The sequence below is a fragment of the Kitasatospora sp. Xyl93 genome (assembly GCF_055383135.1).
On record NZ_AP029185.1, the window covers coordinates 6,234,141 to 6,349,483 of the forward strand.

General features: G+C 73.1%; 59 protein-coding genes and 1 pseudogene (1 of these 60 only partly in view). 31 read left to right on the plus strand and 29 right to left on the minus strand.

Features of this window, described 5'->3' with window-relative positions:
* Positions 1-6: 6 nt before the first annotated feature.
* The 4 genes and pseudogenes from ACZ5GH_RS27430 to ACZ5GH_RS27445 all read left to right on the plus strand — a co-directional run.
* A pseudogene (locus ACZ5GH_RS27430) lies at positions 7-4,494 on the plus strand (non-ribosomal peptide synthetase); the annotation flags it as partial.
* Between the two features lie 51 nt (positions 4,495-4,545).
* On the plus strand, positions 4,546-19,329 hold the full coding sequence (locus ACZ5GH_RS27435; RefSeq protein WP_464336880.1) for a non-ribosomal peptide synthetase: 14,784 nt from the start codon (positions 4,546-4,548) through the stop codon (positions 19,327-19,329).
* Complete coding sequence (locus ACZ5GH_RS27440; RefSeq protein WP_464335541.1) at positions 19,329-27,710, plus strand: amino acid adenylation domain-containing protein; 8,382 nt, start codon at positions 19,329-19,331, stop codon at positions 27,708-27,710. Before ACZ5GH_RS27435 ends, ACZ5GH_RS27440 begins: the two co-directional genes overlap by 1 nt.
* Positions 27,710-44,716 (plus strand): amino acid adenylation domain-containing protein, encoded by a 17,007-nt coding sequence (locus ACZ5GH_RS27445; RefSeq protein ID WP_464335542.1) that lies wholly within the window; start codon positions 27,710-27,712, stop codon positions 44,714-44,716. Before ACZ5GH_RS27440 ends, ACZ5GH_RS27445 begins: the two co-directional genes overlap by 1 nt.
* A gap of 29 nt (positions 44,717-44,745) precedes the next feature.
* Here the strand turns inward: ACZ5GH_RS27445 and ACZ5GH_RS27450 are convergent, their stop codons facing one another.
* The gene (locus tag ACZ5GH_RS27450) at positions 44,746-45,762 is read right to left on the minus strand and encodes a threonine ammonia-lyase (protein ID WP_464335543.1); all 1,017 of its coding nucleotides are present in this window, start codon (positions 45,760-45,762) and stop codon (positions 44,746-44,748) included.
* Positions 45,763-46,117: 355 nt separating this feature from the next.
* Here ACZ5GH_RS27450 and ACZ5GH_RS27455 point away from each other — a divergent pair, with 355 nt between their 5' ends.
* The 5 genes from ACZ5GH_RS27455 to ACZ5GH_RS27475 all read left to right on the plus strand — a co-directional run bounded on the left by ACZ5GH_RS27455 (position 46,118) and on the right by ACZ5GH_RS27475 (position 53,325).
* Positions 46,118-46,978, plus strand: a complete 861-nt coding sequence (locus tag ACZ5GH_RS27455) for an ATP-binding cassette domain-containing protein (RefSeq protein WP_387758546.1) — start codon at positions 46,118-46,120, stop codon at positions 46,976-46,978.
* 320 nt (positions 46,979-47,298) lie between these two features.
* Positions 47,299-47,787 carry a YbaK/EbsC family protein gene (locus tag ACZ5GH_RS27460; RefSeq protein ID WP_464335544.1) on the plus strand — a complete coding sequence of 163 codons (489 nt, stop codon included), beginning with the start codon at positions 47,299-47,301 and terminating at the stop codon, positions 47,785-47,787.
* A 359-nt stretch (positions 47,788-48,146) separates the two neighbouring features.
* Entirely contained in the window at positions 48,147-49,730 is a 1,584-nt protein-coding gene (locus ACZ5GH_RS27465) for an MBL fold metallo-hydrolase (protein WP_387758549.1), read from the plus strand.
* Positions 49,731-49,882: 152 nt separating this feature from the next.
* Positions 49,883-50,902 carry a 4-hydroxyphenylpyruvate dioxygenase gene (hppD, locus tag ACZ5GH_RS27470; RefSeq protein ID WP_387758550.1) on the plus strand — a complete coding sequence of 340 codons (1,020 nt, stop codon included), beginning with the start codon at positions 49,883-49,885 and terminating at the stop codon, positions 50,900-50,902.
* Positions 50,902-53,325: an aminotransferase class I/II-fold pyridoxal phosphate-dependent enzyme gene (locus tag ACZ5GH_RS27475; RefSeq protein ID WP_464335545.1), complete on the plus strand. Its 2,424-nt coding sequence runs from the start codon at positions 50,902-50,904 to the stop codon at positions 53,323-53,325. Before hppD ends, ACZ5GH_RS27475 begins: the two co-directional genes overlap by 1 nt.
* Positions 53,326-53,405: 80 nt before the next feature.
* On the opposite strand, the gene sbnB is transcribed toward ACZ5GH_RS27475, so the two are convergent.
* Both sbnB and sbnA read right to left on the minus strand, forming a co-directional pair.
* Positions 53,406-54,431, minus strand: coding sequence for a 2,3-diaminopropionate biosynthesis protein SbnB (gene sbnB / locus ACZ5GH_RS27480; RefSeq protein WP_387758553.1), 1,026 nt, complete (start codon positions 54,429-54,431; stop codon positions 53,406-53,408).
* Positions 54,428-55,411 (minus strand): 2,3-diaminopropionate biosynthesis protein SbnA, encoded by a 984-nt coding sequence (sbnA, locus tag ACZ5GH_RS27485; RefSeq protein WP_387758555.1) that lies wholly within the window; start codon positions 55,409-55,411, stop codon positions 54,428-54,430. The genes sbnB and sbnA overlap by 4 nt, the downstream gene beginning before the upstream one ends.
* A 269-nt stretch (positions 55,412-55,680) precedes the next feature.
* Between sbnA and ACZ5GH_RS27490 the strand changes: the two genes are divergently transcribed.
* Positions 55,681-57,156: an amino acid adenylation domain-containing protein gene (locus tag ACZ5GH_RS27490; RefSeq protein ID WP_387758557.1), complete on the plus strand. Its 1,476-nt coding sequence runs from the start codon at positions 55,681-55,683 to the stop codon at positions 57,154-57,156.
* Positions 57,157-57,310: 154 nt separating this feature from the next.
* On the opposite strand, the gene ACZ5GH_RS27495 is transcribed toward ACZ5GH_RS27490, so the two are convergent.
* Positions 57,311-59,227, minus strand: a complete 1,917-nt coding sequence (locus tag ACZ5GH_RS27495; RefSeq protein ID WP_387758558.1) for an ABC transporter ATP-binding protein — start codon at positions 59,225-59,227, stop codon at positions 57,311-57,313.
* Positions 59,228-59,259: 32 nt separating this feature from the next.
* A complete protein-coding gene (locus tag ACZ5GH_RS27500) occupies positions 59,260-60,057 on the minus strand; it encodes an alpha/beta fold hydrolase (RefSeq protein WP_464335546.1) in 798 nt (265 codons plus the stop codon).
* A gap of 468 nt (positions 60,058-60,525) precedes the next feature.
* Here ACZ5GH_RS27500 and ACZ5GH_RS27505 point away from each other — a divergent pair, with 468 nt between their 5' ends.
* The 8 genes from ACZ5GH_RS27505 (at position 60,526) to ACZ5GH_RS27540 (ending at position 69,045) form a co-directional block, all read left to right on the plus strand.
* The gene (locus ACZ5GH_RS27505; protein WP_464335547.1) at positions 60,526-60,741 is read left to right on the plus strand and encodes an MbtH family protein; all 216 of its coding nucleotides are present in this window, start codon (positions 60,526-60,528) and stop codon (positions 60,739-60,741) included.
* Positions 60,742-61,141: 400 nt separating this feature from the next.
* Positions 61,142-62,239 carry a winged helix-turn-helix transcriptional regulator gene (locus ACZ5GH_RS27510; RefSeq protein ID WP_464335548.1) on the plus strand — a complete coding sequence of 366 codons (1,098 nt, stop codon included), beginning with the start codon at positions 61,142-61,144 and terminating at the stop codon, positions 62,237-62,239.
* A gap of 708 nt (positions 62,240-62,947) precedes the next feature.
* Positions 62,948-64,306, plus strand: coding sequence for a DUF6002 family protein (locus ACZ5GH_RS27515; RefSeq protein WP_464335549.1), 1,359 nt, complete (start codon positions 62,948-62,950; stop codon positions 64,304-64,306).
* A 72-nt stretch (positions 64,307-64,378) separates the two neighbouring features.
* Complete coding sequence (locus ACZ5GH_RS27520) at positions 64,379-65,563, plus strand: GNAT family N-acetyltransferase (RefSeq protein ID WP_387758566.1); 1,185 nt, start codon at positions 64,379-64,381, stop codon at positions 65,561-65,563.
* The gene (locus ACZ5GH_RS27525; RefSeq protein ID WP_464335550.1) at positions 65,560-66,894 is read left to right on the plus strand and encodes a hypothetical protein; all 1,335 of its coding nucleotides are present in this window, start codon (positions 65,560-65,562) and stop codon (positions 66,892-66,894) included. Before ACZ5GH_RS27520 ends, ACZ5GH_RS27525 begins: the two co-directional genes overlap by 4 nt.
* 27 nt (positions 66,895-66,921) lie before the next feature.
* Positions 66,922-67,569, plus strand: a complete 648-nt coding sequence (locus ACZ5GH_RS27530; RefSeq protein WP_464335551.1) for a methyltransferase — start codon at positions 66,922-66,924, stop codon at positions 67,567-67,569.
* A 71-nt stretch (positions 67,570-67,640) separates the two neighbouring features.
* On the plus strand, positions 67,641-68,057 hold the full coding sequence (gene panD, locus ACZ5GH_RS27535; RefSeq protein WP_387758570.1) for an aspartate 1-decarboxylase: 417 nt from the start codon (positions 67,641-67,643) through the stop codon (positions 68,055-68,057).
* A 31-nt stretch (positions 68,058-68,088) separates the two neighbouring features.
* Entirely contained in the window at positions 68,089-69,045 is a 957-nt protein-coding gene (locus tag ACZ5GH_RS27540) for an ATP-grasp domain-containing protein (RefSeq protein WP_464335552.1), read from the plus strand.
* A 121-nt stretch (positions 69,046-69,166) separates the two neighbouring features.
* On the opposite strand, the gene ACZ5GH_RS27545 is transcribed toward ACZ5GH_RS27540, so the two are convergent.
* Together ACZ5GH_RS27545 and ACZ5GH_RS27550 are read right to left on the minus strand one after the other, a co-directional pair.
* The gene (locus ACZ5GH_RS27545; RefSeq protein WP_464335553.1) at positions 69,167-70,411 is read right to left on the minus strand and encodes an MFS transporter; all 1,245 of its coding nucleotides are present in this window, start codon (positions 70,409-70,411) and stop codon (positions 69,167-69,169) included.
* Between the two features lie 640 nt (positions 70,412-71,051).
* Complete coding sequence (locus tag ACZ5GH_RS27550) at positions 71,052-72,251, minus strand: cytochrome P450 (protein WP_464335554.1); 1,200 nt, start codon at positions 72,249-72,251, stop codon at positions 71,052-71,054.
* Positions 72,252-72,599: 348 nt separating this feature from the next.
* Between ACZ5GH_RS27550 and ACZ5GH_RS27555 the strand changes: the two genes are divergently transcribed.
* The 3 genes from ACZ5GH_RS27555 to ACZ5GH_RS27565 all read left to right on the plus strand — a co-directional run bounded on the left by ACZ5GH_RS27555 (position 72,600) and on the right by ACZ5GH_RS27565 (position 75,754).
* A complete protein-coding gene (locus ACZ5GH_RS27555) occupies positions 72,600-73,961 on the plus strand; it encodes an enoyl-CoA hydratase/isomerase family protein (RefSeq protein ID WP_464335555.1) in 1,362 nt (453 codons plus the stop codon).
* Entirely contained in the window at positions 73,958-75,262 is a 1,305-nt protein-coding gene (locus tag ACZ5GH_RS27560) for a preATP grasp domain-containing protein (RefSeq protein ID WP_464335556.1), read from the plus strand. Before ACZ5GH_RS27555 ends, ACZ5GH_RS27560 begins: the two co-directional genes overlap by 4 nt.
* A 132-nt stretch (positions 75,263-75,394) precedes the next feature.
* Positions 75,395-75,754 (plus strand): pyridoxamine 5'-phosphate oxidase family protein, encoded by a 360-nt coding sequence (locus ACZ5GH_RS27565; protein WP_387758580.1) that lies wholly within the window; start codon positions 75,395-75,397, stop codon positions 75,752-75,754.
* A gap of 83 nt (positions 75,755-75,837) precedes the next feature.
* On the opposite strand, the gene ACZ5GH_RS27570 is transcribed toward ACZ5GH_RS27565, so the two are convergent.
* Positions 75,838-77,553: a GAF domain-containing sensor histidine kinase gene (locus tag ACZ5GH_RS27570; protein WP_387758582.1), complete on the minus strand. Its 1,716-nt coding sequence runs from the start codon at positions 77,551-77,553 to the stop codon at positions 75,838-75,840.
* 457 nt (positions 77,554-78,010) lie between these two features.
* On the opposite strand from ACZ5GH_RS27570, the gene ACZ5GH_RS27575 reads away from it, so the two are divergent.
* Positions 78,011-78,580 (plus strand): pyridoxamine 5'-phosphate oxidase family protein, encoded by a 570-nt coding sequence (locus ACZ5GH_RS27575; RefSeq protein WP_387758583.1) that lies wholly within the window; start codon positions 78,011-78,013, stop codon positions 78,578-78,580.
* Between the two features lie 327 nt (positions 78,581-78,907).
* The gene (locus ACZ5GH_RS27580) at positions 78,908-80,464 is read left to right on the plus strand and encodes an alpha-L-arabinofuranosidase B (protein ID WP_464335557.1); all 1,557 of its coding nucleotides are present in this window, start codon (positions 78,908-78,910) and stop codon (positions 80,462-80,464) included.
* A 411-nt stretch (positions 80,465-80,875) separates the two neighbouring features.
* On the opposite strand, the gene ACZ5GH_RS27585 is transcribed toward ACZ5GH_RS27580, so the two are convergent.
* The 5 genes from ACZ5GH_RS27585 to ACZ5GH_RS27605 all read right to left on the minus strand — a co-directional run bounded on the left by ACZ5GH_RS27585 (position 80,876) and on the right by ACZ5GH_RS27605 (position 85,292).
* Positions 80,876-81,163: a putative quinol monooxygenase gene (locus tag ACZ5GH_RS27585; protein WP_464335558.1), complete on the minus strand. Its 288-nt coding sequence runs from the start codon at positions 81,161-81,163 to the stop codon at positions 80,876-80,878.
* Between the two features lie 68 nt (positions 81,164-81,231).
* Complete coding sequence (locus tag ACZ5GH_RS27590; protein WP_464335559.1) at positions 81,232-82,158, minus strand: NADP-dependent oxidoreductase; 927 nt, start codon at positions 82,156-82,158, stop codon at positions 81,232-81,234.
* A gap of 367 nt (positions 82,159-82,525) precedes the next feature.
* Complete coding sequence (locus tag ACZ5GH_RS27595; RefSeq protein WP_464335560.1) at positions 82,526-84,196, minus strand: trypsin-like serine protease; 1,671 nt, start codon at positions 84,194-84,196, stop codon at positions 82,526-82,528.
* Between the two features lie 63 nt (positions 84,197-84,259).
* Positions 84,260-84,763 carry a hypothetical protein gene (locus ACZ5GH_RS27600; protein WP_464335561.1) on the minus strand — a complete coding sequence of 168 codons (504 nt, stop codon included), beginning with the start codon at positions 84,761-84,763 and terminating at the stop codon, positions 84,260-84,262.
* Positions 84,764-84,800: 37 nt separating this feature from the next.
* Positions 84,801-85,292: a hypothetical protein gene (locus ACZ5GH_RS27605; protein WP_464335562.1), complete on the minus strand. Its 492-nt coding sequence runs from the start codon at positions 85,290-85,292 to the stop codon at positions 84,801-84,803.
* A 423-nt stretch (positions 85,293-85,715) separates the two neighbouring features.
* On the opposite strand from ACZ5GH_RS27605, the gene ACZ5GH_RS27610 reads away from it, so the two are divergent.
* Entirely contained in the window at positions 85,716-89,711 is a 3,996-nt protein-coding gene (locus ACZ5GH_RS27610; protein WP_464335563.1) for a polymorphic toxin-type HINT domain-containing protein, read from the plus strand.
* Positions 89,711-90,013, plus strand: coding sequence for a hypothetical protein (locus tag ACZ5GH_RS27615; RefSeq protein WP_464335564.1), 303 nt, complete (start codon positions 89,711-89,713; stop codon positions 90,011-90,013). The genes ACZ5GH_RS27610 and ACZ5GH_RS27615 overlap by 1 nt, the downstream gene beginning before the upstream one ends.
* 92 nt (positions 90,014-90,105) lie before the next feature.
* Here ACZ5GH_RS27615 and ACZ5GH_RS27620 read toward each other — a convergent pair whose 3' ends face one another.
* From ACZ5GH_RS27620 to asnB, 16 genes are all read right to left on the minus strand, one after another.
* Positions 90,106-91,002 (minus strand): phosphotransferase family protein, encoded by an 897-nt coding sequence (locus ACZ5GH_RS27620; RefSeq protein WP_464335565.1) that lies wholly within the window; start codon positions 91,000-91,002, stop codon positions 90,106-90,108.
* Entirely contained in the window at positions 90,999-92,258 is a 1,260-nt protein-coding gene (locus tag ACZ5GH_RS27625) for an MFS transporter (RefSeq protein ID WP_387758595.1), read from the minus strand. The genes ACZ5GH_RS27620 and ACZ5GH_RS27625 overlap by 4 nt, the downstream gene beginning before the upstream one ends.
* Positions 92,255-94,867 carry a lantibiotic dehydratase gene (locus ACZ5GH_RS27630; RefSeq protein ID WP_387758597.1) on the minus strand — a complete coding sequence of 871 codons (2,613 nt, stop codon included), beginning with the start codon at positions 94,865-94,867 and terminating at the stop codon, positions 92,255-92,257. The genes ACZ5GH_RS27625 and ACZ5GH_RS27630 overlap by 4 nt, the downstream gene beginning before the upstream one ends.
* Positions 94,868-94,871: 4 nt before the next feature.
* Positions 94,872-95,906 (minus strand): PHP domain-containing protein, encoded by a 1,035-nt coding sequence (locus tag ACZ5GH_RS27635; RefSeq protein ID WP_387758599.1) that lies wholly within the window; start codon positions 95,904-95,906, stop codon positions 94,872-94,874.
* Complete coding sequence (locus ACZ5GH_RS27640) at positions 95,906-96,958, minus strand: hypothetical protein (protein WP_387758600.1); 1,053 nt, start codon at positions 96,956-96,958, stop codon at positions 95,906-95,908. Before ACZ5GH_RS27640 ends, ACZ5GH_RS27635 begins: the two co-directional genes overlap by 1 nt.
* On the minus strand, positions 96,955-98,049 hold the full coding sequence (locus tag ACZ5GH_RS27645; protein ID WP_387758601.1) for an arginase family protein: 1,095 nt from the start codon (positions 98,047-98,049) through the stop codon (positions 96,955-96,957). Before ACZ5GH_RS27645 ends, ACZ5GH_RS27640 begins: the two co-directional genes overlap by 4 nt.
* Before the next feature lies 1 nt (position 98,050).
* The gene (locus ACZ5GH_RS27650; RefSeq protein ID WP_464335566.1) at positions 98,051-99,400 is read right to left on the minus strand and encodes a B12-binding domain-containing radical SAM protein; all 1,350 of its coding nucleotides are present in this window, start codon (positions 99,398-99,400) and stop codon (positions 98,051-98,053) included.
* A 48-nt stretch (positions 99,401-99,448) separates the two neighbouring features.
* Complete coding sequence (locus ACZ5GH_RS27655; protein WP_464335567.1) at positions 99,449-102,061, minus strand: lantibiotic dehydratase; 2,613 nt, start codon at positions 102,059-102,061, stop codon at positions 99,449-99,451.
* Between the two features lie 293 nt (positions 102,062-102,354).
* Positions 102,355-103,623 (minus strand): MFS transporter, encoded by a 1,269-nt coding sequence (locus tag ACZ5GH_RS27660; protein WP_464335568.1) that lies wholly within the window; start codon positions 103,621-103,623, stop codon positions 102,355-102,357.
* 12 nt (positions 103,624-103,635) lie between these two features.
* Positions 103,636-104,151 (minus strand): hypothetical protein, encoded by a 516-nt coding sequence (locus ACZ5GH_RS27665; RefSeq protein WP_464335569.1) that lies wholly within the window; start codon positions 104,149-104,151, stop codon positions 103,636-103,638.
* Positions 104,152-104,179: 28 nt separating this feature from the next.
* Complete coding sequence (locus tag ACZ5GH_RS27670; RefSeq protein ID WP_387758608.1) at positions 104,180-104,371, minus strand: (2Fe-2S)-binding protein; 192 nt, start codon at positions 104,369-104,371, stop codon at positions 104,180-104,182.
* A 27-nt stretch (positions 104,372-104,398) separates the two neighbouring features.
* Complete coding sequence (locus tag ACZ5GH_RS27675; RefSeq protein WP_464335570.1) at positions 104,399-105,664, minus strand: hypothetical protein; 1,266 nt, start codon at positions 105,662-105,664, stop codon at positions 104,399-104,401.
* Between the two features lie 57 nt (positions 105,665-105,721).
* Positions 105,722-106,003, minus strand: a complete 282-nt coding sequence (locus ACZ5GH_RS27680) for a PqqD family protein (RefSeq protein WP_387758612.1) — start codon at positions 106,001-106,003, stop codon at positions 105,722-105,724.
* Positions 106,003-106,779, minus strand: coding sequence for a nucleotidyltransferase family protein (locus ACZ5GH_RS27685; protein ID WP_387758614.1), 777 nt, complete (start codon positions 106,777-106,779; stop codon positions 106,003-106,005). Before ACZ5GH_RS27685 ends, ACZ5GH_RS27680 begins: the two co-directional genes overlap by 1 nt.
* Entirely contained in the window at positions 106,772-107,560 is a 789-nt protein-coding gene (locus ACZ5GH_RS27690) for a CPBP family glutamic-type intramembrane protease (protein WP_464335571.1), read from the minus strand. Before ACZ5GH_RS27690 ends, ACZ5GH_RS27685 begins: the two co-directional genes overlap by 8 nt.
* Positions 107,557-109,773 carry an asparagine synthase (glutamine-hydrolyzing) gene (gene asnB / locus ACZ5GH_RS27695; protein ID WP_464335572.1) on the minus strand — a complete coding sequence of 739 codons (2,217 nt, stop codon included), beginning with the start codon at positions 109,771-109,773 and terminating at the stop codon, positions 107,557-107,559. Before asnB ends, ACZ5GH_RS27690 begins: the two co-directional genes overlap by 4 nt.
* Before the next feature lie 627 nt (positions 109,774-110,400).
* Here asnB and ACZ5GH_RS27700 point away from each other — a divergent pair.
* The 6 genes in view from ACZ5GH_RS27700 to ACZ5GH_RS27725 are tightly spaced (at most 32 nt apart) and all read left to right on the plus strand, a layout consistent with a single transcriptional unit that may run on beyond the window.
* The gene (locus ACZ5GH_RS27700; protein ID WP_387758618.1) at positions 110,401-111,381 is read left to right on the plus strand and encodes a diiron oxygenase; all 981 of its coding nucleotides are present in this window, start codon (positions 110,401-110,403) and stop codon (positions 111,379-111,381) included.
* Positions 111,382-111,413: 32 nt separating this feature from the next.
* Positions 111,414-112,385, plus strand: a complete 972-nt coding sequence (locus tag ACZ5GH_RS27705) for a nucleoside-diphosphate kinase (protein WP_464335573.1) — start codon at positions 111,414-111,416, stop codon at positions 112,383-112,385.
* Positions 112,382-113,389 carry an acetylxylan esterase gene (locus ACZ5GH_RS27710; RefSeq protein ID WP_464335574.1) on the plus strand — a complete coding sequence of 336 codons (1,008 nt, stop codon included), beginning with the start codon at positions 112,382-112,384 and terminating at the stop codon, positions 113,387-113,389. The genes ACZ5GH_RS27705 and ACZ5GH_RS27710 overlap by 4 nt, the downstream gene beginning before the upstream one ends.
* A gap of 16 nt (positions 113,390-113,405) precedes the next feature.
* Complete coding sequence (locus tag ACZ5GH_RS27715) at positions 113,406-114,353, plus strand: nucleoside-diphosphate kinase (RefSeq protein ID WP_387758623.1); 948 nt, start codon at positions 113,406-113,408, stop codon at positions 114,351-114,353.
* Positions 114,350-115,021, plus strand: a complete 672-nt coding sequence (locus tag ACZ5GH_RS27720) for an MOSC domain-containing protein (RefSeq protein ID WP_387758625.1) — start codon at positions 114,350-114,352, stop codon at positions 115,019-115,021. Before ACZ5GH_RS27715 ends, ACZ5GH_RS27720 begins: the two co-directional genes overlap by 4 nt.
* A 5-nt stretch (positions 115,022-115,026) precedes the next feature.
* Positions 115,027-115,343: the start of a hypothetical protein gene (locus ACZ5GH_RS27725; RefSeq protein WP_387758626.1), read on the plus strand. Its footprint extends 343 nt past the window's final position; the window shows 317 of its 660 coding nt (coding positions 1-317); its start codon is at positions 115,027-115,029; the stop codon falls past the right edge of the window.

Below are 115,343 nucleotides of genomic sequence, written 5' to 3' on the forward strand. Positions count from 1 at the left end.
GTCCTGATGGTTCCGTTGTCATACGCGCAGCGTCGGTTGTGGTTCATTCAGCAGGTCGAGGGGCCGAGCGCGCACTACAACATCCCCCTCGCGCTGCCGCTGGTCGGCGAAGTCGACCGGGACGCCCTCGCCGCGGCCCTGCGCGACGTCCTCGAGCGCCACGAGGTCCTGCGGACCACCTTCGCCGTCGTCGACGGCGAGCCCTACCAGGACATCCACGCCGTCGAGGACCTGGACTGGGACCTCCACCGGGTCGACCTGACCGGCGGCGACCCGGCCGCGGTGCGGGCCGAGCTCGATCGCGCGCTCGCCGACGCGGCCGCCACCGCCTTCGACCTCTCCGCCGAACTGCCCATCCGCGCCTGGCTGTTCACCACCGGCCCGGCGGAACACGTGCTGGCCGTGGTGGTGCACCACATCGCCGGCGACGGCTACTCGCTGCGCCCGCTGGCCGACGACGTCTCCGCCGCCTACGCCGCCCGCCGCGCGGGCCGGGCGCCCGACTGGGAGCCGCTGGACGTCCAGTACGCCGACTACACCCTCTGGCAGCGCGAACTGCTCGGCGACCCGGCCGACCCCACGAGCCTGATGTCCCGACAGGTCTCCCACTGGCGTGACGCCCTGAGCGGCGCCCCGGAGGAGCTGGAGCTCCCGTACGACCGCACCAGGCCCCCGGTGGCCTCCTACCGCGGCCACCGCACCCCGCTGGAGATCCCCGCCGAGGTGCACGCGCGGCTCGTCGAGCTGGCCCGCGCCGAGGGCGTGACCGTCTTCATGGCGCTGCAGGCCGCCCTCGCGGTGCTGCTGTCCAAGCTCGGCGCCGGCGAGGACCTGCCGATCGGCACCGCGGTGGCCGGCCGCACCGACGTCGGCCTGCGCGACCTGGTCGGCTTCTTCATCAACAGCCTCGTGCTGCGCACCGACGTGTCCGGCGACCCGACCTTCACCGAGCTGCTGGCCCGGGTGCGCGAGACGGACCTGTCCGCCTTCGAACGGCAGGACGTCCCCTTCGAGAAGCTCGTCGAGGAGCTCGCCCCGACCCGCACGCTCGCCCGTCACCCGCTCTTCCAGGTCATGCTCAGCGTGGAGAACCTCGCCCGCGCCGAGGCGTCCCTGGCCGGCGCGCAGGTCGCCGGGGGAGCCGGCGCGGAGCCCTCCGCCGCCGAGGGCCCGACGAGCACCGTCGCCAAGTTCGACCTGGAGGTCGTCGCCGAGGAGACCTTCGACGCGACCGGCGCCCCGGCGGGCCTGAGCGGCTCGGTCATCGTCAACGCGGACCTCTTCGAGGCCGCCTCCGCCGCCCGCATCGCCGAGCGCCTGGCCCGCGTGGTGGCGCAGCTGACCGCCGCGCCCCGGGCCCGGACCGGCGCCGTCGACATCCTCGCCGGGGACGAGCGCCGGCGGCTGCTGACCGGGTGGAACGACACCGCGGCCGACGTGGAACCCGGCCTGCTGCCCGAGCTGTTCGCCCGGCAGGTCGAGCGGAACCCGGACGCCGCGGCGGTGGTCTGCGAGGGCACCCGGCTCAGCTACGCCGAGCTCGACGCCCGCGCCAACCGGCTCGCCCACCGGCTGACCGCGCTCGGCGTGGGTGCCGAGACGGTCGTCGGCCTCTGCCTGCCGCGCGGCGTCGACATCGTCACCGCGATCCTCGCCGTCTGGAAGGCCGGCGGCGCCTACGTCCCGCTCGACCCCGAGCACCCCGTCGACCGCCTCGCCCACATCCTCGACGACAGCCGCGCCCGGGTGGTGCTCAGCACCCGGGACGCGGCCGACGGCGTGGCCGCCCGGCTCGACACCGACCGGGTGCTGTGGCTCGACGACCCGCAGGAGGCCGCCGAACTGGCCGCCTTGCCCGCCACGGCCCCGCACGGCCGGGTGGCCCCCGGCTCCCTGGCCTACGTCATCTACACCTCCGGCTCGACCGGCCGGCCCAAGGGCGTGGCCACCGGCCACGGCGCCCTGGCCAACCTGGTGTCGGTGTTCGGCCCCCTGATGGAGGTGGGTCCGGGCGTCCCGGTCCTCCAGTTCGCCTCGTTCAACTTCGACGCCTCCGTCCTGGACGTCGCGGTCACCCTCTCCCGCGGCGGCACCCTGGTCGTGGCGAGCGCGACCGAGCGCTCCGAGCCCGCCCTGCTGCGCGCCCTGGTGGAGTCGGCCGGCGTCCGCTCCGCCAGCCTGGTGCCCTCGCTGCTCGCCGTCCTCGACCTGGACGACCTGGCCGGGGTCGGCGCGATGGTCGTCGGCTCGGAGGGCATCGACCCCGCCCTCGCCCGGGCCTGGGCCCGCGACCGGCGGCTCGTCCACGCCTACGGCCCGACCGAGGCGGCCGTGATCACCGCCGTCGGGCAGGTCGACCCCGACGGCACCGGCGCGGTGCCCTTCGGCGGCCCGGTCGCCAACACCCGGATGTACGTCCTGGACCGCCGGCTGCAGCCGGTCGCGCCCGGCGTCGCCGGTGAGCTCTACATCGGCGGGGCGCAGCTGGCCCGCGGCTACGTCGGCCGCCCGGACCTGACCGCCGAGCGCTTCGTCGCCTCCCCCTACGAGGCCGGTGAGCGGCTCTACCGCACCGGCGACCTGGTGCGCTGGACCGAGGACGGGCAGCTGCTCTTCGCCGGGCGCGCGGACGAGCAGGTCAAGATCCGCGGCTTCCGGATCGAGCCCGGCGAGGTCCAGGCCGTGGTCGCGGCGCACCCCGGGGTCGCCCGGGCCGCCGTCGTCCCGCGCGAGGACGTCCCCGGCGACGTCCGCCTGGTCGCCTACGTCGTGCCCGCGGACACCGCGGACCGGGCCGGGCTGGGATCCGCCGTCCGTGAGTTCGCCGGGTCGAGGCTGCCGCAGTACATGGTCCCGGCGGCCGTCGTCCTGCTGGACGCCCTGCCGCTGACCGTCAACGGCAAGCTCGACCGCAAGGGGCTGCCGTCCCCGGAGTTCGCCGTCGGCGGCCGGGCCCCGGCGAACCGCCAGGAGCGGATCCTCTGCGAGGAGTTCGCCGGGACGCTGGGCCTGGAGCGGGTCGGCGTCGACGACGACTTCTTCGCCCTCGGCGGCCACTCGCTGCTCGCCGTGCGGCTCGTCGAGCGGCTGCGCGAGCGCGGCGTCCCGGTCTCCGTGCGCGCGCTGTTCGAGAGCCCGACCCCGGCCGGGCTCGCGCTGGCCGGCGGCACCACCCAGGTCGCCGTGCCGGACAACCTGATCCCGGCCGGCGCGACCGTGATCACCCCGGACATGCTGCCGCTGGTCGACGTCACGGCCGAGGAGATCGAGCGGATCGCGGCCACGGTGGAGGGCGGCGCCGCGAACATCGCGGACGTCTACCCGCTCGCCCCCCTCCAGGAGGGCCTGCTCTTCCACCACCTGCTCGCCGGCGCCGGCGACGACGCCTACGCCCTGCCCACGGTGCTGGAGTTCGACTCCCGCGAACTGCTGGACGGCTTCCTGGGAGCCCTGCAGCAGGTGGTCGACCGGCACGACGTCCTGCGCACCGGCATCGTCTGGGACGGGCTGCGCGAACCCGTCCAGGTGGTGTGGCGCCGGGCCGGGCTGCAGGTGGCCGAGGTGGCCCTCGACCCGCACGGGGACGACCCGATCGCCGAACTCGTGGAGCTCGGCAGCACGCCGATGGACCTCAGCCGGGCCCCGCTGATCGGCCTGCACACCGCCCACGCCCCGCAGCGCGGGGACGACGGCCGGTGGCTGGCCCTGATCCGGATGCACCACATGGTCCAGGACCACACCGCCAAGGAGGTCCTGCTGGCGGAGGTGCGGGCCTTCCTCACCGGGCGCGGCGGCGAACTCGCCGAGCCGCTCCCGTTCCGCAACTTCGTGGCCCAGGCGCGCGGCGCCGTCGACGAGGCCGAGCACGAGCGCTACTTCGGCGAGCTGCTCGGCGACGTGGACGAGCCGACCGCGCCGTACGGCCTGCTCGACGCGCGCGGCGACGGCAGCGGAGTGGTCCGGGACGGCCTCACCCTGCCGCAGCAGCTGACCGACCGGATCCGGGAGACCTCCCGGCGGATCGGCGTCAGCCCGGCGTCCGTCCTGCACGTCGCCTGGGCGCGGGTGCTCGCAGCGCTCTCCGGCCGCTCCGACGTGGTCTTCGGCACCGTCCTGTTCGGCCGGATGAACGCCGGCGCCGGATCCGACCGCGTGCCGGGCCCGTTCATGAACACCCTCCCGGTCCGCCTGCGCACCGACGAACTCGGCTCCCTGGAAGCCGTGTCGGCGATGCGCGGCCAGCTGGCCGAGCTGCTGGAGCACGAGCACGCCCCGCTGGCGGTCGCGCAGCGCGCGAGCGGTGTGCCCGGCAACCTCCCGCTGTTCACCTCCTTCTTCAACTACCGCCACAGCCACGGCGCTCGGGCCGCGGAGACCGACCGGCCCGCGGCCGCGCCGGAGGGCTCGGGCGGCGGCATCCGGATGGTCTACGAGCACGACCGGACCAACTACCCGCTGTCAGTGGCGGTGACGGACGACGGTGACACGCTCGACGTGACGATCGACGGCATCGCCCCGATCGTCCCGCACGCGGTCGCCGAGCTGATGCAGGTCGCCACCGCCGACCTGGTGGCGGCGCTGGAGCGGGCCCTCGACGGCGGCGCGGACACGCCGCTGCGCTCGGTGGACGTGCTCTCCGCGCGGGAGCGCTCGCAGGTGCTGACCGAGTGGAACTCCTCGGCGGTGGACCTGGGTCCGGCGCTGGTACCGGAGCTGTTCGCGGCCCAGGCGGCCCGTACGCCGGATGCGGTGGCCGTGGTCGCCGACGGCCACGAGGTGTCGTTCGCGGAGCTGGACGAGCGGGCGAACCGACTCGCCCGGTACCTGGAGGGACAGGGCGTCGGAGCCGAATCGGTGGTCGGCGTCTGCCTGCCCCGGGGCGTCGAGGCCGTGGTCGCGATCCTCGCGGCCTGGAAGGCGGGGGCGGCGTTCCTGCCGATCGACCCGTCGTACCCCGTGGAGCGGATCTCGTTCATGCTCGCGGACAGCGGCGCCGTGCTGACGCTGACCGACGAGGACCTGCTGGGGGACCTGCCGGCCGGCCGGGCGCGGATGGTCGCGGTGGACTCGGCCCTGATGGACGTCCAGCTGTCGATGCTGCCCGCGACCGCTCCCGAGGCACCGGTGTCGGGCGACGGCCTGGCGTACGTGATCTACACCTCGGGCTCGACGGGCCGGCCGAAGGGCGTGGCGGTCGCGCACGGCGCGCTGGCCAACTACGCGCTGTGGGCGGCCGGTTCGTACCGGACCGAAGGCGGCGCCCCGCTGCACTCCTCGCTGGCCTTCGACCTGACGGTGACCAGCGTGGTGGTGCCGCTGATCTCGGGCGCGCGAGTCGTGGCGAGCGGTGAGGGCGGCGCCGAGGGGCTGGCCGAGCTGCTGCGCTCCACGGACGGCGGTTTCGGCCTGGTGAAGGCCGTTCCCGCCCACCTCCCGCTGCTGTCCGAGCTGCTGACGGACGAGCAGGCCGCGGAGGCCGCGGGCACCTGGGTGGTCGGGGGCGAGGCGCTGCCGGGCCCGGTGGTGCGGGCCTGGCTGGAGCGTGCGCCCCGGTCGGTGGTGGTGAACGAGTACGGCCCGACGGAGGCGACGGTCGGCTGCTCGGTGTTCGAGGTCCGGGCCGGGGACGAGGTCGGCGCGGTGGTGCCGATCGGCCGCCCGACCGCGAACACGCGCCTGTACGTGCTGGACGCCGCGCTGCGCCCGGTGCCGGTGGGCGTCGCGGGTGAGCTCTACCTGGCGGGCGCCCAGCTGGCGCGCGGCTACGTCAAGCGTCCCGGTCTGACGGCCGAGCGCTTCGTCGCCAACCCCTTCGAGCCGGACGGCGCCCGGATGTACCGCTCGGGCGACATCGCCCGCTGGCGCGCCGACGGCCGGCTCGAGTACCTGGGCCGGGCGGACGAGCAGGTGAAGGTCCGCGGCTTCCGGATCGAGCCCGGCGAGGTCGAGGCCGCGATCGCCGGACACCCCCGGCTGGCCCGGGTCGCCGTGATCGCCCGCGAGGACGTGCCGGGCGACGTGCGCCTGGTCGCCTACGTCGTCGCCGACGACCAGGACGAGGACGCGAGCGCCCTTCCGTCGTCCGTCCGGGAGTTCGCCGCGCGTCGCCTCCCCGAGCACATGGTGCCGTCCGCCGTCGTGGTGCTGGACGCGCTGCCGCTGACCGGCAACGGGAAGCTGGACCGCAAGGCCCTGCCCGCGCCCGAGCTCTCGGGCGGCGCGGGGGCCGGCCGGGCGCCGGCGAACGAGCGCGAGCAGGCGCTCTGCGACGCGTTCGCCGAGGTCCTGCGGGTCTCCGAGGTCGGCGTCGACGACGACTTCTTCGCCCTCGGCGGCCACTCCCTGCTCGCCGTCCGCCTCACCAGCCGGATCCGGACGGTCCTCGGCGTCGAGGTGGAGGTCCGCGACCTCTTCGAGGCCCCGACCGTCGGCGGCCTCGCCGCCCGGCTCGCCGGCGCGCAGGCGGCCCGGCGGGCGCTCACCCGCCGGGAGCGCCCGGAGCTGGTGCCGCTCTCCTTCGCCCAGCGGGGCCTCTGGTTCGTCAGCCGACTGGAGGGCCGGAGCGCGTCCTACAACATCCCGGTGGCGGTGCGGCTGACCGGGGCGGTCGACCGCGCGGTGCTGGACGCGGCTCTGCGCGACGTGATCGGCCGGCACGAGGCGCTGCGGACGGTGTTCGTCACCGTCGACGGCGAGCCCTACCAGCAGGTCGTCGCCCCCGACGACCTGGCGTGGGAACTGGAGGTCGTGGACGTTCCCACGGCCGACCTGGAGGACGCGGTCTCCGCCGCGTTCGACCACCCCTTCGACCTGGCCGGGGAACTGCCCTTCCGCAGCTGGCTGTTCCGCGGCGGCGCGGACGTCCACGTCCTGGTCGTCGTGATGCACCACATCGCCGGCGACGGCTGGTCGAGGGCGCCGCTGGCGCGCGACCTGTCGACGGCGTACGCGGCGCGCAGCGCGGGCCGGGCGCCGGAGTGGGAGCCGCTGCCGGTGCAGTACGCGGACTACGCGCTGTGGCAGCGCGAGCTGCTGGGCGACGAGAACGACTCGGACAGCCTGCTGTCGCGCCAGATCGACTTCTGGCGCGCGAACCTCGCCGGCCTCCCCGAGGAACTCGACCTGCCGGCCGACCACCCGCGGCCCGCCGTCGCCTCCCACCGCGGGCTCAGCGCCTCGCTGGACGTCCCGGCGGACGTGCACGCCCGGCTCGCCGAGATCGCGAGCGCCGAGGGCGTGACCATGTTCATGGTGCTGCAGGCGGGCCTGGCCGTCCTGCTGAACCGCCTCGGTGCCGGCGCGGACATCCCGATCGGCGCGGTCAACGCCGGCCGCACGGACGAGGCGCTGGAGGACCTGGTCGGCTTCTTCATCAACACCCTGGTGCTGCGCACCGACCTGTCCGGTGACCCGCTGTTCACCGACGTCCTGGGGCGGGTGCGCGAGACGAGCCTGTCGGCGTTCGAGCACCAGGACGTCCCGTTCGAGAAGCTGGTCGAGGAGCTGGCGCCGTCCCGGTCGTTGTCCCGGCACCCGCTCTGCCAGGTGTTGCTGTCGGTGGAGAACACGGCGGACGCCGAGCTGGACCTGTCCGGCATCGAGGCCGGCGAGCTGTCCGCCGGGACGACGGTGTCGCGGTGTGACCTGTGGGTCGGTGTCCGCGAGGCCTTCGACGCCTCCGGGGCGCCGGCGGGCCTGCGCGGCTCGCTGGTCGCGTCGGCCGACCTGTTCGAGCCGGAGACGGTGGCGCGGCTGGTGTCCTGGTTCGGGCGCGTGCTGGCCGCGGTGGCCGAGGACCGTCAGGTGCGGCTCAGCGCCGTGGACGTGCTCGGCGACGCCGGCCGCCGCCGGGTGCTGGAGGAGTGGAACGACACCGCGACCGGCGTCGAGGCGGCCACGCTGCCCGAGCTGTTCGAGGCGCAGGTGGCGCGGACGCCGGACGCGGTCGCGGTGGTGTCCGACGGCGAGGAGCTGTCGTACGCGGAGCTGGACGCCCGCGCGAACCGGCTGGCGCGGCTGCTCGTGGGCCGGGGTGTCGGTCCGGAGTCCCTCGTCGGTGTGGTGATGGACCGCGGTGCCGACCTGGTCGTCGCGCTGCTGGCGGTGGTGAAGGCCGGCGGCGCCTACCTGCCGATCGACCCGGATTACCCGGTGGAGCGGGTGGCGTACATGCTCGGCGACGCCGCGCCGTCGGTGATCGTCACTTCGGGGGAGGCGGCCGAGGTCCTGCCGGCCTCCGTCCTGGTCCCGCTGGTCGTGCTCGACGAACCGTCGGTGGAGCGGGAACTCGCGCGCCTCGACGCCGCGGCCCTGTCGGACGGGGAACGCTCGGGCCACCTGTCGCCCTCGCACCCGGCCTACGTGATCTACACGTCGGGGTCGACCGGACGGCCCAAGGCCGTGCTCGTGACCCACCGGGGAATCGGGACGCTGGCCGCCGCCCAGGTGGACCGCTTCGGCGTGACCGCGACCTCGCGGGTGCTGCAGCTGGCCTCGCAGAGCTTCGACGCGGCCGTCTCCGAGGTCTGCATGGCGCTGCTCTCGGGTGCCGCGCTCGTGATGGCCGGCGCGGACCGGCTGCCGCCGAAGGGGCTGCTGAGCGACGCGCTGGCGGAGTTCGGCGTCACCCACGCGACCGTGCCGCCGTCGGTGCTGGCCACGGTGGAGCGGCTGCCGCGGAGCCTGCGCACGCTCGTCGTGGCGGGCGAGGCCTGCGCCCCCGAGCTGGTCGAGCGGTGGGCGCCGGGGCGGCGGATGGTCAACGCCTACGGTCCGACCGAGGTCACCGTCTGCGCGACGATGAGCGAGCCCCTCGACGCGGACGGTCGGGGCCCGGTGCCGATCGGCCGACCGATCGCCGGCGCGAAGGTCTTCGTGCTGGACCGGCACCTGAGGCCTGTGCCCGAGGGCGTGCCCGGCGAGCTGTACGTGGTCGGCCCAGGGCTGGCCCGCGGCTACCTCGGCCGACCGGGGCTGACCGCGGAGCGCTTCGTCGCCTGCCCGTTCGCGGACGGGCGGATGTACCGGACGGGCGACCTCGCCCTGTGGACGGCCGACGGCGAGCTGGTGTTCGTGGGCCGGGCGGACGAGCAGGTCAAGGTCCGCGGGTTCCGGATCGAGCCGGGCGAGGTCGAGACCGTCCTCGCCGGCCACGACCAGGTCGGCCGGAGCGCCGTGGTCGTCCGGGAGGATCGCCCCGGTGACCGGCGCCTGGTCGCCTACGTCGTCCCCGACCAGGACACCGTCACCGAGACGTCCGGTCTCCCGGAAGCGGTGCGGAAGTACGTGGCGGCGTCGCTGCCGGAGTACATGGTGCCGTCGGCTGTCGTGGTGCTGGACGCGCTGCCGCTGAACGTGAACGGCAAGCTGGACCGCAAGGCCCTGCCGGCTCCGGAGTACACGACCGGCGCGGGTCGTGGCCCGGCGACCCTGCAGGAGGAGCTGCTCTGCGCGGCGTTCGCCGAGGTGCTGGGCCTGGAGGGCGTCGGCGTCGACGACGACTTCTTCGACCTCGGCGGCCACTCGCTGCTCGCGGTGAGCCTGGTGAGCCGGGTGCGTTCGGTCCTGGGCGTCGAGGTGCCGGTGCCGGTGCTCTTCGAGGCGCCGACGGTGGCGGGGTTGGCGGCCCGGCTGTCGGGTGCGGACCGGGCCCGGGCGGCGCTGGTGGCGGGGGTGCGTCCGGAGCGCGTGCCGCTGTCGTTCGCGCAGCGCCGGCTGTGGTTCATCAACCAGCTGGAGGGGGCGAGCGCGACGTACAACGTGCCGGCGGTCATCCGGCTGTCGGGCGAGGTGGAGCGTGAGGCGCTGGCCGCGGCGTTCCTGGACGTGCTGGGGCGGCACGAGGTGCTGCGCACGGTGTTCCCGGTCGTGGACGGTGAGCCCTACCAGCGGATCCTGGGTCCGGAGGAGCTGGACTGGGAGCTGGTGGTGTCGGAGGTGGCGCCGGGGGAGCTGCCGGCGGCGGTGGACCGGGCGCTGGAGCATGCTTTCGACCTGTCTTGTGAGGTGCCGTTCCGGGCGTGGCTGTTCGAGGGTGGTCCGGGTATGCGGGCGCTGGTGGTGGTGATGCACCATGTGGCGAGCGACGGCTGGTCGAGGGGTCCGCTGGCGCGTGACCTGTCGACGGCGTACGCGGCCCGGTCCGCGGGCCGGGCGCCGGAGTGGGCGCCGTTGCCGGTGCAGTACGCGGACTACACGCTGTGGCAGCGTGAGCTGCTGGGCGACGAGAACGACCCGGCCAGCCTGATGCACGCTCAGCTCGGCTACTGGCGTGAGGCTCTGGCGGGTGTGCCGGAGGAGTTGGCGCTGCCGTTCGACCGTGCGCGTCCGGTGGTGGGTTCGCACCGTGGGCACCAGGTGTCGGTGGAGGTTCCGGCGGCGGTGCACGCGCGTCTGACGGAGGTTGCGCGGGCTGAGGGTGTGACGCCGTTCATGGTGTTGCAGGCTTCGCTGGCGTTGCTGTTGTCGAAGCTGGGTGCGGGGACGGACATCCCGATCGGTTCGGCGAACGCGGGCCGTACGGACGAGGCGCTGGACGATCTGGTCGGGTTCTTCATCAACACGCTGGTGGTGCGGGCGGACCTGTCGGGTCAGCCGACCTTCCGGGAGTTGTTGGGGCGGGTGCGGGAGCGGACGCTGTCGGCTCTGGCGCACCAGGACGTGCCCTTCGAGCGGCTGGTGGAGGAGCTGGCGCCGGCCCGTTCGATGGCCCGCCACCCGCTCTTCCAGGTCGTTCTGACGACCGAGAACACCATCGAGGCCGTTCTCGATCTGCCGGGCCTCCAGACCGGTGACGAGACTGGTGAGGAGCCCGTCGGGACGACCGCCGGCGGGAACGCCGACACGACCGTTCACGAGTCCGCGGCGAAGTTCGACCTCGACGTCATCGTCACCGAGATGTTCGACGGTGAGGGTCGTGCGGCGGGTGTGCGGGGCACGGTGACGGTGTCGGCGGATCTGTTCGAGCCGGTGTGGGCGGGGCGGATCGCTTCGGCCTGGGTCCGGGTGCTGGACGCGGTGACGCGTGATCCGGGTGTGCCGGTGGCGCTGGTGGACGTCCTCGACGACGCCGAGCGCGAGCGGGTGCTGGGCGGCTGGAACGCCACGGAGGAGGAGGTTTCGGCGTCCTCGGTGGTGGAGTTGTTCGAGGCGTGGGTGGCGTCGTCGCCGGATGTGGTGGCGGTGGTGGCCGGTGGTGAGCGGGTGTCGTTCGCGGAGCTGGACGCGCGGGCGAACCGGTTGGCGCACTTCCTGGTGGCTCAGGGTGTGGGTGCGGAGTCGGTGGTGGGTCTTGCCCTGCCGCGTGGTGTGGAGATGATCGCGGGGATCCTGGCGGTGTGGAAGGCGGGTGCGGGTTACCTGCCGGTCGACCACGCGCAGCCGGCGGACCGGGTGGCGTTCACGATGAAGGACAGCCGGGTGGCGCTGGTCGTCACGACGGACGAGATCCTCGGTGAGCTGCCGTCGGTCGGGGTCCGGTTGGTGGCGATCGACGCGACGTTCACGGCGATGCAGTTGGCCGCCCTGCCCACGACCGCTCCCGGGGTGGCGGTTGCCGGGGATGGTCTGGCGTATGTGATCTACACGTCGGGTTCGACGGGTCGTCCGAAGGGTGTGGCGGTCACGCACGGCGGTGTGGCGAACTATGTGTCGTCGGTGCCGGGTCGGGTCGGGTTCGGTGTGCCGGGCGGGCGGTATGCGCTTCTTCAGGCGCAGGCCACGGACCTGGGGAACACGGTGGTGTTCGCGAGCTTGGCGACGGGTGGTGAGCTGCATGTCCTGGAGGAGGGGGCGGTCACTGATCCGGCGCGGGTGGCGGCGTATCTGGCCGAGCAGGGGATCGACTTCCTGAAGGCGGTGCCCTCGCACCTGGCCGCTCTGGCGTCGGTGGCGGGTGTGGGGGGTGTGCTGCCGGGGCGTTCGCTGGTGCTGGGTGGTGAGGCTGCCGCGCCGGAGCTGGTGCGCGAGCTGGTCGAGCGGGCGGGTGAGCGGGGGGTGTTCAACCACTACGGCCCGACCGAGACGACGATCGGTGTCGCGACCACGCGGCTGACCGTGCAGGACGGCACTGTGGTGCCGGTGGGTGCGCCGGTGGCGAACACCCGGTTCTATGTGCTGGACGGGTTCCTGCGGCCGGTGCCGGTGGGTGTGGCGGGTGAGTTGTATGTGGCGGGCGTGCAGGTGGCGCGTGGCTATGTGCAGCGGCCGGGGTTGACGGCGGAGCGTTTCGTCGCGAACCCGTTCGAGTCGGGTGTGCGGATGTATCGCACGGGTGACCGGGTGCGGTGGACGGCTGATGGCCGGGTGGTGTTCCTGGGGCGTGCGGACGAGCAGGTGAAGGTCCGTGGGTTCCGGGTGGAGCTGGGCGAGGTCCAGGCCGGGATCACCGCGCATCCGCTGGTCGGGCAGGCCGCGGTGGTGGCCCGGGAGGACGTGCCGGGTGATGTGCGTCTGGTGGCGTATGTGGTGGCGGACGATCCGGACGAGGACGCGTCGGGTCTGCCGGCCGCGGTGCGGGAGTTCGCGGCGCGTCGTCTGCCCGAGCACATGGTGCCGGCCGCGGTCGTGGTCCTGGACGCGATCCCGTTGACCGGCAACGGCAAGCTCGACCGCAAGGCCCTGCCCGCGCCGACCTACGGCGGCTCGGCCGCCGGTGGTGGCCGTCGGGCTGCGGGCCTGCGCGAGGAACTGCTGTGCCTGGCCTTCGCCGACGTGCTGGGCCTGGAGAACGTCGGCGTCGATGACGACTTCTTCGACCTCGGCGGCCACTCCCTCCTCGCGGTGCGGCTGGTCAGTCGGATTCGTACCGTCCTGGGCGTCGAGACCGACATCAGGACGCTGTTCGAGGCGCCGACCGTCGCGGCCCTCGCCGCCCGCCTCGCGGACGCCGACACGGCCCGCACCCCGCTCACGCGGATGCCCCGCCCCGACCACCTCCCGCTCTCCTACGGACAGCAAAGGCTCTGGTTCATCAACCAGTTGGAGGAGTCGAGCGCCTCGTACAACATTCCGGTGGTGCTCCGACTGTCCGGTGACACCGACCGGGAGGCGCTCAACACCGCCTTCCGTGACGTGATCGAGCGGCACGAGTCGTTGCGCACCGTGTTCCCGTCCGTCGACGGCGAGCCCCACCAGCGGATCCTCGAACTCGGCGACCTGGACTGGGCGCTCACGATCATGCCGGTGGCGTCGGCCGACCTGGAGCGCGAGGTCGAGCGGGCAGCGGAGTACGCCTTCGACCTGACCCGCGAAGTGCCCTTCCGCGCTTGGCTGTTCGAGACGGAAAGCGACGCCGATCCGGTGCTGGTCGTCGTCCTGCACCACATCGCCAGCGACGGCTGGTCGACGGCGCCGCTGGCGCGCGACCTGTCGACGGCGTACGCGGCGCGCAGCGCGGGCCGGGCGCCCGCGTGGGAGCCGCTGCCGGTCCAGTACGCGGACTACGCGATCTGGCAGCGCGAGCTGCTCGGAGACGAGAACGACCCGGACAGCCTGATGGCCGGCCACGTCGCCCACTGGAAGCACGCCCTGTCGGGGATCCCCGAGGAGCTCGCTCTCCCGACCGACCGCCGCCGCCCCGTCGTGTCCTCGCACCAGGGGCACGCCGCATCGCTGCGGATCCCGGCGGATGTCCACGCCCGGTTGACGGAGTTGGCGCGAGCCGAGGGCGCGACGATGTTCATGGTCGTGCAGGCGGCCCTCGCCGTCCTGCTCAACCGCCTCGGTGCGGGCACCGACATCCCGATCGGCGCTGTCAACGCGGGCCGTACCGACGAGGCGCTGGACGAGCTGGTCGGCTTCTTCGTCAACACGCTGGTGGTGCGCACGGACCTGACCGGCGACCCGACGTTCACCGACGTCGTCGCCCGGGTCCGGGAGGCGGGGCTCTCCGCCTTCGCGCACCAGGACGTGCCGTTCGAGAAGCTGGTGGAGGAACTGGCACCGGCCCGTTCGATGGCCCGCCACCCGCTCTTCCAGGTGTCGCTGACGCTGCAGAACAACCAGGAGGCGGTGCTGGACCTCGGCGGTTCGCACGCCCGGGGATCGGTTCCGTCGGCCGGTGTGGCGTCGAAGTTCGACCTCGAGGTCGGCGTCGGCGAGGCCTTCGACGCCGACGGGGCTCCGGCCGGGCTGTACGGCGGTGTCGTCGCCTCGGCGGACCTCTTCGAGGCGGAGACGGTCGAGCGGCTGGCGGAGCGCCTCGCGCGTGTCCTGGCCGAGGTGGCCGCAGACCCGCACGTGTCGCTCGGTGCGGTGGAGGTGCTGGCTCCTGAGGAGCGCCGTCGTTTGTTGGTGGAGTGGAACGACACGGCTGTCGGGGGTGTGGTGTCGACGTTGCCGGCGTTGTTCGAGGCGCGGGTGGCGTCGGTGCCGGATGCGGTGGCGGTGGTCTTCGAGGGTGTGGAGGTGTCGTTCGCGGAGTTGGATGCGCGGGCGAACCGTCTGGCGCGGTTGCTGATCGGCCGGGGTGTCGGTGCGGAGTCGGTCGTCGCGGTGGCGTTGGAGCGCGGCGTGGAGTTGGTGGTGGCGCTGCTGGCGGTGGTGAAGGCCGGTGGGGCGTATCTGCCGGTGGACCCGTCCTATCCGGCGGAGCGGATTGCCGTGGTGTTGGAGGATGCGGCTCCGGCCGTGGTTCTGACGGCGCGGTCGTTCGACGGTGTGGTTCCGGCCGCGGCTTCGGTGGTGGTGCTGGACGAGTCGGGCGTGGTCGAGGAGTTGTCGGGTCTGCCGGGCACGGTTCCGGGTGTTCGGGTGCTGCCGTCGCAGCCGGCGTATGTGATCTTCACGTCGGGGTCGACGGGTCGTCCGAAGGGCGTGGTGGTGCCCCACGAGGGCATCGTGAACCGTCTGGCGTGGATGCAGTCCCGCTATGAACTGTCGTCTTCCGACCGGGTGTTGCAGAAGACGCCGTTCGGGTTCGACGTGTCGGTGTGGGAGTTCTTCTGGCCGTTGCTGGAGGGCGCGACGCTGGTGGTGGCGCGTCCGCAGGGGCACAGGGATCCGGAGTACCTGGCCGCCTTGATCGCGGGGCGGGGGGTGACGACGGTGCACTTCGTGCCGTCGATGCTGGAGGCGTTCTTGGCGGAGCCGGCGGCAGTGGCGGCGGGTGCGTGCCTGCGTCGGGTGGTGTGTTCGGGTGAGGCGCTGTCGTTGGAGTTGCAGCAGCGGTTCTTCGAGGTCTTCGAGGGTGTGGAGCTGCACAATCTGTACGGGCCGACGGAGGCGTCGGTCGATGTCACGGCGTGGCAGTGCGTGCCGGGGCAGGCGGCTGGTGTGGTGCCGATCGGCGCGCCGATCGCCAACACCCGCCTGTATGTGCTGGACGCTCGGCTTCAGCCGGTGCCGGTGGGTGTGGCGGGTGAGCTGTATCTGTCCGGTGTGCAGTTGGCGCGTGGTTACGCGGGTCGTCCCGGGCTGACGGCGGAGCGGTTCACCGCGAACCCGTTCGAGGCGGGGGTGCGGATGTACCGCACCGGTGACGTCGCCCGTTGGAACGCGGACGGCCAGGTGGAGTACCTGGGCCGGGCGGACGAGCAGGTGAAGATCCGTGGTTTCCGGATCGAGCCGGGCGAGGTGCAGGCCGTCATCGCCGCGCACCCGCAGGTCACGCAGGCGGCCGTGGTGGCACGCGAGGACACGCCCGGCGATGTCCGCCTGGTCGCCTACGTCGTCCCCGTCGACGGTGCTGGCTCCGAACTTCCCGCAGTAGTGCGGGAGTTCGCCGCGCGCGGTCTGCCGGAGTACATGGTGCCGTCGGCGGTCGTCGTGCTGGACGTGCTGCCGCTGAGTGTGAACGGCAAGCTGGACCGCAAGGCCCTGCCCGCCCCCGCGTTCACCGCGGGCTCCGGCCGAGGCCCGGCGACGTTGCAGGAAGAGCTGCTGTGTGCGGCGTTCGCCGAGGCCCTCGGCCTGGAGAGCGTCGGCGTGGACGACGACTTCTTCGCCCTCGGCGGCCACTCCCTGCTCGCCGTCCGCCTGATCAGCCGGGTGCGCGTGGTCCTGGGTGTCGAGGTCCAGCTGCGGACCCTGTTCGAGGCGCCGACGGTCGCCGGGCTGGCGGCCCGCCTGACCGGCTCGGCCGGCGCCCGCCTCGCCCTGCGGGCCGGCGAGCGGCCGCAGCAGATCCCGCTCTCCTTCGCCCAGCAGCGGCTCTGGTTCATCGACCAGCTGGAGGGCCCCGGCTCGACCTACAACATCGCGTTCCGGGTGCCCCTCCCGGCCGATGTGGACGGCGAGGCGCTGAGCGCGGCGCTGCGCGACGTCATCGGACGGCACGAGATCCTGCGGACCGTCTACGCGGCGGGCGAGAGCGAACCGTTCCAGCGGATCGTCCACGCGGACGACCTCGCCTGGAACCTGCAGGTGGTGGAGGTCGCGCCGGACGCGCTGGACGAGGCGCTCGTCGAGGCCTCGGGCCACGCCTTCGACCTGTCGGCGGAGGTGCCGTTCCGCGCCACGCTGTTCGAGTCCGGGGCGGAGGAAAGGGTCCTGCTGATCCTGGTCCACCACATCGCCGCCGACGGCTGGTCCCAGGACCGGCTCAGCCGGGACGTCATGACCGCGTACGAGGCCCGGTCCGCGGGCCGGGCTCCGGAGTGGGCGCCGTTGCCGGTGCAGTACGCCGACTACACGCTGTGGCAGCGCGAACTGCTGGGCGACGAGGGCGACCCGGAGAGCCTGATTTCGCGCCAGATCGCTTACTGGCGTGAGGCGCTGGCAGGCCTCCCGGAGGAGCTGGTGCTCCCGGCGGACCGGCCGCGACCCGCGATCGCCTCGCACCGCGGTCACCGCCTGCCACTGGAGGTTCCGGCGGCGGTGCACGCGCGTCTGACGGAGGTGGCGCGGGCTGAGGGTGTGACGCCGTTCATGGTGTTGCAGGCTTCGCTGGCGCTGCTGTTGTCGAAGTTGGGTGCGGGGACGGACATCCCGATCGGTTCGGCGAACGCGGGCCGTACGGACGAGGCGCTGGACGACCTGGTCGGGTTCTTCATCAACACGCTGGTCGTGCGGACGGACCTTGCGGGCCAGCCGACCTTCCGCGAGGTGCTGGGCCGGGTGCGCGAGGCCACGCTGTCGGCCCTGGCGCACCAGGACGTGCCCTTCGAGAAGCTGGTCGAGGAACTCGCCCCTGCCCGCTCCCGTGCGCGGCACCCGCTGTTCCAGGTCCAGCTGGACCTCCAGAACAACGCCGGCGACAGGCTGACGGTGGATGCCGGGACACCGGCTGAGCCGACCGACGTCACCCCTGGCACTGCGGCGGCGAAGTTCGATCTGGAGGTACGGCTCACCGAGGCCTTCGACGCGCAGGGCGCCCCCGGCGGGCTGCGCGGCGTGGTGGTTGCGGCCGCCGACCTGTTCGACGCGGAGTCGGTCGAGCGGATCGCGTCCGCTCTGTTGCGAGTGCTGGACGCGGTGACGCGTGAGCCCGGCACGGCGGTGGACTCGGTGGACGTGCTGTCAGCGCGGGAGCGTTCGCAGGTGCTGACCGAGTGGAACTCCTCGGCGGTGGACTTCGGTTCGGTGCTGGTGCCGGGGCTGTTCGCGGAGCGGGTGGCGCGGACGCCGGATGCGGTGGCGGTCGTGGCCGACGGTGAGCGGGTGTCGTTCGCGGAGCTGGATGCGCGGGCGAACCGGTTGGCGCACTTCCTGGTGGGTCAGGGTGTGGGTGCGGAGTCGTTGGTGGGTGTCTGCCTGCCGCGAGGTGTGGACGCGGTGGTGGCGGTTCTCGCCGCGTGGAAGGCGGGTGCCGGTTATCTGCCGATCGATCCGTCGTACCCGGCGGAGCGGATCTCGTTCATGCTGGCGGACAGTGGCGCGGTGCTGACGCTGACCGATGAGGAGGTGTTGGACGAGCTGCCGGCGGGGCGCAACCGGTTGGTGGCGGTGGACAGCGCGCTGATGGTGATGCAGCTGTCCGCTCAGCCGGAGACGGCGCCTGTCGTCGAGGTGTCGGCGGACTCGCTGGCGTATGTGATCTACACGTCGGGGTCGACGGGTCGGCCGAAGGGAGTGGCGGTCACGCACGGCGGTCTCGCCAACTACGCGCTTTTTGCGGCGGGTTCGTACGGGACGGAGGGTGGTGCGCCGCTGCATTCGTCGCTGGCGTTCGACCTGACGGTGACGAGTGTGGTGGTGCCGCTCATCTCGGGTGCGCCGGTGGTGGTCAGCCGTGAGGGCGGGGCCGAGGGCCTGGCGCAGCTGTTGCGCGATGGCGGTGGTTTCGGTCTGGTGAAGGCGGTTCCGGCTCATCTCCCGCTGTTGTCCGGCATGTTGTCGGAGGGGCAGTTGGCGAAGGCGGCGGGCCGGTGGGTGGTCGGTGGTGAGGCGCTGCCGGCCGGTGTGGTGCGGGACCTGCTGGAGCGCGCTCCCGAGTCGGTGGTGGTGAACGAGTACGGTCCGACGGAGGCGACGGTCGGCTGCGCGGTGTTCGAGGTCCGCGCGGGTGATGAGGTCGGTTCGGTGGTGCCGGTCGGCCGCCCGACCGCGAACATGCGGCTGTATGTGCTGGACGACGGGCTGCGTCCGGTGGCGCCGGGTGTGGCGGGTGAGTTGTACATCGCGGGTGTGCAGTTGGCGCGCGGGTATGTCAGGCGCCCGGGTCTGACGGCTGAGCGTTTCGTCGCCAACCCGTTCGAGCCGGGTGTGCGGATGTACCGCTCGGGTGATGTCGCGCGTTGGCGTGCGGATGGGCAGTTGGAGTTCCTGGGGCGTGCGGACGAGCAGGTGAAGGTCCGTGGTTTCCGGATCGAGCCGGGTGAGGTCGAGAGCGTCGTCGCCGCGCATCCGCAGGTCGCGCGGGCGGCGGTGGTGGCTCGGGAGGACGTGCCGGGTGACGTGCGTCTGGTGGCGTACGTCGTCGCCGACGACGAGGCGTCCGCCGAACTCGCCGACACCGTGGTGGCGTTCGCGGCCAGGCGGCTGCCGGAGTACATGGTGCCGTCGGCGGTGGTGGTGTTGGAGGCGCTGCCGCTGACGGGCAACGGGAAGCTGGACCGCAAGGCCCTGCCCGCCCCGGACTACGCGGCCGGCGCGGGCACCGGCCGGGCCCCGGCGAACGCTCGGGAGGAGGCGCTGTGCGCGGCCTTCGCCGAGGTGCTGGGCCTGGAGGGCGTCACCGTCGACGACGACTTCTTCCAGCTCGGCGGCCACTCCCTGCTCGCCGTCCGCCTGGCCAACCGGATCAGGACGCTGCTCGGCGTCGAGGTGGAGATCGCGGCGCTGTTCGACACGCCGACCCCGGCCGGGCTCGCCGACCGGCTGGCGCAGGAGACGGCCCCCGCACCGGCCAGGCCGGCCCTGCGGCCGCGGCGCAACCAGGAGGAGTCCTGATGGTTCCCTTGTCATTCGCGCAGCGGCGGCTGTGGTTCATCTCCCAGCTGGAGGGCCCGAGCGCCACCTACAACGTGCCGCTGGTCCTCCCGCTCGGCGGGGGTACGGACCGGGAGGCGCTGAACGCCGCGTTGCGCGACGTGATGGGCCGGCACGAGGTGCTGCGGACGGTGTTCACGACCGTGGACGGCGAGCCGTACCAGAGCGCCCTGAAGCTCGACGACCTGGACTGGGAGCTCTCCGTCGAGGAGGTGCCCCGGGCGGAGCTCGACGCCGCGATCGCGTCCGCCGAGGCGTACGGCTTCGACCTGGCGGCCGAGGTGCCGGTCCGTGCCCGGCTGCTGGTGGTCTCGCCGCAGGAGCAGGTGCTGGTCGTGGTGTTCCACCACATCGCCTGCGACGGGTGGTCGACCGGGCCGTTCACCCGCGACCTCATGACGGCCTACCAGGCCCGCAGCGAGGGCCGGGCACCCGAGTGGGAGCCGCTGCCGGTCCAGTACATGGACTACGCGCTCTGGCAGCGTGACCTGCTGGGCGAGGCGGACGACCCGGACAGCCTGCTGCACCGGCAGACGGCGTACTGGCGGAAGGCGCTGGCCGGCCTGCCGGAGGAGTTGGCGCTGCCGGTCGACCACCCCCGCCCGGCCGCGGCCTCCTACCGGGGCCACCGGGTGCGGCTGGACGTCTCGGCGCAGACCCACGCCCGGCTGGTGGAGCTGGCGCAGGCCGAGGGCGTCACCGCCTTCATGGTGCTGCAGGCGGCCCTGGCGGTCCTGCTGAGCCGCCTCGGCGGGGGGACGGACATCCCCGTCGGCACGGACGTCGCCGGCCGCACCGACGAGGCGCTGGACGACCTGGTCGGCTTCTTCGTGAACACGCTGGTGCTGCGCACCGACCTCGCCGGCGACCCGACGTTCCGCGAGACGCTGCGCCGGGTGCGGGCGACCAGCCTGGCCGCGTACGGGCACCAGGACGTGCCGTTCGAGCGGTTGGTCGAGGAGCTGGCCCCGGCCCGCTCGCTGTCCCGGCACCCGCTCTTCCAGGTGATGCTGACCCTGCAGAACGCCGCGCGCACGGTGCGGGACGGCGAGCGCGTCGAGGTGTCCGCCGTCTCCGCCGCCGGGGCGTCGGTGGCCAAGTTCGACCTGGAGGTGTCGTTCACCGAGGTGTTCGGGCCGGACGGCACGCCGTCCGGGATCCGGGGCTCGGTGACGGCCGCCTCCGACCTGTTCGAGGCGGGGACGGTCCTGCTGCTCGCCGACTGCCTGGCGGGAGTGCTCGACACCGTGACCGGCAGCCCGGAGCTGCCGCTGAGCGGGGTGCGGATCACGGACGGCCCGGGCACCGTGGCGGTCTTCCCGGGCCGCCCCTCCGCCGACCCCGTCACCCCGTCGCCCGGCGCGGCCGCGGACCGCCGGCTGGTCGCCTACGTGGTGCCCGCGCCGGGCGCCGTGGTCGACCCGGCGGAGCTGCGCGCGTTCGTCCGGGAGCAGCTGCCGGAGTCGATGGTGCCGGCCGCGGTGGTGCTGCTCGACGAACTGCCGCTCACCGCGAACGGCAAGGTGGACACCAAGCGGCTGCCCGCGCCGCCGGAGTACCCGGCCGGCACCGGGCGGGGCCCGGCGAACCCGCGCGAGGAACTGCTCTGCGCCGTCTTCGCCGAGGTCCTGGAACTGGAGCGGGTCGGCGCGGACGACGACTTCTTCGCCCTCGGTGGCCACTCCCTGCTGGCGGTCCGACTGGTCGAGCGGCTGCGCGCGCAGGGCGTGACCGTGCCGGTGCGAGCGCTCTTCGAGACGCCGACCCCGGCCGGGCTGGCCGTGGTGGCGGGCACCGCCCGGGCCGAGGTGCCGGAGAACCTGATCCCGGCCGACGCGACCGTGATCACGCCCGAGATGCTGCCGCTGGTCGACCTCACGTCCGAGCAGATCGAGCGGATCGTCGCCACCGTGGACGGCGGCGCGGCCAACGTCGCGGACGTCTACCCGCTCGGGCCGCTGCAGGAGGGCCTGCTCTTCCACCACCTGTACGCCGACGGCGGCGACGACGCCTACGTGATGCCGGCGGTGCTGGAGTTCGACTCGGCGGACGCCCTGGACGCGTTCCTGTCGGCGCTGCAGAGCGTGCTGGACCGGCACGACGTGTTCCGGACCTCCGTCGTCTGGGAGGGACTGCCCGAGCCCGTCCAGGTGGTGTGGCGGCACGCGCCGATGGCGGTCACCGACGTCGTACCGGACCCGTCCGTCGAGGACCTCGCAGCCGGTCTGGTCGCGGCCGCGGGCCTGTCGATGGACCTGGGCCGGGCCCCGCTGCTCACGGTGCACCGGGCGGCCGTCCCGGGCAGCGGGCGCCGGCTGGCGCTGGTCCGGATCCACCACCTGGTGCAGGACCACATGGCGCTGGAGCTGCTGCTCTCCGAGGTCGGCGCCTTCCTCGCCGGCCGGGCCGCCGACCTTCCCGAGCCGCTGCCCTTCCGGAACTTCGTCGCCCAGTCCCGCGACGAGGCCGAACGGGCCGGTCACGAGAGCTACTTCGCCGAGCTGCTGGGCGACCTGGACGAGACCACCGCGCCCTACGGGGTCACCGACGTGCACGGCGACGGCGCCGGGGTGAGCCGCGGGGTGGTGCCCTTCCCGCCGGAGTCCGAGCGCCGGCTCCGTGCGGTCGCCCGCCGGCTGCGGGTGAGTGCCGCGACCGTCCTGCACGTGGCCTGGGCCCGGGCGGTCGGGGCGATGTCCGGCCGGGACGACGTGGTCTTCGGAACCGTGCTGTTCGGCCGGATGACGGCCGGATCAGGAGCCGGCCAGGTGCCCGGCCCGTTCATCAACACGCTGCCGGTGCGCGTCCGGACGGCCGACACCGGGGTCCTGGCGGCGGTGTCGCAGATGCGCGCCCAGCTGGCCCGGCTGATGGAGCACGAGCACGCCTCCCTCTCCACCGCCCAGCAGGCGAGCGGGCTCGCCGGGGAGACGCCGCTGTTCACCGCCTTCCTCAACTACCGCCACAACCCCGGCCGGGGCGCGGCGGAGGAACAGCCCGAGGAGCGGTCCGAGGACCGGGGCGTCCGCCTGCTGTACGCGCGCGAACGCACCAACTACCCGCTCGGCGTCGCCGTGGACGATGACGGTGACGGCCTCGCGCTGACCGTCGACGCGGTCGGAGCGATCGATCCGGAGGCGGTCGGCGCACTGGTGCGCACGGCCACCGAGCGACTGGTGGCGGCCCTGGAGCTCGCGCTGGACGGCGGCCCGGAAGCGGCACTGAGTGAGATCGAGGTCCTGGACGCCGCCGAGCGCCGTCTGGTCCTGGAGACGTGGAACGACACGGCGGCGCGGGTCGGCGCGGCCACCCTGCCGGAGCTGTTCGAGGCGCAGGCGGCGCGGACCCCGGACGCGGTCGCGGTGGTGGCCGACGGCGTGGAGGTGTCGTACGCGGAGCTGGACGCCCGCGCGAACCGACTGGCGGCACTGCTGGCGGACCGGGGTGTCGGTCCGGAGGCCGTGGTCGGCGTCGTGATGGAGCGCGGCGTCGACCTGGTCGTCGCCCTGCTGGCGGTGGTGAAGGCCGGCGGTGCGTACCTGCCGGTGGATCCGGAGTACCCGGCCGAGCGGATCGCCTACGTGCTGGCGGACGCGGGGGTGCCGCTGGTGCTCTCCCAGACGGCGGTCGCGGACGCGGTGCCGGCCGGTGTGCCCGTGCTGGCGGTGGACGAGCCCGGCGTGGTGCGGGAGTACGAGCGCGCCGCGGGTGTGCCCGCGGCCGGCGGCAACGCGGCGTACGTCATCTACACCTCGGGTTCCACCGGACGCCCCAAGGGCGTGGTGGTCCCGCACGGCGCGCTGGTGAACCACCTGGGCGCCGCGGGCCGGCGGCTGCGGCTGGGCGCGGGGGACCGGCTGCTGGCGGTGACGACGGTGTCGTTCGACATCGCGGCGCTGGAGCTGTTCCTGCCGCTGGTCTCGGGGGCGACGGTGGTCCTCGCGCCGCAGGCCGTGGTGCGCGATCCCGCCGCGCTGGCCGGACTGGCGCGGTCGTCGGGCGCCACGGTGCTCCAGGCGGTGCCGTCGCTGTGGCGGGCGCTGCTGGAGACGGACGGGTGGCCGGTCGCCGTACGGGCGCTGGTGGGCGGCGAGGCGCTGCCGCGCGAGCTGGCGCAGCGCTTCGCGGACCGGGGGATCGCCGCGGTGAACCTGTACGGGCCGACCGAGGCGACGGTCTGGGCCACCTCCGCCGAGGTGGTCGGCGGCGAGGTGTCGGTGGGCCGCCCGTTCGCCAACACCCGGGCGTACGTGCTGGACCGGGCGCTGCGCCCGGCTCCGGCCGGTGTGGCGGGCGAACTGTACCTGTCGGGCGCCCAGTTGGCGCGCGGTTACGCGGGCCGGCCGGGGCTGACGGCGGAGCGGTTCACCGCGAACCCGTACGAGCCGGGGGAGCGGATGTACCGCACCGGCGACCTCGCGCGCTGGACCCACGACGGGCAGCTGGAGTGCCTGGGCCGGGCCGACGACCAGGTGAAGGTCCGCGGCTTCCGGATCGAGCCGGGGGAGATCGAGGCCGCCCTTGAACGCCACGAGGACGTCGCCCGGGCGGTGGCGGCCGTGCGGAGCGACACCTCCGGCGACGCGTTCCTGGCCGTGTACCTGGTCCCGCGCGTCGGCCCGGCGGAGCCGGACCTCGCCGGGATCCGGGCACACCTGGGCCGGGAGCTGCCCGGCTACATGATGCCCTCCGCGTTCGTCGTCCTCGACGAGCTGCCACTGACCGCGAACGGCAAGGTGGACCGCAAGGCCCTGCCCGCGCCCGAGCTCGCCACCGGCTCCGGCCGCGGCCCGACGACCGTCCGCGAGGAGGTCGTCTGCGCCGCGTTCGCCGAGGTCCTCGGCCTGGAGAGCGTCGGTGTCGACGACGACTTCTTCGCCCTCGGCGGCCACTCCCTGCTCGCCGTCCGGCTGATCGGCCGGCTGCAGTCCCAGGGCGTGACGGTGTCGGTGCGGGCGCTGTTCGACAGCCCGACGCCGGCGGGCCTGGCCCGGTCGGACGGCCGGCGGCAGGTCGTGGTGCCGGAGAACCTGATCCCTGTGGGCGCGACCGCGATCACGCCGGAGATGCTGCCGCTGGTCGACCTGACCGCGGAGGAGGTCGAGCGGGTCGTCGCGACGGTGGACGGCGGCGCGGCCAACGTCGCCGACGTCTACCCGCTCGCCCCGATCCAGGACGGCCTGCTCTACCACCACCTGCTCGCCGACGGCGGCGTCGACGCCTACGTCCAGCCGACCGTCCTGGAGTTCGGCTCCGCCGAACTGCTCGACCGCTTCGCCGAGGCGCTCCAGCACGTCCTGGACCGGCACGACATCCTGCGCACCGGCATCGTCTGGGACGGGCTGCGCGAACCCGTCCAGGTGGTGTGGCGCAAGGCGGTGCTGCCGGTCCGCGAGGTGCCGGTGGACCCGCGTTCCGCGGACCCGGCGGCCGCACTGACCGAGGCGGTCGGACGGACCATGGACCTCTCGCGGGCGCCCCTGGTCGAGCTGTACACGGCCGACGGACCGGACGGCCGCCGGCTGGGCCTGGTGCGGGTGCACCACATGGTGCAGGACCACACCGCGCTCGCGGTGCTGCTGGGCGAGATCGAGGCCTTCCTGACCGGCCGCGCCGACGAACTGCCGGAGCCGCTGCCGTTCCGCGACTTCGTCGCCCAGGTGCGCGGCGGCGTCCCGCGCGAGGAGCACGAACGCTACTTCGCCGGGCTGCTGGGTGACGTCACCGAGCCCACCGCCCCGTACGGACTGACCGACGTCCAGGGCGTCGGCGCCGAGGCCGAGCGCGCCTCCCGGCCGCTGGCCCCCGAGCTGGAGGCGAGGCTGCGCTCGGTGTCGCGCCGGCTGGGCGCCAGCGTGGCGACGCTGATGCACCTCGCGTGGGCCCGGGTGGTCGGCGCGGTCAGCGGCCGGGACGACGTGGTGTTCGGCACGGTGCTGTTCGGCCGGATGAACGCCGGCGCGGGCGCCGACCGCGTCCCCGGCCCGTTCATCAACACGCTGCCGGTGCGGGTGCGGACGGGCGAACTCGGCGTGCTGGACGCGGTGTCGGCGATGCGCGGCCAGCTGGCGCAGCTCCTCGAACACGAGAACGCGCCGCTCGCCGTGGCCCAGCAGGCCAGCGGACTCACCGGCGGCGCACCGCTGTTCACCTCCTTCCTCAACTACCGCCACGCCGCCGGGGTGGACGGGCCGGCGTCCGGAGAGCCGGAGTCTGTGCCGGAGTCGGAGTCTGTGCCGGAGTCGGAGCCGGCCCGGGACGAGTCGGCCGGGATCCGGACCCTGGTCTCCCGGGACACCAGCAACTACCCGCTCGCGCTGTCCGTCGACGACAACGGCCGGGTGATCCGGACGGCGGTGGACGCCGTCGCGCCCGTCGACCCGATGGCGGTCGTCGCCCTGGTGGGCACGGTCGTCGAGGGACTGGTGTCGGCCCTGGAGGCGGCGTTGGACGGTGAGTCCGATGCGGCACTCCACACCGTTCAGGCACTGGACGAGGCTGAGCGCCGTCGTTTGTTGGTGGAGTGGAACGACACGGCTGTCGGGGGTGTGGTGTCGACGTTGCCGGCGTTGTTCGAGGCGCGGGTGGCGTCGGTGCCGGATGCGGTGGCGGTGGTCTTCGAGGGTGTGGAGGTGTCGTTCGCGGAGTTGGATGCGCGGGCGAACCGTCTGGCGCGTCACTTGGTCTCGCAGGGTGTGGGTGTGGGTTCCGTGGTGGGGGTGTGCCTGGAGCGCGGCGTGGAGTTGGTGGTGGCGCTGCTGGCGGTGGTGAAGGCCGGTGGGGCGTATCTGCCGCTGGATCCGGAGTATCCGGCGGAGCGGGTCGGCTACGCGGTGGAGACGGCGGGTGCGCGGGTGGTGGTGTCCACCGGTTCGCTGGCGGGTGTGCTGCCCGTCGGTGTGGTGCGGGTGCTGGTGGAGGACCCGGCCCTGGCTGGGCTGGACGACGGTCCGCTGGATGTGGTGGTGCTGCCGTCGCAGCCGGCGTATGTGATCTTCACGTCGGGGTCGACGGGTCGTCCGAAGGGTGTGGTGGTGCCGCACGAGGGCATCGTGAACCGTCTGGCGTGGATGCAGTCCCGTTATGGACTGTCGTCTTCCGACCGGGTGTTGCAGAAGACGCCGTTCGGGTTCGACGTGTCGGTGTGGGAGTTCTTCTGGCCGCTGCTGGAGGGCGCGACGCTGGTGGTGGCGCGTCCGCAGGGTCACAGGGATCCGGAGTACCTGGCCGCGTTGATCGCGGGGCGGGGGGTGACGACGGTGCACTTCGTGCCGTCGATGCTGGAGGCGTTCTTGGCGGAGCCGGCGGCAGTGGCGGCGGGTGCGTGCCTGCGTCGGGTGGTGTGTTCGGGTGAGGCGCTGTCGTTGGAGTTGCAGCAGCGGTTCTTCGAGGTCTTCGAGGGTGTGGAGCTGCACAATCTGTACGGGCCGACGGAGGCGTCGGTCGATGTCACGGCGTGGCAGTGCGTGCCGGGGCAGGCGGCTGGTGTGGTGCCGATCGGCGCGCCGATCGCCAACACCCGCCTGTACGTCCTGGACGCTCGGCTTCAGCCGGTGCCGGTGGGTGTGGCGGGTGAGCTGTATCTGTCCGGTGTGCAGTTGGCGCGTGGTTACGCGGGTCGTCCCGGGTTGACGGCGGAGCGTTTCACCGCGAACCCGTTCGAGGCGGGGGTGCGGATGTACCGCACCGGTGACGTCGCCCGTTGGAACGCGGACGGCCAGGTGGAGTACCTGGGCCGCGCCGACGAGCAGGTGAAGATCCGTGGTTTCCGGATCGAGCCGGGTGAGGTGCAGGCCGTCGTCGCCGCGCACCCGCAGGTCGCGCAGGCGGCCGTGGTGGCACGCGAGGACACGCCCGGCGATGTCCGCCTGGTCGCCTACGTCGTCCCCGTCGACGATGCTGGCTCCGAACTTCCCGCAGCAGTGCGGGAGTTCGCCGCGCGCAGTCTGCCGGAGTACATGGTGCCGTCGGCGGTCGTCGTGCTGGACGCGCTGCCGCTGAGTGTGAACGGCAAGCTGGACCGCAAGGCCCTGCCCGCCCCCGCGTTCACCGCGGGCTCCGGTCGAGGCCCGGCCAACGCCCGCGAGGAACTCGTCTGCGCAGCCTTCGCCGAGGTCCTCGGCGTGGAGAGCGTCGGCGTGGACGACGACTTCTTCGCCCTCGGCGGCCATTCCCTCCTCGCCGTCCGCCTGATCAGCCGCATCCGGGCGGCGTCCGGTGTCGAGGTGCCGTTGAAGACACTTCTGCTGGCGCCGACGCCGGCCGGTCTCGCACAACAGCTTGAACATGAGAAAACAGCTAGGCCGGCGTTGCGGCCGATGCGCAACCAGGAGGAGTTCTGATGGTTCCGTTGTCTTTCGCGCAGCGCCGGTTGTGGTTCCTCGCGCAGTTGGAGGGCCCGAGTGCCACCTACAACATCCCGATCACCAGGCGCCTTCCGGGCGAGATCGACGCAGACGCGCTGAACGCGGCCATGCTGGACGTCATCGGACGCCACGAGGTGCTGCGCACCGTCTACCCGACTGCCGGCGGGGAGCCGTACCAGCGCATCCTGAAGCTGGAGGACCTGGACTGGAAGCTGGCGGTGGCCGACCTGGCACCGGCTGAACTCGACGCCAGGGTCTCGGAGTTCGAGGCGTACGCGTTCGACCTGGCCGACGAGGTGCCGATCCGGGCCGCGCTGCTCCGGACCGGTCCCGACGAGTCGGTGCTGGTCGTGGTGGTGCACCACATCGCGAGCGACGGCTGGTCGATGGGGCCGCTGCTGCGGGACGTGACCAAGGCCTACGCCGCCAGGAGCGCGGGCCGGGCGCCCGAGTGGGAGCCGCTGCCCGTCCAGTACGCCGACTACACCCTCTGGCAGCGCGAACTCCTCGGCGACCAGCAGGACCCGGAGAGCATGCTGGCCCGTCAGCTCGCCTACTGGCGTGACAACCTCGCGGGTGCGCCCGAGGAGCTCGACCTGCCCTTCGACCGACCCCGTCCGCCGGTCGCCTCCCACCGCGGCCACGGCGTGCCGCTGGAGGTCCCGGCCGCGGTCCACGCCCGGCTGGCGGAGCTGGCGCGGGCCGAGGACGCCACGGTCTTCATGGTCCTGCAGTCCGCGCTGGCGGTCGTGCTGTCGCGCCTCGGGGCGGGCACCGACATTCCGGTCGCCACGGCGGTCGCCGGGCGCACCGACGTCGCGCTGGACGACCTGGTCGGCTTCTTCGTCAACACCCTCGTGCTGCGCACGGACCTCACCGGCGACCCGACCTTCCGCCAGGTGATCGTCCGGGCACGGAAGACCGGCTGGGACGCGCTCGCGCACCAGGAGGTGCCGTTCGAGAAGCTGGTCGAGGAACTCGCGCCCGCGCGCTCCATGGCCCGGCACCCGCTGGTCCAGGTGATGCTGACCGTCCACAACAACGAGCGGATCGTGCTGGAACGCTCGGGCGCCGAGACGGACGGCCCGGCGGCGGAGCCGGCGGACGTCGCGGTCGACGTGCGGGCGGCCAAGTTCGACCTCGAACTCGACTTCGTCGAGCTGTTCGACGAGGACGGCGCCCCGGCGGGCCTTCGCGGATCGCTGACCGCCTCGATGGACCTCTTCGAGCGCGACGCCGCCGCGCGGCTCGCGACCCGGGTCCGTCGGGCACTGGAACTGCTGGCCGCCGAGCCGGGGACCAGGCTCAGCGGCCTGGACCTGCTGGACGAGGCCGAGCGCCGTCGGGTCCTGGTGGAGTGGAACGGCACCGCCCAGGGGCAGCCGGCCGGCACGCTTCCCGACCTGTTCGCGGCCCAGGCGGCCCGGACGCCGGAGGCGGTCGCGGTCGTCGCCGAGGACGGTGAGCTGAGCTACGCGGAGCTGGACGAGCGGGCGAACCGGATGGCCCGGCTACTCATCGAGCGGGGTGTCGGCCCGGAGTCCCTGGTCGGTGTGCTCATGGAACGCTCCAGCGAGCTCCTCGTCGCCCTGCTGGCGGTCCTCAAGGCCGGCGGCGCCTATGTGCCGGTCGACCCGGACTACCCGGCCGACCGCATCGCGTACGTGCTCGGGGACGCGCGGCCGGTGCTCGTGCTCGCCGGCCGCCGGGCCGCGGCCCTGGCCGGCCCGGCCCTCGACGGGGTGCCCTGCTTGATGGTCGACGAGCCGGAGACCACGGCTCGCCTCGCCGAGCTCAGCGGCGCCGGGGTGGACCAGGCCGAGCGCAGGAGCGCGCTGCTGACCGGTCACCCGGCGTACGTGATCTACACGTCCGGCTCGACCGGGCAGCCGAAGGGCGTCACCGTTCCGCACGGGAACGTCGTGCGGCTCTTCGACGCCACGGAAGCACGGTTCGACTTCGGGTCCGACGACGTCTGGACGTGGTTCCACTCCTTCGCGTTCGACTTCTCGGTGTGGGAGATGTGGGGAGCGCTGCTGCACGGCGGTCGCCTCGTCGTCGTGCCGTTCGAGGTGTCCCGGTCGCCGGAGGAGTTCCTGAAGCTGCTGGTCCGGGAGCGGGTGACGGTTCTCAGCCAGACGCCTTCCGCGTTCGACCAGCTGATGCGCGCGGAAGCGCAGGACCCGGAGTCGGGTGACGGGCTGGTGCTTCGCTCCGTGGTGTTCGGCGGGGAAGCGCTGGAGCCGGGACGCCTGCGGGAGTGGTACGCCCGCCATCCGGAGGACGCTCCGGTACTGGTCAACATGTACGGCATCACCGAGACGACCGTGCACGTCACCTACCGGGCCCTGGACGAGTCCTCGGTGTCGGCGACGGGGTCCGGAATCGGCCGGGGGATCGCGGACCTGCGGCTGTACGTGCTCGACGGTGGACTCCAGCCGGTGCCGCCCGGTGTCGCGGGTGAGCTGTACATCGCGGGAGCCGGTCTGGCACGCGGCTACCTGAACCGCCCCGGTCTGACGGCCGGGCGGTTCGTGGCCAGCCCGTACGGCACTGGGGAGCGGCTGTACCGCACCGGTGACCTGGTCCGCTGGAACACCGACGGAGAGCTCGAATACCTCGGCCGCACCGACGACCAGGTCAAGATCCGTGGTTTCCGGATCGAACTCGGCGAGGTCGAGGCGGCGTTGGTGTCACACCCGTCGGTGGCGCGGGCCGCGGCCGTGGTGCGTGAGGACCGGGTGGGTGACAGGCGGCTCGTCGCCTACGTCGTTCCGGCCGCCGGGGCCGGGGCCGGGGCCGGGGTCGACGCGACCGGGCTGCGCGGGCATGTCGGGGCGTTCCTGCCCGAGTACATGGTTCCGTCGGCGGTGGTGGTCCTGGACGGGCTGCCGTTGACGGTGAACGGGAAGCTGGACCGCAAGGCGTTGCCCGCTCCGGAGTTCGACGCGGGAGCGTCGTACGTGGCTCCGCGCAGTGTCCGTGAGGAGGTGCTGTGCGCGGTGTTCGCGGAGGTCCTGGACGTTCCGCGGGTGGGTGTGCACGACAACTTCTTCGAGCTGGGCGGTCATTCGCTGCTGGTGGTGTCGCTGGTGGAGGTGCTGCGTCAGCGGGGTGTCTCCGTCTCGGTGCGGGCGCTGTTCCAGTCGCCGACCCCGGCGGGGCTGGCGGTGGCGTCGGGTGCCGAGCAGGTCGTGGTGCCGGAGAACCTGATTCCGGTGGGCGCGACCGCGATCACGCCGGAGATGCTGCCGCTGGTCGACCTGACCGCGGAGGAGGTCGAGCGGGTCGTCGCCACCGTCGAGGGCGGCGCCGCGAACGTCGCGGACGTCTACCCGCTCGCCCCGCTCCAGGAGGGCCTGCTCTTCCATCACCTCCTCGCGGAGGGCGGCGAGGACGCCTACGTGCTCCCCTCCGTCCTGGAGTTCGGCTCGCGCGAGCGCCTGGACGCGTTCGCGGCCGCGCTGCAGAGCGTGATCGACCGGCATGACATCTTCCGCACCTCCTTCGTCTGGGAGGGCCTGCGCCGGCCGGTCCAGGTCGTGTGGCGCAAGGCCGTGCTGCGGGTCGACGAGGTGACGTTGGACGCGCGGCGGGCCGACCCGGTGGGCGAGCTGGTCGCTGCCGTCGGCTCCTCGATGGACCTCGGCCGGGCACCGCTCTTCAGCATCCACGCGGCGGCCCTTCCCGGCGGCGACCGCTGGTTGGGCCTGGTGCGCGTCCACCACCTGGTCCAGGACCACACCGCGCTGGAGACGCTGCTCGGCGAGGTCCTGGCCTTCCTCACCGGACGGGGGGACCAGCTGCCCGAGCCGGTGCCCTTCCGTACCTTCATAGCCCATGCCCGAGGCGCCGCCACGGACGAGGCCTCCCACGAGCGCTACTTCGCCGAACTGCTCGGCGACGTCACCGAACCCACCTCCCCGTACGGGCTGATGGACGTCCGCGGGGGCGGCGCCGACGTGGTGCGCGAGGTCGTGCCGTTCACGCCCGCCGCCGAGGCGCGGCTGCGCGAGGTCGCCCGCCGGCTCGGCGTCAGCACCGCCACGGTTCTGCACGTGGCGTGGGCCCGGGCCCTGGCGGTGGTCAGCAGCCGCGACGACGTGGTCTTCGGCACCATCCTCTTCGGGCGGATGAACGCGGGCCTGGGCGCCGACCGCGTTCCCGGGCCGCTCATCAACACGCTGCCGGTGCGGGTGCGGACGGACGAGCTCGGCGTGCTGGACGCGGTGTGGGCGATGCGTGACCAGCTCGCGGAGCTGCTGGAGCACGAGCACGCCCCGCTCGCCCTGGCCCAGAGCGCCAGCGGCCTCGCCGGCGGTACCCCGCTGTTCACCGCGCTGTTCAACTACCGCCACAACAGTGGCCAGGACGCCGACCAGGCGGCCGGGGAGGCGGCCGAGGACCGGGACGAGACGGACGGCATCCGGCTGGTCTACTCCCGTGAGCGGACCAACTACCCGCTCGCGGTGGCGGTCGACGACAACGGCGTGGACCGCGGGCTGTCGCTGGCCGTCGACGCCGTCGCGTCGGTCGACCCCCTGGCGGTCGGTGTGCTGGTGCGGACGGCTGTCGAGGGTCTGGTGGCGGCGTTGGAGGTGGCGCTGGACGGTGGTCCGCAGGTGCCGCTGAGTGCGGTCGAGGTGCTGGACGAGGTCGAGCGTGGCCGGGTGCTGGGTGAGTGGGCCGGTTCCGGGGCCGTCGGGGAGGCCACGCTGCCCGAGCTGTTCGAGGCGCAGGTGGCGCGGACGCCGGACGCGGTCGCGGTGGTGTCCGGCGGTGAGGAGCTGTCGTACGGGGAGCTGGACGCCCGCGCGAACCGGCTGGCGCGGCTGCTGGTGGGCCGGGGTGTCGGTCCGGAGTCGGTGGTGGCGGTGGCGCTGGAGCGCGGTGTCGCGACGGTGGTGGCGCTGCTGGCGGTGGTGAAGGCCGGTGGTGCGTACCTGCCGGTGGATCCGGGCTATCCGGCGGAGCGGATCGCCTTCATGCTGGCGGATGCCGCGCCGGTGGCCGTGGTGACCTCGGTGGAGGTGTCGCGGATCCTTCCGGAGTCGGTCCGGGATTCGCTGCTGGTGCTGGACGAGTCCGCCGTGATCGACGGGCCGGCGGCGGCCGGGGGTGGTGCGCTGTCGGACGCGGAGCGTCGTGGAGTGCTGCTGCCGTCGCATCCGGCGTATGTGATCTACACGTCGGGGTCGACGGGTCGGCCGAAGGGTGTGGTGGTCGAGCACCGTTCGGTGGCGGGTCTGTTGGCGTGGGCGGGTGCGGAGTTCGGTGGTGCGGACTTCGCCCGGGTGCTGGTGTCGACGTCGTTCAACTTCGACGTGTCGGTGTTCGAGCTGTTCGGTCCGCTGGTGTCGGGCGGCAGTGTGGAGGTCGTGAAGGACCTGCTGGCGTTGGCGGATCCGCAGGCCGGTGTGGGTGCGGTGAGTCTGGTCAGTGGTGTGCCGTCGGCGTTCGCGCAGGTGGTGGCCGGTGGCGGGCTCGGCGTGGAGCCGGGTGTGGTGGTGCTGGCCGGTGAGGCGCTGACGGCGGACACGGTGGCCGGTATCCGGGCTGCTCTGCCGGGGGCGCGGGTGGCGAACATCTACGGTCCGACCGAGGCGACGGTGTACGCGACGGCGTGGTTCGCGGACGGCGATGTCGAGGGTGTGGTGCCGATCGGCCGTGCGGTGGCGGGTACTCGGGTGTACGTGCTCGATGCCCGGCTGCGGCCGGTGCCGGTGGGTGTGGCGGGTGAGCTGTACCTGGCGGGTTCGGGTCTGGCCCGTGGTTACCTGGGCCGGGCGGGGCTGTCGGCTGAGCGCTTCGTGGCGAGCCCGTACGGCACCGGGGAGCGGTTGTACCGCACCGGTGACGTCGCCCGTTGGAACGCGGACGGCCAGGTGGAGTACCTGGGCCGTGCGGACGAGCAGGTGAAGGTCCGCGGGTTCCGGATCGAGCCGGGCGAGGTGCAGTCCGTCATCGCCGCGCACCCGCAGGTCGTCCAGGCGGCCGTGGTGGTCCGTGAGGACGTGCCGGGCGACATGCGGCTCGTCGCGTACGTGGTCCCGCAGGGTGCGGACGGTGCCGAACTCGCCGAGTCGGTCCGCGGGTTCGCCGCGCGCAGTCTGCCGGAGTACATGGTGCCCTCGGCGGTCGTCGTGCTGGACGCGCTGCCGCTGAACGTGAACGGCAAGCTGGACCGCAAGGCCCTGCCGGCTCCGGAGTACACGACCGGCGCGGGTCGTGGCCCGGCGAACGTGCGCGAGGAGATCGTCTGCGCGGCGTTCGCCGAGGTGCTGGGCCTGGAGGGCGTCGGCGTCGACGACGACTTCTTCCGCCTGGGCGGCCACTCCCTCCTCGGGATCCGTCTGGTGGAGGTGCTGCGTCAGCGGGGTGTCTCCGTCTCGGTGCGGGCGCTGTTCCAGTCGCCGACCCCGGCGGGGCTGGCGGTGGCGTCGGGTGCCGAGCAGGTCGTGGTGCCGGAGAACCTGATTCCGGTGGGCGCGACCGCGATCACGCCGGAGATGCTGCCGCTGGTCGACCTGACCGCGGAGGAGGTCGAGCGGGTCGTCGCCACCGTCGAGGGCGGCGCCGCGAACGTCGCGGACGTCTACCCGCTCGCCCCGCTCCAGGAGGGCCTGCTCTTCCACCACCTCCTCGCCCGTGACGAGGATGACGCCTATGTGATGCCCATCGTGCTGGAGTTCAGCTCGCGCGAGTGGCTGGACACCTTCCTCGACGCGCTGCGGCAGGTGATCGCCCGCCATGACATCCTGCGCACCGGCATCGTCTGGGAGGGGCTGCGGGAGCCGGTCCAGGTGGTCTGGCGCAGGGCCGACCTGCCGGTCACGGAGGTGGCTCTGAACCCGGAGGACTCCGACACGGTCGGGCAGTTGCTGGCCGGCGTCGGCATGTCGATGGACCTCGCCCAGGCGCCCCTGATCACCGCCCACGTCGCTCCTCTTCCCGGAACCGACGGCTGGGTGGCGCTGCTGCGCCTGCACCACATCGTCCAGGACCACACCGCGCTCGAGGTGCTGCTGGCCGAGCTGGCCGCGTTCGTCGACGGCCGGGGCGGCGAGCTCGCCGAGCCGCTGCCGTTCCGGGACTTCGTCGCCCAGACGCGGACCGGGGCGGACACCGCCGGGCACGAGCGCTACTTCGACGGCCTGCTGGCGGACGTCACCGAAGGCACCGCACCGTACGGCGCGGTGAACGTGCGCGGTGACGGGGCGGGCGTGGTCCGCGCCAAGGTTGCCTTCGAGTCCGAGCTGGACGTGCGGCTGCGCGAGGTTTCCCGCAAGCTGGGAGCGAGTGCGGCAACGGTGGTGCACGTCGCCTGGTCGCGCGCCCTCGCGGTCATGGCGGGCCGCGACGACGTGGTGTTCGGCACCGTCCTCTTCGGGCGGATGAACGCGGGTGCGGCCTCGGACCGGGTGCCCGGTCCGTTCATGAACACGCTGCCGGTGCGGGTGCGGACGGGCGAACTCGGTGTGCTGGACGCGGTGTGGGCGATGCGTGACCAGCTCGCGGAGCTGCTGGAGCACGAGCACGCCCCGCTCGCCCTGGCCCAGAGCGCCAGTGGCATCGAGGGCGGCAGTCCGCTGTTCTCCGCGCTGTTCAACTACCGCCACAACACGGAGGAGGAGGCCCCGGCGCCGATCCGGCCCGTGGACCGGCCGGCGGGCGGCTACCGCACGCTGTTCGCCCGGGAGCTGACCAACTACCCGCTCACCGTCTCGGTGGACGACGACGGCGACGCGATCGGCCTGGCGGTGGACGCGGTGTCCCCGATCGACCCCCTGGCGGTCGGTGTGCTGGTGCGGACGGCTGTCGAGGGTCTGGTGGCGGCGTTGGAGGTGGCGCTGGACGGTGGTCCGCAGGTGCCGCTGAGTGCGGTCGAGGTGCTGGACGAGGTCGAGCGTGGCCGGGTGCTGGGTGAGTGGGCCGGTTCCGGGGTCGTTGGGGAGGCCACGCTGCCCGAGCTGTTCGAGGCGCAGGTGGCGCGGACGCCGGACGCGGTGGCGGTGGTGTCCGGCGGTGAGGAGCTGTCGTACGGGGAGCTGGACGCCCGGGCGAACCGGCTGGCGCGGCTGCTGGTGGGCCGGGGTGTCGGTCCGGAGTCGGTGGTGGCGGTGGCGCTGGAGCGCGGTGTCGCGACGGTGGTGGCGTTGCTGGCGGTGGTGAAGGCCGGTGGTGCGTACCTGCCGGTGGATCCGGGCTACCCGGCGGAGCGGATCGCCTTCATGCTGGCGGATGCCGCGCCGGTGGCCGTGGTGACCTCGCGGGCCGTGGCTGGGACGGCCCCGGCAGGTGTGCCCGAGGTGGTGCTGGACGATGCCGGCGTTGTGGAGGAGTTGGCCGCGCTTCCGGGTTCGCCGTTGGGTGCGGGGGAGCGGGCGGTCCTGCTGCCGTCGCATCCGGCGTATGTGATCTACACGTCGGGGTCGACGGGTCGGCCGAAGGGTGTGGTGGTCGAGCACCGTTCGGTGGCGGGTCTGTTGGCGTGGGCGGGTGCGGAGTTCGGTGGTGCGGACTTCGCCCGGGTGCTGGTGTCGACGTCGTTCAACTTCGACGTGTCGGTGTTCGAGCTGTTCGGTCCGCTGGTGTCGGGCGGCAGTGTGGAGGTCGTGAAGGACCTGCTGGCGTTGGCGGATCCGCAGGCCGGTGTGGGTGCGGTGAGTCTGGTCAGTGGTGTGCCGTCGGCGTTCGCGCAGGTGGTGGCCGGTGGCGGGCTCGGCGTGGAGCCGGGTGTGGTGGTGCTGGCCGGTGAGGCGCTGACGGCGGACACGGTGGCCGGTATCCGGGCTGCTCTGCCGGGGGCGCGGGTGGCGAACATCTACGGTCCGACCGAGGCGACGGTGTACGCGACGGCGTGGTTCGCGGACGGCGATGTCGAGGGTGTGGTGCCGATCGGCCGTGCGGTGGCGGGTACTCGGGTGTACGTGCTCGATGCCCGGCTGCGGCCGGTGCCGGTGGGTGTGGCGGGTGAGCTGTACCTGGCGGGTTCGGGTCTGGCCCGTGGTTACCTGGGCCGGGCGGGGCTGTCGGCTGAGCGCTTCGTGGCGAGCCCGTACGGCACCGGGGAGCGGTTGTACCGCACCGGTGACGTCGCCCGTTGGAACGCGGACGGCCAGGTGGAGTACCTGGGCCGTGCGGACGAGCAGGTGAAGGTCCGCGGGTTCCGGATCGAGCCGGGCGAGGTGCAGTCCGTCATCGCCGCGCACCCGCAGGTCGTCCAGGCGGCCGTGGTGGTCCGTGAGGACGTGCCGGGCGACATGCGGCTCGTCGCGTACGTGGTCCCGCAGGGTGCGGACGGTGCCGAACTCGCCGAGTCGGTCCGCGGGTTCGCCGCGCGCAGTCTGCCGGAGTACATGGTGCCCTCGGCGGTCGTCGTGCTGGACGCGCTGCCGCTGAACGTGAACGGCAAGCTGGACCGCAAGGCCCTGCCGGCTCCGGAGTACACGACCGGCGCGGGTCGTGGCCCGGCGACCCTGCAGGAGGAGCTGCTCTGCGCGGCGTTCGCCGAGGTGCTGGGCCTGGAGGGCGTCGGCGTCGACGACGACTTCTTCGACCTCGGCGGCCACTCCCTGCTCGCCGTCCGACTGATCAGCCGGGTGCGCTCGATCCTGGGCGTCGAGGTGCCGGTGCCGGTGCTCTTCGAGGCGCCGACGGTGGCGGGGTTGGCGGCCCGGCTGTCGGGTGCGGACCGGGCCCGGGCGGCGCTGGTGGCGGGGGTGCGTCCGGAGCGCGTGCCGCTGTCGTTCGCGCAGCGCCGGCTGTGGTTCATCAACCAGCTGGAGGGGGCGAGCGCGACGTACAACGTGCCGGCGGTCATCCGGCTGTCGGGCGAGGTGGAGCGCGAGGCGCTGGCCGCGGCGTTCCTGGACGTGCTGGGGCGGCACGAGGTGCTGCGCACGGTGTTCCCGGTCGTGGACGGTGAGCCCTACCAGCGGATCCTGGGTCCGGAGGAGCTGGACTGGGAGCTGGTGGTGTCGGAGGTGGCGCCGGGGGAGCTGCCGGCGGCGGTGGACCGGGCGCTGGAGCATGCTTTCGACCTGTCCTGTGAGGTGCCGTTCCGGGCGTGGCTGTTCGAGGGTGGTCCGGGTATGCGGGCGCTGGTGGTGGTGATGCACCATGTGGCGAGCGACGGCTGGTCGAGGGGTCCGCTGGCGCGTGACCTGTCGACGGCGTACGCGGCCCGGTCCGCGGGCCGGGCGCCGGAGTGGGCGCCGTTGCCGGTGCAGTACGCGGACTACACGCTGTGGCAGCGTGAGCTGCTGGGCGACGAGAACGACCCGGCCAGCCTGATGCACGCTCAGCTCGGCTACTGGCGTGAGGCTCTGGCGGGTGTGCCGGAGGAGTTGGCGCTGCCGTTCGACCGTGCGCGTCCGGTGGTGGGTTCGCACCGTGGGCACCAGGTGTCGGTGGAGGTTCCGGCGGCGGTGCACGCGCGTCTGACGGAGGTTGCGCGGGCTGAGGGTGTGACGCCGTTCATGGTGTTGCAGGCTTCGCTGGCGTTGCTGTTGTCGAAGCTGGGTGCGGGGACGGACATCCCGATCGGTTCGGCGAACGCGGGCCGTACGGACGAGGCGCTGGACGACCTGGTCGGGTTCTTCATCAACACGCTGGTGGTGCGGGCGGACCTGTCGGGTCAGCCGACCTTCCGGGAGTTGCTGGGCCGGGTCCGGGAGCGGACGCTGTCGGCTCTGGCGCACCAGGACGTGCCCTTCGAGCGGCTGGTGGAGGAGCTGGCGCCGGCCCGTTCGATGGCCCGCCACCCGCTCTTCCAGGTGGTCCTCACCAAGCAGAACACCGTGGACGCGGTGCTCGAACTGCCCGGTATGCAGACGGGTACGGCACCGGTCGACTCCGAGTCGCCGGTGGCGGAGCCCGACGGGCACGAGCCGGTGGCGTCCGAGTCCGCGGCGAAGTTCGACCTCGACGTCCTCGTGGGTGAGGTCTTCGACGGTGAGGGTCGTGCGGCGGGTGTGCGGGGCACGGTGACGGTGTCGGCGGATCTGTTCGAGCCGGTGTGGGCGGGGCGGATCGCTTCGGCCTGGGTCCGGGTGCTGGACGCGGTGACGCGTGATCCGGGTGTGCCGGTGGCGCTGGTGGACGTCCTCGACGACGCCGAGCGCGAGCGGGTGCTGGGCGGCTGGAATGCCACGGAGGAGGAGGTTTCGGCTTCCTCGGTGGTGGAGTTGTTCGAGGCGTGGGTGGCGTCGTCGCCGGATGCGGTGGCGGTGGTGGCCGGTGGTGAGCGGGTGTCGTTCGCGGAGCTGGACGCGCGGGCGAACCGGTTGGCGCACTTCCTGGTGGCTCAGGGTGTGGGTGCGGAGTCGGTGGTGGGTCTTGCCCTGCCGCGTGGTGTGGAGATGATCGCGGGGATCCTGGCGGTGTGGAAGGCGGGTGCGGGTTACCTGCCGGTCGACCACGTGCAGCCGGCGGACCGGGTGGCGTTCACGATGAAGGACAGCCGGGTGGCGCTGGTCGTCACGACGGATGAGATCCTCGGTGAGCTGCCGTCGGTCGGGGTCCGGTTGGTGGCGATCGACGCGACGTTCACGGCGATGCAGTTGGCCGCCCTGCCGGTGACCGCTCCCGGGGTGGCGGTTCGGGCTGAGGGTCTGGCGTATGTGATCTACACGTCGGGTTCGACGGGTCGTCCGAAGGGTGTGGCGGTCACGCACGGCGGTGTGGCGAACTATGTGTCGTCGGTGCCGGGTCGGGTCGGGTTCGGTGTGCCGGGCGGGCGGTATGCGCTTCTTCAGGCGCAGGCCACGGACCTGGGGAACACGGTGGTGTTCGCGAGCTTGGCGACGGGTGGTGAGCTGCACGTCCTGGAGGAGGGGGCGGTCACCGATCCGGCGCGGGTGGCGGCGTATCTGGCCGAGCAGGGGATCGACTTCCTGAAGGCGGTGCCCTCGCACCTGGCCGCTCTGGCGTCGGTGGCGGGTGTGGGGGGTGTGCTGCCGGGGCGTTCGCTGGTGCTGGGTGGCGAGGCTGCCACGCCGGAGCTGGTGCGCGAGCTGGTCGAGCGGGCGGGTGAGCGGGGGGTGTTCAACCACTACGGCCCGACCGAGACGACGATCGGTGTCGCGACCACGCGGCTGAGCGTTGATGATGCCGCCGGTGGTCTGGTGCCGGTGGGTGCGCCGGTGGCGAACACCCGGTTCTACGTGCTGGACGGGTTCCTGCGGCCGGTGCCGGTGGGTGTGGCGGGTGAGTTGTATGTGGCGGGCGTGCAGGTGGCGCGTGGTTATGTGCAGCGGCCGGGGTTGACGGCGGAGCGTTTCGTCGCGAACCCGTACGGTGTCGTCGCCGGGGAGCGGATGTATCGCACGGGTGACCGGGTGCGGTGGACGGCTGATGGCCGGGTGGTGTTCCTGGGTCGTGCGGACGAGCAGGTGAAGGTCCGTGGGTTCCGGGTGGAGCTGGGCGAGGTCCAGGCCGGGATCACCGCGCATCCGCTGGTCGGGCAGGCCGCGGTGGTGGCCCGGGAGGATGTGCCGGGTGATGTGCGTCTGGTGGCGTATGTGGTGGCGGACGATCCGGACGAGGACGCGTCGGGCCTGCCGGCCGCGGTGCGGGAGTTCGCGGCGCGTCGTCTGCCCGAGCACATGGTGCCGGCCGCGGTCGTGGTCCTGGACGCGATCCCGTTGACCGGCAACGGCAAGCTCGACCGCAAGGCCCTGCCCGCGCCGACCTACGGCGGCTCGGCCGCCGGTGGTGGCCGTCGGGCTGCGGGCCTGCGCGAGGAACTGCTGTGCCTGGCCTTCGCCGACGTGCTGGGCCTGGAGAACGTCGGCGTCGATGACGACTTCTTCGACCTCGGCGGCCACTCCCTCCTCGCGGTGCGGCTGGTCAGCCGGATCCGTACCGTCCTGGGCGTCGAGACCGACATCCGTACCCTGTTCGAGGCGCCGACCGTCGCCGCCCTCGCCGCCCGCCTCGCGGACGCCGACACGGCCCGCACCCCGCTCACGCGGATGCCCCGCCCCGACCACCTCCCCCTCTCCTACGGCCAGCGCCGGCTGTGGATCATCAACCAGATGGACGGGCCGAGCAGCACGTACAACATCCCCGTCACCTCGCCGATACCCGGCGATGTGGACGCCGAGCTGCTGAACGCCGCGTTCCGTGACGTGATCGGGCGGCACGAGTCGCTTCGCACCGTGTTCCCGGCCGTCGACGGCGAGCCCCACCAGCGGATCCTCGAACTCGGCGACCTGGACTGGGCGCTGCACGTCGAGGACGTGGAGCGGGAGCTGCTGGGGGCCGCGGTCGAGCGGGCCGAGCGGTACGAGTTCGACCTGTCCGCCGAGATCCCGATCCGGGCGACGCTGCTCCGGGTCAGCCCGGAGGAGTGCGTGCTGGTGATCGTGGTGCACCACATCACCAGCGACGGCTGGTCGTGGGGACCGGCGATCTCCGACCTGAAGACCGCCTACGCGGCGCACCTCGAGGGCCGGGCGCCCGACTGGGAGCCGCTGCCGGTCCAGTACGCGGACTACGCGCTCTGGCAGCGCGAGCTGCTCGGCGACTTCGCCGATCCCGAGAGCCTGGGTGCTCGTCAGATCGCCCACTGGCGTGAGGCGCTGGCCGGGATCCCGGAGGAGCTGGAGCTGCCCGCCGACCGGCCGCGTCCGGCGACGGCGAGCCACCGGGGCCACCGGACGGCGCTGGAGGTCTCGCCGGAGGTGCATGCGCGGCTCGCGGAGATGGCGCGGGTTGAGGGCGTGACCACGTTCATGGTCATGCACGGGGCGCTGGCCGTGCTGCTGAACCGGCTCGGCGCGGGCACCGACTTCCCGATCGGGTCGGCGGCCGCGGGCCGCACGGACGAGGCCCTGAACGACCTGATCGGGTATTTCGTCAACACCTTCGTGGTGCGGACCGACGTGTCGGGCGACCCGACCTTCCGCGAGGTGCTCGGGCGGGTCCGGGAGGCGGCGCTGGGGTCGCTCTCCCACACGGACGTGCCGTTCGAGAAGCTGGTCGAGGAGCTGGCACCGGCCCGTTCGATGGCCCGCCACCCGCTCTTCCAGGTGATGTTCCTGCTGGAGAGCGCGATCGGCAAGAAGTCCGACGGTCCCGGCTACTGGACCGACGGCGGCTCCTTCGAGGCTGCCGGCGGCGGCGTCCTGGCCACCCGCTCCGCTTCGGTCAAGTTCGACCTGGACTTCGACCTGGTCGAGGTGCACGAGGAGGACGGCACGCCGGCCGGGCTGCACGGCGGACTGACCGCCTCGGCCGACCTCTTCGACGCCGAGACCGGCGCGCGCCTCGCGAAGTGGTGGGTCCGGCTGCTGGCGACCCTGGCCGCCGACCCGGACCTGCGGCTCAGCGAGGTCGACCTGCTCGGCCCGGAGGAGCGCCACCGGGTGCTCACCGAGTGGAACGCCACCGAGGCGCCGGTGCCGGACGGGACGGTCGTGGAGCTGTTCGAGGCGCAGGTCGCCCGGACGCCCGACGCCGTCGCCCTGGTGCAGGGCGGGGTCGAGCTCAGCTACGCCGAGCTGGACGCCCGCGCGAACCGGGTGGCGCGACTGCTGGCGGGCCGCGGGATCGGCCCGGAGGACGTGGTCGCGGCGGTCTTCGAGCGCACCGTCGACCTGGTGGTGGCACTCCTCGGGGTGATCAAGGCGGGTGCCACCTACCTGCCGATCGATCCGGCCTACCCGGCGGACCGGATCGCCTACGTGATCGCCGACTCGGGCGCGGTCTGCCGCCTCACCAGCGAGAGCCTGGGCGAGCGGCCGGCCGAGCCCGAAGGGCGGGAGCCGGCCGAGGGCGATGGGCTCGACGGCGTGCCCGTCGTGCTGATCGACTCCGCCGAGGTGCGGGCCGAGCTGGCGACCCTGGCGGACGGTCCGCTGACGGACGGCGAGCGCACGGCGCCCCTGCGGCCGGAGCACCCGATGTGGGTGATCTACACCTCGGGCTCGACCGGACGCCCCAAGGGCGTGCTGGTGGAGCACCGGGCGATCGTCAACTTCCTGTCGGCGATGCAGGACCGCTTCGCGCTGGACGCCGACGAGCGGTTGCTGGCGGTGAGCACGCACGGCTGTGACATGGCCGGGTTCGAGTTCTACCTGCCGCTCCTGAACGGCGCCCGGATCGTCCTGGCCGCACAGGAGCAGGTGCTCGACCCGTGGGCGCTGCGCGCGCTGATCCGCGACACCGGTGCCACGATCGTGCACGCCACGCCGAGCCTCTGGCGCGGCCTGGTGGCCGACGCGGAGGACCCGGTGGACTGGAGCCGGGTGCGGGCGATGATCGGGGCCGAGGCGCTGCCCGCGGACCTGGCGAGGACCCTGCTGAGCCGCACGCCCACCCTGACCAACCTGTACGGTCCGACCGAGACCACGGTCTGGTCGACCGGCAAGGAGCTGGCGGGCGACGGGGCGGACGCGTCGTCGATCGGCTCGCCGATCGGCAACACCCGGGTCTACGTGCTGGACGAGCGGCTGTCGCCGGTGCCCGTCGGCGTGGCCGGCGAGCTGTACATCGCGGGCCGCAGCGTGGCGCGCGGCTACCTGGGCCGGCCGGCGCTGACGGCGGGCCGGTTCGTCGCGGACCCGTTCGCCGGAACCGGGGAGCGGATGTACCGGACGGGTGACGTGGTGCGGTGGACCGCCGACGGCGAGCTGCAGTACGTCGGGCGCTCGGACGACCAGGTGAAGGTGCGCGGCTTCCGCGTGGAGCTGGGCGAGATCGAGTCGGTGCTCGCCGGGCACCACTCGGTGGGCCAGGCCGTGGCGCTGGTGCGCGAGGACGTCCCGGGTGACCAGCGGCTGGTGGCCTACGTGGTGCCGAACCGGGGTGTCCCGCAGGAGGAGCTGGACCAGCTCGGCCAGGCGGTGCGCGCGGTCGCGCAGGACCGGCTGCCGGGGTACATGGTCCCGTCCGCGGTGGTGGTGATCGAGAAGCTGCCGCTGATGCCGAACGGCAAGCTGGACCGCAAGGCCCTGCCGTCGCCGGAGACCGAGGTCCGTGAGGACGCCCACCACTCGGTCACCTCCTTCGAGGCGAACGTCGGTGCCGCCTTCGCGGAGGTCCTCGGGCTGGACAGCGTCGGCGTGGACGACGACTTCTTCGCCCTCGGCGGCCACTCCCTGCTCGCCGTCCGGCTGGTGGAGAACCTGCGGGAGCGCGGGGTGACGATCGCGGTGCGCGACGTGTTCGCGGCGCCCACCGTGGCCGAGCTGCTGAAGCGGACGAGCCTGTCCTCGATGCGGGACGCGCTGGCGGTGCTGCTGCCGATCAGGCAGCAGGGCGAGCGGCCGCCGTTCTTCTTCCTCCACCCGGCAGGTGGCGTGGGTTGGTGCTACATGCCGCTCGCGCGGCACGTGCCGGCCGACATCCCGCTGTACGCGCTGCAGGCCCGTGGTCTGGACGGGGTCGACGAAGTCGCCGGGTCCATCGCGGAGATGGCGACGGACTACATCGAGCAGATGCGGTCGGTGCAGCCGAGCGGCCCGTACCACCTGCTGGGCTGGTCGTACGGCGGCGTGATCGCGCACGAGATCGCCGTCCAGCTGCAGGCGGCCGGTGAGGAGGTCGGGGCACTGGTGATGCTCGACCAGTACCCGTGGGACCGCGAGGAGGACGAGGCCCTGGCGGCCGAGATGGCGGAGCACGAGGAGGAGGAGCTGATCGGCCGACTCGTCGACATGGTGCGGCGGGAGGCGGGCGGCGTGCTCGGTGCGATCACCGACGAGGAGTACCGGACCTTCGCGAAGGTGCTGTACAACGGCCGCAGGATCCGGCCCCACCACGCGCACGGCCGGTTCGACGGCGACGCCCTGCTGGTCGTCGCCGAGGAGAGCCGCGTGGAGGAGGACGAGCGGACCGCCGGATCCTGGGCGGAGTTCGTGACCGGCACGGTTTCGGAGGCCGGGGTGCCGTGCACCCACTACGACCTCGCGAAGCCGGAGAACCTCGGCCTCGTCTGGGCCGAGGTGTCCGCCTGGCTCGGCTGGGAGGACTGACGCCACGAGGCCGTCCGGGCGGAGCGGCCTCAGTCGAGGCCGCTCCGCCCGGCGAGCAGCGAGGCGATCAGGCCCGGTTCGACGTTGCCGCCGCTGAGCAGGACGCCCACGTCGCCGCCGTACTCGGCGGCGTGGGCCAGTGCGGCGGCGAGCGCGGTGGCCGCGGCCGGTTCGACGACCAGCCGGGCGTGCAGGAACGCGGCCATCAGGGCCTCGCCGATGGCCGGCTCCGGCACGGTGACCACCGCGGTGACCGCGCGTTCGGCGAGCTGGAAGGGCAGCGCGCCGATCCGGTCGGGGCGCAGCCCGTCGGCGACGGTGTACCGGGCCGGTACGGTCACCGGCAGCCCGGCCGCCAGGGCGGCGGTGAGTGCCGGTACGGCCGCCGGCTCGGCACCGACCACCGCCGTCCCGGTCCCTTCGGCGGCGAGGCAGGCGCCCGCGACGGCGCTGCCGCCGCCGACCGGGACGATGACGGCGTCCAGCCGGACGCCCTCGGCGGCGACCTGGCCGAGCAGTTCGGCGGTGGCGCTGGCCTGGCCGAGCACCACCCGCGGGTTCTGGTAGGGGTCGACCGCGTCGTAGCCGTGGCGTTCGCGCAACTGCTCGACGACGGCGACGCGTTCGGCCAGCAGGGTGCCGGCGGTGACCACCTCGGCGCCGGCGTCCCGGATCCGTCGGACCTTGGCGGGCGGCGCGTCGGAGGGCAGCACGAGGGTGGCGGGGAGCCGGTGCTCGCGCGCGGCGAGCGCGACCGCGATGGCGTGGTTGCCGGTGCTCTGGGCGATCACGCCACGGCTGCCGGCCCGGGCGAGTTCGTCGACGGCCAGCAGGGCCCCCCGCACCTTGAACGACCCGCCGTGCTGGAGGTTCTCGGCCTTCAGCCACAGCCGGGCGCCGGCGATCGCGTCGAGCGGGGCGCAGCGCACCACCGGGGTGCGCCAGACCCGGTCGGTGAGTTCGCGTACGGCGCGTTCGACGCCGTCGCGGTCGAGCGGAGTTTCCGCGAAGAGCGCGGGGTGCTTTCCGGGCGCGGTGTCAGGCATGCTGCACCGACTTTCCGTCGGGCCCGCCGATTCCATTCCGGTGCGGCGGGGAGGGGAATTGCTCGCACGCCGATGTCATGCCCATCGGGGCCTCCTCAAAAGGGCTGTCTGCGGAATGTGCAGAAGTGGCCTTTATCCTTGCAGGCGAGGTTCTTCGTCCGGAAGACTCGGCCGTCCCCGCCCCCTGCCCCCGCGCGCGCGTGCCGTGGTGGGCCGGCCGGGCCCGGGCGGGTACCAGATCCGCTCCCCGACGGCATCGGACCGTAGGTGTCAGCCCGGGGTTGACAGGAATCGCCGGTTCTTGCCACCGGAAGACCGATGCAGCGCGGCCCGGCCCACTCCACCATGGTGATTCGTGATCGAGATCAGAGAACTGACGAAGCGTTACGGCCAGATCACGGCCGTCGACGGTTTGAGCTTCACGGCCGAGGCCGGGCGCGTCACCGGGTTGGTCGGACCGGAGGGCTCGGGCAAGAGCACGACGCTGCGGCTGCTGCTGGGCCTGGGCACTCCGACCGCCGGCAGTGCGACGATCGGCGGCCGGGAGTTCGGGGACCGCCCGCCGGGTCCGCGCGAGGTCGGCGTGCTGCTGGAGACCCACGGCGTGTACTGCCGCCACGTGGGCAACACCGCCCGGGAGTGCCTGACCGGCCTGGCCTGGCAGTACGGGCTGCCGCGCGGCCGGGTGGACGAGATGCTGGAGGACGTCGGACTGACGGACGCGGCGCAGCGCCGGGTCGGGACCTTCTCGCTGGGGATGCGCCAGCGCCTCGGCGTGGCATTCGCCCTGCTGGCCGACCCGCCGGTGCTGGTGCTCGACGAGCCGCTCAACGGCCTGGACCACCGCGGGCTGGCCTGGGCGCACGGTCTGTTCCGCCGACTGGCCGGCGAGGGGCGCACGGTGCTCGTCACCGGTCAGCCACCGGTCGAACTCGCCGACCCGGCGGTCGAGCTGGTGGTCCTCGCGGACGGCCGCCGGGTCGAGAGGCAGCGGGCGGCGCTGCTTCTCGGCCGCGGCGGGCGCCGACGGGTGCGGGTGCGCACGCCCGACGCCGAGGTGCTGACCGGGCTGCTGACCAGCGAGGGGGCCTCGGTGCTGCGCGACGACGACCAGGTGCTGACGGTGACGGGCCTGAGCGCGCGGCAGGTCGGCGACATCGCCTTCCTGAACGTGGTCCCGGTGTACGAGCTGGCCCCGGAGACCCCCGGCGCCTGAGTCGCGCCACCCCCCGCGCCGCCCCGCCGACCGGCGGCCGTTCAGGGGCTCGGGTGCCGTGAACGCCGGGACGTTCCTATGATGACGGCTCGTCGACATCCCCGCGCACCCCCACGAGCCGTGCGCGCGGAGCTCTCCACCGGCGGCAGGATCCCGCTGGGCGTGTCCCACGACCGTCGGCCCTTCCCGACGGCGCCCAACTGCCCCTGGAGACCAGGTGTCCCGCCGTCCACGACGCTGCTCCCGCACCGTCCTCGACCGCCGTCCGGCGGTCCCGTCCGGACCCGTCCGGCACACCACGCGGCCCGGGGAGGCCGCAGATGTCCGCTGACCTCGACGCCTTCCGCCGCCTGACGGCCCTGCTCGCCACCGGTGAGGCGTCCTACCGGACCATCGCGCACGCACCGGAGGGCCGGACCGAGGCCGCCAGCCTGTTGCGCCGGCACCCGCCGGCGCAGGCCGCCAAGTCCATCGTGGTCCGGGTGGCCACCGGCAAGCGCTCGCGCCGCTACGTGCTCGCGGTCGTCCCCGGTGACCGCCGGGTCGACCTCGCGGCCCTGGCCCGGCGCTTCGACGGCCGGGAGGCGTCGTTCGCCACCCGGGTCGTCGCCGAACGCCTGGCCGGCAGCGTCAGCGGGTCCATCGTCCCGTTCGCCTTCTCGGCCGAGCTGGAACTGCTCGTCGACGAGGGCCTGCTGCGCCACGACGAGATCTACTTCAACGCCGGGCGGCTGGACCTGTCGGTCGCCCTGTCCACCGCCGACTACCTGGAGCTGGCCCGGCCCGCCGTCGCCGCGATCGCGGTCTGACCGGCGGACGGCGACCGGAGGCGGGTCGCGCTGTTCAACCGGCGCGCCGACGCAGTTGCACGGCGGGCGGCCCGGGGCTCCGGGCCGCCCGACCGGCCTGTTCAAGGACCGTGCGCGGCCGTCGGCTATTGATCCACCGCGCTGCCCCGGGCCATTCTGATTCGGGCGAGCGCGCCGCGTGCGGCGATCCCCGTATGGCGAGGCGGATGTGGTTCCTTCGGCCCTCCGGGCATTGGCCCGGGCTGATTCTCTCTGGTCGTCATTCCAGCACGGTTCGGTCGGGTATCCGAAAATTCCGGGATCCACCCCCGGCCGATTTGGTCAATTCCTTCTAAGTTCTTCTGGAGTGAGGGGTGCAGATGCCCGACGAGAAGCTGTTCCTGCGGTCGAAGGCCATCATCGAGCCACTGGTGGACAGGTTCTACGCCTGGCCGTACACGATCGCGCCCGTGCAGGCGGCGATGAACCTCGCGTTCCTGCAGCTGCCGCTGCTGGAGTCCTACCTCCAGTCCCCGCAGGTGCACGTCGCGGCCAGCAACAACCCCGAGCTGCGCGGCGGCTACTTCATCAACATTCCGGAGTCGCGCGCCGACGAGGTCCGTGACCTGGTCGCCTCGATCAAGAGCGACCGGGCCGACATGCTGCGCTTCGCCGAGGCCATCGCGGCCGGTCAGGAGATCCTGCGCGCCAACGCCACCGGTTTCGACCTCACCCCGCTCTACCCGAAGATGCCGGAGGAGCTCGGCGGGCTCATCGAACTCGCCTACGACACCGACAACCAGGCGCAGATGCGCTTCATGGAGCCGGTGGCCTACAAGAGCAAGGTCTACGACGAGTCGCGCCAGTCGGTCCAGCTGTCGCTGGAGACCGGGATCGAGCGCCCGTTCATCCTGAGCACCCCGCGCCTGCCCTCGCCGGACGTCCTGGAGCTGAACATCCCGTTCCGCCACGAGGGCCTCACCGAGCTGTTCAAGGCCCGCGTGCACGGCACCACCCTCGCGCACCTGCGCGAGGCGCTGGGCCTGGACGACGCCCAGACCGTCCAGCTGTCCAAGCTGCTGACGGACCGTCCGAGCCTCTCCGAGGACCGGCACATCGAGAGCGGCGGCCGGATCCGCTACTTCGGGCACGCCTGTCTGGTCCTGCAGACGCCCGAGGCCGCGATCGTCACCGACCCGTTCATCAGCGCCGACAACACCGCCGGCGACCGTTACACGCTGGACGACCTGCCGGACTACATCGACCTGGTGGTGATCACCCACGGCCACCAGGACCACATCGTCCTGGAGACCCTGCTCCAGCTGCGCGGCCGCCTCGGCGCGATCGTCGTCCCCCGGTCCTCGCGCGGCAACCTGGCCGACCCGTCGATGGCGCACATGCTCCGCCACCAGGGCTTCAACGTCATCGAGGTGGACGACTTCGACGAGGTCGAGTTCCCCGGCGGCAAGATCACCGCGACGCCGTTCCTCGGCGAGCACTGCGACCTGGACATCCGCGCCAAGTCCACCTACTGGGCCGAGCTGGCCGGCAAGAAGATCTTCATCGGTGCGGACTCCTCCGGCATCGAGCCCTCGCTCTACCGCTACATCAAGAACCACCTGGGCACCGCCGACATCGCCTTCCTCGGCATGGAGTGCGACGGCGCGCCGCTGACCTGGCTCTACCAGGCGCTGCTGACCGTCCCGGTCACCAAGAAGATGAGCAACTCGCGCAAGCTCTCCGGCTCCAACGCCGAGCAGGCCGCCGCCATCATGACCGAGCTCGGCGCCCGCGAGGCGTACGTCTACGCCATGGGTGAGGAGGACTGGCTCGGTCACGTGATGGCCACCACCTACACCCCGGACACCTTCCAGATCAAGCAGATCGAGGAGTTCATGGGCTGGTGCAAGGAGCGCGACATCAAGGCCGGCCACCTCTTCAAGCAGCAGGAATGGCGCTGGTAGTCCCCCGGCGTCGGTAGGTCTGGGGGCGGGCACCGGGATTCGTCGTCCGCGAGGACCCGGTGGTCCCGCCCCCTGCCGTCGGCCCGGACCGCGGGGCCGCGTCATCCATGAAACGTCACCGGCCGTCGGCCGTTCAGGAGGTAGGTAGCAGCATGGCCGTGCAGGACATCGTCTACGCCGAACTGTTCACCTCGAGCAAGGTCTCAGCCGTCGACTACTTCGTCTCGGCCCTCGGCTTCAGCCCGGTCGCGGACTCGGTGGAGACCGACCGCAGCTCCGTGCTGCTGCGGCAGGGGGACGTGAACCTGGTCGTCACCTCCGGCCGCGGCATCTGGCGCTTCCTCGACCAGTACGGCGACGGCATCGCCGACCTGGCCTTCGGCTGTGACGACCCGGTGGCGGACGGCGAGCGGGCGGTGGCGGCCGGCGCCGCCCGGCTGGACCCGGTCCGCGGCAACACCGCGGTCTCCGGTTTCGGCGGTGTCTCCCACACCCTGCTCCCGGCCGCGGCCCACCCCGGCGCACCGTTCGCCGACGGCCGCCGGTGGACGCCGTGCCCGGCCGACCCGGCTGCCGCGCCCTCCCGGGTCCGGACGCTCGACCACGTCGCGGTCTGTCTCGCCGGCGGCACCCTGGACCGGACCGCGGACTTCTACCGGGACGCCTTCGGCCTCTCCCGCTACTCGTCCGAGTACGTCGCCGTCGGCGGTCAGGCGATGGACTCCATCGTGGTGCGCAGCGCCTCCGGCCGCGTCACCTTCACCCTGGTCGCGCCGGACCCGGCCCAGGAGCGCGGCCAGTTGGACGCCTTCCTGGAGCGCAACGGCGGCCCCGGCGTGCAGCACCTGGCCTTCCTGGTCGACGACATCGTCGCGGCGGTCGGCGAGGCCCGTGACCGCGGCGTCGAGTTCCTCGACACCCCCGACGCGTACTACGACCTGCTCGCCGAGCGCTTCGACGGGATGGCCGAGCGGATCGCCGAGCTGCGCAAGGCGAAGGTGCTGGCGGACCGGGACGAGTGGGGCCACCTGCTGCAGCTGTTCACCCGCTCGCCCTACGACCGCAACACCCTCTTCTTCGAGCTGATCCAGCGCCATGGCTCCCGAGGCTTCGGCAGCGCCAACATCCGGTCCCTGTACGAGGCCGTCGAGCGCGACCGGTTGAACTCCTGATGGCCGCCGACCCCGGGACGGGACGCCCGCTGACCCCGGCCGAGTACGAGGTCCTGGCCCGCGGTCGGCTGGAGCCCGCGGTCTGGGACTTCCTCGCCGGCGGCGCCGGGGAGGAGCGTACCCTCGCCGCCAACCTGGCGGTGTTCGAGCAGGTCCGGCTGAGGCCGCGGGTGCTGACCGGCCAGGGCGCGCCCGTCACCGACACGCGGATCCTCGGCCGGACCTGGTCCCTGCCGTTCGGCATCGCGCCGATGGCCTACCACACCCTCGCCCACCCGGACGGCGAGGTCGCCACCGCCCGTGCCGCCGGCCGGCTCGGCGTCCCGCTGGTGGTGAGCACCTTCGCGAGCCGCACCTTCGAGGACATCGCGGGGGCCACCAGCGCCCCGCTCTGGCTCCAGGTGTACTGCTTCCGCGACCGCGCCACCGCGCGCGAGCTGGTCCGGCAGGCCGAGGCGGCCGGCTTCGAGGCGCTGCTGCTCACCGTGGACGCCCCGCACCTCGGCCGCCGGCTGCGCGACCTGCGCAACGACTTCCGGCTGCCGGACGGCGTCGTCCCGGCCAACCTGAGCGGCGGCGGCTTCTCCTCGCCCGGCGGGCACGCACGGACCGAGTTCGACCCCGCGCTCGACTGGTCGGTGGTGGAGTGGCTGCGGTCGGTCAGTTCGCTGCCGGTGCTGGTCAAGGGGGTGCTGACCGCCGAGGACGCCCGGCTCGCGCTGGCCGCCGGGGTGGACGGGATCGTGGTGTCCAACCACGGCGGCCGTCAGCTGGACGGCGCCCCGGCGACGCTGGACGTGCTGCCGCAGATCGCGCGGGCGGTCGCGGGCGCCTGCCCGCTGCTCGTCGACGGCGGGGTGCGGCGCGGCGCGGACGTGCTCGCGGCGCTGGCCCTCGGCGCCGACGCCGTGCTCCTCGGGCGGCCCGTGCTGCACGGCCTGGCCGTGGACGGAGCGCGCGGCGTGGAGCACCTCCTCGGCCTGGTCGCCGAGGAGTTGACCGAGGCGATGGCCCTCACCGGCACCGGGTCGGTGGCCGAGGCGGGCCCGGAGCTGGTGGTCGGCGCCGAACCGGCGGACCGGCCCGCGGCACCCCCGCGTCCCCGCGCCGTCCCCGCTCGGCCCGGCGACCTGCGCCGGGAGGACCTGCACGGCAGCGTCAGCGACCCGGTGCTCGACACCATGAACTTCCTCAACGAGGTCACCCAGCGCTACCCCGAAGCGATCTCCTTCGCCCCGGGCCGCCCGTACGCGGGATTCTTCGAGACCGAGCAGGTCTTCACCCACCTGCGCCGCTACCTCGACCACCTGGCCGAGGGCGGCGCCTCGCCCGAGGACGTCCGTTCCGCGCTGTTCCAGTACGGTCCGGCGGCCGGCCAGATCCGCGAGCTGATCGCCGACGCGCTGCGGGCCGACGAGGGCGTCGACGTGCCCGCCGAGTCGATCGTGGTGACGGTCGGCGCCCAGGAGGCGATGCTCATCGCCGTGCGGGCACTGATCGCCGGCCCCGAGGACGTGCTCCTGGTCTCCAGCCCCTGCTACGTGGGCATCACCGGCGCGGCGCGACTGTTCGACATCGAGCCGACGGCCGTCCCGGAGGGGCCGGACGGTTTCCGCTGCGCCGACCTGGAGGCGGCGATCCTCGCCGAGCGGGCGCGCGGGCGCCGCCCCCGGGCGTTCTACGTGGTGCCGGACCACTCCAACCCGTCGGGGACGACGATGCCGCTCGAACAACGCCGGGAGCTGCTCGACCTCGCGGACCGGCACGACCTGCTGGTCCTGGAGGACAGCCCGTACCGGATGGTCAGCCCGGGCCGGCAGCTGCCGACCCTCAAGGCGCTCGACCGGCGGCGCCGCGTCGTGCACCTGGGCTCGCTCTCCAAGACGCTCTTCCCGGGCGCCCGGGTGGGCTACGCGGTCGCCGACCAGGTGGTCGTCGGCGCGGACGGCTCCACCGGCCTCCTGGCGGAGGAGCTCACCAGGATCAAGAGCATGGTGACGGTGAACACCTCGCCGGTCAGCCAGGCGGTGGTGGCCGGGATGCTCCTCGCCGCCGGCGGTCGGACCTCGGAGTCCAACGCCGGGACGGCCGCCTACTACGGGGACGCCATGCGGGCCACCCTGAGCGAGCTCGACCGGTGCTTCCCCGAGGCGGAGCGGGCGGCGCTGGGACTGCGCTGGAACGAGCCGACCGGGGGCTTCTTCCTGGCCGTCGACGTGCCCTTCACGGCGGACAACGCGGCCCTGGAGCTCTGCGCCGAGAACTTCGGGGTGATCTGGACGCCGATGTCGTACTTCTTCCCGCAGGGCGGAGGCGAGCGCAGCCTGCGGCTCTCGGTCAGCTACCTGACGCGGCCGCAGATCGCCGAGGGCGTCGGGCGGCTGGCCGACTTCGTCCGCTGGGCGGCCGGGGAGCGGCCCTGAGCGGTGACCGTGCGCCCCGGTACGGGGAAGGGCCCGCCGTTTCCGGCGGGCCCTTCCCCGTACGCGTTCCGGCGCCGTCCTCAGCCGTAGCGCTTCATCTCGTGGAAGAAGCCGGGGACGGTCTGCAGGCTTCCGGCCGCGGCGACCTCGTCGTGGACGAACTTCGCCACGGCCAGGTCCAGCACTCCGAGTCCGAACGGGGAGAAGACCACGGGCCGGTCGGCCGGGGGAGTGGTCCGGCCCTCCAGCAGGTCGAAGAGCGTGCCGTCGACGAAGTCCCGGTTGCCGGTGAGCTGTTCGGCCAGGTGCGGCGAGGTGTTCGCCTTGAGGCAGTGGTCGACGTCGTCGACCAGGTTGTAGGAGGCGAGGACGATCTCGGGGGAGAGGTCGCGCAGCGAGACGTGCAGCACCACCGGGTTGTGGGCGAACAGGGCCGGGTCGAGGATGTGCGGCTCGCCCGCGACCGTGGCCAGCACGATGAGGTCCGACGCGGCGATCAGCGACTCGGCGGTGTCGTGGACCGTCACCGGGCCGGACCCGGCGCGCTCCAGGTACCCCTCGAAGCCCTCGGCGTGCTCCCGGGACAGGTCGTGGACCCCGACCTCGTCGAAGTCGAGACCGGCCGCCACCAGGTACGTGTGCACGTACCGCGCGATCAGCCCGACCCCGATGAAGCCGACCCGGCGCGGCGCCACGCCCCGCCGCTCGGCGATCGCCACCGCCGCCAGGGCCGCCGAGGCGGCGGTGCGCGAGGCGCTGATGACGGAACTCTCCAGGCAGGCCAGCGGATAGCCGGTCGCGGTGTCGTTGAGGACGACCACGGCGGAGGCGCGCGGGATGCCGGCGGCGACGTTCCCCGGGAACGACGAGATCCACTTGATGCCGTGCACGTCGACGTCGCCGCCGACCGAGGCGGGCAGCGCGATGATCCGGTCGGCCGGCTGCTCGGGGAAGCGCAGGAAGTACGAGTCGGGGTTCACGGTGAGGCCCCGGCCGTGCAGGCGGTAGGTGTTCTCGACCGTCGCGATGACCTCTTTCTCGCGGCCGCGCAGGACGTCGACGACCTGCGCTCCCGGGATGACGGAGAAGGAGGGGGTGGTGGTCATGGGTGCGGGCTCCAGTGCGAGTGGGTGAACGGGTCGTCCTGGCCGAAGTGTTCGTCCAGCCAGTGGTCGTCGTAGATGGAGGTCAGGTAGCGCTCGCCGAGGTCGGGGGAGATCGCGACGGCGACCGGGTCCTCGCCGGGGTACTTCTCGGCCAGCCAGCGGGAGGCGCCGCCCACCACCGTCCCGGTCGACCCGCCGAGCACGAAGCCGCGGGCCGCCAGTTCGCGGCAGACCCGGATGGTGTCGGGCTCGGAGACGTACACGACGTCGTCGACGACGGATTCGTCGACCAGCTCCGGGCGGGTGCTGGTGCCGAGGCCCGGGACCACCCGGCGTCCCGGGACTCCTCCGAAGGTGACCGAACCGACGGCGTCGACGGCCACCACGGTGACGTCCGGGCGGTGCTGCTTGAAGTAGCGCGCGCACCCCGTGAGGGTGCCGGTGGTGCCCGCGCCGACGAACAGGACCTCCAGGGCCGGGAAGTCGGCCGCGATGGCCGGCGCCGTGTTCTCGTAGTGCGCCCGCCAGTTGTTCGGATTGGCGTACTGGTTGAGCCAGAGGTAGCGGTCGCTGGTGGCGCAGAGGTCGCGGACGTACTGGATGCGGCTGTGCAGGTAGCCCAGGTTGGCGTCCTGGTGGGTGACCACCCGGACGTCCGTGCCCAACGAGCGCATCAGCTGCCGGGCGGTCGGGTTGCACCGGGGGTCGGTCACGCAGACGAAGCGGTAGCCCCGGTCGGCCGCGATGATGGCCAGCGCGATGCCGAGGTTGCCGGAGGAGGACTCCACCAGGACCGAGTCGGGCCCGATCCGGCCGTCCCGCTCCGCGGCGTCGACCATCGCGACGGCAGCCTTCAGCTTGATGGATCCGGCGAAGTTGAACCCTTCGCATTTCAGGTACAACGGTGTGCCGTTCACCCGGCGCAGATCCAGGTAGAGATCCTCGACATTGAATTCGTGCGGGGAGCTGATAATGGGCATGGCGCCGGACACCTCGGCAGGACGGTAAGGGATGCGGGGAATGGTCGATACGATCGAAAGCCTGCGTCAAGAAAGCGAGTTGACGTACCCGGCGCTCAGCTCTCCCGGCCCGAGCATCACATTCTCTTCGCCCCGGCGGCGGGCGAATTCGGTATCCGATCGCCCCCGGCATCGATTACCGTACTTCACGGGAAGTAGCCCGGCAAGATCCGGGTATTCCCTGGACAGTCGAAAGCGGATAATGCCGCCGATCAAAAAGGAGCGGATTCGTGACGATCGAGGACGGCCTGCTCGGCCCCGCCGGGCTCCCGGAACTGGCCATCGCCCCCGGGGAGCTGCGGCGGGCCCGCGAGCTGGCACTCACCCGCGACCACCCGGCCGACCTCTCGGACGCGGTGGTCACCCGGGTGGAGCGCTTCGCCCGCGAGCGTGACCGGCCGGCTGTCCGCGACGCCCACGGCCGGGTCGGCTACGCCGAACTGGCCCTGCGGGCGCGCCGACTGGCCACCCTGATGGAGCGTGAGGGGGTCGGCCCCGGCTCGGTCGTCGCGGTCGGCGGCGAACGCGGCGCCACCGTCGTCGCCGCCTTCCTGGCCACCGAGCTGCTCGGCGCGCTCTACCTGCCCGTCGACGGCAACTGGCCCGCGCGCCGGGTCGCGGACGTCCTCGGTCAGGCGGGTGCCGGTCTGCTGCTCAGCACCGACCCGGAGGTCGTGCCGGTCTCGCTCTCCGAGGGCGCCGCGGAGGTCGGCGTCCCGGTGGTCCGGGCCGCCGGGGCGGCCGACCGCGACCCCTGGCAGGGCCCCGCCCGGCTGGAGCGCCCCGACCAGCCCCGGTACGTGCTGTTCACCTCCGGCTCCACGGGCCGGCCCAAGGGCGCGGTGGTCGAGCACCAGGGCATGCTCAACCACCTCGTCGCCAAGGTCGTGGACCTCGGTCTGACCGGGCAGGACGTGGTGGCCCAGACCGCCCCGCTCGGTTTCGACATCTCCATCTGGCAGATGCTCTGCCCGCTGGTCGTCGGCGGCGAGGTCAGCGTGGTCGCCGACGCGACCGCCCACGACGCGGTGGCCTTCGCCCGACTCGTCGACGAACACCGGGTCACCGTCGTGGAGTTGGTTCCCACCATGGTCCGTCTGCTGCTGGACGACCTGGCGGCCGCCCCGCAGGCCGGGCGGCTCGCGGGCCTGCGCTGGATGCTCGCCACCGGCGAGGAGCTGCCCACCGAGGTGGCCCGCCGCTGGCTCCGGGAGATGCCCCAGGCCGGGCTGGTGAACGCCTACGGTCCCACCGAGTGCTCCGACGACGTGACCCACCACACCGTGCTGCCCGCCGACCTCGGTCTGATGCGCCTGCCGATCGGTACGCCCGTGGTCAACACCCAGCTCTACGTGCTGCGCCGCGCGGAGGACGGCTGGCGGACGTGCGAGCCCGGAGAGACCGGGGAACTGTTCGTCGGCGGGGTGGGCGTGGGGCGCGGGTACGTCCACGATCACGACCGGACCCGGGACGCGTTCTTCCGCGACCCGTTCCGCGCCACGCCCACCGGCCGGCTCTACCGGACCGGCGACGCGGTGCGGGTCCTCCCGCAGGGGGCGCTGCAGTACCTGGGCCGGGTGGACCGCCAGGTCAAGCTCGCCGGGGTCCGGATGGAGCTCGGCGAGATCGAGGCGGTCCTGCAGCGCCACCCCGCGGTCGGCGCGGCAGCGGTCGTGGTCCACGACTTCGCCGCCGCCCGCCGCTGACGCCGCTTCGTTCAACCAGCGCGGCGCCTCAGTTGGCCGGGTCCACGGACCCGGCCAACTGAGGCGCCGCCGCCGTTCCCGGGCAGGACGACGGTGCCGGCCCCCACCGGTGGTGCACCGGGGACCGGCACCGTCGTCCTGCCGCGGTTGCGCGTCAGTGCGGTTCGGCGACGGCCATCGCCTCCTCCAGCGGCTCGTGCTGCGCGAACTGGGTGCGGTAGAGGTCGGCGTACAGGCCGCCGGCGGCCAGCAGCTCCTCGTGGGTGCCGCGCTCGGCGACCCGCCCGGCGGCCACGACCAGGATCTGGTCGGCCTCGCGGACGGTGGAGAGCCGGTGTGCGATCACCAGCGAGGTCCGTCCGGCGAGCGCCGCCTTGAGGGCGCGCTGGATCGCCGCCTCGGAGTCCGAGTCCAGGTGCGCGGTCGCCTCGTCCAGGATCACCACCGGCGGGGCCTTGAGCAGCAGCCGGGCGATGGCGATCCGCTGCTTCTCGCCGCCGGAGAGCCGGTGGCCGCGGTCGCCGACCACGGTGTCCAGGCCGTCCGGGAGCGCCTCGACGGTGTCCCAGATCAGCGCCGCCCGGCAGGCGTCGACCAGTTCCTGCTCGCTCGCCCCCGGCCGGGCGTACTCCAGGTTGGCCCGCAGGGTGTCGTGGAAGAGGTGGGCGTCCTGGGTGACCACGCCGACGGTGTCGCGCAGCGACTGCAGCGTCAGCTCCCGGACGTCGTCGCCGGCCACCCGGACGGTGCCCTCGGTGGCGTCGTACAGCCGGGGCACCAGCTGGGTGATGGTGGTCTTGCCCGCGCCGGAGGGCCCGACCAGGGCGGTGAGCTTTCCGGCCGGGGCGTCGAAGCTCAGGTCCTGCAGGGTCCAGGACTCCTCGGCCGACCCGGTGCCCGGTGCGGCCGGGTGTCCGAGCGAGGCCAGGGAGTCCTCGTCGGAGGCCGGGTAGCGGAAGGAGACCTTCTCGAAGGTGATCCCGGGCGCGGCGTCGGAGCGCACGAGGTCCCGGGCGCCGGAGGCCTGGCTGATGTGCGGCTTGAGGTCCAGGATCTCGAACACCCGGTCGAAGCTCACCAGTGCCATCATGGCGCTCGCCTGCAGGCCGGACAGCTGGTTGACCGGCCCGTAGAGCCGCAGCAGCAGCGCGACCATGGCCACGAGCGTGCCGAGCTCCAGGGAGCCGTCGATGGTGAGCACACCGCCCACCCCGTAGACCAGCGCGCTGGTGAGCGCGGTGAGCACGATGGTGAGGACGCCGAGGACCCGGCTCTGCAGGATCAGCGCGATGGCGACGTCCCGCACCCCGGCGGCCTTGCCGGCGAACAGGCCCGACTCCTGCTCCGCACGGCCGTACAGCTTGGCGAGCGTCGCGCCCGCGACGTTGAACCGCTCGCTCATCAGCGCGCTGAGCTCCGCGTCCAGCTCCATCCGCCGTCGGGAGAGCCGCTGCAGCCGCCTGGCGATCAGCCGGGCCGGCAGGAAGAAGAGCGGGACGACCACCAGCGCCGTGAGGGTGATCTGCCAGGACAGGTAGAACATCGAGCCCAGGACCAGGACCAGCGACAACACGGTGGACAGCGAGTCGGACAGCAGGCTGGTCACCGCCTGCCGCGCCCCGACCACGTCGGTGTTCAGCCGGCTGATCAGCGCACCGGTCTGGGTGCGGGTGAAGAAGGACAGCGACTGCGCCTGGACGTGGGCGAACACGGTGGTGCGCAGGTCGTACACGACGCCCTCGCCGATCCGCCCGGAGCACCACGCCACCAGGTAGACCGAACCCGCCTCGACCAGCGCGAGGCCGGCGACGACCAGGCACAGCCAGATCACGACGTCGGTGCGTCCGGGCAGGATGCCGTCGTCGACGATCTTCTTCAGCAGCAGTGGGCTGGCGGCGGTGGCCACCGCGTCGACCACGGTGCCGGCCAACAGCAGCACCACCGTCCACCGGTGCGCCAGCGCGTACGGGACGACCCGCCGGACCGTCCCCCTCCTGATCCGGCCGGCTGTCGGCTGGTCGCCGCTCCCTGCCGTGGCCCGACCTGGCCCCGCATCCCGGTTCCTTGCCATGCTGGAATCAGCTCCGTGTTCGTCGGGGACCGTCAGTGCTTGTCGAGGAACTCGATGATCGCCGTGTTGACGGCGTCCGGGTCCTCCAGGTTTCCGAGGTGGCCGCACTTGGGAATCTCCACGTAGTCGCAGCCGGGAATGGTGTTCGCGACCTCGGCGACCAGGTGGGGCGGGCAGATGAGGTCGTCGGAGAAGGCGATCGCGCGACAGGGCACGCCGATGGCGCGCAGGGCGTCGCGGCGGTCGCCGGCGACATCCGCCCCCTGTTGGCCGGGCGCGCTCTGACCCGCGGTCAGCTCGAAGATGTCCAGCCAGCCGGTAGCGGTGGCGTCGTCGTTGAGCGTCGTGGGGGAGAGCATCTCCAGGACGGTGCGCACCGCCTCGTACTTGGGCGGCAGGGTGATGCCCGAGGCGGTCAGCGCGCGCTCCGCGGCCACCATCATCCGGCGGGTGGCGTCCGAACGGGCCCGGGTGGCCAGGAGGACGGCGCAGCGCACCAGGTCCGGGCGGGCGAGCGCGACCTCCTGGGCGATCATGGCGCCCATCGACGTGCCGACGAGCCGGCACGGCCCCAGGTCCAGACGCTCGATCAGGCCGAGGGTGTCGGCGGTCAGGTCGGCCAGTGAGTAATCGCCGGGCGGGGCGTCGGAGGGCGCGATGCCCCGGTTGTCGAAGACGATCGTCTCGTAGCCGGCCCTGTTCAGCGCCGGGGTCTGGTGCATGGTCCAGACCCGGCCGCCGGCCCCCGAACCCATGATGAGCAGTACCGGTTCCCCCTTGCCGGACCGCTGGTAGGAGAGCCGGACCCCGTTGACGCTCACGAACGGCATGGCGCTGCTCCCTCGCCGGCGACGGGTGCGGGCATGACGGCCTCCTGGGGGTCGAGCGGGTGGATGGCTCTGGGCGGACCGCGTCCGCGACCGGGGACGGCAGGGCCCCGGCACTGATGGATCCTGGGGCGGCCCGGCCCGGCCTGGACGGGCGTCCGCCCGTCGCCATCGGTGGCAGCGTTCCACGATGTCACCGGGCCGACGCGCAATCAAGATCGGTCCGAACCAGCGAGATTCGCATCCGGAACGAGCCGTTCAACCGCAGCGGGGTGGCAGTTGAACAGCCGGGCGGCGAGGGCGGACGGCACCGGTTGACGCGTCGGCGAGGCTTGGGGACATAGTGGGCTCGCACGGGGCCCGGCGCCGCGCCGGACGGCCACCGACGGTGGAGCGAGTCCGGGTGAACCACCCGGGTGAACGCGCGCCATCGATGCGACCCACCTCATGTATCCAAGAAAGGACGGCGTGGTGACGAATCCGTTCGACGATCCCGATGCCGAGTACCTGGTCCTGGTCAACGACGAGGGCCAGCACTCGCTGTGGCCCGTCTTCGTCGACGTTCCCGAGGGCTGGACCTCGGTGTTCGGGAAGTCGGGGCGTCAGGAGTGCCTCGACCACATCGAGAAGTCGTGGACCGACATGCGGCCCAAGAGCCTGATCGAGGCCATGGCGGCGCAGAAGTAGTCCGGACCGGTTCCGGGCGATATGCCGATGCCGCCGACCGTCACCCGACGGTCGGCGGCATCGGCATATCCGGTTCCGGCGGGGTTGTGCCGGCCTCTCGTGCAGTAACCGGCGGATAACTGACGATCACTCGACAGTCGCAGGTGCGACGGGTGAGTATGGGGCCGGATGTTCGGAAGTTGCTGGTGTGACTCACGGGGTAAGGGGAGGGTGGGTTTATCCGAACCGCTATCGGCTGCCGCTAGCGGTGGCCGAGTGCTGGGCTGTTCAGGGGGCGGCCCCCCCGGGGGCGGCGCACGGGTATTCCTTCCGGGGCTTCGGGCCCGCCCTTTCGGCCCCGGCCGGGTGAGTTCCAGCGGCAGCCGGGCTGATCTGTTCAACGGGACGGGGGAGTACGACGATGGGCCATGTCGGCGTGGACGGCGAGGGTTTCGCAGGATTCGAGCTCGAGAAGACCGGCGACCGGATTGCGAAGACGGTGGTGCTTCGTCAACGGGACGTCGTGCGACTGCCGTTGGCGTCTCTCATGCCGGGGGAGTCGCCCCGTCTCGACGGCCAGGACACGGAACACGTGGCCCGGCTGGCGGAGCTCGACGAGCCGCTGCCCCCCATCCTCGTGGACCGCCGCACCATGCGGGTGATCGACGGCATGCACCGCCTGCTCGCCGCATGCCTGCGGGGCCAGGACACCATCGAGGCGGAACTCTTCGACGGCACCCGGGAGGAAGCGTTCCTCCGTGCCGTCGAGGCGAACACGACGCACGGCCTCCCGCTCTCCCAGCAGGACCGGCGAGCCGCGGCCGCACGGATCGTGGAGGCCCACCCGGAGATGTCGGACCGGGCCATCGCCAAGGCCTCCGGCCTCGGGACGAAGTCGGTGGCCGCCATCAGGCGGAACATGGACCTGAAGGGGGCTCAGCCGACCGCCAGGATCGGGCGGGACGGCAAGGTCCGGCCGCTGAGCAGCGCGGAGGGCCGGCGCCGGGCCGCCGAGCTGATCGCGGAGAACCCGGAAGCCTCACTGCGCGAGATCGCGCGGCGCGCCGGTATCTCGCCAGCCACGGTGAGCGATGTCCGCAAGCGGCTGACCGCCGGCGAGCTCGCGGTCACCGAACGCAGGCCCGTCTCCGTTCCGGACGCCGGCGGCCTGTCGGTCGCCGCCGACCGGGTGCCCGCTCAGCGGAGCGTCCGAAAGGTGCGCCTGGTGCAGCCGGACCCGCTCGAACTGATGGAGAAGCTGCTCCGGGACCCCTCCCTGCGGCACAAGGAGGAGGGGCGGCACCTGCTGCGCCTGCTCCAGCAGAACGCGCTCGGCAACCAGATGTGGGCCAAGCTGGCCGCCGCCGTGCCGGCGCACTGCCGCAACCTCGTCGTCGACCTCGCGCGCCAGTACGCGGAGACCTGGACGGACTTCGCGCAGGAACTGGACCAGAGCGTCCGCGCCATGAGCCGGGACACCCAGCTCCCGCCGCAGCGCCAGGTCGGCATGGGGGCCTAGTCGTCCCGGCAGAGTGTCGGAAGGCCGTTGGCCGGGTGGGATCCCGGGCCGGCGGCCTTCCGCGTCGGTGGGGCGGGGCCCTTCCGTGGGGAGGGCGGTGGTCGGGGACGGCTCGCGGCGGGTGGCAGTTCGTGTCCGTCGGGGAATTCCGCCCGGGTGGTCCGCGGGAAATGCCGCGCCGGAGGGCGGTCAGGGTGTGAGGGGGTTGCGCCCCAGATGGATGTTTGTCCGGCAACAGTGGTGAACGTGGGGCAATGTCACAACGAAATGGACACGGTGTAATCCGCGTCACACCGGAGTCCGTTGACGGAGAACGGTCAAACGATCAATAATCCCGCTGAGCAGCTGCTGTCACACTCGTCCGACAGATTTTCACGGAATCCTCCGGGCTTTAGAGGTTTACCGGGTGCGGAGGTCCGGGAGTGGCGCCGGGCCCGCTGGGGAGCGGGGCGGGGTGGCCTGTGGGGCCCCCGGCGTGCGGTGGTGGGGCGTGGTCCGCATTCGTTTCGGGAATTTCGCGAGCTCCGCGCGGTGCAGGGGGCTCGCGCCGGAATGGTGTGGCGGTTTTGTGCGTATTGGGTTCGGATGTCGTAATGACCAGGGCCTCGGCCCGCTTTCTCGGTTTCCCTGGCGGCCGTCACCGGCTCGCGTGAGCGTGACCGCGCGGGCCGGGAAGGATTCCCACTCCGGTAGGAAGAGGTTGGAACATTGATTGTCGACAACGCTCTCGTCCGGTACTACGAAGAGATCCGCGCAGCCCTGCGGGACCTCCTGGGCGACCCGGAAAAGGCCGGCTCCGAAGGTTTCACGCCGGGTGTCGAACTGCCCGAACTCACCGCGGCCATGCAGGAGTACCTCTCGGTCTCCGGCCTCGCCCACGCCGCCATGCCGTCGTACCGGGGGCGGAGCCTCGCGCTGCTGGACCTGACGCGCAATCCGGCCACCATGACGACCAAGACCTTCGCGTCCCTGGTCATCGTGGCCAGGGCCGTGCGCTTCATCCAGGACACCGGACAGCGCGTCACCATCGTCACGCCGTCCTCCGCCAACAAGGCCATCGCCATGCGCGACGCGGTGCTCCGGGCCATCCGGACCGGCCTGGTGGACGCGGACCGGCTCAACGTCGTCACGGTGGTCCCCGAGGGGGCGGTGGGCAAGCTGCGCAGCTCCGAGCTGTTCACCGATCCCGCGCTGCGGGCGCGCAACCCGATCGCGGTGTACGGGGGCGCGGAGCCCGGCACGGTGAAGGCCATCGCCCTCGGGTTCGTCGGCGAACACCGGAACGCGGTCGAGAAGGAGTGCGAGACCAACCTCTGGTACACCCTCCAACTGGAGAACTACCTGGCCGCGGACGTGGTCAGGGCGCTGGCCGAGGCCGAGCTGTTCCCGTCGGCGCCCGGCGAGGCCCGGTTGCACCTGCACTCGGTCTCCAGCGCCTACGGGCTGCTCGGCCACGCCTACGGCCGCAGCCGGCTCCCCGCCGACGTCCGCTCCCGGACCCTGCCGCCGCACTACTTCCTGGTGCAGCACCTGGGTGCCCCCGACATGGTGCTCAGCCTGTACAACGAGGGCTCCACCGACACCGGGAACCTCCCGGAGTACGGCTACGACGCGGAGACGGGGCTGTTCACCCAGAGCGCCGACCCGCGGTACCCCGCGCGGACCTTCGACCCGCGGGAGACCCTCGACCCGACCTTCTACACCCGCAACCCGCCCACCTCGCCCCGGATGAACGAGCTCATCCGCACCCAGGGCGGCGGCGGCATCGTCGTCTCGCTCGCCGAGTGCCTCGGCCGCTACGGGCAGGTGCGCGCGCTGCTCGGGGAGGCCGGCGTGCGGCTGCCCGCGAACCCCACCGCGCTGCGCGAGTGGTCCCTCGTGATGGCGATGACGGGCCTGCTCAACGCCGTCGACCGGGGGTTGGTGCCGGAGACCGACATCCTGGTGCACGGCTCCGGCAGCTACTCGGCGACGGACTACGGCCACCTCACCGTCCGGGACCTGCACCCGGTGGCCACCGCCGAGGACCTGCGGCGTGTGGTGCTGGACGCCACGCCGTCCGCCTGACCGCCCGTGCCGGGCTCCCTCCCCGCCGACCCTCCCGCCAGCCACCGACGAACCCGCCGAGGTGACAGCCCCGTGGCCCCTGCCGTCCCGCCCCCGCGCGCCACGCCGCAGCAGCGGCTGCGCATGCACACCGGTTACCACTGGCGCAACAGCGGCAACCCGGTCCTGACCACCGCACGGACCGCCTGGGACACCCGGGACGGCGCCACCTTCCCGGCCGTCCACTCGGAGGCCGGGGGGCTGTCGGTGAGCTACGCGGGCCTCGCCGAAGGCCTCGCGTACACCCTGGAGTTCACCGAGCTCCGGCGCGACGCCGACGCCCAGGGCGTGCGCCGCCGGAGCGGCCGGCTGACCGGGGCAGCCCTGCGGGACCCCGCGCGGCTGCCAGACGCCGACATCGTCATCGTCGGCACGAGCGCCGCCCGGGCCCGGGCCCTGCCGCGCCGGGCCTCCCTCATCGTGCCGATGCGGGTGCACTTCGTGATCGACTTCGACGCGGACCCGGACACGGTGCGGCAGCGCATCTCCAAGCGGGAGCGCCAGCAGTTCAAGCACGACCTGAAGGACCACGACTGGACCTGGGGGCTCAGCCGGGACCCGGCCTGGTTCGACCACTTCTACGACCGGCTCTACCGCCCCACCATGTTCCAGCGGCACGGGGACCGCGAGCGCACCGAGACCAAGGAGGTCTCCTACGAGTGCCTCTTCCGCGGCGGCCGGATGTTCGTCCTGCGGCAGGACGGCGAACCGATCGGCGGAGCGCTCTGCCACTGGGACCGGGCGTCGCGCACGATGACCCTGCGCCTGCTCGGCGTGGTCGACGGCGCGCGCGAGCACTACGACAGCGGCGCCTTCAAGGCGATCTACCACTTCCTCATCGACTGGTGCGCCCGCCACGGCGTGCGCCGGCTCGACTTCCAGGGCACCGAACCCTTCGTCAGCAAGGGCACCTACCAGTGGAAGCGGCGGTTCGGCACCCGGGTGCTGCCGCCGCCCAACCACTTCGGCTCCAAGCGGCTGTGGCTGCAGGTCCGCGGTGACACCCCGGAGGTGCGGGACTACCTGGTCGCCAATCCCGTCCTGGCCGAGCGGACGGACGGGACCCTGGAAGCGGTCTACTTCCGCGACGCGCGGCGCGCCCCCCGGCTCGACTACTCCGCCAAGTCCCCCGGGGTGGCGGCCGTGCGCGAGGTGGACCTCGACGAGTTCCTCGCCGGAGCGGTGCGCGGGCCCGCCGGAAGGGCGGCCCGCCCGTGACCGCCCCGTGGTACGGCACCGCACCGCCGCCGCTCGACGGCCGGCTCGAACTGCCCGCCGTCCGGCGGGAACTGGCCCGGGTGGAGGACGGCGAGTACGCCCGGGTGGTGCCGGTCGCGTCGTCCCTGCGGCCCGTCATGCTGCCGCGCACCTCCTACGACGAGCTGTTCACCGCCACCGCCGACCTGTTGGCGCTGCTGCGCCGGACGCTGCTGGAGAGCGCCCCGACGGCGGCCGGCCGGATCGCCGCGCTCGGCGCCGACGAGGCGATGTACCCCCTGGTCATGGACGGCCCGGTCGAGGAGGACTACGCCACCTGCATCGCCCGTCCCGACGTCATGGTGGGTGCCGACGGCCCCCGGTTCCTGGAGTTCAACATCGGCTCCGGCATCGGTGGGGTGGTGGACACGGCCCTGCACACCGCCGCGTGGGTGGCGGCCTTCGGCGGGCCCGGGCGGACGCCGTTCGACGCGGTCGATCCGCTCGCGGTGCGCGACGAGCTCTTCGTGCGCGCCGTCCGGGACCTCGGCGTCAAGCCCGCGGTCGCGATCGTCGGCACGCTCCGCGACTTCGGCGGCGCCCCCAGCCGCTACTTCCGGATCCAGGAGGAGTCGCTGCGCCGCCGCGGCCTGGCCGTCGAGACCTTCGAGCCGGAGGACCTCCTCGACGGGCTCGGCCTGCCGGGGGAGCCTCGCTACCGGCTCGGGCTGCGCCACTTCACGATCCTCGAATGGCTCGGCCACGGCATCGACCTCGGCCCGGTGCGGACGGCCCTGGACGCCGGCGTGCGGTTGATCGCCAGCCAGACCGCGTACCTGGTCGCCAACAAGAAGGTGCTCGGCTGGGTGTCCGAGGGGCGGCCGTGGATGACCGACCGGGACCGGCGGACCGTCGAGCGCTACCTGCCGTGGACGCGCGTGGTCGGGGACCGGCCCGTCGAGCGGCACGGCCGGACCGTCCCGCTCCCGGACCTCCTCCTGGAGCACCAGGAGGACTTCGTGCTGAAGCCCGCGATCGGGATGAGCGGCCGGCAGGTGCTGGTGGGCCGCTCCTGCGCGCCGCAGGCCTGGCGGGCGGCGGTGGCCGCGGCGGTCGCCGCGCAGGACCACATCGCCCAGGAGTGGGTGGAGCCCGCGCCGTACCGGATGGAGTTCGACGGCCCGGGCGGCTCCGGCAGCCACGAGGCCGAGGTGGCCCCGGTCTTCAGCCCCTTCCTGTTCGACGGCCGGCCCGCCGGCTGCATGGTGCGCTACCTCCCGCCCGAGCGGGACGGCGTGGTCAGCATCCACGGCCACGGCGCCCTGTCGAACGTGGCGTTCGCGCTCCGCTGACCCCCGCGACTCTCCCAGGAGGACGACATGACGACCTACGCGCGGGCCGACTACGGCCCGGTGTCCGTGGCCTACACGGCCGAACTCGACGGCGGCGGCAACACCTTCGGCCGGGCGTACGCGCCGTTCGTCCGGTCCCGGTTCGGCCGGGTCGGCTCGGTCTTCGAGTGGTGCGCCGGCCCCGGGTTCATCGGCTTCTCCCTGCTGGCGGCCGGACTGTGCGACTCGGTCGACCTGGGCGACGTGAACCCCGCCGCCGGGGAGGCGGTCGAGCGGACGATCGTCGAGAACGGTCTGCGCGGCCGGGCCCGCTTCCACCTGTCCGACGGCTTCGACGACGTGCCCGCCGACCTCCGCTGGGACCTGATGGTCGGCAACCCGCCGCACGTCAACCAGACCGCGGCCGCCTCGGACTACCAGCGCTCGCACTCGCCGCTGATCTGGAAGGACACCGACTGGGGCATCCACCGTTCCTTCTACGCCGCGGCGGCCGACCGGCTGCGGCCCGGGGGCTCGGTCGTCGTCCAGGAGAACCACCGCTTCTCCACCCCGGAGGACTTCACCGGGATGGTCGAGAAGTCCGGCCTGGAGGTGGTCGGAGCCTTCGACTGCGGCGAGGGCCACGAGGACTACTACTTCCTCTGGTCCCGGCTGCCCGGGCCCCGGACGTCCTGAGAGCCCCCGCTCCGAGCACCGGTTCCACCCTGACCCCCACCAGCCGACCACAGCGCGAGGAGAGCGCCACCATGCTGCGTTCCATGATGAAGTCCAAGATCCACCGGGCGACCGTGACCCAGGCCGACCTCCACTACGTCGGGTCGGTCACCGTGAGCGCCGATCTGATGGAGGCGGCCGACCTGCTCCCCGGCGAGCAGGTCGACATCGTGGACATCGACAACGGCGCCCGGCTCACCACCTACGTCATCGAAGGCCCCCGCGACTCCGGGGTCATCGGCATCAACGGCGCCGCCGCCCGGCTGATCAGCCCCGGGGACCTGGTGATCATCATCGCCTACGGGACGGTCACCGACGACGAGGCCCGGGACCTCAAGCCCCGGGTGGTCTTCGTCGACGGGCAGAACCGGCCGGTGAGCGTGGGCGCGGACCCCGCCGAGGCGCCCGAGGGCTCCGCGCTGCGACGCGGCGACCAGGTGTCCCCGTGACGGGGGCCGCGGGGCGGAGGGGCGGCCGCGCGTGAACCCCGTGATCACGTGGATCTACCAGTCCGAGGACCTCGACCCGGCCGCGGTCGAGGCGTTCGAACAGGGCATCACCCGGCGCTACTCGGCGCTCTCGCGGCCCCGCGGCCTCGACTTCCGGGTGATCAGCGCCACCGAACTGGTGCCGTCCTGCGTGGGCGGCCGGCCGGTCCTGCGCCACGGCGACGAGGACCTGCTGGAGCAGCGGCAGTGCTTCGTCGTCGAGGACATGGCCACCGACCCGCAGGGCCTCCAGGCACTGCGGGCGGTCTACCGCACCATCGAGGCGAGCGACTCCGTCCTGCTCAACCGCTCGTTCACCGGCCCGGACTACCTGGAGCGCGACAAGCTCGCGCAGCTCCAGTACGCCGCCGGCCTGGGCATCCGGACGGCGGACACCGTCGCCGTGCCGCCCGGCAGGTACGCCCGGCGGGTGCTCGACGAGGTGCGGCGCGGCCTCGGCGACGGCCCGTACATCGTCAAGCCCCGTGAACTGACCGGCGGTTACGGAGTGCTGCGGGTCGACTCGGAGCAGCAGCTCGGCGCCGTGGTCGACCTCGTCGCCCAGGCCGTCGGCGGGTACCTGGTGCAGCCGCTGATCCCGCACCACGGCGACATGCGCGTCTACCTGGCCGACGGCGAGGTCGTCTCGTCGATGACCCGCCGCCCCCGCCCCGGCGGCTACCTGGCGAGCGTCAGCCAGGGCGGGTCCGTCGACGTGAACCGGGACCACGACCTGGTCGCGGACCAGTGCGTCCGCCTCGCCCGGGAGCTGCGGGCCGAGTGGATCTGCGTGGACTGGCTGATGACGGACTCCGGGCCGGTGCTGAACGAGTGGAGCACCGCGCACGGCGGCTTCACCGTGATGCCCGAGCCGGAGCTCGGCAAGGTCGCCGACGCCTTCTTCGGGTGGATAACCCGCCGCTTCGAGGGGAAGTCGGCGGCCCGCTGAGCCGGTGGCCGGCTGAGTCGACGACCTGTTGAACCTGCGGCCGTCCGGCGGCCGGGCCCGTGCCGCACCCGCTCGATCCGGCGGGTGCGGCACGGGCCGCGGCCCGTCGTCCGGGCCGCGCTCAGTCCCGGTCGGCCGGGCGGAGCGCCTGGCGCAGCCGCACCGCCCAGACGATCACGGCCGCGAGCGCGATCGAGACCACGGCCGTGGCCATTCCGGCCTGGATGCCGACGGAGACGGTGATGCTGCTGGCCACCAGCGCGCCGAGCGGGACGCCCAGGCCCGAGGACAGCATCCGGCGGGTGGTGTTGACCCGGCCCTGGAGCTCGGGCGGCGTCACCTCCTGGGAGTACGTCATCGTGTTCACCAGGACGACGAGGTACGCCGTTCCCCACGCGGCCAGCGCCACCAGCGCGACCAGCCAGTCGGAGGTGAGGACGACGACCAGGCCGAGCAGCGCCCCGACCGGCAGCACGCCGAGGAGCAGCGGGAAGGCCTCGAAGCGCCGCCGCAGCCGGGGCAGCAGCAGGGAACCGCCGATGCCCCCGGCGCTCCAGGCCATGAAGAGCAGGCCGATCCGCCCGTCGGAGCCGTGGATGCCCAGCGAGCGGTCGGCGAAGACGACCAGCTGGCCGACGATGGCGCCGCCGGAGAACGACTGGAGGGTGCCGACCACGGTCATGACCCGCAGGGTGGGGTGGCCCGCCAGGAACCGCAGCCCCTGCCCTATCGACTCCTTGAAGCCCGGCCGCTCGGCGTGCGGGGCGGCGGCCTGCGGCGCGACGTTGGTGACCGCCCTGATGAACAGCGCCGACACGGCGAAGCTCAGGGCGTCGAGGGCGAGCGTGCCGGCCGGGCGGAAGAGCGCGATGAGGCCGCCCGCCACGGCGTTGCCGACGATGCGGACGACGGTCTCCGCCCCGTAGATGGCACTGTTGGCCTGGGTCAGGCCGTCCTTCCCGACGATGTCGGGGACGAAGCCGTAGACGCCCGCGTCGAAGAACAGGGCGAGGCTCGCGGACAGGAACGCCACCAGCATGACGTGCCACGCCGTCAGCGCTCCCAGCGCCCAGGCCAGCGGCACGGTGGCGAGGCAGAGGGCGTTGAGCCAGTCGGTGGCGATCATCAGCGCGCGCCGGTCCACGCGGTCCGCGACGGCGCCCGCGATCAGGCCGAACGCCAGGTAGGGCAGTGTCCCGGCGGCCGCGACCAGGGAGACCAGCAGCGGCGACCCGCTCTCCTGGAAGACCAGGACGGGGAGCGCCACGGTGGTGATGGCGGACCCGAGGCCCGAAACGGCGCGGGACAGCCAGAAGTTGCGGAACCCCTCGATGCGGCGGAGGGGGATCGCCTGCGCGGTTGACATCTCGTGATCGGTTTCCGTTCCTGGGGTGACGGTGGGTGGGGCCGGCGAGCGGTGGTGTGACCGGCGGCGGGTGCCCGGCCGGTCAGGGTGGTCGGGCGGCGCGGGGGGCCGTTCTTCCGGGGGCGTTCCGTGGCTTCCCGACGATCTCCCCTTGCCCGTAACCGTTCTGACGACACGTCAGAATGGTGTGGTGGTACCCGGATCGGCTCCGAAAACGGCCGACACCCGGCCCCCTGGGCGGTGGCCGGGTGGGTGTCGACCAGGGTCGAGGAGGTCTTCGCGGGGCCCGCGAGGGCGGGTCGGGCAGGTCGGGGCCGCCGGGCGTCCGCTGGCGCTTCCGGCATCAGGGCGGGCTGGCGGTGACGTCTCCACAGCGCGGTGTCTCGGGCGGCCGGTCCGGAAATCACGAAACATTCGGCACTGTAGCAGCTCGTTGCGCTCATGACACCCGCCGAACGGCGATCCCGGACGGCCCCGGCGCGGACGCAGAACCAGGCGCCGGCCGCCCGTCGGCGGGCGTTCGGCGGATGGCCCGGCGGTCCCGGTCGGCAGGGCCCTCAGGTGTGGCCGGACGACCTGGGTGCGCCTGCCGGCGACGAGGCCGGGACGGGACGCGAAGAGGGCCGCCGGCCGGCTCCGGTCAGTCCCAGCGGACGGGCAGGGCGTGGACGCCGTAGGTCTGGGTGTCGTAGCGGAACGGCACGTCGCTCTCGGGGACGGCGAGTCTGAGGCGGGGCAGGCGCCGCAGCAGGGTCTCCAGGGCGGCGGCCAGTTCCGCCTCGGCGAGGAGCTGACCGAGGCAGCGGTGGGCGCCGAAGCCGAAGGCGACGTGGTGGCGGGCGTCCCGGGTGAGGTCGACGTCCGCGGCGGCGGGGAACGCCGCTTCGTCCCGGTTGGCGGTGCTCAGCATGCAGATGACCCCTTCCCCGGCGCGGATGACGTGCCGGTCGACCGTCACGTCCTCGGTGGCGACGCGGCCGAGACCCTGGTGGAGGATCGTCAGGTAGCGCAGCAGCTCGTCGACGGCGGTGGCGGCCAGGGCCGGCTCGGCGCGCAGCCGGACGAGCTGCCCGGGGTTGCGGAGCAGGACGAGGACCGACAGCGCGATCATGTGCGAGGTGGACTCGTGGCCGTTGATGAGTAGCAGCCGGCCGGTGGCGGCGATCTGCCCGGGTGTGACGCCGTCCTGGGCCGACAGCCGGCTGACGATGCCGTCGGGGGCCGCCCGGCCGTCGCGGACGAGTCCGGTGAGGTACCGGTCGAGGTCGTCGCTGGCCTGCCGGGCCTGCGCCGGGTCGGCGTCGTTGTGCATCAGGACGCGGCTGCGCCGCTGGAAGTAGTCCCGGTCCTGGTAGGGGATGCCGAGCAGGAGGCAGATGACGCGTGAGGGCAACGGCAGAGCGAACCGCGCCATGAGGTCCGCCGCGGTGCCCTCCCGGGTCATGGTGTCCACCAGCTCCTCCGCGGTGCGGCGGATCTCGGGGCGCAGCGCGTCGACGTTCCTCCGTTTGAAGTCGGGGAGGACCAGGTGGCGCAGTCGGGTGTGTTCGGGGCCGTCCAGGTTGATGAAGCTCCGGTTCCCGTCGGCGACGGCCCTCCGGGCGGGGTTGAGGAAGGGGAATCCGGGGCGGCGGGTGTCGGAGCTGAAGCGGGGGTCGGCCAGGATGGCGCAGACGTCCTCGTGGCGGGTGGCCATCCAGCTCTCGGAGCCGTCCCACAGGCGGACCCGGGTGATCGCGGCGTGCCGGAGCGCCTGCTGGTACGCGGTCGGCGGGCTGAAGGGGCAGCTGCGGTCGACGGCGGGTACGGCGATCGGGTCGGCGGTCTTCGCGGTGGTCATGGGAGCTCCTGCGAGTACGGCCCGGCACGGGTGGGTGGGACGAGGGCCCGTCGTGCGGGGGCCCGGAGCGGCGGTCGGTGCCCGGGCGGCCGAGGCGGCGAGAACGGTGGTTCCGACCCGGCCGATCGAGGGGAGGAGGTGCCGGCCCCGGTGCCCGGGGAGGCGCGCGGGCCCCGGCTCGCCTCTGAGCGCCCATTCGATACCGCGGGCGGAACGGGTCGCAACCGCAGTCGCCGAGGTCGTCGGGGTCGCCGGGGTCGTCGGCGCTGCCGGCGGGCAGGTGCGCGGGTCCCGCTCGTCTGGTTGTCTGCTGGAGGGGCTGTCCGCAGTCGTACCGATGGGATGGTCATGGACGCCGAGCAGTGGTGTGAGCGGATCCCGGCCCTGACGGAGGACGTCCACCGAGACCGTCGCGCGGTGGAGCGGTACGCCACTGCCGTCGAGGAGCACCTCGACTCGCTGCCGTCACCGGAACGGCGGACGCCCGAGCACCGCGCGCACGCCAGGCAGGTCCGCCGGGCGTGCGACGGGCTGCGTGCCCGGTTCCTGGCGCTGCACGCCGAGCGGGTGCACTCCGAGCTCGCCGACGGGGCCGGCCCGGCCGGCGGGCGAGGGCACCGGCCGGGGCTGGAGGGCCTGGCCGACGCGGCCGGCGGGGCGTTTCCCGGTCTGCTGCCCGACCGTGACCGGCTCGACGCCGAACAGCGCCTGGCACTGGCGGACAAGGAGGGCCTGGACGTCGCCCTGGGCGTGTTCTTCCAGGCGCTGCTGCGATCGCGCCCCGGCGGCAGCCGCCTGATGGAGCGGTTGCTGCGGCCGACGCCGAGGGCGCGGGACCTGCTGTCCGGCTTCCGGTGCGAGGGCAGGGCCGACCTCGGTGCGGTGTCGGTCGAGCGGCGCGACGGCGCCGGATACCTGACGGTGCACCAGCCGCAGTCGCTGAACGCGGACAACAACGGCTTCGTCGCGGCGATGGAGACCGCCGTGGACCAGGTGCTGCTGGACGAGGGCGTGCGGGTGGGCGTCCTGCGCGGTGGGCGGATGGTCCATCCGAGGTACGCGGGGCGCCGGGTGTTCAGCTCCGGCATCAACCTCAAGGACCTCTACCACGGGCGGATCTCCTACCTCTCCTTCTTCCTGCGCCGGGAGCTCGGATTCGTGCACAAGCTGATGCGCGGCCTGGTGGTGGCGAACGAGGCGGCGTGGCCGGGCGAGGTGGTGACCAAGCCCTGGCTGGCGGTCGTCGACTCCTTCGCCATCGGCGGCGGCGCCCAGCTGCTGTTCCTCTTCGACTACGTGCTGGCCGGCGCCGACAGCTACGTCAGCCTTCCGGCCGCCCAGGAGGGCATCGTCCCGGGCGGGGCGAACCTGCGCCTGGGCCGCCGGGGCGACAGCAGGCTGGCCCGGCAGCTCCTGCTCGGGGGTCGCCGCATCCGCGCGGGCGAGGACACCGCCAGGACGTTCTTCGACGAGGTGGTGGAACCCGACCGGCTCGACGCGGCCGCCGAGCGCGCCCTGGCCCGCCTGGACGACCACGCCGTCCCCGCCAACCGGCACCTGCTCCACCTGGCCGAGGAGCCCCCGCACGCCTTCCAGGACTACATGGCCGAATACGCGCTGCACCAGGCCCTGCGCGTGCACAGCCCCGACGTGGTCGAGCGTCTCTTCATGGAACGCCCCCGGCCGGCCCAGAGCGCGGTGCCCCGGTGACCGTCCGCGACGCGCCGTGGCTGGTCTTCGCCAACCGCTTCACCGACACGCTCGCCGACGGCCTCCCGCCCGGACTCGCCCGGGAGGCCGTCCGCCAGGCGGTGCGCAAGGTGTGGCTCCTGCGGCGCGGCGACATCCTGGTCACCCCGACGCCGATCTCCCCCGCCCTCATGGCGTACGCGTGCGACGTGCTGGGCCTGGCGCCGTCGGACACCGTCACGCTCGCGGTCCCCGACGCGCAGTCCGTGCCGCTGGCGGAGGCCGTCGAACGCGGCGGCCTGACCACCCGGCTGAAGGCCCTCGCCGCCCGGCGCCCCGGACTGCGGATGCTCCCGTACGCGCTCGACCACCCCACCGTACGGTTCGCCTCCGCACTCGGCCTGCCGCTCCACCTCTACGGCCCCGGCCCCGTGGACGAGCGGACCGTGGCCGAGGTCTACCGGCTGAACACCAAGATCGGCTTCCGCGAGACCGCCCCCGGACTGGGCATCCCGGTGCCCGAGGGCACGGTCTGCGCGGACCGGCAGGAGCTCCACGCCGCGGTCCGCGCCCTGTCGGAACGCGGTGACGTGTTCGTCAAACCGGCCCGTTCCGGCAACGGGTACGGCATCACCCGGCTGCGCCGGGGCGCGTGGGGCGAGGTGCGGGAGGCACTGGAACAGCACCTGGCCCGACCGGACCTGCCCCCCGGCAGCTGGATCGTCGAGGAGAGCATCGCCCCGGCCCGGGACGTCAGCGTGCAGGCCGAGGTGCACGCCGACGGCACCGCCGTCCTGTTCGACGGGCAGATGCGGATGACGCCCGGCGGCTACGCCTCGCACGGCTACCAGTGCGGCCTCCAGGCCCCCACCGCCGTCCGGAACGAACTCGCCGGCATGGCAGGCCGGTTGGGCCGGCACCTGCGGGACAGCGGGTACCGCGGCCCGTTCTCCCTGGACGCCCGCCTTACCCCCGACGGGCGGATCTACGGTACGGAGAGCAACGTCCGCCGCACCGGCACCACCACCCCCCACGCCCTCGTCCAACGCCTCACCGCCCGGGAGCCGGGCGGCCCCTCCGACGGCTTCGTCTGGCTCTACGACACCGGCCGCCCCACCCCGCGGAGCCCGCACGGCCTCGCCGAGGGCGTCGACCGGCTCACCCGCACCGGCCTCGCCCACGACCCGGCCACCGGACACCGCGTCGTCCTGATGAACGACCCCGACGTCAGCGGGGCCTGGTCCTACCTGGCGATCGCCCGGGACGCACCACGGCTCCGAGACGTCGAACAGCGGCTCCGCTCGGCACTCGCCCTGCACTGACCCTGCACCGGCCCTGCCGGACGGAGCAGCGCGAGGAGGACCTGCCGGACGGGTGCGAGGAGGGCCTGCCGGACGGCGGCGAGGGACGTCCGGCCCTCGCCCGGCCGCGGCCGCGGGGTGAGGATCGGGGGCATGGAACTCGAACGTGAGGCGGTCGGCGAGCGGCAGTGGCTGGCGCTGCTGGCAGGACGGCAGGTGGGGCGTCTGGTGTACACGGTCGGCGCGCTGCCCGCCGTGCTCCCGGTCCGCTTCCGTCTCCAGGACGACGGGTCCCTGCTGTTGCGGGTGCCGGTCACGGTCGGGCTCGGACGGGCCCTGGACCGGGCCGTGGTGGCCTTCGAGGCGGGCGACGTCAGCGAGACGGACGGCGGCGGCTGGAGCGTCACCGTGCTCGGACACGCCAGCGCGACACCGGGAGCGGGCACCGTGCGCCTGCGGGCGGAGCTGGTGACGGGCCGACGGCTGGCACCGGCGGCCCGGGCCGAGGAGTGACGGACCGGCGGCGGCCGCCCGAGGATCGACGGCCGGGCGGCGCCGACGGCTGACCGCCCCGGCGGCGACCGGCCGCCGGCGTCCTACGGCTGCGCCAGCGGCGCCTTCCACACCAGCCGGGTGCCGTGGCCGTCCGGCGTCCGCAGTTCGAACGTGCCGCCGACCTTGGCCGCCCGTTCGGCGAGGTTGTTCAGCCCGCTGCGGCGGCCGTCGGCGGGGATGCCGACGCCGTTGTCGGCCACCGTGAGGACGACGTCCGTCCCGGTGGCGCGCAGGGCGACCTCCACCCGGTCGGCGCGGGAATGCCGCGCGGCGTTGCTCAGCGCCTCCCGGAGCACGGCCATCACCTGCTCGGCCAACTCGGCGGACACGTCGGTGTCGAGCAGCCCCTCCATGCTGAGCTGGGGTGCGAAGCCGAGCGCCTCCTGCGCTTCGCCGACGACCAGGGCGGCCTGGGCGCGCAGGCTGTGGCCGGCGTCCCGGTCACGGGCCCGCAGGCCGAAGATCGTCGACCTGATGATCTTGATGGTCTCGTCCAGGTCGCCCACCGCGCGCACCACCCGGTCCGCCGCTCCCGGGTGCTCGATGAAGCGGGCGGCGCTCTGCAGGGTCATCCCGGTGGCGAACAGCCGCTGGATCGCGAGGTCGTGCAGATCGCGCGCGATGCGGTCGCGGTCCTCCAGCAGGGCCAGCTGCTCGGCGTCGTCGCGGCGCGCGGCCAGCTCCAGGGCCAGCGCCGCCTGGTCGGCGAAACCGAGCAGCGGCCCGATCTCCTCCGTGGAGAACTCGGGCTGCCCGGACGGCCGGGCCAGCAGCAGCACCCCCTGGACCTCACCGGTGGCGACGCCGAGCGGGACCGCGACCGCCGGGCCCAAGCCCTCGAAGCGTCGCGGCCCGGCGGCGAACCGGAGGTCCGCGTCGAGGTCGGCACTGGTGGCCGGCGCCCCGCCGGCGTACGCCGCGCCGGACAGGGTGCCCTCGGCCGGGACGGTCAGCCCGCGCCTTCCGGCGGCGTCCGCGCCGAGGGCGAGTTCGACCGTCAGCCGGTCCGACCCGGGCAGCGGTACGGACACGTCGGCGAGCTCGGCGCCGGTGATCTCCCGGGCGCGCTGGGCGATCAGCTCCAGCACCTCCCCGCGCGGGCTGCCGGACAGCAGGCCCCGGGTGATCTCGGCGCTGGCGTGCAGCCAGCGCTGTCGGCGCTGGGACTCCTCGTACAGCCGGGCGTTGTCGATGGCCACGCCCGCGGCCACCGCCAGGGTGGAGATCACCGTCTCGTCGTCGGTGTCGAACTGGGCGCCGCCGCGCTTCTCGGTGAGGTAGAGGTTGCCGAACACCTGCTCGCGCACCCGCACGGGCACGCCGAGGAAGGTGCGCATCACGGGGTGGTTCGCCGGGAAGCCGTGCGAGGCGGCGTGCGCGGAGAGGTCGACCAGCCGCAGCGGCTCCGGACGGTGGATCAGCTCGCCGAGGATGCCCTTGCCCGTCGGGTACGGGCCGATCGCCGCGATCTCCTCCTGCGACAGCCCGACCGTGTGGAACTGGGACAGCGTCTCCCCGTCCGCCCCGATCACGCCGAGCGCCGCGTACCGGGCGTCGGCCAGGACCGCCGCCGCCTCGACGATCCGCCGCAGCACCTGGGTGAGGTCGAGTTCGCGGCCGACCGAGAGCACCGCCTCGAGGAGGCTGTGGACCCGGTCGCGGGTGCCGCGCACGGCGTCGATGCGGGCCTGGAGCTCGTCCAGCAGCTCGTCCAGGCGCAGCTGCGGCAGTGGCGATGCGGCTTCGTCCGCGCCCACGGGTGACCTCCTCGACGTGCCTGACCCGTCTCAGCAGGGCCCTCGGGTTCACAGTAGCGGCCGGGGGCGGGCGGGGGTCAGGCCGGGGGAGGCGGGGGCGGGCGGGGACCGGCCAACCCGGTGCCCCGGATCGATCCGGCCGGCTGGCCGGACCGGCCACCGCACCGTTGACACCGCCGCCCCGCAACCCCGCCCGCCGATGGGGCCGTTCGGCCCTTGCGGCACGATCCCGGCGGCAGGAGGGTGATCGGTGCACGTGGACTGCGGGGCCGGTCGGCGCCGGTAGGAGGACCTTGGAAGTGGGCGAGGGGATCACGGCTCAGGCGGACGGGCGGATCCCGTACAGGAGGCCGGCCGACGCTCGGACCCGGATCGCGGCCGCGGTCCGGGGGCCGGACGCGCTCGTCGAGGTGCTGGAGGCGGCCGGGCCGGGCCGCACGACCGTCGAAGGCGCCTCATGAGCGACGAAGCCGCCGGCCGGGGCGGCACCGCCCGCCGGCAGAACCAGCCGCCGACCGCCGCCCGGTGGACCCAGCCGGCGCCCGCCGCCCGGCAGATGGTCCCGCTGGAGCGGGGCGAGTGCCTCGATCTGCTGGCCGGCGTCCCGCTCGGCAGGGTCGTCTTCACCGAGAGCGCGCTGCCGGCCATCCGCCCGGTCAACCACATCGTCGCGGACGGCGCGATCATCATCCGCACCCACGAGGGCGCGGCCCTGACCACCGTCACCGCGGGCACCGACGCGCCGGGCGTCGTGGTGGCTTACGAAGCCGACGCCATCGACCCCGACACCCGCCTCGGCTGGAGCGTCGTCGTCACCGGCTACGCCCGGCTCGTCACCGAGCCCGACCGGCTGCGCCACTACCAGCAGGTCCTGCGGCCGTGGATGGACGCCCCGATGGACTACACCGTGCGCATCCAGCCCGAACTCGTCACCGGCTTCCGGCTGACCGAGCGCGCCTCCGGCGGGGCGGCGCCGCCGGCGGGGCCGCCCGGCCCCGGTGTCGAGCTGCCGGGGCGCCGACGGTAGCCCCGACGCCCCCGCCCCGACGTCCCCGCCCCGCGCGTGCGCAAGTGTGCTCGTACCTGCCGGAGTTACCGCGTCGGACCGCCGCGGTGGACCGGGCGGGCCGTCCCCGCCCAGGGCGGGCCGGGGGACGGGTCCGCTGTGAGAACTTCCAGTGAGCGTTAACAGTCAGACGCCTTGACGGTGCCTCAGCGGCTGGCCATAGTGAGGATCGGCGCTGCACGGCGGGGGTGTCCTCGCCATCCTGCGCGCACTTTCACCGGCCATAGATTGTTAGCGCTAACAATTGGACGCCTTCTTCCTTCCCCCACCCCACGAAGGAGTTCGTTCATGACCACGCGATCGTGGCGGAGCCGCGCCCGGCGGGCACTGACGGCGGTCGGGACGACCGCGGTGCTCGCCGCCGGTCTGCTCGCCGGCACGGCCACCACCTCGCAGGCCGCCACCCAGGGGCCGTGCGACATCTACGCCGCGGGCAGCACCCCGTGCGTCGCCGCGCACAGCACCACCCGGGCCCTCTACGGGGCGTACGGCGGCCCGCTGTACCAGGTCAGGCGCGCCTCCGACGGCGCGACCAGGGACATCGGCCTGCTGAGCGCCGGCGGCTACGCCGACGCCGCCGCGCAGGACTCCTTCTGCGCCGGCACCGGCTGCGTCATCACCGTCATCTACGACCAGTCCGGCAAGGGCAACCACCTCACCCAGGCGCCCGGCGGCGGCGCGGCCGGCGGGCCGGACAACCTCGCCAACGCCTTCGAGGCGCCGGTCACCGTCGCCGGCCACCGGGCGTACGGCGTCTACGTCGCCCCCGGGACCGGCTACCGGAACAACAGGACCAACGGCATCGCCACCGGCGACCAGCCCGAGGGCATGTACGCGATCTTCGACGGCACGCACTTCAACGGCGGCTGCTGCTTCGACTACGGCAACGCCGAGACCAACAACCTGGACACCGGCAACGGCCACATGGAGGCCCTCTACTTCGGCGACAACAAGAGCTGGGGCTCGGGCAGCGGCAACGGCCCCTGGGTCATGGCCGACCTGGAGAACGGCCTGTTCTCCGGGGTCAACCGCGGATTCAACGCCAACGACCCCAGTGTCGACAACCGGTTCCTCACCGCCATGCTCAAGGGCGCCCCGAACCGTTGGGCGCTGCGCGGCGGCGACGCCCGGTCGGGCGGCCTGTCCACCTTCTACAGCGGGGTGCGCCCCAACGCCACCGGCTACGACCCGATGCACAAGGAGGGCGCGATCATCCTGGGCATCGGCGGTGACAACAGCAAGTGGGCCCAAGGAACCTTCTACGAGGGGGTCATGACCCAGGGCTACCCCTCGGACGCCACCGAGAACGCCGTCCAGGCCAACATCACCGCCGCCGGCTACGACAGCGGCTCGACCGGCACCGGCACGCTGACCCCCGGCTCCCGGATCTCCCTGCGGGCCACCACCGCGCCCTGCTGCACCTCCCACTACCTCCGCCACAACGACACCGACTCCAAGGTCGTCATCTCCGGCACCACCTCCTCCAGCCCGGCCGCTGACAAGGCCGGCGCCACCTGGATCGTCCGCGCCGGCCTGGCCGACAGCTCCTGCCTCTCCTTCGAGTCCGCCGACAGGCCCGGGCGGTTCCTGCACCACTACGACTACGAGCTCTACCTGGACTTCGACAACGGCGCGGGCACCTTCGCGCAGGACGCCACCTTCTGCCCCACCAGGGGCAACAGCGGGGTCGGCACGTCCTTCCGGTCCGCCAACTTCCCGGCGAAGTACCTCCGCCACTACGAGTACACGGCCTACATAGCCGGCAACGGAGGCGCCAACAGCTGGGACAGCGGGGCCAGTTGGGCCGCCGACACCAGCTGGCTGGTCGCCCAGCCCTGGGGCTGAGCCGGCCACCGGGGGCGCCGGCGACCGCGCTGCCCCGTGCGACCGCTGAGGGGAGAACACCGGGCAGCCCGCCCGGTGAGCCCCGCGCGTCACCTGACGGCCGGCGCGAGGAGCCCCAGCCGCACGTCGGCTGGGGCTCCTCGCGGTGGAGAGCGCCGGGCAGCGGGTGGGCCCCCGCACCGGACACGGCCGCGCCGAGGGCGCTCCCGATCCGCCGGCGGCATGTCCCGCTGGCGCAGGGGTGTCGGCCCTTGCCCCGGTTGCCCGCCGGTTGCTCGCCGGTTGCCCGCCGGTTGCCGCCGGGCGGCGGAAGGCCGTCGTGCGCCGGAAGGGGCCTCCTCGGCGAGCCGGAGGCATCGCGCGCCCGGCCGCTCCCGGTGCGCACGCCCCTCCCGCCGGTGCGCGCTTCCGTCACACGACGGCGTAGGCCTCGGCCTGGCGGTCGATGAGGTGGGGGGTGATGCGGCTGAGGACCAGCTGCTGGTACGCGGCGCTCTCGCGGTGGGCGGCCAGCGCCTGCTCGTCCTCGTACTCGGCGAAGACGACGAAGGCGGACCGGTCGCGCAGGGAGCGGACCACCCGGAAGGAGAGTACGCCGGGCTCGGCCAGCGCGGCCCGCGTGACGGCGGGGAGCAGGTCGGCGACGCGTTGCTCGGCGCCGGTGTCGGCGAGCCAGTCGCTGATCACGACGAGGGACACGGCGGGTCCTTCCGGGTGGTGCGGGGCGGCCCGGCCCTGGTGGCCGGGCCGCCGGGGGGCGAGGGGGATCAGGGGACGGTGACGACGATCTTGCCGCGGGTGTGTCCGCCGGCGTTGAGGCGCTGGGCGTCGGCCGCCCGCTCCAGGGGGAACGTCGCCGCGACCTCGACGGTGAGCCGGCCGCTCTCGGCGAGGTCGGTCAGGGCGGTGAGGTCGGCGACGTCGGGGCGGACGAAGACGTACTGGCCGCCGAGGGCGAGGACGGCGCCGTCGGCGACGGAGGCGAGGCGGCCGCCGTCGGCGAGCAGGGCCGGCGAGATCCGGAGGGCTTCACCGCCGACCAGGTCGAGCACGGCGTCGACGCCGTTCGGGGCGAGCGCGCGGACGCGGTCGGCCAGGCCGTCGCCGTAGGCCACCGGCTCGGCGCCGAGGGTGCGCAGGTAGTCGTGGTTGCGCTCGCCGGCCGTGCCGATCACCCGGGCGCCCAGGGCGACGGCGATCTGGACGGCGAGCGAGCCGACACCGCCGGCGGCCGCGTGGACCAGCACGGTCTCGCCCGGCTTGAGCTCCAGTGCGCGGGTCAGTGCCTGGTAGGCGGTGAGGCCGGCCAGCGGCAGGCCGGCGGCCTGGGCGAAGTCGAGGTTCGCCGGCTTGCGGGCCAGGGTGCGCACGGGGGCGGCGACGTACTCGGCGAAGGTGCCGCGGCGCACCACGTCCTCGCGGACGTAGCCGATCACCTCGTCGCCCGGGGCGAACTCGGTGACCCCGGGGCCGACCCGCTCCACCACACCGGCGACGTCCCAGCCGGGGATCACGGGGAAGAAGACGTCCAGCGCGCCGTCGAGGTAACCGGCCTGGATCTTCCAGTCGACCGGGTTGACCGAGGCCGCGGCCACCCGGACCAGAACGGAGTCCGGGCCGAGCTTGGGCTCGGGCACCTCGCCGTACTCCAGGACGTCGGGTCCGCCGTAGCCGCGGTAGGTGATGGCCTTCATGGTACTGCTCCCTGCGACAAGTATTGAGTCACTGGATGGTTCATGTGCTCAAGTAATGTCGACGGTAAGGCTGAATGGTTGAGGGTGTCAAGTAATCGTCCGGCGTCCCCGGCCGCGGGAGCGGAGCGGACCGGCGGCAGGCGTGGAACCGGAACACGGTCGGGTTGGCGAGGGCCTGCTCGGACGGCAGCGGCTGGCGGACGAGGGGCCACGTCGCCACGACGGCGCTCGTTGCCGGAGGAACCGGGCTGTGGTGGCCGCTCTGTGCGCATTCCCCGGCGGCGGTCCGCGGAGATGCCGACGGCCGGAGCGTCCTGGTGCGGGACGGTGGTCCGCTCCCGCACCAGGGCGTTCGACGTACTACCGGTCAGAGGGAGCTGGTGATCACCGTGCCGGTGTGGTTGCCGGGGATGGTGGAGACGTTGAGGGTTTCGGGGGTGGCCCAGGTGCCGTCGGCGTGACGGGCGGTGAGGAGGACCTTGTTGTCGTTGGTGGTGACGGCGAACTGCGCGTCGGTGTCGACGGGGGCGGAGCTGATGCCGGTGCCGGAGATGCTCCCGACGACGTCGACGAGGGAGGTCATCGGCGACCAGCTGCCGCTGGCGTAGCGCAGGGTGTGGTACTGGCCGTCGCTCGCGACGAGAGCGAGGTTGAGGTCGTTGTTCTGGCGGGCGACGGTGACCGCGGTCACGGGCCCGGTGGCGCCGGCGGCCTCGGCGACCGAACCCCAGAGGGACCAGCTTCCGCCGGCGTTGCGACGGGTGTGGTAGACCTGCCCGCCCGACACGGCGGCGATGTGCAGCTCACCGCCCACGGCTCCGGCGGCGGAGATGGAGGTGATGTCGTTGAGCGGGCCGGTGACCTCGGTGACCACCTTGAACGAGGTCCACTGGCCGCTCGCCGAGCGGACGCTGTGGAACAGGGTGCCGTCCGCGACGACCACCACGTGCAGGTCCTCGCCCACCGGGGCGACGGTGACCTGGGTGATGTTGCCGAGGTCGGAGACGGTGGTGTTGACGTCGACGAACTTCTGGCCCCAGCCGCCGTCGAGGTTGCGGATGGCGTGGTGCAGGTGCCCGTCACCGCCGAGGGCGACCACATGGGTGGCGGTGTTGATGCCGGCCGAGGAGACCGCGCGCACGCCGCCGATGTTGCCGGCCGCCGCCTGGACGTCCTCGTACGGGGTCCAGGAACCGTCGTAGAGGCGGGACGCGAAGTAGAGGTTGGCGTCGCTGCGCACCAGGGCCTGGGTCTTCCAGCCCACGGTCGTCGCCCGGGTCTGCTGGACCCAGCCGGCGATGTTGTCGGTGCGGGAGTTGTGGGCGCCGGTGCGGGTCTCGGTGGCGGGGACGCCCAGGCAGCCGCCCTGCCAGGAGCGGGAGGCGACGGCGACCAGCTCGGCCTTGCCGTTGACCTCGCGGACCACCGGGGCGCCGGTGTCGCCCTTGCAGATCGCGGCGCCGCCGGTACCGGTGGTGCCGATGCCGGTGGCGCTCACGGTGTCGAGGGAGAAGGCGCCGGTGTGGAGCTTGAGAGGCACCCACTCGTTCTTGGTCTGCCCGTACCCCGGCACGCGCAGTGTCTGCCCGGTGGTGGGTGCGGTGGCGGAGACGGGGAGCGGGGCGATGCCGTCGACGGGGGTGGCGAGGCGGGCCATCACGAGGTCGCGGTCGGCGCGTGGCACCAGCTCGGCGATCTCGGCGGTCTGGCCGCCGCTGGTGGTCAGGTCGGTGCGGCCGACGGTCGCGACGGTCTTCCACTTCGGCGCGCCGGCTGCGAGGGCCTGCGGCTGCGCCGGGTCGTCGGAGAAGCAGGAGGCGGCGGTGAGCACCCAGCTGCGGTCGACCAGTGCGCCGGTGCAGGCGCGCAGGTTGTCGCCGATCACCAGGCGCGCGGTGAAGGCGTAGGAGCCGTCGGCGGCCGCGGCGCCGGAGACGGCGCCGGCCGGGGGCGTGGTGAGAGTGGTCAGGGCGCCGGCGGCGAGCACGGCGGCCAGGGCGCCCGTCCGCAGGGTGCGGGGCGAGGAGGTGCGAAACATGAGTGGGTCCCCCCAGATGAGATGTGGATGCGGGTGGTGGCGGCCAGCGGGTGGCGGCGGTGGTCAGCCGGTGACGGTGAGTTCGACGAGGCTGGCCGCGGTGCCGGTGTTGCCGACTCCGACGGGCTTGAAGCCGTCGGTGGGGACGTCGACGGTCTGCGAGGTGCCGCCGCTGGTGAGGCCGGCGCGGACCGAGCGGCCGCCGCTGGTCTGGAGGTAGAAGACGTCGGGTAGTTGGAGGGAGAGGTTTCCGGTGGTGCCGGCGACGGTGAAGCAGATCTGGCTGTCCGGGTTGCCCGGGGCCAGGGTGCCGATCTGGATCTGGGTGGGCTGCTTGCAGTCGGCGAGCAGGATGCGGCCGTCGCCGCGCAGCAGTTTGACCTTGGTGATGGCGGCGGCGCCGGGGTAGGTGAAGTCCTCGACGGCCGGTGGTGCGGCGGAGTTGTCGGCGGGCGGCGGGGTGGTGTCGGCGGAGGCGATCGCGGTCGCGCCGCCGAGGGCCGCGGCGGTCACCGCGGCGGTGGCCAGCCAGCGGCGTGCGGTGGTGCGCGGGGGTCGGTGGGTCACCTGGGGCTCCATGGGGAGGACGGGCGGGCGGTGGTGGTCAGCCGGTGACGCGCAGTTCGAGGAGGGTGGCGGGCTTGCCGTTGCCGGTTCCGCTGCCGATGCCGACGGGGACGGCGGTGCCCTTGGCGATGTCGACGCTCTGGGAGACGCCCTCGCTGGTGAGCTTGGCGTTGATGGAGTAGTCGTCGGTGCGGATGCGGAAGACGTTGGGCACCTCGACGGCGAGGTAGCCGGTGCCGCTGGTGGCGCGGAAGCAGATCCTGTTGCCGCTGCTGTTGGGCAGGTCCCAGCTGAGCACGCTGATCTGGTCGTCGACGGCGCAGTCGGACAGCACGATGTGGCCGTCGCCGCGCAACAGCTTCACGTTCGGGAACGGGGCCGCGCCGGGGTGCATGAAGTCCTCGACCGCGGGCGGCGCGGCCGAGTTGTCCGCCGGGGAGCCGTCGGCGGCGGCGAGCGCGGTGGCACCGAGCGTGGCGGCCACGGCGACTGCTCCGCCGACGATCCAACGAGGCAAGCCCTTTGACATACCTAATCCTTTGCGTTCATCTCGCGTTGCCCTGACGGGCAGATTCTCGGAAACGGATGACGGGCCTGAATGGAGACGAACCAGTCACACCCGACGCGACGTCATTTCCAGCGCGGTTGGCTGGAATTAGCCGCCCTCGCCGCTCATCAGGCCCGTCGGCGGAATCCGGTTCATCGAACCAGATGGGCTGGTGCCCGGACAACCACTTTCGGGGACTGGCCAGGCAGGATGTCACGCTTTCCGTTTCGTTGGGTGCTTGCTGGCGATGCCGTTGCATTTGCTTGGCTTCGCTCGCCATCGGGGGTTTCATTGGATTTGTCGTGACGGGCAACTTTCTGACTTCGTGGACGCTCTGACGCGACGTCACCTATCGTGAAGCCGCTGCGGCCGGGATTCGGCCGACGTCGACAGTGGAGGTTCCTGATGCGCCCTTCGATATCCCGTCCACGATGGCGGGGAAGGGGAGGGCCGCCACAGCTGGGCAGGCTCTCCCTGAGCCTGCTGCCCCTCGCCCTGACGGCCGGTCTGGTGGGGGCGGGCATTCCGAGCGCCGCCGCGGTCGAGCCGACCGGCGGTCACGTTCAGCTGAGCGCACGCGAGCGGGCGGTGCAGGCCTGGCTCGACGGCGGTCCCCGCACCCACGCACTCGCCGAGGCCGCGCTCGCGGGGTCCGACCAGGACGTGACCCGGTTCGTCTACGACGAGCTGGTCGGTTCCCAGCACGCGGACGACCTGCTCGCCGCCACGCAGATCGAGGGCGTGGGCGGGCCGAAGGTCCGCGAGGCCGCGGGCAAGGCGATCGAGGGCACCCCCGCGGAGCTGCGCGCGTTCCTGGAGAGCGGCTGGCAGTCGGCCATGGACGCGGACCGGCGGCTGTGGATCACCCGGATCACCGACCCCGCGATGGGTGCGGGCCGCGGCGTCCAGGCGGCGGGCGACGCCGCGCTGCGCAGCAACAGCAGCGACGAGCTTCAGCGGTTCCTGACCGAAGGGCAGTTCGCGGCGAAGGACGCGGACGACCGGGTCAAGCTGGTCCAGATCCTGAGCTCGGGTGGCGCCAACACCCAGGCGGCGGCTCGGGCGGCCCTGAACGGCTCCATCGAGGACGTCCGCGACTTCCTCGCGGTCGGCCGGTACGTCGCGCAGAGCCGTGACCAGGAGCGCGCGGACATCGCGCAGCTGGTCCAGCAGGCGCAGGACGCGGGCGCGCAGGCGGCCCAGGAGACGGCCGCGGCCATCGATGCCAAGAACACGGCGGTCTACGAGTCGCAGGAGGCCATGAAGGCCGCCGCCAAGGCCGTGTACGAGACGCAGCAGGCCGGCAACGACTCGGCGAAGGCCACGGAGGCGGCGAACAACGCCGCGACGGCGGCCGAGCGCGCGGGCAAGGCGGCCAACACGGCGCTGTCGGCCGCGCGGGCGGCCAACGCGGGTGCGCGGGCCGCGGCCTACGCGGCGGCGAACGCGGCCGCCGCGGCGTCCGGGGCCCAGCGGGCGGCCGCTGCCGCGCGGAACTCCGCGGCCGCGGCGGCCGGTGACGCGACGAAGGCGCACGAGGCGCGGGTGGCGGCGGACGCCGCCGACGCGGCCGCCAAGCTGACGGCGGCGGCGAAGGACACGCTCGTCCACTCGGACAAGGCTCTCGCGGAGAGCAAGGACGCGTCGGCCGCCGCGCTGAGCGCCAAGGGCAACGCCGATTCGGCGGCGGGTTCCGCCGAGCAGGCCGGTGCCTACGCGGACAGCGCCGGTGGGCAGTCGGCGAAGGCCAAGCAGGCCGCGGCCGCGACGCGCCGTCAGGCCGCCGAGGCCGGCCGCGCGGCGGCCGCCGCGCAGCAGCTGGCCGGGGAGGCCGCACAGCAGTCGCAGGTGGCCGCGGAGCTGCTGAAGTCGGCGGGCGAGCACGCCGCCGCGGCGGCGCAGGCCGCCCGGGACGCCGCGGACCACGCTGGTCAGAGCGCGAACGCCGCGCAGGAGTCGACCGACCACGCGAACGCCGCCTCCGGCTACGCCAACGAGGCCCAGGGCGCGGTCGACAAGGCCAACGCCGTCCAGGACCTGGCCCGCCGCATCGAGGCCGAGGACCTGACCGACCGCACCGCGGTGGCCGTGGAGAAGGCCCGCCAGGCCAAGGCCGAGGAACAGGCCAAGCAGACTCAGGTCGACCAGGCCGTCCAGGACGTCCAGAAGGCGAAGGCCGAGGCCGAGCGCCTCGCCCAGGTGGCCAACCAGCCCGGCGCCACCCCGGCCCAGGTCGCCACCGACGGCCGCAAGCTCGCCCTGATCTCCCGCAAGATCTCCGGTGAGTGGGGGGCGGCGGCCGCCGAGGCCGCCCTCACCGGCTCCGACACGGTTGTCCTCGACTACGTGAAGACCGGTCGCCGGGAGGCCGAGGGGCGCGACGCCCGCGAGACCGTCGCCGGAATCCACAAGAACTCCGACAACGACGCGGTCCGCACCGCGGCGTACGCCGCGCTGCAGGGCGACGCCACCCGGATCGACGCGTTCGTGAACAGCGGCCAGTACGAGGCCGCCGCGCCGGAGAACCGGCTAACGATCACCCGCATCAGCGACAAGGCCGGCCCGGCCGTCAAGGCCGCCGCCGACGCCGCGCTGCGGGTCAACACCCCCGCCGCGCTGCGGGACTTCCTCGGCAAGGGGCTGGCGGACGCGCAGGCCGCCGACGATCGGCTCACCGCCACCCGGCTGGAGGACGCGCCAGCCACCGAGCCCGAGCTCAGGGCCGCGGCGAAGATCGCCCTCGAAGGCCCCGTGCAGGGCCTGCGGGCCTTCGTGGCCGAGGGGCAGTACACCTCCCAGCAGAAGGACCAGCTCACCGCCCTGCACATGGCCGACGTCCAGAGCCTGATCGCCCAGGCGACCGCCGCGTCCGCGACCGCCGCGCAGAACGCGGCCACGGCCCAGGCCGCCGCCGCCATCGCCCGCGCCGCCGCCGACGAGGCCAAGGGCTACGAGGCCGCGGCCCAGGCGTCGGCCAACACCGCAGCCGAACACGTCGCCAGGGCCCAGGCCGCCGCCGATGCCGCCCAGGCCTCCTCCGCCAAGGCGGCCGCCTCCGCGAAGACCGCCAACACGGCCAAGGCCGCGGCCAACCACGACGCCGCCAGCGCCGTCCACTCCGCCGGCCGGGCGGAACGGTCGGCCGGGCAGGCCCGGGCGGCCGCGGCCGAAGCCCATGAGTCCGCCAGCGAGGCCCGGGCCTCGGCGGAGGCGGCCGGCCAGGACGCGACGGCCGCCCAGGTGTCCGCCGACGACGCCCGTGCCAACTACCAGGCCAAGTTCGACGCCGAGCAGAAGGCCGAGGCGGACAGGATCGAGGCCGACCGCAGGGTCGCCGAGAAGCAGGCGCAGGCCGAGAAGCAGAAGCAGGAATCGATCGCGGGGATCGAGGAGGAGATCAAGAAGGCGAAGGAGGACAACGAGAGCTCCAACGCGATCTACCGCCTCGTCTCCGAGAGCATCCACTTCACCCTCGACGTCATCGGCGGTGCGGGCGGCGTCATCGCCCCCGGCCTCGCCGACATCGCGGACCTGGTCAACTGCGCCTACTACGCCGTCGAGGGCCGCACCACCGAGGCGGTCACCTCCTGCATCGGGGCGATCCCCTTCATCGGCGACGGTGCCGCCGTCGCCAAGCTCGCCCAGTGGGCCAAGAAGTTCGGTTCCTGGGGCGAGAAGGCCGCCGAGTTCATCAAGAAGCTCGTCGGGCGTCTCCCCAAGTCCTGCCCGTTGAACAGCTTCCCGGCCGGTACCCGGGTCCTGATGGGCGACGGCTCCACCCGCGCGATCGAGACGGTCAGGATCGGCGACGAGGTCCTCGCCACCGATCCCACGACGGGACTGACCGGGCCGCGCCGGGTCTCGGCCACCATCTACGGCCCGGACGACCGCGACTTCACCGATCTCTCCCTCGGTGGCGGTCAGGCCCTGACCAGCACCGACCACCACGCCTTCTGGTCCGAGAACCAGAAGAAGTGGGTCGACGCCGTCGACCTCAAGAGCGGCGACGAACTGCGCGACCCGGCCGGACAGCCCCGGCGCATCGAGGACGTCCGGCACTGGAACACCCTCCAGCCCGCCTACAACCTCACCGTCGAAGAACTCCACACGTACTACGCACTCGCCGGGACCACGCCGGTCCTGGTGCACAATGACGACTCGAACCTGTCGCCCGAAGACCTCAAGGCGATCCGGACTTACGAACAGCTGATTGCCGAGCACGAGCAGAAGTTGAAGGAATATATCGCTAATCCGGACGCATACGACAACAAGGGATTCCTGAAGAACGCGCCCAGTGATGAGGTGCGACAGCGGATCATCGATGGAAGGGTCAAGCACCTCACGAAGGAGATCCAGACCTTCAAGGACAACATCACCAAGCTTCGCCCGGGAGGATGCTAGTGGACGAACCTGATGTGCAGATCTCCCTGGAGCGGCTGCGAGCGGCGCTCGACGTACTCGTGCGCCATGTCGCCGCCCGTGTGCCGGCCGGAGAGGTCGCTATCGAGCAGGACGCCTTCTGGTCGGTCCCGGTGGCATCGATGGCCGATGTCTACTCCGCTCCTCCGGAGCTCACCATCGGCATGGTCTCCGAATCGTGGAGCCAGGTCGAGGCGATGATCGATGATGAGGAAAAGGCCGTCGGATACGGCCTGGTCTGGCTTGCCGACGTGCTCCGCGCCATCGGGGCGAAAGTCGTGTGATCGCCGAGCCGTGATTCCGGCGATATCGCCGACTAGGTGACACCGCAAGGCCCCGCTGACATCGGTCGGCGGGGCCTCGTGGTGTCCTGGCGTCAGGTGAGGCGCTGGGCGAGGGTGCGGGCGTGGGTGGCGGCGGCGGGGCCGCGGGTGGGGTCGGGGGCCTCGGAGAGGAAGACCAGGGCGAGCATCAGGGCGGCGTCCAGGCGGCAGGCGAGGAGGCAGGGGTCGTCCTCGGCGGGGGCGGGGGCGACGGTGGCGTAGCCGGCGCGGAGGGCGGCCGGGTCGAGGTCGTTCTCCGGGTAGCGGGCGTACTCGGCCAGCCGGCCGAACTCCAGGGCGGGGGTGCCGAGGAGGGCGTTGGACCAGTCCAGGAGGGCGGTGGTGCGGCCCTGGTGGCGGCGGATGTTGGAGCTGCGGACGTCCAGGTGGAGCAGGCTGTCCTCGGTGAGGGAGGAGAGGTGCCGGGCGAGCAGGCCGGCGGTCGGGGGCTCGGGCCAGTCGTCGACGAGGCGGGCGAGTTCGGCCCAGCGGCGGCCTATCCGGCCGATGAGGGCGTCGGCGGTGGTGCCGCCCTCGGCGGCGACGGGGTGCAGCCGCGGCGGGGGTACCCGGTGCAGCCGGGCGAGGAGCCGGCCGAGCGCGTGGGAGTCGAGCGGGGAGCCGTCGTCCGGGACGTAGTCGGAGAGCAGCACGTCGGGGGAGTTCGGATCGTCGGCGAGGACCAGCTCCCGGGCCCGGGCGACCGGCAGGCCGTGCTCGGCCAGGTGCCGGGCGACGGCGTACTCCTGGACGAGCAGGGCGCGGGTGTCCACGTGCGGGTCGTTGGCGTTGGAGTCGAAGCGCCGGTGCGCGAGCCGGACGGCGACCGGCCCGCCGTCCCGCCCCTGCGCCCGGAAGACGGTGAACTCCAGGCCCTTGCCGACGAGTTCCAGACCGCTCAGGCCCCACTGCTCGGCCAGCCGGTCCAGTACGGCGAAACGCTCACTCATGCTGCATCCTCGGGGGTCTTGCGACGGTCGGTCACGCTGCTGTCGGTCATCCTGCCGTCCCGCAGCAGGGTGTAGGCGATCGGCAGGCAGGTCAGCAGGGTGACCACGCCGCCGAGGGCGAACGCGGCGCGCGGCCCGGCCGAGGCGCTCACCCGGCCGAAGACCAGCGCGCCGAGGGGCATCGTGCCCCAGGCGAACAGCCGGTAGACGCCGGTGGCCCGGCCGAGCATCCGGTCCGGGATGATCGTCTGGCGCAGCGAGACGGCGACGACGTTCCACACCATCAGGGCGAAGCCGGTGACGCAGTAGGCGACGGTGACCACGGCGACCCGGTCGGTGGCGGCCACCGCCAGCCCGGCGACGCCCATCAGGGCCAGGTTGCCGACCAGCGCGGGGACCCGGCCGACCGCCGTGGTCAGCCGGCTCGCGACCGTGCTGCCGACCACGCCGCCGACCGCCCCGGCGGCCAGCAGCGCCCCGTACGCGGCGTCCGGGAGCTCCAGCACGTCGCGCACCAGGATGACGAAGACGGCGATCTGGCCCAGGTAGACGGCGTTGATCACGCCGGCGGAGACGGTCAGGGCGCGCAGCAGGGGGTCGCGCAGGACGAGCACGACGCCCTCGCGGATGTCGGCGAGCAGGCGGGGCCGGTCGGCCGTGGGCCGGGGCTCGGGCCGGGAGCCGCGCACCCCGCGCAGCAGCGCCGCGGAGAGCAGGAAGGAGACCGCGTCGATCAGCAGCGGGACCGCCCGGCCGACCGTGAACAGCACGCCGCCGACCACCTGCCCGAGCAGGTCGCGGCCGACCGTCTGGACCGCGAAGAGCCGGCCGTTCGCCGACTCCAGCCGCTCCTTGGGGACGACGCCGGGCAGCAGGGCGAAGGACGCGCAGTCGAACAGCACCTCGCCGACGCCCAGCAGGAACGCGGCGGTGAGCAGCGGCCAGAAGGTCAGCCAGCCGGCGGCGAGCAGCACGACGGCGAGGATCAGCACCGCGGCGCGCAGCAGGTCGGCGAGGACCATCAGCAGGCGCCGCTCGAAGCGGTCGGCGTACGCCCCGGCGGGCAGGCCGAACAGCAGCCAGGGCACCGTGGTCGCGGCGGTGACCGCGGAGACCTGGAAGGCGTCGTGCAGCACCGCGGTGGACAGCAGCGGCAGTGCGGCGAAGCGCATGCCGTCGCCGACCGCGGAGGAGGCCGCGGCGCCGATGACCCGGTGGTAGCCGGAGCCGGGGCGGACGGTGGTGTCGGTGCTCACCCGCGCGGCTCCGCCGGGTCGGGCCGCTCCGCCGGGTCGGGCCGCCCCGCCGAGAAGACGGCGCAGCGCAGCTCGCTGGTGTACCGGTGGCCGTCCACCTCCAGCCAGCGCTGGTCGGGGGCGGGCAGCATCTCGGAGATCTCCAGGGTGCCCTCGGCCTTGGCGGCCAGCCGGCCCAGCTGGCGCACCAGCAGGGGGGACTCCCAGTCGACGTAGACCGGCTTCGGCTCGCCGGGGACCTTCACGAAGACGTGCCGGGGCAGCCGGTGCTCGGCGCGCAGCCGGCAGGCGGCGACGAACTGGGCGGCGTCGTCGCGGCCCTTCTGCCGGCCGAGGGCCGTGGTGTCGCGCAGCCGGGCGGCGGGGATGCGCCAGGTCTCGCGCTGCAGCACGACGCGGCCGCAGCGGATGCGGGGGATGTGCGCCAGGTCGGGGGCGTCCAGCCCGGCGCCGCCGAAGTGGCGGGGGAAGGCGAACGGGGAGAGCGGGTCCTGCCGGATGCTCGGGCCGCCGGCCGGGGGCGCCATCAGGCGCAGCCGGCCCTCGACGCCGTGGGCGCGCAGCTCCAGTCGGCCGTCGCGCAGCACCAGGTACAGCTGGGAGGGCTGCAGCACCCGGTCGCGGGACTGCGCGGAGCGGCCGTAGACCTCCAGGTCGTGGCAGGGGTAGACGAGCTGGGTGGAGGACTTGTCGGGGTGGCCGCGGGACAGGTTGGCGAGCACCTCGTCGTCGGCGAGCAGCGACCGGTAGCCGCGGTACACCTCGGAGAGCAGTTCGGGGGTGTGCTCCTGGATCAGCGGGCCGAAGCTGGTGTGGGTGATGACCTCCCGCACCGCGTGGCAGTCGCCGATGACGGCGGTGAACCGGCCCTCGGCCAGGTCCTCCCGGCTGCGGGCGGCGAACAGGATGTCCGGGTCGCAGACCGCGGGCGGGCTGCTCGGCTGGGCGGCGAGGACGGCCGCCATCCGCTCCCGGTCCACCACGACCTCGGAGCGGTCCGGGTCCGTCGCGGCCTCGCCGAGCAGGGCGGCGCCGATCGCCCGGTCCAGTTCGGCGAGTTCGGCCTCCACGGCGAGGCACTCCCGGGCGATGGCGTCCCGGTCGCGGAAGAACTCGGCGTAGAGGACGTCCAGCGGGATCTCCACCCCGGGGCCGAACCGCTCGGCCACCCACCGGGTGAGGATGACCAGTTCGCGCCGCATCCGCAGGCGGGGGCCGGCCAGCACGGTCTCGTAGACGATGGACAGCTCGTCCGTGATGAAGCGGGCGAGGTCCGGGCCGACGGTCAGGTCGGCCGGCCGGCCCCGGGCCTCCTCGAAGAGGATGCTGCGGTCGGCGTAGTGCAGGCCGCTGTTGCGGTTGGCGGGGCCCCCGGTCAGCTCCTCGAAGCGGGCCTTGGACTCGGCGAGCGCGGCCGCGCGCTCGGGCAGCGGCAGCCGGGCGAAGCGGGCCAGGTCGGCCTCGAAGCCGTCGATCGCGGTGAGCAGCGGGGCGGCCGAGTCGGCCGGGGCGTCGAGCAGTTGCTCGCGCAGGGCGGCCAGCGGCCGGTGGTCGCCGATCGGGATCTCGAACTCGACGACCAGCCAGTCGAGGTCGGCGAGTTCGCCGAGCACCTTGTCGAAGGGGACGGGGCAGCGCAGTTCGTCCTGCCAGGCCCGCCGTAGCTCGCGCAGGGTGCGTTCGCCGTCGCAGTGCTCCCACAGCCAGGCCTCGTACGGTTCCACCGGGCGGCCGCCGAGGTGCTGGAAGTCCCAGTCGGTGTCCAGGCCGTCGCGGGTGGTGAAGGCGTACAGGTCGATCCGGCCGTCGCGCAGGAAGGACAGCGGGCGGCGCCGGGGCCGGGCGTGGTCGAGCAGGCCGGGGACGGCGGCGGCGCTCTGGGCGAGCTTCTCGGCGGCCCAGTGGCTGAACAGCGCCCGCCGTTCCAGCTCCCGTTCGCCGGACCAGGTGATGCCGGGGGCGGTGCCGACCCGGCCGGGGGTGTAGGGGCCGAAGTGCGAGTGGGTCTCGTTCTTGGTGGTGACCCGCTGGAGGTACATGGTGAGCAGGTCGGTCATCTTGCGGGTGCGCCGGCCGGCCTTGCCGTCGTGGGCGTCGAGCCAGGCGGCGAAGGTGGGGTAGGCGGAGTCGTTGGAGAGCAGCAGGACCTGCCGCAGGCGCTCGTCGCCGAAGGCCTCGACCACGGCGGCCCCGGCCCGGTCGAGGCGGTCCTGGTGCCGGGCGGCGAACGCGGTCTGCTCCTCGGCGAACCGCCGGGCGGCGTCCTGGTAGGCGTGCAGCGTGGCGGCCGCCGCGTCGGGTACCGCGGCGGCCGCGGCGGCGAGTTCGGCCTCGGGGACGGGCAGCAGGAAGCCGGCGGGGGAGGACAGCCTGGCCGCGCCGGGCACCGGGTGCCGGCGCAGGGCGGCCTTGAACTCGTCGGCCAGGGCCTTCAGCCGCAGGCCCTGGTCGACCAGGTCGCGGGCCTCCTCGGCGGCGGCCGGGTCGGCCAGCGGCGCGAGCAGTTCCATCGGGAAGCCGGCCTGGCGGAGCACGACGACCGGCGCGAGCTGCCAGGCGACGCGCGCACCGGGCTCGGTGCTGGTCTGGGGGTCGTTGACGGTGGTCACAGCCTCACCTGGGGACTCGTGCGGACGGGGACTCGTGCGGACGGGGGGCGTCGGTCGTGGCGGCGCGGGGAACGGAGGCGGTGCCGGGAACAGTGGCGGTGCCGGCCCGGACAGCGGTGCCGCCGACCGGGCGCCGGTCGTGCAGGGCGTCCAGGACGGCCAGCGGCTCGGCGGGCAGCGCGGGCAGCAGGCCGGGGCGCGGCGCCCACGGCTTGACCCGCACCCCGTGGTAGTCGGACCCGGCGGTGGCGACCAGGCCGAGCCGCTCGGCCGCCTCGGCGAGCCGGGCGCTGTCCGCCGGGGTGTGCCAGCTGGTCCACACCTCCAGCCCGGCCAGCCCGGCCGCGCGCAGCGGCTCCAGCAGCGCCGCGCACTCCGGGGCGGCCAGCCCGGCGGTGTGCGGGCCGGGGTGGGCGAGGACGGCGACCCCGCCCGCCTGCCCGATCCAGGACAGCACGTCCACCAGGTCGGGGTTGACCGGGTGTTCGACGTGCAGCGGCCGACCGGGCCGGCACCAGTCGGCGATGAACCGGGCGAACCGGTCGTCGCCGTCGGCGTACGGGGCGAACCGGGGGTCGTCCCGCGCCGCCTCCAGCAGCAGGGCCAGGTAGTCGTTGACGTAGGCCACCCGGTCGCCGCCGATGCGGCGTTCGACGTCCGCCCGGTCGAGCGGCACGCCGAGGGACTGCGCCCGGTCGGTCCAGGTGCGCCACCAGGCCAGTTCGGCGTCGTGGACGCGCCCGATCCGCTGCCGGAACGGTTCGTCGCCGGGGTCGACGAAGTAGGCGAGGCAGTGGGTCTCCTCGCCGCGCCAGCTGGTGGTGATCTCGCAGGCCGGTACCACGGTGAGGCGCCCGCCGGCGGCCCGCTCGAAGGCGGCGACGCCCGCGACGGTGTTGTGGTCCGTCACGGCGGCGACCCGCAGCCCGGCCTCCACGCACCGCCGGGCCAGCTCGGCCGGGGCCTCGTCCCCGTCCGAGTGCCGGGTGTGCAGGTGCAGGTCGACCGGGGTGGCCAGGGTGGCGGGCGCCCCCCGCATCAGCCGGCTCCGGGCAGGGTGCGCCGCCAGGAGGCGGCCAGCCAGCGCTCGTACTCGGGACCGGACGGGTCGTCGACGACCAGGCAGAGCGGCTCGATGATCCGCCCCGCGCCGCCGGCCAGGCCGCCGTGCAGCATGGTCAGGTTGTGGCCGAGCAGCAGGTCGCAGTGCTCGCCCGGGGCGAGCACCTCCCAGCGCCGGCGGAACGCCGCCCAGGTCAGGCCGGTGGCCGTCAGCAGCTGGTGGCAGAAGAGCCGGGCCGCCTCGCCCCGGCACTCGCCGCAGGCGCAGCCCTGGGCCAGCAGCACCGCGGCGGGGTAGCGCCGCCGCTCCTCCTTGGTCAGCACCGCCTCGCTGTGGTGGAAGGACAGGCCGTGCCAGAACGGCTCCTCCAGCCCGAGCATGGCGCCCACCGAGGGGTAGGCGCAGCCGTGCTCCGACTGGCGCGCCAGGCCGCGGCTCAGGTTGTCGCCGAGCCAGCGGGCCGCGGTGGCCGCCGGGTCGTCCCCGCGGTCGATGCCGCGCCGCTCCAGCACGTCGTCGATCACGCCGAGCCAGTCGTAGTACGTGGTGACGCTCAGCCCCTCGCCGACCTCGGGCAGGAAGATGCCCTGGTACATCTTGTGCGCGGGGGTGGTGGTGTACCCGGAGTCGCCGTAGGTGCGCCGGGCCGGGTCCCAGTCGGGGGCGTCCTGGAGGCTGGGCGTCAGGTACGAGCAGTGCTGGCCGTCGTGGTGGGGCAGCAGGGTCCGGGTGGTGTAGCCCTCGGGCACGTAGGTCCGCTGCGCCCGGTCGACCTCCAGCCGCATCCGCGCGGGGGCGCCGCGGGCGATCAGCGCGGTGCGCACGCGCTCGACGATGCCGGTGGACAGCCGGCGGCTGTCCTCGATCCCGAGCCGGAGCCGGCCGATCCGGAAGACCGCGTAGCCGACCCGGTGGATGACCTCGACGGCCTCGGCGGCGAGGGCGTCCAGCGCCTGCTCGCGCTCGGCGGGGGCCCCGGAGACCAGCCGGGAACAGTCGAACTGCGCTTCGTGGGGCGTGAATCTCACCGGTGCTCCAGGGGTGCGGAGGTGGGGCCGGGGGCCCAGGGCGCGAGTTCGGCCGGGGCTCCCTCGGTGCGGAACAGGAACTCGAAGAGCAGCCGGGCGGCGATCTGCGCGGTGCCGCCCGACGGGTCGTAGCGGGGCGCGATCTCGGCGATGTCGACGGCGCCGACGGGCAGCGCCCGCAGCTCCTCGTAGACGTCGAGGAGGTCGCCGATGCCGATGCCGCCCATGGTGACGTGCCCGGTGCCGGTCGCCGCGGCGCTGTCGAGCACGTCGATGTCGAGCGAGACGTAGACGGTGTCGCAGCGCGAGCCGAGCTCCTCGATCACCGGGCGCAGGGCCGCGGCGGCGCCGTCCCGGGTGATCTGGGAGCCGGGCACGACGTGGAAGCCGCTGTCGATCAGGCCGCGGAACTGGTCGTACTTGGTCACGTCCCCCACGCCGACGAAGGCGATGTCCTCCGGGCGCATCTGCGGGATCTCGCTGATCCGGCGGGAGTTGGAGCCGTGGTAGAGCGGCCCGTGCAGGGTGCTCCAGTTGCCGAAGTCGAAGTGGTGGTCGATGTTGACGAACCCCACCCGGCCGGCGCCGCGGTCGAGCCGTCCGGCGCGGAAGCCGGCGAAGGTGGGGAAGGTGCACGAGTGGTCGCCGTTGAGGAAGACCAGGTTCGGGGCGTTGCGGCTGAGCCGGCGGCTCTCGGCGGCGACGGCCTGGAAGGTCTTCACCGTGTCCGTCGGGTAGATGTGCAGGTCGCCGGCGTCCGCGACGCGGGGCGCGTGGTAGCGGAAGGTCTGCCCGGTGCGGGTGTCCAGCATCCGCCACTGGCCGAGGCTGGTGAGGTAGCTGGAGAAGACCAGGCTGGCCTGGCGGATCGCCCGCGGCCCCTCCGCGGCGCCGGGGCGGGAGCTGGCGGTGGCGTCGAAGGGCACGCCGGACACCACCCAGCCCCGCTCGCCGACGTCGACCTGGTCGGCGGTGGTGGTGGGGGCGCCGAAGAGGGTGCCGACGCCGGCCCAGCCCGGCAGCGGGTCCTGCTCGAAGTCCTCGGGCTTGACGCTGTTCTGGAGCGCTTCGAAGTCGGGCAGCTCGGTCATGTCAGTTCTCCTGCACGGCGGGTGCGACGGGTGCGGCGGCGGGCAGCGGGTCGCGGATGATGGCGTGCGCGGCGGCGATCTTCTCCTGGAACAGCTCCCAGCTGTCCTCCGGGGACAGGTGCCGGGGCCGGTAGACGACCGGGGCGTCCTCCCGCCAGTCGGCGAAGTCCCAGTTGAAGATGCGCTCGCGCAGCCGGGGGAAGTCCGGGGTGAGCGGGTACGGGACGAAGTTGTAGAGGTTGAAGAGCCACAGCGCCGATTCGTTCTCCCGCATCCAGCTGACGGTCTGGCCGTGCGCGGCCTCCGTCTCCTCGTCCAGGCCGCCCATCATGTTGAGGACGATCTTCAGCCCGGCGTCGCTGAGTTGACGGATCTTCGAAGTGTAGTCGTCCAGGCCGCGGGAGAGCTTGTTGAGCCGCTTCAGCATCTGCGAGTCGGCGGACTCGAAGCCGAGCTCCACGGCGACGACGCCGAGTTCGAGCATGGCCTCGACGATCCACTCCTTCACCTGCATCACGTGGGTCTGCACGATGAAGCGGTAGCCGGGGCGGTCCCGGAAGACGTCCAGCAGGTTGGCGACGGCCTCGCGGGACTGGCCGAAGGTCTTGTCCCCGATGTAGAAGAGCCGGGTGTCCGGGAACCGGCTGGTCAGCTCGTCCACCTCCTGGGCGAGCGCGTCCTTGGCGACCAGGGTGAGCTGCTTGCTCCAGGCGTCGCCGCAGAACGAGCACTGGTACAGGCAGCCGTGGCTGGCGTTGAGCCGCAGCAGCGGCACCCGGCCCTGGTAGCCGCCGAGGTGGCGGTAGTCCGGCGCCCAGGTGATCCGGTCGGACACCAGGCCGGGCAGCAGGGGCTTCTCCAGGCTGCCGCCGGACCCGGAGGCGAGTTCGACCAGCCGGCGCACGAAGGTGGCGTCGAGCTGGCCGCGGTGCACGGCGTGCACGGCGCCGTCCGGGGCGAGCGGGGCCATGTTCCCGCCGAGGACGACGCGCCGCCCGGCGTGCTCCAGCCGCTTGGCCACCTCCAGCGCGAGGCGGAGGTTCTGGGCGAGCGGGGACATCAGGACCAGGTCACCGGGGGCGGTCGCGTCGAGCAGCGGCTCGGCGCAGTCCTCCGGCTCGGCCGGGGTCCGGGACAGGTCGCGGAAGACGGAGTCCAGGCCCGCGGTGTTCAGCAGGGCGGTCAGGTGGGCGACCCACAGCGGCATCTCCCACAGGCCGTCGGTCGGGATGAAGTACTCGGGCAGCAGGGCCCGGAAGCGCCGGTCGTAGTCGTCGTAGTAGCGCGACAGGTTGGGGTCGGGGTCGTGGCTGGAGGGGAAGGGCAACTGGACGATGCAGCTCTTGGTCATGGCCGTGCCTTCGGTCGGTGAGGGCGTGGGGTCCTCGACGTGGAGCACTCAGTGGGGACGGCGCGAGAAGACCGCACAGCGCAGCTCGCTGGTGTGACGTTCTCCGTCGATGTCGAGCCAGAGGTGCTCCGGGGCGGGGAGCATTTCGCTGAACTCCAGGGGAGCGGCCGTCCTCCGGGCGAGCCGGAAGACCTGCCGGACGATGAGGGGCGAGTCCCAGTCGACGTAGACCGGTTTCGGCTCGCCGGGGATCTTCAGGAAGCCGCGGCGCGGCAGGCCGAGTTCGCGGCGCAGCCGGCGGGCGGCGGCGAACTCGGCGGCGTCGCCCTTGGACCGGTGGACGCCGGGGCTCCAGCCGCGCAGGGCCTCGGCGGGGACGCGCCAGCGCTCCCGGTGCAGCACGATCCGGCCGCAGCGGATCCGGGGCACGTGGTCGCGGTCCCGGTCACGGACGCCGACGCCGCCGAAGTGCCGGGGGAAGGCGAACGGGGAGAGCGGGTCCTGGCGGATGCTGGGGCCGCCGGCCAGCGGGGCGAGCAGCTTCAGCCGGCCCTCGACGCCGTGGGCGCGCAGTTCCACCCGCTCGGGGGTGGCCACCAGGTACAGGCCGCCGGGCTGGAGGACGTCGCCGCGGGCCTTCGGGGAGAGCCCGTACACCTCCAGGTCCGGGCAGGGATACGTGAGTTGGGCGCCGGTCTTGTCGGGGTGCGAGCGGGAGAGGTCGACCAGCACCTCGTCCTCGTCGAGCAGTCCCCGGTAGCGGGCGTGGATCTCGTCGAGCAGCTCCGGCGCCTCGGCCTGGAGCATCGGGGCGAAGCTGGAGTGGGTGAGCGCCTCGCGCACCGCGTGGCAGTCGCCGACGACGGCGAGGAAGTCCCCGCGGGCGATCGCGGCGGCGTCCGGCGCGGCGAGCATGACGTCCGGGTTGCACAGCGCGGGCGGGGTGTCCGGGTGGCGGGCGAGCAGCTCCTCCAGTCGGGCCCGGTCGACGACGCTCTCGTGCCGGCCGTCCTCGGCGCCGTCCAGCAGCAGGTCGACGACCTCCCGGTCGAGCGCCGCGATCTCCCGGTCCACCTCCTCGCACTCCCCGGCCAGCCGCGGCTTGTCGGCGAAGAAGGCGGCGTAGAAGTCCGGCAGCGGTACGGGTGTGCCGAGGCCGAAGCGCCGCGCCGTCCAGCGGTGCAGGATCGCCAGTTCGCGGCGCACGCGCAGCCGGGGGACGAGCAGCGTCAGGTCGTAGACCGCGGACAGCTCGCGGCCGATCAGCCCGGCGACGTCCGGGCCCAGGACGACGTCCCGGACCGGGCTGTACGCCTCCTCGTAGAGGATGGCGCGGTCCGCGTAGTGGCGGCCCTCGGAGCGGTTGGCGGCGGCGCCGGTGACCTCCTCGAAGGTCGCCTTGAGCTCGCCGAGCAGGGCCGCGCGCTCGGCCGTCGGGCCCTCGGCGAAGCGGCGCAGCCCGTCCTCGAAGCGGCGCACCACGGCGCGGTCGGGGGAGTCGTCGGCGAGGTGGCCGGCCAGTGAGCGCAGCACGTCGGTGGACCCGATCGGGATCTCCCAGCGCCCGATCAGCCAGTCCTGGTCGACGAGTTCGGCCAGCACCCGGTCGAAGCTCCGGTCGGCGGGGCGGTCCGGGCGCCGGGCCCAGCCGGCGCGCAGCTGCGCCACCGTGCGCTCTCCGTCGCAGTGCTCCCAGAGCCAGGAGCGATCGGCGTCGAAGGTGTCGGACTTCACCGCGACGAAGCGCCAGCCGTCCGGCATGCCGGTGGTGGTCTCGAAGGCGTACAGCCGGACCACGGGGCCCTCGGCGAAGGCGAGCGGCCGCCGGCGGGGGCGCACCGTCTCGAAGGTCTCCGGCCGGGCGCTGAACACCTCGGCCAGCGCCTCGCCCGCCCAGTGGCTGAGCAGGGCGATCCGGCGCAGCGGGCCGGTGGACCAGCTGACGCCGGCGGCGGCGGTGCCCTCCGGCGCCGTCCGGGCGACCGCGAGCGGGCCGAAGTGCGAGTGGGTCTCGTTCTTGGTGGTGACCCGCTGGAGGTACATGGCGAGCAGGTCGGTCATCCGCCGGACGTGCCCGTCCGACCCCTCGCCGCCGGAGGCGATCCAGGCGGTGAACTCCTCGAAACGGGCGTCGTTGGACAGCAGCAGGACCTGCTGGAGGGAGGGTTCGCGGAACAGGTCCACCACGGTGCGGCGGGCGTGGGCGAGGTCGGCGGCGTGCTCCTGCTCGAAGGTCGTCCAGTGGGCGTCCAGGGCCTGCGCCGCGTCCTGGTAGCGCTTGGCGAGGTCCAGGGCGGCCGGGCCGAGTTCGGCTTCGAGCCGGGCGAGGTCGGCGGGCGGGAAGGGGCGGAGCATGCCGACGCCGGAGGCGAGGTCGCCCCGGGTGCCGGCCCGCTCCGCGCGCAGCGCCGCCTTCAACCGGCGTCCCAGCTCGGCGGCTTCGTCCCGCAGGGTGAGCGCGGTGTCGGCGGCGCGGGTGGTCGAGGGGGCGACGACGCGGTCCAGCAGGGAGAGCGGGTAGCCCGCGTGGCGGAGCATCGCGACCGGGGCGAGCGACCAGCCGGTGCCGCCGTCCGCGTCGGCTCCCGGGGTGCGGCCGGCTCCCGGGGCGGCTTCCTCGGGAGGCCGCGTGTCGTCCGGGCGCCGCGTCGTCTCGTTCAAGATCGCCCCCAGCTGTGTGACTTGATCACGACAGTTCGTGACCATAACAACGTGTCGAGGGGGCTTTCAATAACGATGCGGTCACCACGCCGATTTCCGGCCAAGATTGACCGGCGGCCAACCGAAATCCGAGGTGGTGTGGCAGGGGCCTGACGTTGGGATGGCCGCGATCGACCCTATCGGGCCGGAAATTGACGCTGTCTCAAATCGCGGTGGGCGGCACGGCCTCCGGGAACCGGGCTCCGGCTCCTGGAGGGGTCACGCACCGTACGGCTCCCGCCGCGCGGGCCCGCTCACCGTACGGGCTCGACCGGTGCGGCGGGCTCGGGGTCGAGGAAGTCGCGCCGCTTGCGAAGCGGGGAGGCGAGAACCGGAAAGGGGATCAGCAGGGTGCACAGGCAGCAGGCCAACAGGGCCGTGCGGTTGCCGACGGCCTCGCCGAGCACGCCCGCGAGCAGGGCGCCGATGGGGAAGACGCCCCAGGAGACGAACCGGACGGTGGCCACCACGCGCGGCAGCAGCTCCGGTGCGACGGCCGTCTGGCGGTAGGTGCGGCCGATGATGGCGAAGGTGACGGTGCAGGCGCCCCAGCCCACGTTGCCCAGCAGGAACAGGGACAGGCCCCAGCCCGAGGAGGTGAACGGCATGAGCAGCGCGGAGAGCGGGGCGACGAACAGCGTGAGGACCGCCGCCCGGGTGGCGCCCAGCCACTTGACCAGGGAGGTGGTGACGGCCGCGCCGAGGACCCCGCCCAGGCCCAGGCCGGCGATCAGGAAGCCCACGACGTAGGAGTCGGCCTCCACCGTGCGGACGAGGAAGACGGCGGTGAGCGCGTCGATCGCCGCGGTGGCGAAGTTGAACCCGGTGCCGACGAAGACCAGCCGGCTGATCACCGGGTGCCGCCGGACGTACTCGATGCCCTCGCGGATCTCGGCCGCCATGTTGCGCTCGGCCTTCCGCGCCCCGCCGCCGCGGGGCGAGGGGACGGTCATCAGCAGCGTCGCCGAGACGACGTAGCTGACCACGTCCGCGATCAGGCTGTACGCGGCGCCGAGCGCCTGGACCAGGCTGCCGCCGAGGGCCGGGCCCGCGATCTGGGAGACCGACTCGCTGCCCTGGATCATGCTGTTGCCGGCGATCAGCCGTTCCTTGGCGACCACCGCCGGCAGGTACGTCGAGTAGCCCACCTCGAAGATCACGCTCGCCACGCTGATCACGAAGGCGACGATCACGAGTTGGGCGAGGGTGAGCACGTCGAGGTAGACGGCGGTCGGCACCGACACCAGCGCCGCGGCCCTGAGCAGGTCGGCGCCGACGAGGACGGGGCGCAGCGGGAGGCGGTCCACGATCACCCCGGCCGGCAGCCCGAACAGCAGCCAGGCGCACATGCCCGCAGCCGCCACCACACTCGTCTCGAAGGTGCTGGCGTCCAGTTCGAGGACGGCCACCAGCGGCATCGCGACGGTGGTGACGGCCGTGCCGAAGGCACTGGTGCTGTGCGCGGTCCAGATCCGCCAGAACACCGAGCGGTCGGGCGGTGCGGGCTGCGTCGGGGACGTCATGGTGGGCTCCTACTAGACGGCGTGGGTGTCGTACAGTCGGCGGGGGCCGTCAGCGCAGCAGCGCCACTTCCTGATCGCGAGGACGCGGATGCGGGCCGGCTCGCACTCGACCCGCTCGGGGTGGAACCCCGTCGTGGCGAGGAGGCCGAGGAACTCGTCGGCGGTGTCGCCGTCCTTCCAGCGGGGACGGTCCATGTCCAGGTGCAGGGCGCCGTGCGGGACCAGCGCCCGGCAGTAGCCGTTCAGCACCGCCAGGGCTTCCTCGGGCGCGGAGAACGGTTCCTTGCGGCCGCACCAGATGCCGTTCAGCTCCCCGTCCCCGAATGCCGCGGGGTCGGGTTGCGTCTGGTCCAGGGCGATGGACGGCCGCCGACCGGTGACTTTGGCATAGATGGTCTCCATGCCCTCCAGCCGGCCGGTGTCGAGTTCCCGGCGGCCCGGGGTGAACTCGGCCACCCGGATGTGCGGGGTCGGCGGCAGCGTGCCCATGAATGCCTGCAGGACCGCCTCGTTGACGGGTGTGTCCATGAATGCCCTTCCCCGTTCCTCGGTGTGGTCAGTGACCGAAGTCCTCGATCAGTTCCTGGAGTGCCTCACCGCAGCCGCCGCAGCCCGTGCCCGCCAGGCAGCGGGCGCCGATGTCGGCCGGCGAGTGCGCTCCCGCCCGGATCGCGGCGACGATCTCCGCCTCGGAGACCGCTCGGCACACGCACACGATGCAGTCGGGGTCGGGGTCGTACACGGTCATGGTCGAGCCCCCCTGCGAGCCGTCGGATCAGCCGACCGCGATCCGCTTGCCGTCGATGACGAAGCAGCCGCGCTCCGGCTCGCGGGCGAGCAGATCGACGTCCGGGAAGAAGGTGCGGTGGGCGGTGAAGGACACCAGGTGCCAGATGTCGGACTCCGAGACGCCCAGGCCACGGACGTTGGCGATCTGCTGGTCGATCGGCTGGGTGCCGGCCGCGACGACGCCCTCGTGCTGGTACCAGAGGGAGTTCTCGGCGTCGCGGTGGAGGTGCTGGCCGCCCAGGTCCGGGGTGTCGCTGCGGTCCGTCATCAGCATCATGTTCGAAGGACCGGCCAGCTCGACCGCCCGCTTGGCGATCGCGAAGTCGACGTGCTCGCCGTCGAAGTTGAGGCAGGCGGTGATCCGGCCGGCGTGCGCGGCGCGGATGATCGCGGCGGGCACCGGGCCGACCTGCTCGTGCAGGTCCGCGAGGGACCAGGAGGGCAGGTCGTACGAGGCGATGACCGCGTCGCGCTCGGCCTTCGCCCGGGACGTGCGGAACGCGTGCTTGACCAGCAGCGGCATCTCGTTGAAGAGGTGGTCCGTGATGACCCGGACGCCCCGGCCGGGGAAGTTCGCGGCCTCGGCCGCGCTGATCGCGGTCTCCACGCAGTCGGCACCCAGCTGGGGGTCCTCCCGGGTGAAGTGGCCCAGCGCCGGTCGGACGCCGCGCTCCACCAGGGTGGTGACGATCCACTCGAGGTCCGGGTAGCCCGCCGGCAGCGCCGGCGCGAGGTACGAGCCGGGCGTCAGCGCGTCGGGCGAGACCATGAGGTAGACCAGGCCGAGCGGACCGCAGGACGCGAGCTTCTCCCACTCCGCGCGGGACGGCGCCCAGACCGAGCTGGCCGGGGTGCCGCCGAAGCTGGCGACCAACGGGCCTTCCAGGGCGATCGCCCCGATGTGGGGGAGCTCGCCGTCGGCGCGCATCCGGGAGAACTCGCCCATGAACCCGACGAAGCCGTCGAGGCGCTCCTGGCGGAGGTAGAGCGTGGGGATGCAGACGATCCCCTCGGCCCGGGCGGCCTCGTCGAGCTCCTTCAGGTCCATCCGGCTGAAGTCGGAGAAGTCGACGTTGCCCAGGCCGTGGCAGTGGACCTCGACCGGCAGGCTCGGTACGAAGTAGCCGTCGGAGCCGGCGTCGGCGTTCGGCGCGTCGGACACGGACAGCCGGCCGTCGCTCCAGGTCACGGAGAGGGGTCGGGTGCGCTCGGGAGACAGCGAGGTGTTCGCTGTGAGCATGGTGGTCTTCATCTCTTTCCTATCGAGTCCATCTCGCGGTCCACCGCCACGTCCGACCTGGTGCAGGCGTCAGAAGACGACGGAGCCGGTCGTCGCGAGGTATTCCAGAATTTCCTTGGTGTCTGCGGTGGCGGTCTCCGCATCGATGCCGTACTCGGCGGCCAGCAGCCGGCCGATGTCGGCGATCGAGTTCCGTCCGTCGATCTGCTTCCAGATGAAGCTGGCCGTCTCGGACAGCTCGAAGGCGTCCTTGCCCACGGCCACGAGGAACTTGCCGCGCAGGTTGCGGACCCGGACGTCGGGCCGGTACGACGGAACCTGGTCGACGGAGAGGTCGGGCTGGTCTGCCATCAGAGGACCACGCTCATCGAGATCCGGCGGCACACGGGCAGCACTTCGTTGACCCACGCCGCGGGGTCGGCCGGGTCGAACGACTGCATCGTCTCCAGCGCCCAGTACTCGTCGAACGAGAGCACCGACTGCTCCACGGCCCGGAAGCGCCTGGCCCGCCACTTGGCGTTCTGGCCGTACTCGGCGTGCGAGGCGAGCAGCGCGTCCACGGCGTACTCCAGGGCGACGCGGGCCGAGAGCACCGCGCTCTCCAGGTCGCCGATCGCCATCTGCCCCACGGCGTCCTCGACGCGGGTGTCGGCGTAGTTCAGGCCGCGCTGCACCAGCACGGAGCCGAAGGCGGAGTCCTTGAGCTCCTGCGCGCGCCGGGTCAGCCAGTCCACGTTCTCGAGCGCCTGGCCGTGCCGCAGCCACTCCAGCGTGACCGTCTCCTGGCGGTCGAGCTGGACGCCCTCGCCCACGGCGCTCTCGAAGGCCTGGTGCGAGACCTTCGACAGGACGGTGTCGATCTGCTTGTCGGTCAGGTACCGCAGGTCGCAGCGGGTGCCGTCCGCGTAGGTCTCGATCGAGCGGAACTCGTCCGCGCCGAACGGGATCGGGGCGCCGCCGAGGCTGCCGCTCCACGGCTCCTCGGTGATGACGAACAGGTCGATGTCGCTGCTCGGGTTGCCCCAGCCGCGCACGATGGAGCCCGCCTGGAAGATGCAGAGCGGGGCGTCCGGGAGGAGGCCCTGGGCGCGCAACTCCGGTAGGCAGGAGGACGAGTTGTCAGCCATGGCTCTCTTTCTCTGAACGTTGGTGCTCGAGCAGGACGGACGGCGCGTTGTTGACCAGGTGGGCCAGCAGCGCGGGGAGGATCGAGCCGGACAGCGTGACCAGGGCCAGCAGACAGAGGGCGGCCAGGAGTTCCACGGCCAGTACCCGCGGCGCCTTGCGCCAGTGGCTGTCGCCGACGTGGTGGCGGGCGATGAACGCGGCCGCGCCCAGGAGCGGGACCACGAGGCCGGCCGGCCCGGCCGCCGTGACGGCGAACGACCGGTACAGCGCCTCTTCACCGAAGGGCGCCAGGATGCCCGTCGCCACCCTGGTCCGCGCCTGGAGCGGGGTGGACGGGCCGACGAGGAAGGCCAGGTCGCCGGAGAGCAGCAGCCGGAAGTTCATCCCGCCGGCCAGCAGCAGGACCGCGGCCACTGCGAGCGCCACGGCGTACCACCACCAGGCCGTGCCCCGGGTGAGCCAGGGCATGTCGGTGGCGGCGGCGACCGCGATGAAGGAGATCGGGACGGCGACGGCGATCGCGTTCTCGCTCCAGTAGGCGGCGCCGGTGCGCAGGGTCCGCGGCATCCGCCACGGCAGCAGTCCGGCCAGGGCGTCCAGGGCGACGAGCGCGGCGGCGGCGCGCCAGGTCCCGCCCTGGGACCAGAGCGCCACCGCGAAGGCGACCATCACGGCCGCCGACAGCAGGCGCACGAGCTGCGGCGGCCAGGCCGCGCGGTCGAACGCGCGGGCCAGGAAGCCGGTGCCGGCGGCCGCGGGCGCCGAGGGCGGCGTACTCATCGCAGGACCGGCTCCCCGGCCCCGGACTCCACGGTGATCAGACCGACGGCCAGGGCCTCCTGGAACAGCTCGGCCACCTCGGCGAGTTCGCCACCGGTCTTGGCCAGCGTCTCGGCCAGGGTGAGGGTGCCGTCGAGGGACTGCAGCAGGGCCAGCCACGCGGCGTCCTCGGAGGCCGAGATCTCGTACTCGAAGCTTCCGTCGACCACCACGAACCACGAGTCCGGCTGCGCGGGCACGGTGGCGAGCAGGGCGTTGTCGGCCAGCGCGTAGACCGCCTGGCGGTCGATCTCCGGTTCGCTGACGACCCGGGCGAGGATCTCCGGGGCCTCGCGCTCCCAGTCGTCGACCTTCAGCTCCACCGGGGTGGGACGGGCGGCGGCCAGCGACGGCGCGGCCGGCAGCTGCGCGGTCATCGCCTCCAGCAGGCCGAGGTTGACGATCCGCAGCAGCAGCTCGATGCTGCCGGTGCTGGGGCTGCGCACCAGCCGGTCGAGGGTGGTGCGCAGCCCGTCGGCGTTGAGGTGGCGGCGCGCGTTGTCGCTGGACAGGGCCTCCTCGAGGAGGGCGGCGCCGTCCTGGGCGAGGATCCGGGTCAGGACGCGATTGGTGTGCCGGGCGCCCTCGCCGTAGAAGAAGTAGCCCTTGGGGCGGGTACGGATCTCCTCGGGCAGGATGCCCTTCATCGCCTCGCGCACGATGCGCTTGTCCCACAGCAGCGCGGAGCGGCGGGCGGCGGGGATCCGGGCGACGAGTTCGACGAGGCGGTGGTCGAGGAACGGGACGCGGGCCTCGACCCCGTTGCCGGCGGCGGTGCGGTCCTCGTGCCAGACGTTGTACTGCTCCAACGTGCGGTACTGCCAGGCGAAGTAGCCGGCGTAGTGGTCGTCCGCGTACGGCGAGGAGGGGTCGATGACCGCGTCGTTGAGCAGTGGGACGCCCTCGTGCTCCCACCAGTGGCCGAGCTTCGGGTTGCGCTCCAGCGCCTGCCGCCGGTGCAGGTCGCGCAGGTTGGCCTCGAAGGAGTCCCAGTCGCCGCCCTCGCCGGCGAAGTTCGGGATGTAGCCGCCGTTGATCTCGTCGGCGGCGGCGCCGAGCAGCATGCCCTTGATCTCGGGGAAGTTCTGCCGGGCGAAGCGGTGCATCTCGAACTTGTAGAAGACCTCGGGGCCCACCATCGGGGTCTCCGCCAGCCAGACGAGGTCGCGCCACTCCTGCGGGCCGGGGACGCGGTCGGAGCCGATGAGCACCTGGTGGTTCGTCAGACCCAGCAGCTCGGCGGTCCGGTGGCCGCCACGGGCGTCGCCGTTGAGGGCGGTGCCGGGTGTCAGCGCGGTGAAGGTCTGGAGGCCGCCGCCCGGGGCGAGCGCCGCGACGGCGGCGGAGTCGATGCCCCCGCTGAGGAAGAGGCCGAGCTCGGAGTCGGCGGTGGCGCAGTCGGCGACGGAAGCGGCGAGCAGGTCGCGGAACTCGGCGACGTAGTCCTCGTCCGTCATGTCGGAGTGGGCGTCGGGGCCGGGCAGTTCCCAGTAGCGGTGCTCGCTGGTGGCGCCGTCCTGGAGGCGGATCTGCAGGATCGTTCCGGGCGCCACGATCCGGATGTCCTCGAACCAGGTGGTGATGCGGCCGTGCACGAACCCGGGCGTGGCGTTCATGTCGTACTCGCTGAGCGCGCGGCTCCAGTCGACCCGGCGCGGGGTGGCGCCGTCCGCGAACAGGGCCTTCATCTCCGAGGCGAAGACGACGCGTTCGTCGTTGCGGTGGTAGTAGAGCGGCTTGATGCCGAAGCGGTCGCGCCCCATCAGCAGGACGCCGCGGGCGCGGTCCCACAGGACGAAGGCGAACATGCCGTTCACCCGGTCGAGGAAGCGCAGACCGTCGCGCTGGTAGAGGTAGAGGAGCACCTCGCAGTCGGAGCCGGTGCTCAGCCGGGTGCCGGAGGGCAGGCCGGCGGCGAGTTCCCGGTGGTTGTAGACCTCGCCGTTGGCGATCAGGACGAGGTTGCCGTCCGAGCTGACGAGTGGTTGGGCGCCGTCCTCCGGGTTGACCAGGGAGAGCCGGTTGAAGGCCATGCCCACGGGGCCGTCACAGAGCAGTCGCCGGTCGTCGGGTCCGCGGTGGGCGAGTGTGCGGGCGAACGCCTCCAGGAGTCCACCGGCCTCCTCGGGCAGGGCAGTCCCGTCGATCCGGGCCACCCCGGCGATGCCACACATTCTCCACACTCCGTCCGCTGAAAAACAGGAAAGCGAGCCACTCGAAAACGACCGGAGGCCCCGAAAGGTGCGCCACGCCCGTTTCCGGGCGTGGCGCACAACGCGTCATCAGACGCCGTTCGACAGGATGGTGCCCGTGCCGACCTTCTTGGCAGACGGCTTGATGTACTTCTTCATGACTTTCACCTCCTCCTTGGCATGGATTTGGAGGATTCAGTTCCGCGTGGGTGCGTTGACGCAACGCGATGTGTCACAACGGTGAACGCGCCACCATCGATCCCACCGAAACTCTCATCAGCACACCCGCAGCGCTCGGAATGAGCGAGAAGTGCGGCGCTGGTACCCCCGTACCGGGCGGTTCGGAGTCATCTCCGTAACCGCTGCGTTAACTTCCTATCGCGATTGAGGAGCCGCGGTCAACCCTGATCGGCCTGTGAGTACGGCGACTTCTGAGGCTCCGTCGGCTCCCCTGGCGGACGATCCGGCCGGTTTGCCCGAATTCCTCTCCCGGGGGGTGTGACGGGGGGTGTGTCCCCTTTGCGGGCGAAAACTGCTGGATACTCGGGCCGGCCGCCCCGGGAAGTTTTCTCCTTTACTTGTCGGGCGGGCCTGATCTATGGTCGGCCCATGCCCGCAAAACGGTCAGTCATTGCCTGCCCGGAGTCGTCGGTAGCGGACGAGTATCAAAGCAAATTCGGTAATTGGGATCAGCGAGCGAGCGTTCGTATAAAACCGATCCGCGTACTCGCGCAGCCTTCGGACGGCCAGGTGTATTTCCCGCCGGAACTGGTTCCCGTGGTATCCCACCCGATCGTGCGCGATGCCGCACCCGGGACGGTTCGCCGCATACTCGTGGAGCGGCTCTGCCACTACCTGCACTTCACCACGGAACTGGAGTCCGTCGCCGTGCTCCCGGTGACCGTGGCCCTCAGCCGCGGCCGGGACGACCTCGACCTGGTCGCGGCCATGCGGGAGGACGCGTTCAAGATCTCGACGGACGAGGCCTGGCACGCCCAGTTCTCCCGCGACCTCTTGACCCAGGTGGCAGCGGAGGCGGGCATCGCCCTGGAGCTGGCCGAACCCGCCTTCATCCGCCGGCTGGAGGAGATCCGCGCGCTCATGCAGCCCGAGCTGCGCGGCACCCAGTCGCTCGCCTTCTGCATCGTCAGCGAGACGCTGATCTCGGCGATCCTGTCCGACCTCCCGCGCGACCGCCGGCTGCCCACCGCGGTCCGCGACCTGGTCCGCGACCACGCCGAGGACGAGGGCAAGCACCACGCCTACTTCCACAGCGTGCTCAAGTACTTCTGGCACTCGCTGAGCGCCCGGCAGCGCCGACTGCTCGGGCCCTGGCTGCCCGAGCTGATCACGGTCTTCCTCGAACCGGACTACCCGGCCGTCGCGCGCTCCCTGCTCGCCGCCGGCCTCACCACCGGCGAGGCGGAGACCGTCATGGCCGAGTCGTACCCGGCCGCCGAGGTGCGGGCCTCCATCGCCGAGGCCGGCCGGACGACCACCCGCTACTTCGTCGAGATCGGCGCGCTGGACGACCCGGGGACCCTGGACGCCTTCCACGCCGCCGGACTGACCGACGGGCTCTCCCTGTGAGCCGACGAACGAACCAGAAGGACGGCACCGCGGTGAAGACAGAAGACCTCGAGACGGCGGCGGCCCCCGGGGTGATCCTCCACGACATCCCCACCGAGCTGGTGCGGACGGTGACCCGGTCGCCGGCCAAGGCGCGGCTGTACGGGGTGGACAACTACTTCCGGGAGAGCAGCTGGCTCTTCGGCGACGACCTCGACGACGTGCTGCGCACCACCCTGTGCGTGCTCAAGCCCGAGGCGGCCGCCGGCCGGCGCTACCGCCCGGCTCTCGACGCCCTGCGCGAGAACGGCTTCCGCCCGGTCGACGCGGTCCGCTTCCGCCACCACCGGCTCACCGTCCGGGAGACCTGGCGCTTCCAGCTGAACTTCGCCAGCCGGGAGCGGATCGACGCGATGGACCTGGTCCTCGGCACGTCCGACTCGGTGATGCTGGTCCTCCGGGACGAGCGCTGGACCCCCGGCGACGTCCCGGCCGCCGTCCGGCTGACCGCCCTCAAGGGACCGTCCGACCCGGCGCAGCGCCGCCCCGAGCACCTGCGCAGCCGGCTCGGCGCGGTCAACGGCCTGTTCAACTTCACCCACACCTCGGACGAGCCGATCGACGTGATGCGCGAGATCGCCATCGTGTGCGACGAGGAGCGCCGCCGGCTGCTGCACGCGCGGGTGCGCAGCGGGTACGACGCGGTGCCCGAGGCCCTCGCCGCCTTCGCGGAGCTGGAGGCCGAGACCCCCGCGCACGACCTGGACCTGGACAACAGCCGGCGCCGGCTGGCCGCGGCCGACGGGCCGATCGGAGACCTGGCCCGCGACCACGCGGCCGGCCGGGAGGTCCCGGTCGGGCGGATCGCCGCGGCCCTGCGCGCCGGCGCGGACGGCCCGGCCCAGCACTGGGACCTGCTCAGCGTGCTGACGCACACGCTGCGTTTCAACGAACCGGGCATCGGCCGGATCTTCCCCAACGTCCTGCTCGAGTCCTGGCAGCACACCGACGGGGTCCGGGCGTGAACGGCCTCCCCGAGGCGCTCGCCGGGCTGCGCTCCGCCCGGCGGCCCCCCGCGGACTTCGACGCCTTCTGGAAGGACACCCTGGACGCGGCGGCGCACCCGCTGGACCCGGTGTTCACCGAGGTCGCCGCCGAGCTGACCGCCGCCACGGTGTACGACGTGTCCTTCGCGGGCTCGCGGGGCCACCGCATCGCGGCCTGGCTGATCGTGCCCCGGCACGCTTCGGCGGCCGTCGGGTGCGTGGTGCAGTTCCTGGGCTACGGTGAGGGCCGCGGGACTCCGCTGGACTGGCTGTTGTGGCCGGCGGTCGGCCGGGCCGTGCTGGTGGTCGACACCCGGGGCCAGGGGGGCGCGAACCTGCGCCCGGGGAGCACCCCCGATCCGGTGGGCACGACGCACCCGCAGGTCCCGGGGTTCGTCACCCGGGGCCTGCTGGATCCGGCCGAGTACTACTACCGGGACGCCTACGTCGACGCGGTGCGCGCGGTGGACACCGCGATCGCCCACCCGGCGGTGGATCCGGGGCGGATCGTCGTCTCCGGATGCAGCCAGGGCGGCCTGCTGGCGCTCGCCGCCGCGGCGCTGCACGACCGGGTGGCGGCGGCGCTGGTCGAGTCCCCGTTCCTGTGCGAGGTCACCGACCCGGCGCTGTTGCCGGACCGCCAGCCCTACCGCGAACTGCTGCGGTTCTGCCAGTTCCATCCGCAGCACGTCGCCCGCGCGATGGACACGCTGTCCTACTTCGACGGCGTCGCGCTGGCCGAACGCGCCGACTGCCCGGCGCTGTTCTCCCTCGCGATGCGGGACCAGGTCTGCTCCCCGGCCTCCGTCGCCACCACGTACCACCACTACGCCGGACCGAAGCGGATCGGGGTGTGGCCGTTCGCCGGCCACGCCGAGCCCAACGGCTACCAGCGCCGGGCGGAGGTCGAGTTCGTCGCCGGGGTCCTCGGCGACCGTCCCGGTGTCCACGCAGGGCCGTCCAGCGCGGCACCGGTTTCCTGAAGAGAGGGAAGCACACGTGCTGTCCGAAGCATTGCCAGACCACGAGCGGCTCAGCGAAGTCGACCAGGACGTCCTCGACCAGCTCACCTGGTCCGCGGAGAAGGCCCGGATGTACTCCGTCGAGCAGTACCTCCGGGAGAGCTGCTGGACCTTCGGCGGGGACCTGCCGGAGATGCTCGGCGTCACGCTGTGCATGCTCAAGGCCGAGGCCACGGCGGGCCGTCGGCTGCGCCGCGCCGTCCGGGCCCTGGCCGACGCCGGCTTCGTGCCGGTCGACGTGGTGGTCTTCAGGCACGACCGGCAGACCATCCGCGAGGTCTGGCGCCACCACTTCAACATCGCCACCCGGGACCGGGTCGAGGCGATGGACCTGATCCTGCCCAGCATCGACACGGTCTGCCTGGTGCTCAAGGACACCAGGTGGGCGCCCGGCGGGCTGCCGGCCGCGATCCGCCTGAACTCCCTCAAGGGCCCGGCTGACCCGACCCAGCGGCGCCCCGACCACCTCCGCCACCAACTGGGCGTCGTCAACGGCCTGTTCAACTTCATGCACTGCTCGGACGAGCCGATCGACGTGTTCCGGGAGATCGCCGTGCTGTGCGACGACGACCGCCGCGCCACGATGCGCGAACGGATCCTCGCCGACCACGACGCCCTCCCCGAGGTGCTGGCCGTCTTCGACGCCCTGGAGGGCCGCCACCCGGCCCACGACTTCGACTACGAGCTCAGCTGGGAGCGCCTGCTGCGGGTCCCGGGCCCGCCGGGCGAGCTGGCCGCCCGCCGGGCCGCCGGCGGCCCGGTCGGGCTGGGCGAGGTCCTGGCCGTCACCCGCGGCATCCCGTACGAGCACCCCAACCGCTGGGACCTGCTGACCGTGATCACCCACCTGCTGACGGAGATGAACCTCCCGGGGGTGGAGACGAGCGTGCCGAACGTCACCGCGGACTGGGGCGGGCCGCGGTGAGCGCGGCGGGCCGGCTGCTCACCGTCAACCTCGGCGTGGAACGCACCGGGCCGTGGACCTCCAACGGGCGCAGCGGCATCGACAAGCGACCGGTGCCCGGCCCGGTCATGGCCCGGGCCGGCGGGCTCGACGGCGACCTGATCGTCAACACCAGGGCGCACGGCGGCGTCGACAAGGCGGTGTACGCGTTCGCGCGCGAGGACGCCGGCTTCTGGGAGCGGGAGCTCGGCCGCACGGTGGCACCGGGGAACTTCGGCGAGAACCTCTCCACCGTCGGCGTCGACGTCACCCACGCCGAGATCGGCGAGCGCTGGCGGATCGGCGGCGCGGTCTTCGAGGTGATCCGCCCGCGCAAGCCCTGCCGGGTCTTCGCGGGCTTCTGGGACGTCCCGGACCTGGTCAAGCGCTTCATCGCGAACGGGGCGCCCGGTGCCTACCTGCGGGTCCTGACCGAGGGCGAGGTCTCACCGGGCGATCCGGTCGAGGTGGTCGAGCGCCCCGGCCACGGGGTCACCGTCAACCTGATGCTGCGCGCGATCACCACGGAGCCGGAGCTGCTGCCGCTGATGCTGACGGCGCCGCAGATGCTTCCCAAGATCCAGGACCGGGCGCGCCGCTGGCTCGCCGCTCAGCAGGACCAACACGCGTACGTGGGAAAGGAACAGTGACCGCCGTGACCGCCATCGGTGACCAGCTCATCGACTCCGCCCGGCTGGCCGGGCTCGCCTGGGAGGACCTGCCGGTCCTCCACGACCAGCTCGCCGAGCTGCTGGAGGAACTGAGCACGGAGGAGTGGCTCAACGCGGCCTTCGACCACGTCCTGGCCACGCCCGAGCTGCTGGTGCAGAGCGAGCGGCTGCAGGAACTGGACCGGGTGGTCCTCGTCAACGACGCCGCCAGCGGGGTGCGGGTGCGGCTGCACGTGTTCCGCGACCGCGAGTTCGACCGCCCGCACAACCACCGCTGGACCTTCGGCAACCGGGTGCTGGC

Coding starts and splice junctions, on each gene's coding strand:
- ACZ5GH_RS27465 (WP_387758549.1), top strand. CDS start 48,147: ATGCCCGACGAGAAGCTGTTCCTGCGGTCGAAGGCCATCATCGAGCCA.
- ACZ5GH_RS27575 (WP_387758583.1), top strand. CDS start 78,011: ATGAGCGACGAAGCCGCCGGCCGGGGCGGCACCGCCCGCCGGCAGAAC.
- ACZ5GH_RS27545 (WP_464335553.1), bottom strand. CDS start 70,411: ATGTCAACCGCGCAGGCGATCCCCCTCCGCCGCATCGAGGGGTTCCGC.
- ACZ5GH_RS27690 (WP_464335571.1), bottom strand. CDS start 107,560: ATGAGTACGCCGCCCTCGGCGCCCGCGGCCGCCGGCACCGGCTTCCTG.
- ACZ5GH_RS27635 (WP_387758599.1), bottom strand. CDS start 95,906: ATGCGGGGGGCGCCCGCCACCCTGGCCACCCCGGTCGACCTGCACCTG.
- ACZ5GH_RS27675 (WP_464335570.1), bottom strand. CDS start 105,664: ATGAAGACCACCATGCTCACAGCGAACACCTCGCTGTCTCCCGAGCGC.
- ACZ5GH_RS27610 (WP_464335563.1), top strand. CDS start 85,716: ATGCGCCCTTCGATATCCCGTCCACGATGGCGGGGAAGGGGAGGGCCG.
- ACZ5GH_RS27660 (WP_464335568.1), bottom strand. CDS start 103,623: ATGACGTCCCCGACGCAGCCCGCACCGCCCGACCGCTCGGTGTTCTGG.
- ACZ5GH_RS27435 (WP_464336880.1), top strand. CDS start 4,546: ATGCAGGTCGCCACCGCCGACCTGGTGGCGGCGCTGGAGCGGGCCCTC.
- ACZ5GH_RS27450 (WP_464335543.1), bottom strand. CDS start 45,762: ATGCCTGACACCGCGCCCGGAAAGCACCCCGCGCTCTTCGCGGAAACT.
- ACZ5GH_RS27605 (WP_464335562.1), bottom strand. CDS start 85,292: ATGTCAAAGGGCTTGCCTCGTTGGATCGTCGGCGGAGCAGTCGCCGTG.
- ACZ5GH_RS27580 (WP_464335557.1), top strand. CDS start 78,908: ATGACCACGCGATCGTGGCGGAGCCGCGCCCGGCGGGCACTGACGGCG.
- ACZ5GH_RS27475 (WP_464335545.1), top strand. CDS start 50,902: ATGGCCGCCGACCCCGGGACGGGACGCCCGCTGACCCCGGCCGAGTAC.
- panD (WP_387758570.1), top strand. CDS start 67,641: ATGCTGCGTTCCATGATGAAGTCCAAGATCCACCGGGCGACCGTGACC.
- ACZ5GH_RS27700 (WP_387758618.1), top strand. CDS start 110,401: ATGCCCGCAAAACGGTCAGTCATTGCCTGCCCGGAGTCGTCGGTAGCG.
- ACZ5GH_RS27550 (WP_464335554.1), bottom strand. CDS start 72,251: ATGACCACCGCGAAGACCGCCGACCCGATCGCCGTACCCGCCGTCGAC.
- ACZ5GH_RS27665 (WP_464335569.1), bottom strand. CDS start 104,151: ATGGACACACCCGTCAACGAGGCGGTCCTGCAGGCATTCATGGGCACG.
- ACZ5GH_RS27620 (WP_464335565.1), bottom strand. CDS start 91,002: ATGAGTGAGCGTTTCGCCGTACTGGACCGGCTGGCCGAGCAGTGGGGC.
- ACZ5GH_RS27680 (WP_387758612.1), bottom strand. CDS start 106,003: ATGGCAGACCAGCCCGACCTCTCCGTCGACCAGGTTCCGTCGTACCGG.
- ACZ5GH_RS27670 (WP_387758608.1), bottom strand. CDS start 104,371: ATGACCGTGTACGACCCCGACCCCGACTGCATCGTGTGCGTGTGCCGA.
- hppD (WP_387758550.1), top strand. CDS start 49,883: ATGGCCGTGCAGGACATCGTCTACGCCGAACTGTTCACCTCGAGCAAG.
- ACZ5GH_RS27460 (WP_464335544.1), top strand. CDS start 47,299: ATGTCCGCTGACCTCGACGCCTTCCGCCGCCTGACGGCCCTGCTCGCC.
- ACZ5GH_RS27445 (WP_464335542.1), top strand. CDS start 27,710: ATGGTTCCGTTGTCTTTCGCGCAGCGCCGGTTGTGGTTCCTCGCGCAG.
- ACZ5GH_RS27510 (WP_464335548.1), top strand. CDS start 61,142: ATGGGCCATGTCGGCGTGGACGGCGAGGGTTTCGCAGGATTCGAGCTC.
- asnB (WP_464335572.1), bottom strand. CDS start 109,773: ATGTGTGGCATCGCCGGGGTGGCCCGGATCGACGGGACTGCCCTGCCC.
- ACZ5GH_RS27530 (WP_464335551.1), top strand. CDS start 66,922: ATGACGACCTACGCGCGGGCCGACTACGGCCCGGTGTCCGTGGCCTAC.
- ACZ5GH_RS27500 (WP_464335546.1), bottom strand. CDS start 60,057: ATGCCGTTCGTGAGCGTCAACGGGGTCCGGCTCTCCTACCAGCGGTCC.
- ACZ5GH_RS27595 (WP_464335560.1), bottom strand. CDS start 84,196: ATGTTTCGCACCTCCTCGCCCCGCACCCTGCGGACGGGCGCCCTGGCC.
- ACZ5GH_RS27650 (WP_464335566.1), bottom strand. CDS start 99,400: ATGACCAAGAGCTGCATCGTCCAGTTGCCCTTCCCCTCCAGCCACGAC.
- ACZ5GH_RS27495 (WP_387758558.1), bottom strand. CDS start 59,227: ATGGCAAGGAACCGGGATGCGGGGCCAGGTCGGGCCACGGCAGGGAGC.
- ACZ5GH_RS27565 (WP_387758580.1), top strand. CDS start 75,395: ATGGAACTCGAACGTGAGGCGGTCGGCGAGCGGCAGTGGCTGGCGCTG.
- ACZ5GH_RS27590 (WP_464335559.1), bottom strand. CDS start 82,158: ATGAAGGCCATCACCTACCGCGGCTACGGCGGACCCGACGTCCTGGAG.
- ACZ5GH_RS27440 (WP_464335541.1), top strand. CDS start 19,329: ATGGTTCCCTTGTCATTCGCGCAGCGGCGGCTGTGGTTCATCTCCCAG.
- sbnB (WP_387758553.1), bottom strand. CDS start 54,431: ATGACCACCACCCCCTCCTTCTCCGTCATCCCGGGAGCGCAGGTCGTC.
- ACZ5GH_RS27645 (WP_387758601.1), bottom strand. CDS start 98,049: ATGACCGAGCTGCCCGACTTCGAAGCGCTCCAGAACAGCGTCAAGCCC.
- ACZ5GH_RS27555 (WP_464335555.1), top strand. CDS start 72,600: ATGGACGCCGAGCAGTGGTGTGAGCGGATCCCGGCCCTGACGGAGGAC.
- sbnA (WP_387758555.1), bottom strand. CDS start 55,411: ATGCCCATTATCAGCTCCCCGCACGAATTCAATGTCGAGGATCTCTAC.
- ACZ5GH_RS27685 (WP_387758614.1), bottom strand. CDS start 106,779: ATGGCTGACAACTCGTCCTCCTGCCTACCGGAGTTGCGCGCCCAGGGC.